Genomic DNA, 115,343 nt, shown 5'->3' on the forward strand with positions numbered 1-115,343 from the left:
CTGTAGCGCGTATCGATGTTGAGCCCGGCCTTGAGGCCATTGCCCACCGGCGTTTCATAGTTCGCGCCCAACGTGCCGGTCCAGTGCGGGGCCATGCCCAGCGGCTGGCCGGTCAGGTTCTGGCGCGCGCCGGTGCCGCCTGCGGCGATCGGGGTGCCGGCGGTGGTCAGGTTGCAGCCTTCGGCAATGCTCTGCCCGCCAAAGCACGGGGCGACGGGGAAGTTGCTGTATTTGGCATCGTTGTAGTTCATGCTGCCATGCAGGTTGAGGCCCGACACCGCGCGCGGGGCAAATTCGAACTCCAGCTCCACCCCCTTGGTGGTGGCGTCGGCCGTCAGCGTCTGGAACGCCACCTTGACCGAGTCGAAATAGTCGGTCTGCAGGTTCTTGTATTTATAGGAATAGAGGTTGAGGTTGAGGCGCAGCTGGTGATCGGCCAGCGTGCTCTTGATGCCGCCTTCAAAGCCCTGCACCGTTTCGGGGTTGAACACGAAATCGGCCGCCGGATTGGCCGAGGCGAGCGAATAGATCCCGCCGTTGGAGAACCCGCCCGACTTGTAGCCCGTCTTGTACGAGGCATAGACCATCACGTCTTGCAGCGGCTTGTAGGTCAACGAGAAATCGGGCGACCAGTTGTTGAACACCTGGTGCGCGGTAACCTGCGAGCCGGCCCCCATCGGCCACACCCCGATGAACGTGGGGCTGGTATAGGGCTGGATGAAGAAGCTGTCCTTGGTTTCGTGGGTATAGCGCACGCCGGCATCGAATTCGACCTGGGGCACGATCTTCCAGATCGCCTGGGCAAAGCCGGAAATGGTCTGCCCGCGGGTATAGCTCGATTTGGTGCCGTCCTGGTACTGGTTGATGCCCTGGCTCGGGATATTGTTGTAGCTGTAGCTGACGAACTGCGCGAAATCGCGGCGGGTCTTTTGATAGAGCACGCCGGCCATCAGGTTGACCGGGCTGTCATAGTGGGTGAGGGCGCGCAGCTCGTTGGAAAAGGCCTGCCAGCTGGAGTTTTCCGTGGCCCAGACCGAGCTGGCGCTGGAATTGAATTCGCACGCGCACAGCCACTGGTTGTTGTTCCAGTTGTAGTTGGTCACGTTGGTGATCGTGACCTTGTCGAGATCATAGTTGAAATTGTTGGTGACGGCGGCGGATTTGTAGCGGTTGTAGAGGCTGCCATCGCCGGCATAAGGAAAATTCTTGGCCACCTCGCTCGGCAGGTTGTTCTGGTGGGTGACGAAGTTGTAGCCGCAGGTATAGCCGTTGATCTGCGTCTTTCCGGTGGGGCAGTTATAGGCCACGTAGTTGTAGCTGGAATTGTTGGCCTTGTTGTAATCGAACGAGGCCTTGAGCGTATCGGTCAGCGCGCTGCTCGGTTCGTATTTCAGCGTTACGCGGCCGAGGAATTCGCGGTTGCCCGGCTGGTTGCTGCTGGTGGGATACGAGGTGTAGGTCGGGCTGGGCGTGGGCGAGAGCGGATAGGTGATGGCAAAGGGTTGCGACACGTTGTCATAGTATCCGCCCCAGGCCTTGGTGCCGCGCACCGCCACGCGCAGGCCCAGATCATCGGTCAGCGGGCCCGATGCCACGCCTTCGAGCTGTGCCTGCTTGGCCTTGAATTCATAGCTGGCCTTGGTGCGGAACTGCCAGGTGGGGGTGGGATCAGCGGTCTTGATGGAAATGACCCCGGCCGTGGCGTTCTTGCCGAAGAACAGCACCTGCGGGCCCTTGAGCACTTCCACGCCGGCCAGGTCGAAGAACCCTTCTTCCAGCACGCGGCCCTGGCCGTAATAGACCCCGTCGACCACCGTCGCCACCGATTGCTCGATCCCGATCGACGTGGAGGACGAACCGATGCCGCGCAGCGCGATCTGCGCAGCCGATCCGTTGGAGGCGTGGCCCACGGTAAGGCTGGGCGTGGCGGCGGCGATCTTTTCGATGCTGGTGATGTCACGCTGCACCAGGGTCTGCGCGGAAATGGCCGTGACGGCGACCGGCACCGACTGCGCGCTTTCCACCCGCTTGCGCGCGGTCACGATGATTTCGGCAAGGCCGCTTTCGTGTTCGGCGGCAGGCGGTGCATCGGCGGCTGCGGGCGGTGGTGCTTCGGCGGCGAGGGCGGCGGTGAACGGAGCAAGGGCCAGCGGGCCAAAGGCGGCCGCAGCCATCAGGCGATGGGCTTTGCGAGGCATGGTACTCTCCCTGGCGAGCGCTGTGGGGCGCGTCTGTTGTGCGTGGCTGGGGTATGGTTGAACTGTTCTGGTCCCAAGCCTTGAGGTTAAGCCACGAGCGCCGCGCTGCCCCTGCCTCCGACAATGGATAGGCCTAATCCTTTGACTAGGTGGCGTGAGCCAAGCGCAGCGGGCAGCACATCGGCCAACGAACCGAGAGGATGATGGCTGGCCATGGCGCAGAACCGCTTCTGGAGATTGGATGTGCGCCCACAGGGGCACGATTTCGCCAGCGCCCTGTCGCTCTGCACCGAAACGCTGGCGCCGCTGGGCGATGGCGAGGTGCGGATCGCGGCCGAATATCTGTCGATGGATGCCGGCACGCGCATGTGGATGAGCCCGCGCACCGATGGCTATCAACCACCCCTGCCGCTGGGCGCCAAGATGATGGGGGTGGTGCTGGGCCGGGTGTGCGAGAGCCGCGATCCGCGCTTTGCCAGCGGCACGCTGGTGCGCGGCTTTGGCCAGTGGGCGCAGTTCAGCACTGTGATGCCCCATCCCGCCGGCCTGGTGGCGGTGGACGATGACGTAGCCGATATCCGCCAGCATTTCGGCGCGCTGGGGATGAATGCCTGGACTGCCTATGTCGGCGTGGCCGAAGTGCTGGGCATCGCCGCCGGACAATGGCTGGTGGTGTCGGCCGCCGCCGGGGCCACGGGCAGCCTGGCCTGCCAGATCGGGCGCAACCTGGGGTTGCGCGTGATCGGCATTGCCGGCGGGCCGGACAAGTGCCGCTATCTGCTGGAAACCCTGGGGGTTGATCAGGCGATCGACTACAAGAACGAGGATGTCGCCGCCCGCCTCGCTGCAGTCGATGGCGGAGTGCACGGCTATTTCGACAATGTCGGCGGCCCGCTGCTCGATGCGGTGCTGCCCAACATGGCGCATTATGGCCGCGTTGCGGTATGCGGGCTGGTGGCAGGCTATGATGCCGACAAGCCGCTGCCCGGCCCGGCGCGGTTTGACCAGATCCTGATGCGTCGGCTGCGCGTCGAAGGCTTTTTCATTCCCGATTTCCTGCATCGGGGCGCCGAATTCATGCCGCGCCTGCGCGCCTGGTTCGACGCCGGCAAACTGGTGGCGACGATCGATGAAACCGTAGGCCTGGAAAACACCCTTATCGCCTATGATCGCATGCTGACCGGCAAGAGCCTGGGGAAAGTGGTGGTGAAGCTGTGACGCAGACAAGGCTGGCCACCCTGGCCGATCCCCTGGCCGATTACGTCGCGCGGCGCGACATCACCGATGCGCTGCACCGCTATATGCGCGGGCTGGACAGGCTGGACGAGGCACTGTTCCGCAGCGCGTTCCACCCCGATGCCCAAATCGATTGCGGCGTCTATGCCGGCGATCTCGATGGGTTCGTGACTTTTGCGTTTGGCTTTCTGGGGCAGATGCAGGCCAGCCACCACATGCTGGGGCAAAGCCGGATCGCAATCCACGATGCCGCCCGCGCCAGCGGGGAAAGCTATTTCCAGGCGTGGCACGGTATCCGCGACGCCGATGGCGCTCCGCGCGATCTGTTCATCGCTGGCCGCTATATCGATGCCTATGCCTGCCGCGACGGGCAGTGGTGCATCGTGCGCCGTACCCTGATCAGCGAATGGGCGACCGATATGGCCGCCACCGGCCAGGCGCACATGAATGCACCGCAAACCCTGCGCAGTGCGCGCGGCGGCCACGATCTCTCCGACAGGCCCGCCTGGTAGGCCCGGTTTACGGGCGCAGCTTGTTCTGCGCCACGCTCACCGCGATAAAGGCCACGATCCCGATCGGAAACCACAGGCCGAACTTGTGGGTCAACAGACCGATCGCAGCACAGATCAGCAGCGCGCCAAAAGGTGTGAGGTTCTTCATGCGCGCTGTCGTAACGTATTGAAATGTGCTTTGGCCACCGTAATTTCCGCGTGCCGAGCCGAACGCAGGTCAGCCTTGTGGCGTCACGGCTTCCAGGGTGGCGATGCGGGCGCGCAGGCGGGCTATCTCATCCTGGAGCGGCTGGGTGATCTGCGCCAGGTCTGCCGCGCCGAACCGGGGCGTGATGTGTTGCGGGCAGTTCCAATCGAACCCGACGATGTCGATCACAAACGCGCGCTCGCCAATGGCGGCATAGTCTGCGGGCATCAGCGCCGCGACATCTTCGGGCTCGCTGGTGGTGCGGGCATGGCCGATCAGTTTCAACCGGCGCCGCGCGGGATAATCCATCAGGAACAGGCAGACCCGATCGTCGGCCGCGAGGTTGCCGGTCGAGAGGAACTGCCGGTTGCCCTGATAATCGGCAAAACCGATGCGGTTGCCGGAAATCCGGCGGAGAAAGCCCGCCGGCCCGCCGCGATGCTGCATATAGGGCCAGCCGTGTTCACTGATGCTGGCGATATAGAAGCTGTCACGCGCGGCGATGAAGTCGAGTTCACGCGTCGTGAGGATGTCCATGTCGCCCCCTTGCGCTTCCATGCGCGCATAGGCGGTGCGCGAGCCGTTCTGCTCTTGCAAGGCGCGGGAGTGGGGGCCGAACATGGTTCGCAGGAATGTCTGTGCCATCAGGTCTCGTCCTTCCTGGCGGTGTCGGGCGCGGTCTCTGCCTGCGGGGAAGCGGCAAGGGCGGCCAGCAATGTGGCCTGGAGCCGCGCAACGATGCGTTGGAACGAGGCTGCCTCGTCCAGCGCCCGGGCCAGCACGATCGCGCCCTGGATGCCCGACACCGCTTCTTCGGCAAGCGCGAGCGCCAGGCCCTGTGGTACCCCGCCTTTTTCCAGGCATCGGGTCAGCGCCTTGATCCAGCGCGCAAAGTACTGGGCCAATTTGCCGGAAAAGGCCTGGCCGGCGGTGTTGAGGCCAAGGCACCCGACGATGCACACCCGCCTGCCCGATCGGAAATAGGCGGTCACGTCATCGAACATGGCGATGATCGCCGCTTGCGGGTCGGGCCCATCCTCAAGCGGCTGGAAGATGGCGTCCACGAACCAGGCGTCGATGTTGTCGAGCACCGCCGCCATCATTTCCTCCTTCCCGCCGGGGAAGAAGTTGTAGAGGCTGCCTTTGCCCAGCCCCGTCGCCTTGGACAGCACGGCCAGGCTCGCGCCCTCGAAGCCGTGCTCGCGAAAGGCTTCGGCCAAGGCGGGCACCGCGCTCTGGCGATCGGTGAGCACGCGCCGGGTTTTCACAGGCCAAGCTGGCTCAACGAAGGATGATCGTCGGGGCGCCGGCCCAGCGGCCAGTGAAACTTGCGGTCGGCCTCGGCGATCGGCATTTCGTTGATGCTGGCATGGCGGTTGGACATCAGGCCATCTTCGGCAAACAGCCAGTTCTCGTTGCCATAGGCGCGGAACCACTGCCCGCCATCGTCGCGGTATTCATAGGCATAGCGCACGGCGATGCGGTTGCCGGTGAATGCCCACAGTTCCTTGATCAGGCGGTATTCGTGTTCCTTGTTCCACTTGCGCGTGAGAAAGGCCTGCGCCTCTTCGCGGTTGGTCGCGAACTCAACGCGGTTCCGCCAGCGCGTGTCGGGGGTATAGGCCAGCGCCACCTTGGCGGCATCGCGGGTGTTCCAGCCATCTTCGGCCAGACGCACCTTTTCGGCCGCTGTTTCGGGTGTGAACGGGGGGAGGGGAGGACGGGACACGTCTGTTCCTTTCGGGAAGCCGGCAGCGGTTCCAGCAGCGAGAGCCGTGGATGCAAGACCAGCATTGCAATGATGACGATGGAGCGATCGATCGCTCGACTCAGCACGACCGTGCTGTGTACTGATCAGTACATCATTTGACCGAGTGGTACAAACGGAATTTCGCGCTGCGTTCGCGTGGTGTCAGGCCTTGGCCATGATCTGGGCCTTGTGCTCGGCCTCGGCGGTTTCTTCCTGGCCGCGCTGCCGGGCGAAGTGGCGGATGATCCATTCGCGGAACAGGTAGATTGCCGGGTCCGACAAGTCTTCGGCGTGAAGCTTGAGGTAATAGCCATAGCCATCACCGGCCACCGCATCATAGGGCATGACCAGGTTTCCGGCGGCGATTTCTGGGCCGAACATATCGATATCAGCCAGGACCACGCCCGAGGCGCCAATGGCATAGCGCACAGCGGAAAAGGCAGTGTCGAACGCCAGGCCATCGGTGCAGTTGAGCGTGAGGCGCTGCTGGTCTGCATAACTGCTCCACAGCAGGCCGCGCGGCTCGTTATCCAGCTTCACATGCAGCAGTTCTGCGGAATTGAGGAATTCCTCCAGAGACTTGCCCTTGTGCTGTTCCCATGTGGCGGGCGAGCACAGCGGCGCGACACGCACCATCCACAACAGGTCGGTGACCATGTCGCCCACGTTGGGCCGGTCGAACACGATCGCCATGTCGAGATTGCCAGGCGGCGCGCCCGTGGCGTTGGAGGTGGATACATCGATGCGGATTTCGGGATGCTCGCGGCGGAAACCGTGGATCAGCGGCAGCGCCGTCTGATAGAGCAGCGAGGGCGGGATATGCACGCGCAACGGGCGGCTTTCCATGTCCTGGTTGCGCACCACATTGAGCGTCTGCTCCATGCGGTCCAGACACTTGCTGACCACGGGCAGCAAGACTTCGCCGGCCGGGGTCAGCTTGAGGCCGGAAGCGCTGCGTTCGAACAGCGGCTTGCCGATCAGGTCTTCCAGGCTGCTGACATGGCGGCTCATCGCGCTTTGCGTCACCGTCAGCGCCTGCGCGCCGGCGGTAAAGCTCAGGTAGCGGCCCACCGCTTCGAACGCGCGCAAGGCGTTCAGCGGCAACCAGCGGCGATTGATGAGCCCGTTCGGTCCGATGGTGGTGGCTCCCGTTCTTGGCAGTCCGCCCGGCCGGAAAATGCCGGCACGGCCGAAAATGCGCGTTTCCTTGATCTGCGTCAATTCCATCGGATTTTTGTTGCGCGCCGGCCACGGCGAAAATCGCATGCGGGCATGACTTAATCGGATTCGCGAGAGCCGCGCTGCCCGTGCCAAGACCCATGGTGCCATTTTGAAAGGACGCACAAGGGTGAACCTGGTCGACATCAAGGCCAAGCTTGACGAACGCCGCCCCGGGCACAGCCTGCCCCAGGCGCTGTACAACGATCCGGCCATGTTCGATTTCGACATGACCGCGATCTATGGCCGTTCGTGGCTGATGGCGGGTTTTACCTGCGAACTGCCCGAGGCGGGATCGTGGTCCTCGCTCAAGGTCGGGCGCTGGCCGATCCTGATCGTGCGCGACAAGGGCGGCGCGATCCGCGCGTTCCACAATTCCTGCCGCCACCGCGGCGCGATGCTGTGCAAGGAAGGCACCGGCCGTTCGCCGCGCCTGGTGTGCCCCTATCACCGCTGGACCTACAACCTCGATGGTTCGCTGCTGAGCGCGGCGCGCATGCCGGCAGATTTCGACAATGCCGATCATGGCCTGCGCGAAGTGAAGATCGAGATCGTCGCCGGCGTCATCTATATCTGCCTGGCCGACGATGCGCCGCCGTTCGAAACTTTCCGGCGCGAGATGGAAGCCCTGCTGGCGCCGCATGACCTGGCCAATGCCAAGGTGGCCCATGTCGAAAGCCTGACCGAATACGCCAACTGGAAGCTGGTGTTGGAAAACGGGCGCGAGTGCTATCATTGCCAGGCCTCGCACCCCGAACTGGCGCGCACGTTCCCGGTCAGCGCATCGTCGTATTTCGAATTTGGCGAGGCCGATCACGCCGCGCAGTTCGAGGCGCGGATGCAGGATCTGGGCCTGGCCATGGGCCCGGTGGGCGAGGATTGGTGGCAGGCGATCCGCTTCCCGCTCAACCCCGGTATGCAGACCATGTCGATGGATGGGCAGCCGCTGGTGGCGCGGCCGATGGTGGCGGCGGGCGATGGCGACGTCGGCTCGCTGCGCTGGGCGCTGGAGCCGCACAGCTTTGCCCATGCCGTGGGCGATCACCTGTTCTTCTTCAGTGCCATGCCGGTCGGCCCGCGTGAAACCGTGGTGACGGCCAAGTGGCTGGTGCACAAGGATGCAGTGGAAGGCGTGGACTATGACCGCGCCAAGCTGGTGGAGCTGTGGAACACCACCAACCTGCAGGACAAGGAACTGGCCGAAAACAACCAGGAAGGCGTCGATAGCCCCGGCTACACGCCCGGTCCCTATTCGCCCGAGGCCGAAGTCTTGGTGGTGCGCTTTGTCGATTGGTATTGTGCCAAGGCGCGCGAATACCTGGATATGCAACTGGGCACCGCGACCTCCGATGGCGCTCCTGTGGCAGCGGCCAAGGATCTCAGCCATGCCGCATGATGCCGGCGGCGTGCGGCCCGAAACCCTGGCCGTGGCGGCGGGCTATGATCCGGCCCAAGCGGGCGGCGCGGCCAAGCCGCCGGTCTATCTGACCAGCACCTTCGTCTATGAATCCGCCGCCCAGGCCAAGGCCATTCACGAGGCCTATTTCGATGGCACCGGGCCGGAAGTGGGCCAGACGCATCATATCTATGCCCGGCTCGGCCATCCCAACCTCGACATGCTGGAAAGCCGGCTGGCGGCGGTGGACGGGGCGGAGGCGGCCGCGGTATTCGCCTCTGGCATGGCGACGCACAGCGCGATTGCGCTGGCGCACTTGCGCCCGGGTGACAGCGTGCTGCATTCCCGCCCGATCTATGGCGGCACCGATGGCCTGCTCAACCAGTTCATGCCGCAATGGGGCGTGACCACGGTGGACATCATCGATGGCTGCAACGCCGATCACGTGCGCGCGCAGGCCGATAAGGCGCTGGCCGCCGGGCCGCTGGCGATGATCGTGATCGAAACCCCGGCCAATCCCACAGCGGCGATCACCGACCTGCCGATGATCGTGGCCCTGGCTGACGAGATCGGCGCGCGGACCGGGCGCCGCCCGGTGGTGGTGTGCGACAATACCCTGCTTGGCCCCTTTGCCCAGCGCCCGATCGCGCTGGGGGTGGATCTGTGCATGACCTCGCTTACCAAGTATTGCGGCGGACACAGCGATCTGCTGGCCGGCGGGGTTTCGGGCAAGCTGGACCTGATCGTACCGCTGCGGCTGCTGCGCACCACGCTGGGCAGCCACCTTGACCCGTTCACCAGCTGGCTGGTGCTGCGCTCGATGGAAAGCGTCCACGTGCGGTCGGAACGTGCGATGCACAATGCCCGCGTGATCGCCATGTTCCTGCGCGATCATCCCAAGGTGGCCGGCATTACCTATCTGGGCTTCCTGCCCGAAGGATCGCCGCAACGCGCGGTGTTCGATCGCCAGTGCAGCGGTGCGGGATCGACCTTTTCGTTCCACCTCAAGGGCGGCGAGGCCGAGGCGTTCCGCCTGCTCGACGCGCTGCGCCTGATGAAAGTTGCCGTCAGCCTGGGCGGGTCGGAAACCCTGGTATGCCATTCGGCCAGCACCACGCACTATGCCGTGGCGCCCGACAAGCGCCTGGCCGGGGGGATTACCGATGGCACCATCCGCATGTCGGTGGGGATCGAGCATGAGGACGACCTGATCGCCGACCTGGCGCAGGCGCTGGAGGTGGTGTGAGCGTGGCTGACAGCAAAAACGAAGGTTTCACCGGAACCGATGCCCACGCCGTCAACGGCAAACTGCCTGGCGCCGATGCGCATTACGACCTGGTCGTGGTCGGCGCCGGGCCGGCCGGCCTTGCCGCCGCGCTGGAAGCGGCCGCGAACGGCGCCAGCGTGCTACTGGTGGACGAGCACCCGGTCAGCGCCGCGCAGATGGGCAACGACGTGCCCTATTGGTTTGGCGGGCGGATGACCGGCGCGGTTTCGGCCAAGGCGCGCATGATCGAGCAGGTGTTCATGGCCGAGCCGCTGTTCGAGCAGGCGTTCGACGCGGGCATCGAGGTGCAACTGGGTGTCTATGCCTGGGGCCTGTGGCGCAACCGCGCCAACCTCGGCGCGCTGCCCGAGGCGATGCTGGGTCTGGCCGATGAAGAGCGTTCCTGGACCGTGGGGTTCAAGGCGATCGTCCTGGCCACCGGCGCGCGCGATCTGGCGCTGGCGTTCGATGGCTGGGCCCAGCCTGGCGTGATGGGCGCGCAGGGGCTGCATGCCCTGCTCACGCGCTATGACGCCTTTGCCGGGCGGCGGCTGGTGGTGCTGGGATCGGGCGATCTCGCGCTCGATACTGCGCAACTCGCGCTCGACAAGGGGCTGGATGTTGTCACCCTGGTCGAAGTGGCAGACGCGCCGCAAGGTGACGCGGCCAAGGTCGCGGCCCTGCAGGCAGCGGGTGTGCCGATCCGCTGCGCCAGCGTGATCCGGGGGGCGCCCAGCGGCATCGACGGCGTGCGCGCGGCGGTGATCGGGCCGGTTTCGGGCGAGGGCCCGGGCGAAACGCTGGAATGCGACACGATCTGCATGGCGGTGGACGTGGTGCCGGCGATCGAGCTGCTCGACGTGGCCGGTGGCCGCATCGTGACCGACAGCGCGCGCGGCGGCCATGTGCCCCAGGCGCTGGCCGGCATGGCACTGCCCGATGTGTTCATCGCCGGTGATTGCGCCGGGCTGGGCCATGGCCGCGAGGCTGCCGCCGCGCAGGGCCGCGCCGCTGCGCGGCAGGCGCTGGGGCTGGATGCGCCGGCGCCCGATCACCAGGCGCAAGCGCCCGATCGACTGGCCTATCGCCAGGCGTGGCTGCGCGCGCTGGTGGCCGCCACGCCCGAGAGCGTGCACGTGTGCCAGTGCGAGGAAGTGAGCCGCGCCGATCTTTTGGGTGTGCAGCCGCCGCAGTATCTCGCCCGGCCCGAAAAGCTCTGCTATCGCAGCCTGGAAACGCTGCTGCATGATGGACCGCCCGATCAGGAACAGATCAAGCGCCTGACGCGTGCCTGCATGGGCGCATGCCAGGCACGCCGCTGCCGCGAACAGGTGGGCATGCTCTTGGCGATGGGCGCCAACCTGCCGGTTGAGCAGGCCCCTCGCGCCGGCTGGCGCGCCCCGGTGCGGCCCCTCGCGCTCAAGGTTCTGGCCGATTGGGACGAGGCCGAGGCCATGCGCGAAGGCTGGGACGTGTGGTTCGGCATTCCCACGCAGTGGACGCCCTATCGCGACATCGGCACCGAGCGGGAGGCGATGCACCGCGAGGCACTGGGCGGCAACATGCACCTTTGATGACGACGGGACGCGACATGACGAAATCGGCAAATGGCGCCTCGGTCATCGTGATCGGCGCAGGGGTGACGGGGCTTTCGGCGGCATGGTGGCTGGCGCGCTCGGGCGTGGACGTGATCGTGCTCGACAAGGGCGTGGTCGGCTGGGAAGCCTCGAGCCGCAACGGCGGCGGCGCTTCGCACTATCAAAGCCCGCTGTTCGATGAAGAACAGCGCCTGTGGCCGATGATGGACGAAATGCTCGGCTATCCCACCGAATACCAGCGCGAGCGCGTGATCATCGCCGTCAGCGAGCGGCAGCTGCATCACTATCACTATATCGCCGGCATGTGTGGCGACATGGGCTATCAGGTGGACAAGATCGACGCGCAGCAGGCGCGCGAAATGGTGCCACTGGCGGGCGACAATTGCCTGGGCGGCATCCACCTGCGCTTTGGCGGGCATGCCAATCCGCAGCGCACGGTGCAGGCCTATGCCTGGGCTACGCAGGATCTGGGCGGGCGGATCATCCAGCATTGCCCGGCCCTGCGCATCGAAACCAGCGGCGGCCGCGCCACCGGGGTGGTGACGCCGCAGGGCACCTTTTCGTGCGACGCGCTGGTGGTGGCGGCCGGGCCGCAGATCGCCGGGCTGATGGCGCCGCTGGGCGTTGACGTGCCGCTAGCGGCGGCGCGCGCGGAAATGATCGTGACCGAACCGGCGCCGCTGATGCGCTGGGGCGGGGTGGATGGCAACGGCCTCTATGGCCGGCAGACCCTGCGTGGCAACCTTGCCTATGGCGGCGGGCCGCACGAATGGCTTGATACCGATCCCGCCGGCCCCACCGCGCGCCCAGCGACGCCGCTGGCACGCAACCTGGCGCGGCGCGTGGCCGAACTGCTGCCGGGCGCCGCACACCTCAACGTGATCCGTTCGTGGTCGGGTATCATCGAGAACACGCCCGATGGGCGCCCGATCATCGACCGGCTGACTCACCCCGAAAACGTGACCCTTGCCACGATGTCGGGCGTGGGCTTTGGCCTGTCGCCGGCTTCGGGCCATGCCATCCGCGATCTGGTGATCGATGGGCAGGTCAGCTTTGCCGAGATCGACAAGCTCGCCCTGTCGCGCTTTGCCGACCTGGCGCCCGACTGGCGCAGCCAGCGCGGGTGGGAGGCCCTGGCCAGCGCGGCGTGAAGCGCTGGCCAATGTCCGTTTGTCTTTGCGCGATCGCGCGGTAGTAAGGTTTCCCGCGCAACCACCCTGCGCGCCTTCCTGCTGTTCGAAAGTTGCACCCCCCATGCGCGCATTCCTGTCATTGGCAACGGCTTCCCTGTTTTCGCTCGCCATCGCCGGCCCGGCCCTGGCGCAAGGCGCCGCCCCGGCGGCCGATGCCCCGGTTACGCCGATGACGCCCGATGTGATCGCGCATTTTGACCAGGTGCTGCCCTCGGCCGATTTCATCCGGCGCGAAGCGATGGTGCCGATGCGCGATGGCACCAAGCTCTATACCGTGATCGTGATGAAGAGGGGCACGCGCGGCGGCCCGATCCTGCTCTCGCGCACGCCCTATGACGCCTGGGGATCGACACACCGCGTGGCGAGCCAGCGCATCGTAGATATCCTGGAAACGATGGACGCCGAATTTGCCGAAGACGGCTATATCCGCGTCTATCAGGACATTCGCGGCATGCACCGTTCCGAAGGCACCTATATTATGAACCGGCCGATCGCCGGGCCGCTCAACAATACCGGCATCGATGAATCGACCGATGCCTATGACACGATCGACTGGTTGGTGAAAAACGTGCCGGAAACCAACGGCAAGGTGGGCGTGATCGGCTCGTCCTACCTCGGTTTCACCACGCTGATGGCCGAAATCAATCCGCATCCCGCATTGAAGGCCGCCGTGCCGGAAAGCCCGATGGTCGATGGCTGGATGGGGGATGACTGGTTCCACAATGGCGCGTTCCGCGTTACCTCGTTGAGCTATGCCACCACGCAGGTGGTCAACAAGGGCGATGGCGGCGGCGATTTCGCGCTGGGCAAGGGGGATGATTACACCCGCTGGCTGGAAGCGGGATCGGTGGGTGATTTTGCCGCCAAGCTGGGCATCAGCCAGGTTCCGGGCGTGCGCAAGTGGCTGGAAAACCCCGCTTACACTCCGTTCTGGTCAGAGCAGGCGGTCGACAAGTGGCTGGCTGCCCGGCCTTTGACCGTGCCGACCATGCTCGAAGTGGGGCAGTGGGACCAGGAAGACAGCTATGGCGCGCCCGCCGTCTATCGCGCGCTGGAGCCCAAGGACAAGAACAACGACATGGTCACCCTGGTGATCGGCCCGTGGCGCCATTCGGGCGCCAACCACGGCGGATCGAGCCTGGGCGCGCTCGATTTCACTGGTGACACCGCGCACGAATGGCGCGTGAAGTATCTGAAGCCCTTCTTCGATCACTGGCTCAAGGATGCGCCCGATCCGCACACGCCGCCAGTGTTGACGTATGCCACCGGCATCAACCAGTGGCAGGAAAGCCCGCGCTGGCCGATGGGTGCGGGCCAGGCGCTCTATCTGGGGGCCAATGGCAGTGCCGGCTTTGCCAAGCCCGCGGCGGCCGGGCACGACGATTATGTCAGCGATCCGGCCCATCCCGTGCCGTTCATTCCGCGCCCGGTCGACATGGACGATGGCGCGCAGTGGAAGCCCTGGCTGGTGCACGACCAGCGCTTTGTCTCCGGCCGGCCGGACGTGGCCGAATGGCAGACCGCCACGCTCGACAAGCCGGTGCACATCATGGGCGCGCCCGAGGTGGACCTCTATGCCGCCACCACCGGCACCGACAGCGACTGGGTGGTCAAGCTGATCGACGTCTATCCCAACGATGTGCCCGAGGCCGCCGACCAGGGCGGGCGCCCGTCGATGGCGGGATACGAACTGCCGATCGGCATCGAGATCTTCCGCGGTCGCTATGCGCAAAGCTTTGCCAAGCCTGCGGCGCTCAAGCCGGGGCAGGTGGTGCACTATCATTGGGCGCTGCCCAACGTGAACCACGTGTTCCTGCCGGGCCACAAGCTCAAGGTGCAGGTGCAGTCCACGCTGTTCCCGCTCTATGACCGCAACCCGCAAACCTTTGTGCCCAATATCATGTTTGCCAAGCCCGGCGACTATCGCAAGGCAACGCAGAGCGTGTGGTTCGGCGGCGATAAGGCCAGCGCGGTGGTGCTGCCGGTGGTCGCCGAATAGCGGTCTCCTGCGCTGGCGGTGGCCTTTTTGGGATCCCCGATGCTGTGTCGGCTGGGGGCAAGGGGCGTGTGCGCGGTAGCGTGCCAGCGCTTTCGCGCCCAGGGCCGATATGGCACAGTGACGCGCAATCCCAAGCCTGTGGCAGACGCGAGGCGTTCAACCCGCTTCGCCTGCTGCGGCGCCGAAGGGAAGGTACGAAGGACTGGCTAACTTGCGCATCGATAAACCCAGGGGGGACAGGGGCCGTAGCCCGGCCGAGACCCCGGAGCCCCCGGTTCATCGCCTCAACCTCAACCTGCTTTATCCGCTCGACGCGATTCTTCATGCGCCGACGCTGACCGAGGCGGGGCGACGGGTAAGGCTCAGCCAGTCTGCCATGAGCCATGCGCTGCGCCGCCTGCGCGACCATTTCGGCGATGACCTCGTCATTCATCATGCGGGTGGGGACCAGCAATTGACTTCCCTCGGCATGGCGCTGCGTAGCGAGGTTCGCCGCGTGTTGCGCGATGTGGACGGGACACTCAACTTCGCATTGTCGTTTGATCCGTCGACCAGCACGGGTACGATCACCGTTGCCGCATCCGACGTGGTCGAGCAGATGTTGCTTGGCCCTGTGGTCCAGCGCCTGTTGGCGGCCGCTCCCGGCCTCGCGATCAACATCGTTCCGCTGGATATCGATGTGCCGCAACGCGCCCTGGATCGTGGCGCCGACTTGCTGTTGCTGCCGGCGGAACTGGCATTGCCCGACCTGGAAACGCTCCCCATCCTTACGGAATATATTTCCTGTCTGATATGGACGGGCCATTCCGAACTTGCCGACCGGTTCGACATAGACGAGGCCCAGTATCGCGGCGCGCGCCACGTCATCGCCGGCGACGAGCGGATGCTGACCATGACGGTCGATCGCAGCACGGCCGACCTGCTCAAAGCACGTCGCATTGCGATGCGCACCAGTTCGCAGGCTGCCCTGCCGGGGATCATCATCGGCAGCGATCTGTTGGCGACCGGCAGCAGTTGGCTGTTTCAGTACTTCGCTTCGATCATGCCGGTCAGGGCCGTCGCGGCGCCATTCGTGCAGGAAGGCGTCGTGACCGTGGCGCAATGGCCAGCCTATCGGCGACGGGATCCCATGCTCGCCTGGTTCGTGGCCCAGATCGAGGCCTACGTCGCACTGTTTTCAGCCAACGTCAGGGCCAGAGATGGCCATTGAACGTGTTCATGCCCGGCATGAACACTTCGAATTTGCGTGTAACCCAAGTGACGCATAGCTTCGGCTTCGACAGCAAAATCCCGCTGGTGCCAAGGGCGCCAAGACAGGGAATGCCGTCGCGCAGGAGGACGGCCGCGGTCGCACCCGATCGGGAAGCGACCGATCTTTCGCCGTAAGGCGAGTCCGTTTTTTGTCACAGGGTCTTGGGTTCACCGGACGGGCAACTGCGCCCGTCTGGGGATGGCGCTCGACCGTGGGGGGAGGGAGTTGCATCGTGCACATGACTGCTAAACGCCGTTATCTTTTGAGCGCCGCAAGCCTGGGTATTCTCGCGCTGGGGGGCGCCGCAATGCCTTCGACTGCGTCGGCGCAAGGTGCGCTGGCCAGCACGGCCATCGACCTGCCAGCAATGCCGATGGCCGAAGCGCTTCAGGCGATTGCAGCGCGAACGGGTGAGCCGATCAATTACGATCCCGATGCGGTCAAGGGCCTGACCTCGCGGCCGATACGCGGTGCGACGGATGCGCAACACGCGGTCCAGGCGGCGATCAAGGGCAGCCACCTTGTGGTCATGCCGGGGGCACAGGAAGGGCTGATTGTCGCCAACGACATCATCGTTACCGCCCGGCGTGACGAGGCGGAAACGAGCGTGCTCGTTCGCCAGGCGACCACGTCTGATCGCAACGGCCTGGGCCTGCGCAACCAACCGCGCAACACCCAGGTCATTACCGCCAAGACGATCGAGGAGCAGCAGGCCCTCAACATTACCGATATTCTGCGCAATGCCGGCAGTGTTTCGGTGCTGTCCAACAGCCCGAACAGCGGCGCCAGCTATACGATCCGCGGTTTTTCCGCCGCGGGCCTGGTCAATGGCCTATCGACGACATCGCAGTACGGTGTCAGCGCGGGTGCGGATCAGCCGGTCGCCAATATCGAGCGGGTCGAAATCCTGAAAGGCCCTGATGCGCTGATGGCCGGCTTTGGGAATCTGGGCGGCAACGTCAACGTGGTGACGAAAAAGCCCAGCGCCGAGCAGCGCCTTGCCGTCAGCTTTGATACCGGGTCATTCGGGCTGGTGCGCGGCGTGGTCGATGGCAATAATGCGATCACCGCCGACAAAAAGCTGTCGGCGCGCTTCATCGCCAGTGCGCAGACGATGGATCATAACTATGGCGGCTATACCGGTGACAAGAGTTGGCTGGTTGCGCCTTCGCTACGCTACAAGGACCGCCTGACCGACATCATCATTGGTGTCAGCATCAACGAGGCGACGAGCGGTATTGGCGCGTTCACGCTGTTCGACAACAAGACGCGGCAACTCATCGATCGCGACCCTTCCCGGCCGATCTACGCGGCCAACCAGGGCATCAAGATCAACACCAACCGCTATTACTTCGAGGCGACGCGGCAACTCGTGCCCGGCATCGACCTCGTCGCGCGTGGATCGCACGATGATACCCTGTTAACGACCCGGGCCGCCAACGTCGGCTACAGCCGCCAGGGCGCGTTGATAGCTGACACCCAAGGGTCGCAGCAGGATGGCTCGTCCAACGCGCTGGACACCTTCCTGCGCATCAAGACTCAGCCTGCCAAGGGCCTGAAAGCCAATTTCAACCTTGGCTACAACTACAGCGATGGTTCGGCCGCGCAGCGCAGCGGGCTGGTCTATAACCGCGCCACCAACCCATCACTGGGTGCCAATACTCCCTTGGTCGTGATCCCGTGGTCCTCGTTCGGCAACGTGCAACTTATCAGCGGCGGCAAGCAGAACGGCGTCTATGGCCAGGCCCTGATCGAGTTCTGGAAGCTCAAGATTCTCGGCGGCGTGCGCAAGAACTGGTTCGAGACTACGTCACAGACGTTCTTTGCCGGGCCTTCGCCCGTGCTGATGCAGCGCAAGAACGGCACCTCGCCCAGTGCCGGGATTATTCTGGATGCCACCCCCGACCTTTCGATCTTTGCCAATTACGCGCGCGGCGAGCAGGCCACGTTCACCGCGGCCAAGGACGGCAGCATCCTGCCCAATGTGATCACCACCAACAAGGAAGCGGGCATCAAGCTCGATCTCTTCCACAAGCGTGCGACGATCAACGCGTCGTATTTCGATATCCAGCAGGATAACATCATCATTCGCGATCCGGCTGACCCCACCAACCTGTTGCCCGGACCGGGCCAGCGCGGCCGCGGCGTGGACCTGAACATTGCCGGACAGCTGTTGCGGGGGTGGACGGTGCTGGCATCGCTTACCCGCACCAATTACAAGCTGTTGACGACCAATGCCCTGCAGACCGTCGTCGCGCAGCAACCGCGCGATACCTACAGCGTCTATTCGACCTATCGGACAAAGCTTTCGGACGACCTCAGCGGCGGTGTGGCGGCGGGCCTGTACGGACGATCAAGTTCCTTTGCCAATCTGCTGGGACAATATGTCGTGCCGGCATCGCGGCAGGTGGACGCCAACGTGTTCCTGAGCTTCAAGGGTTTCAACCTCAATCTGGGCGTCCGCAACGTCTTCGATCGGCGGAACTACGGCTCGGCCTCGGTCTATACCTACGTGCCGGTGGGCGAGCCGCGCACGGTGCGTCTCAGCATTTCCAAGCGCCTTTTCTGACTGGGTATAATCGAGCGATGATGCCACCGCCTGCCAATGTCGAGGAGGCCCGCCGCGAAGCGGGCCTCCAGTCCAACCAGCCGGCACGGGAGCGCTGGGCCCACGCGTGGCGGTTGACCACGCGATACTTCGTGTCCGACGATTGGAAATGGGCGTGGTTTCTGGTGGCGTGCTATTGCGCGATCGAAGTAGGCACGACCTATGCGCTGTTGTTGGCCAACCAATGGCAGCGCCACTTCTATGATGCGATCGAGCAGCGCCAGGGTGGGCTGTTCCTGTCGCTGGTTCTTGCTTTCGCGACCATCATTGCAATTCAGATCGGCACGGCGACTGCCCACAACATCGTCGGCTGGACGCTGTCGATCCGGTGGCGGCAATGGCTGACGAACTGGTATCTGGGCCGCTGGTTCGCGCGCGATCGCTTTTACGAGATCGAGCGGCTGCGGATGATCGACAATCCCGACCAGCGCATCGCCGAGGATGTGAAGGAATTCACGTCCATGGGCCTGATCTATGGCACGTCCCCGCTCAGCATCCTGGTTTCGCTGGTGTTCAGCCTCGTGCGGGCGATCGCGTTTGCCGCCATATTGGTGCAGACGGCGAGACCGCTTGCCATTCCCTTGTTTGGCTACCGCATCCCGCTGCCCGGTGGCGACCTTGTCTGGTTCGCCATCGGCTATGTCCTGTTCGGCACGGTGCTTATCACCTGGATCGGCAAGCCGTTTGTCCGGCGGCGCATGCGGGAGCAGCATTACGATGCCGATTTCCGCAGCGAACTGCTCCACGTCCGGCGCAACAGCGAACAGATCGCCTTTTCAGGCGCCCAGGGCATCGAACTGCACGGCCTTCGCCAGACCTTCGCCAACATCAGGCGCAACTGGTATCGGCTGATGCTGGCCAATGCCGGGTTGCAGGCGGGGCAGAGCATCTATCAGCAAGTCATGGCGATCGTGCCGCTGTTCCTGACAGTGCCCAAGTATTTCGCTGGCGCCATTACGTTCGGACAGGTGCAGGCCGCCCGCGATGCCTTTACACAGTTTTCCAGCAACTTGTCTTATATCGTTCTCGGCTATCCGGGCATCGCACGCCAGATCGCCAACTTCAACCGCTTGAAGGCCCTGGACGACGCGATCGATCACGAACGCCCGCGCGGCATCGGCTTTGCGCCGGGCGGCACGCCGGATGGCGTGGCCATCAGCGCAACCGGCTTGATGCTGCGCCGCCCGAATGGGGAGCCCCTGCTGTCGGTGGCGGACTGGACGATCCGCGACGGCGAGCGCTGGGTGATCGAAGGGCCTTCGGGTACGGGCAAGACCACGCTGCTGCGCGCCATGGCTGGCCTCTGGCCCGACGGGACGGGCCAGGTGGCGATGACCCGGCGCGGCACGGCGATGCTGGTGCCGCAGCGGCTCTACCTCCCGCTCGGCACGCTCAAGAACGCGATCTGCTTTCCCGATCGGTCGGAAGATCATAACGATGCGACCATCGCGGCATTGCTCGAACGCGTGCGGCTCGACGCCCATGTCGCGGACATGCACGCGCTGCGCATGTGGCAGGACGAACTGTCGCCAGGGGAGCAGCAGCGCGTGGCGCTTGCCCGCATCCTGCTGCAGCGGCCCAGCCTGCTGGTGCTGGACGAGGCGACGAGCGCGCTGGACGCAGACAATGCAGCGTATTTCTATCAAGCAGTCCTGGATGCGATGCCGCACGCGACCATCGTCAGCGTCGTCCATAACGAGCGGTTGGCGGCCTATCACACCCACCGCCTGACCCTGCATCATGGCCATGCCAGCTTTGCGCGGGTTGAGGGCGCGGCATGACCGCTTTGTTGACCCACGATGAGGCGGCCTTGCGCGATGCCGCGCAGTGGGCGGTCGAACAGGCGGCCAAGCGCGGCGCGCGGGCGCGCGCCTCGGTTCGGCATGAGGGCATCGCCAAGACGGCAGTGCGCGATGGCGAGATCGAGATGGCCGAGCGCAGCGGCAGCCAGAGCCTTGGCTTGACCGTGTTTCACAATGGCCGCCGGGGATCGGCCTCGACCGCGGGATTCGACCGGGCGGCGATCGACCGCGTGGTGGAAGAGGCGATGCTGATCGCCGCGCATGTCCAGCCCGATCCCGATGCCGATCTGCCGCCGGCCGATCGCCTGGCCTTTGCCGGCCCCGCGCCGTTGCTCTATGGCGACAGCCCGCGCAGTGCCCAGGCGACGCTGGAAGCAGCGCGCGCGCTGGACCGGATTACCGCCGAAATCGCTGCGTCGGACAGCCGGCTGCGCGCCGGGGAGTCCGTGGCCTTGGCCACCGAGGGCCTGTGGGCCCTGGCGACCAGCGACGGGTTCTGTCGCACTGCATTGCGCTCCAACGATGCGCGCTGGACGGTGATGCTGGCGCAGGACGATGGTGGCAGCATTTCCGATTTCTGCCAGTCGCAGGAACGGCGGATTGAGGCCCTGATCGCGCCCGAAACGCTGGCGCGCGACGCGGCGGCGCGCGCGCGCCGGGCACTGGGTGCGCGGGCCATGGGCAGCCGCCGTTGCGCGGTGTTGTTCGACCCGCGCACGGCCGCAACCCTGATCGACATCGTGGCTGGCGCGCTGAACGGGGCGTCGCAATATCGGCGCATGAGCTTCCTGCCAGACCCGGTGGGGCGCTGCGTAGCCGCCGCGCATCTGGACCTGCGCGAAGATCCGTTCGAACCTTTGGGGCTGGCAAGCGGCGGCTTCGATAGCGAGGGGATCGCCGGCTCCTCGCGCGCGATCCTGCGATCGGGTGTTGTCGAGGGCTTGTTCCTGTCAAGCTTTTCCGGCCGCAAGCTGGGAATGGCATCGACGGGCAACGCCGATGGCTATTACAATCTTGCACTCACCAGCACGGCCGAAAGCGGCGACTGGGCCGCGATGCTGCGAATGCTGGGCAGCGGGCTGGTCGTCACCCACTTCCAGGGCGGCAAGACCGATCCTGCCAGCGGCAACTGGACGCAGGCAGTGCGTGGCTTCTGGGTCGAGGGCGGCGAAATTGTCCATGCCGTCACCGACGTGACGCTTGCGGGCACTGTTCCTGCCATGCTGGCCGCCATTCGCACGGTCGGGCGCGACGTGGCGCGGATCGGGGCGATCCGTACCGGCTCTATCCTGATCGACGACATGCAATTGGGGGGCAGGGCATGAACGGCGGCGACATTGCGCTCGACCGCGCGCGGGCGCGGTTGTTCGAACCGGCCGGGCTGGACGAGGCGGCGATCGGCCGCGCGCTGGGCGAGCTGGCTGGCGGTGGCGCCGATCTGGCCGATCTCTATTTCGAAGCAAGCAGCACGCGCAGTTGGCAGCTTGAAGGTGGCCGCGTGTCCCAGGGTATGTTTGCGATGCGGCAGGGGGTAGGCGCGCGAACGGTCCACCGGGGCGAGGTGCGCTTTGCCCATTCGGCCGATATCCGCCCGGGCGCGCTGCTCGATACGGCGCGTGCGGTAAGAACGCTGGCGCCTGGCGGCGATGCTCAGCGCCATTCACCAGGTGTCGCACTCAGCCGCCGCACCGCCGGCCATACGCTCTATCCCGCGCTCGATCCTGTCGCGGTTACGGACGCCACTGCCTGGATCGCCATTCTGGAGCGGATCGACGAACGCGCCCGTGGCCAGGATCATCGCATCGTGCGGGTCGATGCCAATGTCCGTTTGACCGACACGACGGTGCTGGTTGCAGATGCCGATGGCCTGCTGGCGGGTGATGTTCGGCCGATGACCATCCTGTCAATGATCGTGATCGCGGAGCAGGGTGGCCGCCGCGCACGCGGGCAGGCGGGCCTGGGACGGCGGGCGGGGCTCGATGGCTTCGATGCCGCCGCGATCGACGCCATGGTCGCGACGGCGACGCGTATGGCGCTCAACAATCTCGAGGCCATCCCGGCGCCCGTTGGCGAAATGCCGATCGTGCTGGGGCCGGGCTATCCCGGTGTGCTGTTTCACGAGGCGGTGGGGCACGGTCTGGAGGGCGATCACCATCGCAAGCATCTCTCTGCCTTCGACGGCAAGATGGGCGAGCGGATCGCCGCGCCCGGCGTGACCGTGATCGATGACGGCGGCATCCCAGGGCGTCTGGGGTCACTCGGCATCGACGACGAAGGCACCGTGCCCGATCGCACCGTGCTGGTGGACGACGGCGTGTTGACCGGGCTGATGCAGGACCGGCTCAATGCCGGGCTGATGAATGCCCGCTCGACCGGGAATGGCCGCCGCCAATCCTATGCGCACTTGCCGCTGCCGCGCATGACCAACACGTTTCTGGCGAACGGCCATGCGGACCCGACGGACATCATCGCCTCGATCGATCGCGGGATCTACGCCACCGAATTCGATGGCGGGCAGGTCGACATTGTCACCGGTCGGTTCAACTTCACCACGATCGAGGCCTGGCTGGTCGAAAAGGGCCGGTTGGTTGCGCCCTTGCGCGGCGCCACGTTGATCGGCGTGGGTCATGAGGCGCTGCGCCACGTCTCGATGGTCGGCAATGACCTCGCGCTCGACAGCGGCATGGCGACCTGCGGCAAACAGGGCCAGTCGCTGCATGTCAGTGTCGGCCAACCTACGCTGCGCATCGACCGGATGATGGTCGGTGGGCAAGCCGGCTGACCTTATTTCCCCCCGAAAGGATCACTTCATGCGCAATGCCAACGAGCAGGATTTCGACGAGATCGTCATGAACAGCGACAAGCCCGTGCTGGTCGATTTCTGGGCGCCCTGGTGCGCGCCGTGCAAGGCGCTCGCTCCGACGCTCGACGAGATAGCCGAGGAATATGCCGAAGAGATGGAGATCGTGAAGGTCGATATCGAGGCCAATCCCGGCCTGGCCGAACGTTTCGAAGTGCGCGGTATTCCGCTGCTGATGATCGTGAAGGACGGGGCGGAAACCGCGCGGACGTTTGGCACCCTGTCGCGCAGCCGCCTCGACGCCTTTGTCGATGCGCATGTGGGGGCAGAGTAAGTGGCGGTGATTGCGTTTCACGGCGACCCCCAGGTCAAGGCGCAGGCGCTCGATCGCCTGCAGCGGCATGTCGCAGCGGGTAGCTTCGTCTATTTCCCGGCCTGGGAAAACGGAAACGCGAACGTTATCGGTGCGGTCGTCGAGGCCGATGATACCCCCGCCTATGCCGAGCGGCTGGGATACCCGCTTGCCTTGGCTGAGACCCTGCCGATGCTGGTCAACGGCTTTCGTCCGCAGCCTGAGGCGGTGCGTTTCGCGCTAGCCTGGCTAGAGCGGACACCGGTGGGCGCGGATCTTACGACGATCGTTTCGCAGCTCGTGCTTGACCTGCTCGCCAACGCGGACCTGGTGAAGCTGACTGAACGATATCCCGATGTCGAGCAGAGCCGGCAGGCGATCATGGCGCTGCACCGCTGCGCGATCGACGGCGACGAACCCGATCGCAAGACGTGGAAAGCCGCGCGCCTCGCCGCCGTGGCTGCGACGGATGCTGTCGATGAAGCGGCGCTGGAACGCCGGGCCGCACAGGTCGTGGAAGCTGCGGCTTGGCCGGGCACCATGCGGACCGTGCTGCGCGACACGCTGAACGGGCTGGGCACCGCCGAACTCCATCTGTCCCTGTCCGAGGCTGGCTGGACCGAGGAAAACGAGAGTCGCGTCTTCCATATTCGCCAGCAGGCAGAGACCGACGGATACAAGGCCGAACTCTCCGGGCTCGACCGCGTGCTGGCGATCCTGGATGCCGATCATCCGGCGCTGGCAGAGCAATTTCGCGTGCGGCTGGATCTCATGGAGGAATCGAGCGCGCGATATCGGGCCCTGGCCTGGAAGGCGATCGAACTGATGGAACAGGCACCGATCGCCGCAACACGGCTTGCGGCGCAATGACGCTGGAACGCGAAATCGCGGGGGTCGCCGAGGTAGACAGCCGGCACAGCAAGGTCTTGATCATCGGCTCTGGCCCGGCAGGATATACTGCGGCCATCTACGCCGCGCGGGCGGCACTGGCGCCCACGCTGGTCGAAGGGCCGCAGCCCGGTGGGCAATTGACCATCACCACCGATGTCGAGAACTGGCCGGGCGACGCCAGCGTGCTCGGTCCCGATCTGATGGCGCGGATGGGTGAGCAGGTGCGCCACGCGGGGGTCGACGTGGTCGGCGACGTCATCGTCAAGGTCGATCTGGGGCGGGCGCCGTTCCTGGCAATCGGTGATGGCGGCGTACACTATACCGCTGACACGATCGTCATCGCCACTGGTGCGTCAGCGCGCTGGCTGGGGCTGGGCAGCGAGACCGAATTTCGCGGGCGCGGCGTATCGGCCTGCGCGACGTGCGACGGATTCTTTTACCGGGGGCGGATTTGCGCGGTCGTCGGCGGCGGCAATACGGCGGTCGAGGAAGCACTGTACCTGACCAATTTCGCCGAGAAGGTCTATCTGATCCACCGCCGCGACACCTTGCGGGCCGATCGGACCAACCAGGCGCGCCTTCATGCCAATCCCAGGATCGAGATGGTGTGGAACGCTGAAGTGGCCGAGGTGCTGGGCAACAGCGCTGGTGTAACCGGCGTGGCCCTGCGCGACACGCGTGATGGCGCGGTATCGCAGCTGGCGGTGCATGGGCTGTTTGTCGCGATCGGCCACGATCCGGCCACTGCCCTCTTCCAGGGGCAACTGCACATGGACGAGGAGGGCTACATCCTCGTCACCCCCGGTTCCACCGCAACCAGCGTGCCCGGTGTGTTTGCGGCGGGTGATGTGCAGGACAAGCAGTTCCGCCAGGCCGTTACGTCTGCCGGCATGGGCTGCATGGCTGCACTGGAAGCCGAGCGCTACCTGGCCGGGCACAACAGCCATGCGATCGCAGCCGACGGCGCCGACCCCGGCCTGACGGTCTGAAAGGGACATCGATGACACCGAACCCGCTGCTCGACACGCTGGCACTGCCGCGTTTTGAGGATATCCGACCTGAGCACATCGTACCCGCGCTTGACCGGGCGATTGCCGAACACCGCGCAGTGGTTGCCAGGATCGTCGAGACCCGGCCGACCCGATTTGCCGAAGCATGGATGCCATTGGAACGCGCCGACACGGCGATTGCGGGCATCTGGTCTGCCGTGTCGCATCTTCACGGCGTTGCCGACACGCCCGATCTACGCGCGGCCTATGCTGCTGGCGAAGTGCTGCTGGTGGAAAACCACCTCCAGGTCATGCAGAACGAGGCGCTCTATGCTGTGCTGGTCGCGCTGACCCGGACCGGCGAGTTTGCCGGGCTTGCCGCTGCGGATCGCGCCGCCGTGCTGCACAGGGTTCGCGACTTCACACTCGCCGGCGTGGCCCTTCCGCCTCAGGATCGCGCCCGCTTTGCCGCGCTTTCGGTGGAACTGTCGCAGCTCTCGACCGCGTTCGGCAATGCCGTGCTCGATGCCACCGACGCCTGGTTTGAACATATCACGGACGAAGCGCTGCTCGCCGGGCTTGCAGATACGGACAAGGCGATGTTCGCCGAGGCGGCGCGGGCCAAGGGCCTTTCGGGGTGGGTCGTCACGCTGCAGATGCCGAGTGTCAGCGCCGTCCTGACTTTCGCGGCAAACCGCGACCTGCGCGAGCGGGTCTATGCCGCCGCCGGCACGCGCGCCTCTGATCAGGGGCCCCATGCCGGGCAGTTCGACAATTCGCAGCGGATCGCCGATATCCTTGTGCGGCGCCACGAGGCTGCCCGGCTGCTCGGCTTTTCCGACCCGGTCGAATGGTCGCTTGCCACCAAGATGGCGCCGGGCGCGGGCGAGGTCATTGCTTTCCTTCGTGATCTTGCTGACCGCGCGAAACCTGCCGCAACGGCAGAGATCGCTGCGCTGGCCGGCTATGCGGCGGCATATCTGGGCATCGCCGACCTGCAACCGTGGGACATCGCTTATGTCGGCGAGCGAATGCGCGAGGCGCAGTATGCGATCGACGAGCAGCAGGTGCGCGCCCATTTCCCGGTGGAGCGCGTCGTCGCGGGCTGGCAGCGGCTGCTCTACCGCTTGTTCGGCATTCGCCTGACTGCGCGGCCCGACATTGCCGTCTATCATCCCGATGCATGCTATTACGATGTAGCCGACGAACAAGGGACGGTCTTCGCGGGCGTCTATGTCGATCTGCATGCCCGCCCGGGCAAGCGCGGTGGCGCCTGGATGGCGCAGGCGCGGCCCCGGCTGAACGACGGCAATGTCCGGCGCGTGCCGGTTGCCTACCTCGTCTGCAACTTCGCGCCGAAGACGCACGATGCGCCTTCGCTGCTCAGCCACAAGGAGGTTGTCACCTTCCTGCACGAGACCGGGCATTGCCTGCATCACCTGTTCACGCGCGTTGACCGCCCCAACATTGCCGGCACCAACGGGTTCGAGTGGGATGCAATCGAACTGCCCAGCCAGTTGATGGAGGATTTTGCGTGGGACCGCGCCACGCTGCGCGACATGTCGGGCCACCATGAAACCGGTGCGTCGTTGCCCGATGCGGTGTTCGACACGCTTGTTGCCGCGCGTCATTTCCTGTCGGGCATGTTCATCGTGCGCCAGGTCGAATTGGCGCTGTTCGACCTGTTCCTGCATCTCGGAACGCTGGGAAGCGACCCGATCGAGGTGATCGCGGCGGTGCGCGACGAGGTGGCCGTGGTGCATCCACCGGCCTGGCACCGCTTCCCGCATGCCTTCACCCATATATTCGCGGGCGCCTATGCATCTGGCTATTACAGCTATCTCTGGGCAGAAGTGCTGGCTGCCGACGGGTTCCAACGCTTTGTCGAGGCCGGCACGATCGATCGCGCCACGGCGGAAAAGCTGCGCGACGACATCCTCGCGCGGGGTGCCAGCCGTTCAGCAGCGGAAAGCTTTCGCGCGTTCCGGGGGCGCAATGCACAGCCGCATGCGATGCTGGCGCGGCACGGACTGGTCCGTCTGTGATTGCCGATGCGGGCGGCGTCCTTGTGGGCGTCGCCACGCATTGGCCTTCGCCACGCGCGCTCCAACTTCCCTCCACATTTCCTCCATTGAAGCTCGGTACGGCGGGCCGGCTCAACGCGAGGAAATCCCATGGCGACAAGAGAAGGCCCGATAAAGTCGACACGCACGCCGATCTGGATCGGATTGGGCGGCGCCGGCGCAGCCTTGCTGGCCACCGTCATCAATCCCCTGCTCGGCTCGGAAGCCAACGAGCAGGTGCAGATCTTCTTTAGTGAAACCGCGAAGTACATCGCCTTTGCGACTACCTTCTTCGTGGTGTTCTGGGTGCTGCTCGACAAGCCCCTGAAGAAACGCAAGCTGTCGCGCAAGCCTTGGCCCAAGCCCAGCCAGGTGTTTCGCGAGGCGCTGTTCAGTACCTGCACGCAGGTGATTTTCATTGCTGTCGATATCTGGACGGCGTTTCTCGTCCCGGCATCGGAAAAAAACAGCTATAGCGACATCGCCACCCACGGGTGGGCCTATTACGCGATGATCCTGTTCTTTGTGTTTGTGATCCACGATGCGTATTTCTATTGGATGCATCGCATCATGCATCACCCGAAGCTGTATGATCGGGTGCACAAGGTTCACCACGAGAGCACCGACCCGACGCCTTACTCGGCGTTCCACTTCCACCCGCTGGAGGCGCTGGGTGAAGCAGGCGCGGCGGTGGCCATGCTCCCCTTGTTTCTCCTCTTGCCGTGGCACGTTTCGATCCCGGTGGTCTGGGGGCTGGGCCAGCTGGCGTTGAACGTGATCGGCCACCTTGGTTATGAGGTCTATCCGTCCTGGTGGCTCAAGGTTCCGGTGCTGAAGTGGAAGAACACCGCGATGCATCACTACATGCATCACCAGATGGTCCGCGGAAACTATGGATTGTATTTCCGCTGGTGGGACAAAATCTGCGGGACCGAGTTCAAGAACCTAGAAACCAAGTATGACGCCCTGTTCAAGGACGCCAAGGTGGCCGAAGTTCCAGCCGGCCAGCCGGCGGGCCAGGCCTGATCGATACTGCTCGCTGCTGCTTGCCCGACGGAAGGCAGCAGCAGCAGCGAGAAGTCTCACTGGCGGGGCAACCCCGGCGCGGCGCCCAGCCCGCGTGGACAAATCCAGCGCTTCGGGAACGACCGAAAGTGGCGGCTGGCTGCCGCATGCGCGATGACGGCAGCCGAGGTGCAAGTTATCAAGCTGGACCCCGGACCAAGTCCGGGGTGACGAAGAATTTGAGAGAATATATGTACTTATCGTCACCCCGGACTTGATCCGGGGTCCAGCTGTTCTGCGTTGTGTAAAACGCCAGCATGGCCGCAACTGGCGTTTCCGGGCATCGCATTCGTCTACAGACCCTAGTCGTCCTGCGACAGTCTCACGACGACCTTGCCGATGGCCGAACGGTTGGCCAGCCGCGCGATCGCGGCGCCGCCTTCGGCGAGGGGGAAGACGCGGTCGATCCGTGGCTTGATCTGTCCGTTCTGCCACCAGTGCAGCAGTTCGCGCACATGGGCGCGATGGCGTTCCGGTTCGCGGGAAACGAAGCCGCCCCAGAAAACGCCGCGCACGTCGCAGGCTTTCAACAGCGTCAGGTTGAGCGGCAAATGCGGTATCCCCGCCGGGAAGCCGGTGACGAGGTAGCGACCTTCCCAGGCAATGCTGCGGAGCGCCGGCTCGGCATAGTCGCCACCCACGGGATCGTAGATCACATGCGCGCCGTGTGGGCCCACGGCCGCCTTGAACGTTTCGGCCAGTGCCTTGGACGCGGCCTTGTCCAAGGGGCCTGATGGATAGATCACCGTGCTGTCGGCCCCGGCCTGGCGCGCGGCGGCGGCCTTTTCCGCGCTGGAAACGGCGGCGACGACCGTGGCGCCAAGCGCCTTGCCGATCTCGATCGCAGACAGGCCGATGCCGCCCGCCGCGCCCAGGACCAGCAGCGTTTCGCCAGCCTTGAGTTGCCCGCGATCCTTCAGCGCGTGGATCGTGGTGCCATAGGTGAACACGAGCGCGGCGCCTTCGACCGGATCGGCGCCGTCGGGCAGGCGGATGGCCGAGGCGGCGGGAACGATGACCTGTTCGGCCAGCCCGCCGCCAAGCGTGATCGCGATCAACCGATCACCGATCGCCCAATCCTCCACGCCCTCGCCCAGCGCATCGACGACACCGCAAACCTCCGAGCCCGGTGCGAAGGGGCGGGTTGGCTTGAACTGGTACTTGTCCTCGATGATGAGCACATCGGGATAGTTGATGGCGCAGGCGATGACGCGGATCCGCAGTTCCGATCGGCCGGGCTGCGGCGTTGGCAGCTCGGCCAGTTCCAGCGTTTCAGGGCCGCCGGGCGCGCGCGAGATGAGCGCCTTCATCACATCACCTCGAACAGGCCGGCCGCGCCCATGCCGCCGCCCACGCACATCGTCACGACAACGTGCCGCGCACCGCGCCGCTTGCCCTCGATCAACGCGTGACCGACCATGCGTGCGCCCGACATGCCATAGGGATGGCCGATCGAGATGGCGCCGCCATTGACGTTGAGCCGGTCATCGGGAATGCCCAGCGTGTCGCGGCAATACAGCACCTGCACGGCAAAGGCTTCGTTAAGCTCCCACAGCCCGATGTCGTCCATGCCAAGGCCGAACCGTTCGAGCAGCTTGGGCACTGCAAAGACCGGGCCGATGCCCATTTCATCGGGCTCGGTGCCGGCCATTGCCATGCCGACATAGCGGCCGAGCGGCGTGAGCCCGCGATCGGCAGCCAGCTTGGCTTCCATGACCACGCAGGCCGAAGCGCCATCGGACAGTTGCGATGCATTGCCCGCGGTGATGACACCGCCTTCGACCACCGGCTTGAGCGCGGCGAGCCCGTCTGCCGTGGTCTCCGGGCGATTGCCCTCGTCCTTGGTCAGCGTGACGTCGCGGTGCGAAATTTCGCCGGTGGCCTTGTCGGCAACAGCCATCGTCGCGGTTACGGGTACGATTTCCTGGTCAAAGGCCCCGGCGGCCTGGGCCCTGGCCGTCTGTTGCTGCGAGCGCAACGCATAGGCATCCTGCGCGGCGCGCGAGATGCCATAGCGCTTGGCGACAATCTCGGCGGTCTGAAGCATCGGCATGTAGATGTCTGGTACCATCGCGAGCAGCGCGCGATCGGGTTCCACCCGCATTTGCGGCGTCTGCACCAGAGAAATGGATTCAACGCCGCCGGCAACGACCACGTCCATGCGATCGACGATGACCTGCTTGGCAGCCGTGGCGATCGCCATGAGCCCGGAGGAGCATTGCCGGTCGATGGTGAGGCCCGAGACCGTTACCGGCAGGCCAGCGCGCAAGGCCGCGGTGCGCCCGATCGTGTGCTGCACGCCCTGCGGCAAGGCAGAGCCGATGATGCAATCGTCAATTTCGGCCGGGTCCACTCCGGCCCGCTCGACGGCGCTGCGGATCGCATGCGCGGCGAGCGTGGGGGAGGGGGTGGCGTTGAAGGCGCCGCGATAGGCGCGGCCGATCGGCGTACGGGCGGTGGAAACGATGACGGCTTCGCGCACGAAAATCTCCTGATTTTTCAAATCGTGAATTGGGTGAGCCACACGGCGGCAAGAGCAGGCTTGGCGTGCCCCTCGATCTCGATCGAGACATCGAGTGTCTGCTGAAAGCGGCCGGGCGCCTTCTCGGTGATGTCGACAAGTGTCGACGCCAGGCGAATCCGGCTGCCAGAGCGAACCGGCGAGATGAACCGCACGCGGTCCAGCCCATAGTTCACGCCCATCTTGACAGGCGGCATCGCGGGGCGGGTGATCGAGCCATCGAGCCAGGCGAGCAATGACAGGGTGAGGAAGCCGTGCGCGATCGTGCCGCCGAACGGTGTTTGCGCCGCGCGCGCCGGATCGACGTGGATGAACTGGTGGTCGTGCGTCGCTTCGGCGAAGAGATCGATCATCTTCTGATCGACGATGACCCAGTCCGAATGGCGGGTGATGCCGATCTCTGCCTGGATGGCAGCGGTAAAATCGGTCATGCGAATGCCTCTTCCGGCAGGTTGCGCACCAGATCGCTGTGCGTGTCGACCACGCGGAGCCACGCCAGCCCCTGTGGCAGTTCGGTTTCGGCCATGAAACGGCACGCAGCGAGGATGCCGGGGCGCAGCGGACTATCGACGGCGGCCTTCCCGGCCTGGTCCAACCACAACCACATCACGACACCGTGGCCGAAGGCGCGCAGAAACAGCGTCGCATCGTCAAAGGTGTCAGCGCCGCTGCGCTTCTGTAGCCCGGCAATGGTCTGTGCCAGTCGGTCCCAGAAGGCAGTCAGTGCAGTGGCGCAACCGGCCAGGGCGCTATCCGCGCATGCCGCCGTGGCGGTGATCCTGTCGCGCAGCATGGCAAGGCCGCGCCCGTCGGAAAACAGGATCTTGCGTCCCAGCAGGTCGATCGCCTGGATGCCAGTGGTGCCTTCGTGGATCGGGTTGAGGCGGTTGTCGCGGTAGAGCTGCTCGACATCGAAATCGCGCGTGTAGCCGTATCCGCCCAGAACCTGGATGGCGAGGTCGTTGGCGGTGAGACCGAACTCGGATGACCACGTCTTGGCCACCGGGGTGAGCAGCGCGAGCAGCGCCTCTGCATCCTCGCTCGCCTGATCGACAAGGTGCGCGCAATAGAGGCAGAGCGCGATCGCACCCTCGGCATAGACCTTTTGCCGCAGGATCATGCCGCGAACGTCGGGATGGTCGATAATCGGCAGCGGATCGCCGCCCTTGGTGCCGACAGCGCGGCCTTGCACCCGTTCGCGCGCATAGCGCAGCGATTGGCGATACCCGCGATAGGCCAGGGCGGCCGCGCCCATGCCAACCCCGATCCGGGCCTCGTTCATCATCATGAACATCTGGGCCAGCCCCTGGCCCGGCGCGCCGACGCGCCATCCGATCGCGCCCTCGCGCTCGCCGAAATTGAGCAGGCAGTTGGACGTGCCGCGAAAGCCCATCTTGTGGTTGAGCCCGGCAACGACGACATCGTTGGGCGATCCATCCGCAAGCCATTTGGGCACGATGAACAGCGAGATGCCCTTCGATCCGGCCGGAAGCGCGCCATTTTCGTCGGTGATCTTGGCGAGGACGAGGTGGACGATATTCTCGCTCACATCCTGGTCGCCGCCCGAAATCCACATCTTGTTGCCGGTGATCCGATACCGGACGCCGTGCTCGTCCTCGCCATCGGGGATGGCGCGGGTGCGGATATCGCCCAGGCTCGACCCGGCTTGCGGCTCTGACAAGCACATCGTGCCAAACCAGCGCCCTGCGATCTGCGGGCGCGCGAACCGCGTGATTTGCGCGGGCGTGCCAAACGCGGTGATGAGACGGGCATTGGCCGTCGTCAGCATCGGATAGGCAGAGGTCGACACATTGGCTGCGGCAAAGACCGCATACAGCGCCAGCGACGTCGTCGTGGGAAGACCGAGCCCGCCCAGCTCTTCGGGGAAGCTGATGCCGAACAGGCCGAGTTCGGCATAGCGGGCCAGGGCCTGCTTGATCGCGGGCAGAATATGCACGCCATCGGTATCGAGCGTTGGTTCCTGGAGGTCGGCCTGGCGATAGTGTGGCATGAATTCGTCTGCCGCGAGCTTGTGCGCCATTTCCAGCATGGCGAGGAACGTGCCATGGTCATCCCCGCCCAGTGCATCCAGCCAGTCGCCCAGCTGGAAGGCAAGCAGTGCGGCCGAGGGCAATGCGTCGCTGCTCATCAGGCGTGCCCCAACGCGATGAAGCGGCCAAGATGATGGTCTTCGTCGCCGAGCTGGTGGCCAATCATCGTCAGCCGCTTGGCGTAGTGCGAGAGCGGCAGCTCCCACGTCATGCCGATGCCACCATGCATCTGGATGGCTTCCTCGGCCACCAGCGTGCCGACGCGGCCGATCGTGTACTTGGCGGCCGAGACGGCACGCTCGCGGGTGCGCCGATCCTGGCCCAGCGCATCGGCGGCGCTGATCGCGGCGGAGCGCGCCAGCTCGATCTCCAGCGCCACGGTGGCCATGCGATGTTGCAGCGCCTGGAACTTGCCGATCGGCACGCCGAACTGTTTTCGCGTGCGCAGGTAATCGAGCGTAGCGGTCTTGAGCACGTCCATCACCGCGACGGCCTCCCAGGCAAGCGCGACGATGCCGGCGGCGATCGCCTGCTCGATGAGGGGGTAGCCGTCCTCGGCCACCAGCGTGGCAGGCGTGTTATCGAGGACCAGCTCGCCGCCGCGCCCACCATCGACCATGGGATAGCCGCGCACCTGGGCCGCCGCCTTGTCGAGAAGGAACAGGCCGATGCCGGCTTCATCGCCCGGTGCGCCGGCGATCCGCGCCGAGACGAGAATGCGATCGGCCGCCTCGATCTGCGGGACAACCGCCTTGCAACCATGGAGCGCCCAGCCCTCGCTGTTGGGCAAAGCATGGGTTTCTACGTCGTGGAGATCGTACCGGCTCTGCGGCTCTTCATGCGCAAAGGCGAGCAGGGTAGTCCCGGCGATCACCTCGGCCAGCACCTCGGCCAGCAGCGCGTCCTGCCCGCCCGCGGCCTTGGCCAGTGCCTGGCCGGCGATCAGCGTGCCAAGGAACGGCTCGACCACGAGTGCCTTGCCCAATCCTTCGAACACGGCCGCAATGTCAAAGCCGGTGCCGCCAAAGCCGCCCGCTTCCTCGCCGAACAGGGCGCCCACGACACCCAGTTCCGCCAGTTCCGCCCAATGCGTGCGTGACCAGCCTTCCGGCGACGAGCTGATCTTGTTGCGGATGTCGAACGGGTAACGCTGCTGGAGGTAGCGGCCGAGCATGTCGGCCAGCATCTGCCGATCTTCGCTGTGGTGGAAATACATGGCTCAGAGCTCCAACAGGGCTTTGGTGATGATCTCGCGCTGCACTTCGTTGGAGCCGCCGAAGATCGAGAGCTTGCGGTTGTTGAAATAGTCCACCGCTACTGGCGCGGCATAGTCCGGCCCGATCGGCGCGCCGTTGAAGCCCTCGTCCAGCGCCTCGCTGACAAAGGGCTGGGCGTATGGCCCCAGCGCGCGCCGGGTGAGGCTGGTGATCTCCTGGCGGATCTCGGTGCCGCAGATCTTGAGCATCGCGCTCATTTCCAGCGGCGCCGACCCGCCGCTTCCCGAAGCGGCCAGCACGCGCAGATTAGTGAGCTTGAGGTTCTCGAGGTTGATTTCCAGCCGGGCGAGACGCGCGGCGAACAACGGGTCTTCCGCGAGCGGCCGGCCCCCCTTGCGCTGGCTCTGCGCGATTTCCTTGAGGTGGTTGAACGCCGCCATCGAGCCGCCAACCCCAGCCAGGCCCGCGCGCTCGTAAGTCAGCAGGTATTTGGCATAGGTCCAGCCCTTGTTTTCCTCGCCAACCAGGTTTTCCGCCGGCACGCGCACATCGGTGAAGAACACCTCGTTCACCTCGTGCTCGCCGTCGAGCAGGATGATCGGGCGAACTTCGACGCCAGGCGTTTTCATGTCGATCAGCAGGAACGAGATGCCCTCCTGCTTCTTGCCCTCGGTCGAGGTGCGCACCAGGCAGAAAATCATGTCGGCATACTGGCCAAGCGTGGTCCAGGTCTTCTGGCCGTTGACGACGTAATGGTCGCCATCGCGCACCGCGCTGGTTTTCAGGCTGGCAAGGTCAGAGCCGGCGCCAGGTTCGGAATAGCCTTGGCACCACCAGTCGGTACCGTCGAGGATACGCGGCAGCCAATGATCCTTTTGCGCCTGCGAACCATATTTGATCAGCACCGGACCCAGCATCGAAACGCCGAACGGGACGATGCGCGGTGCGTGGGCCAGCGCGCTTTCGATGTCGAAGATCGCCGCTTGCGCCACCGACCAGCCGGGGCCGCCATATTCCTTGGGCCAGTGGTTGGCATACCAGCCGCGCTCGTTGAGGATGGCGTGCCATTCGACCATGTCCTGCTTGGTGAGCCGCTTGCTGGTGCGCACCTTTTCGGCGATGCGGGTGGGCAGCCGATCCTTCAGGAAAGCCCTGACTTCCTCACGGAAAGCCATTTCCTCGGGCGAGAAGTGGAGATCCATCAGATCAACCTTTCAAACAGGCCGCCATGCGGCTGGCGGGGGGCAGGGGCAGGGCGGAGGCCGCCGCGACAAGCGGAGCAGGGCATCAGGCCACGCCCGCCTGGGCGTTATCGGCATGGGTGGCGCGGATGAGCTTCTTGTCGATCTTGCCGACGCTGGTGCGGGGCAGGCCCTCGACCACGGCAAAGCGCTCCAGCTTGGCATAGCGGGTGATGGTGCCTTGGCTGATCGCTGCCTCGATCGGCGCGTTGAGCGCTTCGAGCGTCAGCGCGGCGCCAGGCCGCACGACCACAACCGCCAAGGGCCGCTCGCCCCATTTGGCGTCTGGCATGGCCACCACCGCCACTTCCACCACACCTTCGGCAGTGGCGACGAGTTCCTCCAGCTGGATGGAATCGATCCATTCGCCGCCGGTCTTGATCACGTCCTTCAGCCGGTCGCGGATCCGGATATAGCCATCGGGATCGATCGTCGCGATGTCCTGCGTGTGCATCCAGCCGCCGCGCCACAACGTTTCCGAGGCCTTGGCGTCGCCGGTGTAGCAGGGGGTAAGCCAGGGCGCGCGCAGCACCAGTTCGCCGCGCGTCTGGCCGTCATGCGGCAGATCATTCATGTCATCATCGACGATCCGCGCAGAAATCAGCGGGGCCGGGACCGTCGCGGTCAATGCCTGGATTTCCGCCGCGTCATCGCCTTCGGTGCCGGGGCGGATACGCGCGACCGAGACCAGCGGCCCGGTTTCCGACATGCCGTACCCCGCGATCAGACGCATGCCCTTGCGGCGCCCTTCGGCGCAGAGTTGCGGCGACAATGCTGATCCGCCCACGGTGATCGTCCAGCCGCTGACATCGGTGCCGGTCTTTTCGGCCGCATCGAGCAGCATCCGCAGGATGGTCGGCACGCAGTGCGAATAGGTCACCTTGTGCTGCGCGTGCAGCCGGCACAGCATCTCGGGCTCGTACCGACCCGGATAGACTTGCGTCATGCCCAGCATCGTCGCGACATAGGGCACGCCCCAGGCATGGACGTGGAACATCGGCGTCAGCGGCATGTAGACGTCTTTGTAGGCAAAGCCGGTGCCGTCGGCCGCGCCGAACGGCGCGTTGCACGCCAGCGTGTGGAGGACCAACTGGCGGTGGGTAAAGCACACGCCCTTGGGATTGCCGGTGGTGCCGGTGGTGTAAAAGGTGGTGGCAACGGCGTTTTCGTCGAAGTCCTCGAACGGATAATCCGGCGAGGCTGCGGCCGACAGCGCTTCGTACTCGCCCTTGGCAAAGGCCGGCAGCGCGCCTTGCGTGCCATCCATGATGGCGACCACTGCCTTTACGCCGGGCAGCGATGGCAGCACGGCTTCAACCAGCGGAAAGAAATCATGGTGGACGAGCAGGATCTCCGCCTTGGCGTGGTTCAGCGTGTAGGCAACCTGCGGCGCGGGCAGACGCACGTTCACCGTCTGCAGCACAGCGCCCATCATCGGAACGGCGAAATAGGCCTCGAGATAGCGGTGGCTGTCCCAGTCCATCACCGCGATCGTCATCCCCTGCTCGGCACCCAGGTCCGCCAGCAGCGAGGCGAGCCGGCCGACCCGCCCGGCAAACTCGCGATAGGTCCAGCTGCCCTGGTCGCGATAGACGATCCGCCGGTCGCTCGCCGTGGTCAGGGCACTATCGAGCAGGTGGCGGATGGTCAGCGGGAAGCGATAGGCCTCGGTCGCCGGTTCAGCGAAGCGTAGCGGCATGATGCTCTCCTCTTGTCTTGTCTTTTTTGTGCGTCGCTTATCGGTCGAGCGGCTTGCCTTGCGCGGCGCAGTCCAGCAGCAGCGGCGAGAGCGTGAATTCGGCGCCCAGCGCTTGTTGGTAGCGTGTCAGGGCCTGCGCGATCTTGTCCAATCCGACCGTGTCTGCCCAGAACATCGGCCCGCCCTTGTGACGCGGCCAACCATAGCCATAGTTCCACACGACATCGATATCCGAAGCGCGTTGGGCGATGCCTTCTTCCAGGATCTTGGCGCCTTCGTTGACCATCGAGTACAGCGTGCGCACCATGATTTCCTCGTCGGAAATATCGCGCGGGACGATGCCAGCCCTGGCGCGGAAATCATCGATGATCGTCGCGACGACAGGCGATGGCGTCGGCCGCCGCTTTTCGTCGTAATCGTAGAAGCCGGCCTGCTTCTTCTGGCCCCAGCGGCCCTCGGCGCACAGCGCGTCCTGAAGGCTTTCGATGCGGCTGGGATCGCGATGCCAGCCGATATCGACGCCGGCGAGGTCAGCCATCTGGAACGGACCCATCGGCATGCCGAAGTCGGTATGCACGCGATCGACCTGTTCCGGCGTGGCGCCTTCCAGCAGCAGCGCGTTGGCGTTGGCCTGGCGCGGGATCAGCATGCGATTGCCGATGAAGCCATAGCAGACCCCGGCCACAACTGGCACCTTGCCGATTTTGCGCGCGATATCCATGCCGGTGGCCAGCGCATCGGGCGCGGTTTTGGCGCCGCGTACCACCTCGACCAGCTTCATCACGTTGGCGGGCGAGAAGAAATGGAGGCCGAGCACGTCCTGCGGGCGCGTGGTTGCCGCCGCGATTTCGTCGATCGAGAGATAGGAGGTATTGGACGCAAGCATCGCGCCCGGCTTGGCGATGCCGTCGAGCCTGGCAAAAATCTCCTTCTTCACGTCCATGTTTTCATAGACCGCCTCGATGATGAGGTCGCAGTCGGCAAGCGCTGAAAAGTCGAGCGTTGGGGTGATCAGGCCCATCGCCTTTTCGACCTGCTCGGCGGTGAGCCTGCCCTTGGCGGCAGTCGCCTCATAGTTCTTGCGCATGACGCCGATGCCACGGTCCAGCGCATCCTGCGCCATCTCGACCATGGTTACCGGGATATTCGCCGAGAGGAAATTCATCGAGATGCCGCCGCCCATCGTGCCGGCGCCGATCACGCCGACCTTGGTGATCGGGCGGAGCTGGATATCCTTGGGCAGGCCATCGATCTTGGCCGCGGCGCGCTCGGCGAAGAAGACGTGGCGCAGCGCCTTGGACTGCTCGCCGGCGACGAGTTGCTGGAACAGCGCGCGTTCCTTTTCCTGCCCCTGGTCGAGCGGCAGTTCGGTTGCCGCCTTCACCGCCGCGATGCAGGCCTGGGGCGCGTCGAGGCCCTTGATCTTGCGGGCATTTTGGGCCGCAAACTGTTCAAACACCGCCGGATCGACCGAAACCGAACGATCGCCGGTGCGGCGGGGCGCAGTGAGCGTGCGGGCATAGGCGATCGCCTCGGCGGCAAGGCTTTCGTCACTTTCGGCCAGTTTGTCGACGAGCCCGGCCTGCGCCGCCTTGCTCGCCGCGATCGGCGTACCCGAGACGATCATGCCAAGCGCGGTTTCCACGCCGACGAGGCGCGGCAGCCGTTGCGTGCCACCGGCACCGGGCAGGATGCCAAGCGAGACTTCGGGCAGGCCCAGCCTGGCCTTGGGGCTGGCGATCCGGTAATGCGCGCCCAGCGCCACCTCCAGCCCGCCGCCCAGCGCCATGCCATGAATGGCGGCGACCACCGGCTTGGCGCTCGCCTCGATCGCATCGACCACCTGCGGCAGCCAAGGATCGACCGGCGGCTTGCCAAACTCGGTAATGTCGGCGCCACCCGAGAACATCTTGCCGGCGCCGCGAATGACGATCGCCTTGATCGCCGGATCGCCCTGCGCATCGGCCAGCGCCTTGGCCAGCCCCTGGCGGACCTGCGCCCCCAGTGCATTGACCGGCGGGTTGGCCATGACAATCTCGAGGACGTCGTCGTGAAGCTTGGTCTCGATCATGGGATATCTCTCGTCAGAAGGACGTCTCGCCCAGGCCGCGCGGCCGGGCGAAGGGATGGGAGGAGGAGAGGCCGGCATCGACGACCAGGGCATGGCCGTTGACGTAGCTGGCTTCGTCGGACGCGAGGAATGCGACCGCGGTGGCGATCTCGATGGGCTGGCCGCCGCGCTTGAGCGGGTTGAGTTGCCCCAGTTGGTCGCTTTTGCCCTTGGCGCGGGCGCGTTCGTAGAATGACTGGGTCATGCCCGTCTCGATCAGGCCAGGGCACACCGCATTGACGCGAATGCCCGATCCGCTGAGCTGCTGTGCCGCAGTCTGAACAAGATTGATCACCCCCGCCTTGGATGCGGAGTATGCCGGGCCACCCGCGCCGGCCCGCAGCCCTGCGACCGAGGCGGTACAGACGATCGCACCGGCGGTTCCGGCATCGAGCATGGCCTTGGCGCCATGCTTGATGGCAAGGAACGGACCGATCAGGTTGACCTGCAGCAGGGCCTGCCAATCTTCCACCGACTGGTCGAAGATGCCGGCCATGCCGCCGCTGATCCCAGCATTGGCAAAGATCACATCGATCCCGCCATGGGTCTGGATTGCGGCGGCGATCATCGCGATGACATCGCCTTCATTGCCCGCGTCCCCGCGCATCGCGGTAATCGCGGAATGGGCGGCAGCCGTCGCTTCCACGCCATCGGAAAGGTCGACCGCCAAAACCCTTGCGCCTTGTTCGGCAAACAGGATGGCCGCGGCACGGCCAATTCCCGATGCCGCGCCGGTGACGAGGACACTCTTCCCGGCGAACCGCGCGTTCACAGGCCGCCCCGGATAGTCGTGCCACCGTCAACGACAATGCCCTGGCCGGTGACATAGGCGCCGGCTTTCGAAGCGAGGAAGACCGCCGCGCCCGCGATCTCGTCGGGCTCGCCAATGCGGCCGAGCGGGGTGACGCGCTTGAGCGCAGCCTCTGCCTCCGGGTCTTCCCACAGCGCCTTGGCAAAATCGGTGCGGATCACCCCGGGTGCGATGGCGTTGACGCGCACGTTGTGCCTGCCAAATTCGATCGCAAGGTTGCGGACCAGCTGGAAATCGGCGGCCTTGGACACGTTGTAGGCGCCGATCACGTCGGACCCGATCAGCCCGCCGATCGAGGAGACGATCACGATTGCGCCGTTCTCGCGCTCGATCATTTCGGGCACGACCATGTTGACCAGCCAGTGATTGGCCAACACGTTGTTGTCGAAGATCTTGCGGAACTGCTCGTCGGTGATCCCCGCCATGGGCCCGTAATAGGGGTTGGAGGCCGCGTTGCAGACGAGGATGTCGATCTTGCCGAACCGCTGGCGCGTTTCCGAGACCAGCGCCTGCAGCATCGCCTTGTCAGAGATGCTGGCAGCGATGGCGATGGCGCGTTCCTCGCCATGCGTGGCGTTGATGGCGTTGGCAACTTCCTCGCAAGCCTGCTGCTTGCGGCTGGAGATCACCACCTTGGCACCGGCATCGGCATAAGCCTCGGCGATGGCGCGGCCAATGCCGCGCGACGATCCGGTGATGATCGCGACTTTGCCGGTCAGATCGAACAAGTCCATGTTTATCGCTCTCCTTATGCGGTGGCGCCGGCCTGGCGTGCTTGTGCCCAGGCGGCCTGGGCCAGCGGCCGCAATTTGGCGACGGCTTCTGCGGCCCTGCTGCTCGAGGCATTGCCATCGATCAGACGCTTCTTGATGCCCTGGACGATGCCGACCAGGCGGAACAGGTTGTAGGCAAAATACCAATGCAGATCGGGCAAGGCGTCTCGCCCGCTGGCCGCGCAATAGCGGTCGACCATGGCGCCAAGCGGGGGCAGCCCTTCGGCAGCGAGATCGAGGCCGGCGAGCCCCGACCGCCCGTCACGCGGCATCGCCCAGTTCATCGCGAAATACGTGAAGTCGGCCAGCGGATCGCCGATCGTGGTCAGCTCCCAATCGAGCACCGCTGCCACCCTGGGGGCAGTGGGGGCATAGATCAGGTTGTCGATCCGGTAGTCGCCGTGGATGATCGCGGTGCGGGTCTGCGCGGGCACTGTACGCGGCAGCCAATCGATCAGCTTGTCCACCTCGGCAATGTCGTCCGTCTGCGCGGCGCGATACTGCTTGGTCCAGCGCTGGATCTGCCGCTCGAAATAGTTGCCCGGCGGTCCGAAATCACCGAGCCCGACGGCCTGGTGATCGATCGCGTGAAGCGCCGCCAGCGTATCGACCATCGCCTCGTAATAGGCATGGCGATCGGGCTTGGGGATATCGGGCAGCGTACCATCCCACAGCGTGCGGCCCTCCACCAGTTCCATCAGGTAGAAGACGGCACCGATCACGCTCTCGTCCTCGCACAGCGCAATCGGACGGGGCACCGGGAATCCGGTTGGGGAAAGCGCCGAGATCAGACGAAATTCACGGTCGACCGCATGGGCCGAAGGCAGCAACTGGCCAAACGGCTTGCGCCGCAGCACGAAATTTCCGGCCGAGGTTTCGATGCGGTAGGTGGGGTTGGACTGCCCGCCAGCAAACTTCTCCACCGCGCGCAGCTCGGCAGCGGTGGCCTGTTTGAGCCATCCCGCCAGCTTGTCCTGGTCGAGATCGCTCATCGCGCGGCGTCACGGTATTTGCCGAGTTCGGCGCGGGCGATGGCGCGGGCGTGCACTTCGTCAGGGCCGTCGGCAAGGCGCAGCGTGCGGATGTTGGCCCAGTCTGCCGCCAGCTGAAAATCGCCCGAGACACCAGCGCCGCCATGGGCCTGCACGGCATCGTCGATGATTTTCAGGGCCATCATCGGCGCCTGCACCTTGATCATCGCGATCTCGTTGCGGGCGGCCTTGTTGCCGGCGCGGTCCATCATGTCGGCCGCCTTGAGGCAGAGCAGCCGCGTCATCTCGATGTCGATGCGGGCACGGGCGACGCGTTCCTCCCACACACTGTGTTCGGAGAGGCGCTTGCCGAACGCGGTGCGCGATACCAGCCGCCTGGCCATGGCCTCCAGCGCCTCCTCGGCAGCGCCGATCGTGCGCATGCAGTGATGAATGCGGCCCGGCCCGAGCCTTCCCTGGGCAATCTCAAAGCCGCGGCCCTCGCCAAGCAGCAGGTTTTCCGCCGGCACGCGCACATCGGTCAGCGTAACCTCGGCATGGCCGTGGGGGGCGTGGTCATAGCCATAAACCGACAGCAGCCTCTCGACCTTCACGCCGGGCGTATCGACATCGACCAGGATCATCGCCTGCTGGCTGTGCGCGGGGGCATCGGGATCGGTCTTGCCCATCACGATCGCCAGCTTGGCGCGGGGGTCGCCCATGCCAGACGACCACCATTTGCGCCCGTTGATCACATAATGATCGCCGTCACGCCGGATCGAGGTGCGGATGTTGGTCGCGTCGGACGAGGCGACCTCGGGCTCGGTCATCAGGAACGCCGAGCGGATGGTGCCCTCCATCAGCGGCTTGAGCCAGCGATCCTTCTGCGCCCGCGTGCCATAGCGGTGCAGCACTTCCATGTTGCCGGTGTCGGGCGCCGAGCAGTTGAACACTTCCGAAGCCCAGCCAATGCGCCCCATCTCTTCGGCGCAGAGCGCATATTCAAGATTGCTGAGCTGCGTTCCCTCGAACACGAAGCTGTCGTCGACATGGCTATGGCCCGACGCCGGCGGCATGAACAGGTTCCACAGCCCGGCAGCCTTGGCCTTTGGCTTGAGCGCCTCAATCGTTTGTGATGGCGTCCAGCGATCGCCGGTGTTCACCTCTGCCCCATAGGCTTCGACCTGCGGCCTGACGTGCGCGGCGATAAAATCACGCACCGCGCCTTGGAAGTGCCGCTCACGTTCGGTGAAGGTGAAATTCATGGATCCTCTCCAGAGGCTGGCCGACTCAAGGGCCATACCCTAAGTTCTAATTATGCCGGACCATGACGCATCTCTGCAGACCTGTCCAGCAGGACTTGACAAGCAAAACGAGATATATTGCGTAAAATCGGCACGGCTCGTCGCTTTGCTAAAACTGACCCGATATTCGAATCCCAGTTTGGGGTGGCGCAATCTGTGGGTCGACAGCCGCGGCGCGAGTGGCGATAAGGCATGCATGTGCGACACCATCCCCCCCATGCCTGGCGCGGAAACCGGCGCTGTCTTGGTCGATAGCGCGACCCGCTTTGACAGGCAGAAGCAGCGCATCGTCGATGCGGCGACGGCGCTGTTGAACGACAAGGGCATGCGCGGGATGACGCTGTCTGACGTGGCGACCGAACTGGGCCTGAGCACGACCAGTGTGACCTACTACTTCCGTCGCAAGGAGCAGCTGCTGACGGCGGTGTTCGAAGACACGCTCGGCCGGCTGGCAGCGATGGTGGATGCAGCGCAGGCAGAGGCGACGCCCCGCGCGCGCGTTGCCCGCTACGTCGAACTGCATTTCGAGCACTTTGCGGGAACCCTACGTCAGTCGGAGCGGCCGCTGGCAAACCTTTCCGAAATCCGCTCGATGGACGAGCCGGCGCGATCATCGCTGATCGAGCAATATCGCGGCACGCTGCGGGCGATCCGCAGTTTCTTTGGCCCGGCCCGCGATGCCTCGCACCGCGACGTGCTGATTGCGCGCGCGCACATCCTCAACGAGGCGCTGCTATGGCAGCGCACATGGCTCGGGCAGTTCGCGATCGGGGATATGCCCAACGTCCGGCAGCGTTTTTTCCGGATTCTCGACGGCGGTATCGTCACGCCCGGCACGGCCTGGGACGTTCGCGTGTTCACGCCGGGGGCGGTAACCGACGCGGGCGACCAGGAAAGCTTCCTGCGCGTGGCAACGCGTTTCATCAATGCCACCGGCTATCGCGGTGCGTCCGTCAAGCGGATCATGGCGGAATTCAATCGCACCAAGGGCAGTTTCTACCATCATCTCGATTCCAAGGATGATCTGGTCGTCGCGTGCTGGCGGGCCAGCCACCGTCGCCTGGCCGATTTGCAGACCAGGGCCAGGGCCGAGCAGGCATCGGCGTGGAAGCGGCTTTCCGCCACGGTGCAGTCGGCGCTGCAGCTGCAGTTTGCCGACGAGTTCCCGCTGCTGCGCGTGACGGCCTATCAGGCGATGCCGCCTGCGGTTCGCGCGCTGGCGCTGCGCTATGCCCAGCGCACGGCGCTCGGCATGATGGGCGAGCTGGTGGAAGGGATGGCCGAAGGCGCCGTTCGCCTGGTCGATCCGTTCATCGCCGCACAGTTTCTGCTCGCGGCAATCAACGCGGCCTACGATCTGCAGGGGTGGCGCAAGGATCGCTCGCTGGCCGTGGTGATGGATGCCTACAAGTCGGTATTGGGCAACGGCTTGTTCGCCCCGGAGTGAGGGGAGGGCCTTTCCCGCGCCGCTCGGCTGGCTTGTATAATATAGTCAGGGCTATAATACCTGCGGCTATGTCGCAATCGCTGGGCAACAATGCATGACCGAGTCCGGGCCCCTGGTGCTGGTCGTCGAGGACGAGCAGAAAATCGCTGACATTATCCGGGCCTATTTCGAGCGCGAGGGCTACCGCGTGGTCCGCGCCGCAGATGGGGAGGAAGGCGTCCAGAACCACTACCGGCTGGCCCCGGACCTTGTCATCCTCGATGTCAAGCTGCCCAAGCTCGACGGGTTTCAGGCCTTGGCGCGGATGCGCGCGCATTCCGACACGCCGATCATCATGGTAACCGCGCTGGGCGAGGATTACGAACGGCTTGCGGGGTTGCGCATCGGGGCAGACGACTATGTCGTCAAACCTTTCAATCCGGCCGAACTGGTGGCGAGGTCTGCCGCCGTGCTGCGCCGGGCAAGGTCGCAAAGCGTGCCGCAGCGGCTGCGGATCGGGGTGATCGAGATCGATTGCGATGCGCATCTCGTGTCGGTTTCCGCAGGCGAGGGGCCGCGCCGCCTGATCGAGACGACCATCACGCAATTTCGCTTGCTCGAATATCTCGCCCGCGCGAGCCCGCGGGTGGTCGGTCGCGGCGCGCTGCTTGATGCCTGCCTTCCGGAAGGAGAGGCGCTCGAACGGACCGTCGACAGCCACCTGTCGAAATTGCGACGCAAGCTGGAGATGGCCGGGGCCGGCGACGTGCTCGAAAGCGTGCGCGGCGTCGGCTATCGATTGTCGGCGCGATGATGTGGCGCACGCTGCGCCTGCGCACGCAACTGGCGGCGGCGATGATCCTGGCCATCCTGCTGGCCATCCTGTTCGGCTATGTCGGGCTCAACCTCTTCGCGCGATGGCAGGAGCAGATGATGCTCAATGCACTCGATCCGGTTGCGCGCCAGACGCTGATGGAGGTCAACGCCGGGGGAAGGCCGCCGGCGGCAGCCGCTGTCGCGCTCTACAAGGAACGGGTGCGGATCGCGCAGACCATCGACCACGAACAAAGCGTGCTGCTGATCGGATTGGCTGCGCTGGCATCGATGTTCGGCATCGCGGTTGGCCTGGCGCTGGCCACCCGCCTGGCCCGCCCGATCGAGGCAGTGAGCCACGCGGCGCGCGCGATCACCTCGGGCGATCTGTCGGCGCGGGCGGCCGAAGGGCCGCCGGGCGCGGGCGAGCTAAGGCAATTGCTGTCCGATTTCAACAGCATGGCCGAGGCGCTGGAAGCCTATGACCGTGATCTGCGCGAAGGTTCTGCGGCCATCGCGCACGAGTTGCGCACCCCGCTGACGATCTTGCGCGGGCGGCTGCAAGGCCAGCTGGATGGCGTGTTTGCCACCGATGGTCCCGCGATCGCCGCGCTGATCCAGGAGGTGGATCTGCTCGCGCGCATCGTTGAGGATCTGCAGACGCTCAGCCTGGCCAATACCGGCCGTCTCGAACTGAATGTGCGTTTGGCCGATATGGCGCTGCTCGCCGCCACGCACCTGCACGCCCTCGAGCCGATCCTGGCCACGGCCGGTATGCGCCTGGAAACGCGCCTCGCGCCGACCCTGGTCGAGATGGATGAGCAACGGCTGGGACAGGTCCTGCTCGCGCTTGTCGACAACGCCCGCCGGCACGCCGCAACAGGTGGGGTGGTCGAAGTCGAAACGAAAATAGATGGCGCCAGCGCCTTGCTGATCATTACCGATCGTGGTCCCGGTCTTCCGTCGCACGAGCCCGATCAGGTTTTTCGCCGCTTTTGGCGGGGTGAACCGTCGCGCAGCCGGGTGCACGGAGGCAGTGGCCTTGGCCTCGCCGTGGTGAAAGCGGTTGTCGAGGCGCACGGCGGAACAGTCCTGGCAGGCGACCGCCCGGATGGTGGCGCGGTGTTCCACGTACAGTTGCCGCGGCAGCAAAGGCGGGGCAAAGCCTGATACGCTGCCCCGCCGTGGCTAAACCGGCAGGACCTCAGCTGTCGTAACCGGGCAAGCGGCGATCGAGCTGGCGCAGGAAGCCCGGCCAAGCCAGCATCGCCGATTTTGCGCGTCCGGTACTCACCTGCTGCCGCACTTCTTCCTGCGCAGCGGCTGGCGCAAGCATCACGTTGTCTCGCCCGATCGACAGCGCAGCCACCTGCTGGGCACATGCCTTTTCAAGGTAATACATGCCGAGCCACGCTTCTGCCGCCGTTTCTCCCACCGCAAGCGTACCATGGTTGCGCAGGATCATGGTCTTCTTGTCCCCCAGGTCGGCGACGATCCGCTCGCGCTCCTCAAGATTGAGCGCGATCCCTTCATACCCGTGGTAGCTGATCGAGGGCAGCGCGATGAGGGCATGCTGAGTCAGTGGCAGAAGCCCCTCGCTATGGGTCGACACGGCAACGCCGTGATCGGAGTGGAGGTGCATGACGAAACGGGCGTCTTCGCGCGCGCCGTGGATCGCCGAATGGATCGTGAAGCCGGCCGGGTTGACCTTGTATGGCGTCGGCTCGATGATCTTGCCATCCAGATCGATCTTGACCAGCGACGAGGCCGTGATCTCTTCGAAAAACATCCCATAGGGATTGATCAGGAAGTGGTGATCATCCCCGGGCAGTCGCGCCGAAATGTGGGTATAGATCGCGTCATCCCAGCCGTGCAGGGCGACAAGCCGATAGAGCGCGGCCAGCTCTACGCGGATCTGCCATTCCTGCGATGCGGTATCGGTCTGTGCGGCTGTCCGGTCTGCCGGGGCGAGCGTGTCCATTTCAGTTCTCCTGTCCATCAATCGCTATCGTTATTGCAACCGCGGCGCTGATCCCGGCTGGGCCTCGCCGCGCCCAGTTTCCGGGCCGCTATGCGTAGTACGCATGCTACCGCACCGGCTTGACCCAATCAATAGCGATAGCTATTAATATGAGCGCCCGCCGCTTTGCCGGCCCGGAACCGCATTTCACAGGGTCAAGATGGCCGAGGCGCTGGGGCAGGGGCGGTGTTTGGCCACAGCAAAGGACAGCGATAGCATGGGGCTGGGTAACGCAGCGCGGATAATGCCGCGCGAGGACGCGATCGATCCCGATCTGCCGATCATCGATCCGCACCATCATCTTTGGCAGGATCATCCCGAAAGCCACTATGCGGCAAAGGCGGTGCATCCGTTCAACGATATCTTTGTCCAAGACCCTGTGTATCTGCGCGACGAGTTCGTGGCGGACTTGCGCACCGGCCATAACATCATCGCCACGGTCTATGTCGAATGCGGCGCATTCTACCACGAACACGGATCGGAGAACGATCGCGCGCTGGGTGAGATCGAACGGGTCGTGGAAATCGCGCAGGCAGGCGCGGGCGATCCTTCGGGAGGCCAGCCGTGCGCGGCGATCGTGGGCTATGTCGATCTGACCAGCGATGATGCCGCTGCGGCGCTGGCGCGCGCGAAAGCGGCCGGCGCGGGCAAGCTGCGCGGCATCCGCAACATCGGCCCGCATGACGACGAACGCGTGCTCGGCCCGGTCGCCCCAGCGCCCCGTGGGCTCTATGGCAGCGACGCCTTTCGGCGCGGCTTTGCCGCATTGGCCGAGGCAGATCTCTCGTTCGATGCCTGGGTATTCGCGCCGCAGATCGGGGAAGTGACGGACCTCGCCCGTGCGTTTCCGCACGTGCCGATCATGCTGGATCACGTTGGCACGCCGCTGGGGATCGCGCGGCATCGCGGCACGCTGGCAGCGACCTTTCCCGATTGGCAACGCGCCATCCGGGAACTGGCGACCTGCCCCAACGTCCACGTCAAGTTGGGCGGGCTGGGCATGCCCTTCACGATGCTCGACGGCCTCGGACCCACGCAACGCGTTGGCTCCGAGACTCTCGCACGCCTGTGGCAGCCCTATATCGAAAGCTGCATCGAAGCCTTTGGGCCGGACCGTGCGCTGTTCGAAAGCAACTTCCCGGTCGACCGCTGGGGCGCAGACTATGTCGAAACCTGGAACGCGTTCAAACGTCTGACGCGGTCCGCCTCGGCAGACGAGAAATCGTGGCTGTTCGCGCGCTCTGCTGCCAAATTCTATCGTCTCGACGTTCCCATCGCCTAACATACCCTCGACCGCCAGAAACGGTCCTGTTGCGCGCCCTAATAAGAAGGCCTGCCCCGGCATGCGGTCGGAGCAGGCCTTCTCGCGACGGCGGTCTGCGCGCCTGCGTATCAGGCGGGGATCACGCCAGCCGCAGGCAGAACCGCTTCTGCACCGGTTCGGTCACTTTCCAGGTTCCGGTGAACCCTGCCTCGACCATGAAGGCATCCCCGGCCTTGACGCTGACCGTCTCGCCGCCATCCGCAGTCAGTTCGATCGCGCCTGCGATCAGATAGATATATTCGTGATAGGGCGTGTTCTCGGAATGCCAGGTGCCGGTGGTGGAATGCCAAGTCCCGGTCACCATGGTCTTGTCTGCCGTCTGGAATTCGAGCCACGTCTTCATCGTGGGAGACCCTTCGACAGGTTTCCAGTTGTCAGACGGGTTGGGATTGAAGAGCCCGGTTTCCGGGGCCGAAATTGCAACGCTCATATCGCATCCTTTTCATGCGTGCTTGGGCAGGTCGAATTGGAATTGTGGGAGAAATTATTCAGCGCGGCGCTGCGCCGGTTTACCCCTGGCTGGCGTAACCGAGCACGGCCTTCACCTCGACGAACTCGTGGAAGCCGAAATCGCCCCATTCGCGGCCATTGCCGCTGCGCTTGTAGCCGCCGAATGGCGCCATCAGATCGCGCGCGCCATTGATCGATACCTGGCCCGCGCGAATCCTGGCTGCTACCTTGCGCGCCGTGTCGATATCTGCCCCGCTGACATAGGCGGCGAGCCCATATTCGGTGTCGTTGCCGATTTCGATTGCCTCGTCGAGCGTCTGGTAGGCCATGATCGACAGGACGGGACCGAAGATTTCCTCCCGCGCGATGGTCATGTCAGGCGTCACGTTGGCGAACACCGTGGGCTGGACATAATAGCCCTTGTCCAGGCCTTCGGGGCGCGCGACCCCGCCGGCGACCAGCGTTGCGCCTTCATCGATGCCTGACTGGATAAGCCCGCGAATCTTGTCGAACTGGGCCTGCGAGGCAACGGGGCCGATCTGGGCGTTGCCATCAGGCGGCCCGACCGTGATGCTGCTTGCGGCAGCCCGCGCACTCTCGATCGCTTCGGCCATGCGCGCGGCCGGCACGAGCATGCGCGACGGCGCATTGCAGGACTGGCCGGAGTTGATCATCATGCCCTGCACGCCGCCGGCAACGCTTTGCGGCAGATAGGCATCGTCGAGCACGATGTGCGGGCTCTTGCCGCCCAGTTCCTGCGCCACCCGCTTGACGGTTGCGGCGGCGTTGCGCGCCACTTCGATGCCTGCCCGCGTCGATCCGGTGAACGACACCATGTCGACTTCGGGATGCGAGGAAAGCGGCACGCCCACACCAATGCCGTCGCCATGAACCAGGTTGAACACGCCAGCGGGAAGCCCGGCGGCCTCCAGAATCTCGGTAAAGATCTGCGCGGAAAAGGGTGCGATCTCCGATGGCTTGAGCACCATGGTGCAGCCTGTGGCAATGGCCGGCGCCACTTTGCAGGTGATCTGGTTGAGCGGCCAGTTCCACGGCGTGATCAGCCCGCAGACCCCGATCGGCTCGCGCGCGATCAACGTCTGCCCGCGCTCCTGCGTGAATGGAAACGTCTTGAGAATTTCCAGTGCGGTGGCGAGGTGCGCCAGACCGATCTGCACCTGGGCATTGCGCGCCAGCGAGACCGGCGCCCCCATTTCCTCGGTCACGGCCGCGGCAAGATCGTCGGCGCGCTTCTGGTATTCCGCCAGAATGCTGCCCAGGATGGCGAGCCGATCTTCGCGGCTGGTGGCAGACCAGCCAGGAAAAGCGCGCCGCGCGGCGTGAACGGCCTTGTCGACGTCGGCAGCGGTGCCCAGCGCAATACGGCCGGCGACCGCCTCGGTCGCGGGATTGAGGACATCAAGGGTCTCTTGGCCAGCCGGTTCAACCCATTGGCCGTCGATGTAAAATCGTGTGTACTCGCGCATGTCGGCTCCTCTCAAATCGGCGTGCCCGCGGTTCATCCGAACCAGGCGGGGTGGTTGTATATAGGGTAGCTATCAATATCGTTGTTGGTCGTGCTGGCGCTGCGTCGGCAAGGCGTTGGGCCGTCAGGATGCCGGCACGAGGCGAAGCGGAAAGCGCGCCATCTGGCCCATGGCATGCGCCGGAATCCATTGCGGCGCTGTCGTTCCGGGGGTGAGCGTCAGGCCGCGCGCCATTACCGCGTCGAGCAGCACTTCGATCAGCATCATGGCCACATAGCGGCCAGGGCAAATGTGCTGGCCACCGCCGAACGTCGTGCTGCCCTTGCGCGAGCGGTCAAGGTCGAAGCGCAGCGGATCGGGCACGGCCGCAGGGTCGAAGCCGCCGATACCCCACATCAGCGAGACGATCGCACCGCGCGGAATGCGCACGCCCGCGAAAATGACCTCCTCCATCGCCCATCGGGGCAGGTGGATCACCGGCGGCTCGATGCGCAATGCTTCGAAGATGGCATTGGCCACGAGTTGCCGGTCGGCGTGCACCCGCGCCAGGGCGTCTGGATTTTTCAGCAGCGCGAACAGCGTGTTGGCGGCGCCAAGTGCCGCGGTATGAAAACCATCGATCAGGTTGCCGGCCAGCATGGCGCCAACGTCGCGTGGAACGATTCCCGCCTCGGCGGGATCGTCCGGCAGATCGATCCGCTTGAGGTCATCGGCCAGAGCAGCGACGAAGAGATTTTCGCCGCGACGAAGGCTGCGCTCGGCCGCTGCCCTGATGACGCGCCAATATCCGCGCATGGCGTTGTCGAGCACGATGTAGTCTTCGGCGTTGCGGTTGAAGTGAAAAAGCCGGGTCAGGTCCTGCGTATAGGCCTGCATCGCCACGATTTCGTCGGCGTCCATCTCCAGCATGCGGCCCCAGAACCCGCAGGTGAGCCGTTCGGCGACATCGCTCATGACGTCTATCTCGCCACAAGGCGCAAGATCATCGAGGATTTGCTGCACGGTTTCCTCGGCCACCGGCCGCATCGCGCTCACCTCTCTGGGGCCGAGGCGGGAAACCAGCGCCTTGCGCACCGGCCGATGGATCGGCGGATTGGCGGTGAAGACCTGGTTTGCCACCACGCGCGCGACTTCGGCACCCAATGGCGGCGTGGGATCGTCCATACGCGTGAGCGATTCGCCAAACAGCACACCGGCGGGAACGTTGCCGATCTGGGGCAGGGCGCCCAGTTTCTGCAAATCCGCATTGCGGAAAACCGCCAGGTTCCCGTCCTGGTCCTGAAGGAAACGAGGCTCCGGGCCGGCAAAAACGCGCTCTGCAAAGGGGCGGATGCTATCGCGGCCGCCGGTGAAACCGAACTCGGCAAGCGTTCCCAGGCTTCCGATCTCGACACTGTCCATTCGTCGCATCCCTTCTCGTCAAGCGCAGCGGCAGAGTAGCGCATGCAGCCCACATAAACAATAGTCTGGACTATTCTATTGGGTGCGGTATCTGTGCATCTGGATGGAGCGAATCGTGCCTTTGAAAGGCGCTTTCGGCGGCGCGTTTCGCGCAAGGAGGGCTCATGAGCGATCAGACCGAAAAGCAGGCAAGAAACCAGCTGGCAGAGGCTTACCGACGGGTTGTGGACCTCGGCCTGACCGAGCTGTCCTCTGGAAACCTGAGTGTCCGTTTCGGTAATGGCATGCTTATTTCACCGGCGGGCGCTGATGGCGACAATATTTGCCAAGAGAGCATTGTCTACGTCAACGCATCGGGGGACTGGGACAAAAGTCTCAATCCGTCGAGCGAGTGGCAGTTGCATGCCGGCATATATCGCAACGATGTCAATACCACCGCAATCGTGCACACGCACTCCGACAATTGTGTTGCGGTGTCGTGCCATTGCCATTCGTTGCCGCCGTTTCACTACCTTGTCGGCTTGTTCGGTGGGGACGACGTTCCGTGCGTGCCGTATTCGACCTTTGGCAGCGAAACGCTGGCGCAAGATGTCTCGCACGCGCTGATCGACCGCTACGCCTGCCTCATGGCCAACCACGGCATGACCGCGCGCGGGCCTTCGATGCCCATTGCGATGATGTTCGCCCATCGGCTCGAGATCCTTTGCCGGCAATATCTCCTGGCGCAGCAGTTGGGTGAGCCAAACCACCTGTCGGCCGAAGATATGGACGCGTTTCGAGACAAGATCTCGAAGATTTCCTACGGACGATAGGGTATATCTTCTTCAGGCGGAATTTTCCGTAACCGACTGAAAATCATATACGCCGCTGGCTTTTGCTGAAAGCTGATAGGTGCGTGATTTTATTATGTCGATCGTAGCGGATGATTTCTGTCGCTTCGTTGCAAATGGGGTTGGCCTGGTTCGATATTTCCGACCTTTGCGGAAAGCGAATTGACAATCTCGCAAGCTCAAAATTACATAGTCCACACTATCATTGTCGAGGTTTCTATGGATCGTACTGCCGATCGCGATCTCAAGGCTCGCGCACTCAAGGTCATTCCCAACGGCATGTATGGCCACGAGGCGGTGCATGCGCTGCCTGCCACGTTCCCGCAGTTTTTCGAGCGAGCGGAAGGCGCATACATCTGGGATGCCGATGGCAACCGTTATCTTGATTTCATGTGCGCCTATGGGCCGAGCTTGCTGGGGTATCGGGATCAGCGGGTGGACGCGGCGGCCGCTGCGCAGGCGGCAAAAGGCGACACCATGACCGGACCATCGCCGGTGATGGTCGATCTTGCCGAAGCACTGGTTTCGATGGTGACCCATGCGGACTGGGCGATGTTCTGCAAGAACGGCACGGATGCCACCAGCATGGCGATGGTCGCCGCTCGCGCGCAAACCGGCAAACGGATCGTGCTCCTGGCCAAGGGCGCCTATCATGGCGCGGCGCCGTGGTGCACGCCCAATCCCGTTGGCGTCGTGGCCGAAGATCGCGCCATGCTGCGCTATTACGAATACAACAATGCCGAGAGCCTCGAGGCCGCGGTTCGCGATGCCGGCGAAGACCTGGCCGCTATTTTCGCCACGCCGTTCAAGCACGATGCCTTTTTCGACCAGGCGCTGCCCGATCCGGTCTATGCGCGCCGGGCACGGGAGCTGTGCGACGAAACCGGGGCGATGCTGGTTGTCGATGATGTGCGCGCCGGTTTCCGGCTGGCGCGGGATTGCAGTTGGTCGCTTGTCGGCGTGCAGCCCGATCTGAGCTGCTGGGGCAAGGCCGTGGCGAACGGACAGCCCTTGTCCATCCTGCTGGGATCGGATCGCTGCCGCAAGGGTGCTGGCTCGATCTACGTCACCGGCTCCTATTGGTTCGCGGCCGTGCCGATGGCAGCCTCGCTCGAGACGCTGCGCATCATCCGCGAGAGCGATTACCTTGAACAGATGATCCGCATGGGTGACCGGCTGCGGGCCGGGTTGGCCAGCGCTGCCGAGCGGCACGGGTTCGGCCTGCGCCAGACGGGGCCGTCGCAAATGCCGATCATGCTGTTCGACGACGATCCCGATCTGCGCGTCGGCTTTGCCTGGGCAGAAGAGATGCTGCAGCGCGGCGTCTATATTCATCCCTGGCATAACATGTTCATCGCCGCCTGCATGACGGAAGCTGACATCGATATGGCGATTGCTGCGGCGGATGGGGCGTTTGCCGCGACCCGGGCGCGCATGGCCGAGTTGCAACCTTCGCCGGTGATCCTGGCAATGGCAGCAGCGAAAGCTGCGGAAGAACTCCAGGCCCTGGCCTGAACGCATGCTGCGAGGAACAACCATGGACCAGTCGATTGATCTTCTCACTGTCGGCCTGCTGACAGTCGATATCGCGGTGCGGCCGGTGAACGAGTTGCCGCCGATCGATAGCGGCATGTTGGTGGAATCGATCCTGCTCTCCCCGGCGGGAACGGCGGGCGGGGCTGCCATGGTTGCCGCAAAGCTCGGGCTGAAGGTCGCCCTTGCATCGGCAATCGGTGACGATCTGCAGGGGGTTGCGGTTCGCCATGGCCTGGAGAAGGCCGGGGTCGATCTTCGTTTCCTCGTCACCAACGAGCAGTTTCCCACCTCCTCGACGGTGCTTCCCGTGCGCAGCATCGGCCAACGTTCGACCTATCATATGGTCGGCGCGAGCATGGTCACGCCCCTGCATGAGGACCTGGCAGCGGCGCTGCCCCAGATCCGGGCCATTCATTGGGGAGCGGTAAACTTCCCTGGCATTGGAGAACAGGCCGTCGCGATCCTGAAGGCGGCAAAGGCGGCGGGCGCGTTCGTGACCTGCGATCTTGTTTCCCCGCGTGAGGGGACGATGGAGGATCTTGCCCGCATCCTGCCTTATGTCGATCTCTTCATGCCGAGCCTTGCCGAAGTGCTGCACCTGCACGGCAATGACGATCTGCGCGCGGCAGCCGATCGCTTCATCGCGATGGGCGCGGGGGGATGCGTCTTCAAGCTTGGCCACGAAGGCGCCATCCTGTTGAAGCCGGATTACGCGGTGCAGGTGCCCGCTTTGCCCATCGATCCTGTCGACACGACAACCTGCGGCGATTCCTTCTGCGTGGGGTTCCATGCCGGGCGGCTGCGCGGCCTTGATGAAGAAGCGTCGCTTCGTTTCGCGACGGCAACCGCGGCGCAAGTGGCGATGGGCTTGGGCACGGTCGGCGCGCTGTCCAGCTTTGACGAAACCATGGCGCTGTCGCGGAGTGTTGGCGCGTCTTCCTAGCGATTGCTGGATATTGCCCGGCACTGCGGATAGTGGATCAGGAGGTAATCTGAAAGTTCAAGGAACAGCGATGGCACGGCCGAGAAGAGCAAAGAGCGGGAGCGACCAGGATGTCGAACTCAATACCAAGCTCGCGCCGTCGCAGGATCGCTCCAAGGTCACGTTTGAAATCATTCTCAAGGTCGCCGGCGAGTTGCTTGGCGAGGTGGGCATCGAACGTCTTTCGACCAATATGATCTGCGAGCGTGCGGGACTGACCCCGCCTGCGCTTTATCGGTATTTCCCAAACAAGTATGCCATTCTCAGGGAGATGGGCGATCGGGCGATGAAGGCCGAGGATCGTGTCGTGTTCCGCTCGATCGCGACCGGGCAACTCGGTTTCGATGGTCCGCTCGAGCAGGTTGTCGAACATCGCCTGGATCTTTTGACGAAGGTGCGGCGGGCCGCGCGCAGAGTTCCGGGCGGCGAATGGATCTTGCGGGTCATGCGGGCGGTGCCCGTGTTGCAAGAGGTGCGGATCGGCTCGACGCAGGCTGTTTCCGACGTGCTCTTTGCCAAGCTCCACGCGCAATATCCCGGCGTGGACGAAACGCGGTTGAGAGCCGCGACCCTGCTGAGCACGGCGCTGGGCAGTGCGACGAATGATCTGATCTCCGACATGCCCGAGTGGGGCGACGAGATCGGGCGCGAGTACGCGAACATGGTCAGTCTCTATTATCGCAACCTGCTGGGTGTGACCGTCGAGGCAGCAGCAGGCGACGAGAAGGCAAGTTGACCCAGGGCGGCGGTGGGCGTTGCGCGCCACCCGATGGCTATACTGTGTTGCCGATGCCGACGGAGCGAAGTTTGAAATAACAGTACCTTGACCTTGCAAAAAGGAGCGGCACGGTGACAGCAGATAGCCAGGCGAACGCGGGGCGAAGCGCCTCCAGCCGGGGCGCAATGGCAGCGGCGCTCTTGATCGGTACGGTCGGGCTCGTCATTGCCGGCGTCCAGCCGGTTTTCTTCGGGGCGCTGCTCGCCGCTGACCGTCTTTCGGCGGCCCAGGTGGGCCATGTCGCGGCAGCCGAACTGGTCTCGATCGGTATCGGCGTCGTCATTGCCGAGTCGTTTCTCGAGCGCGTTTCGGTCTGGCTCTCCACGCTCGTTGCCCTGGCGCTGGTCGCGTCGCTCAATCTCGCAACGGTTTGGACCAGCGGCTTGGGCGTTCTTTTCGTGCGTGGGCTGGTCGGCCTGTCGGCGGGTGTGCTGGTGTGGATGACCACCGGCGTCATTGTCCGCTCCGCGCGCCCTACGGCGTTGTCGGCTGCGTTTCTGTTGACCCAGGCGATCGTTCAGTTCGCAACCTCCACCGGCCTTGCCATCGCCGCTCCCAATGCCCGCGATGGCGTGCCGGTAACGATCGCCGTCCTGGCGGTCGCCGCGATGCTGCTGGTTCCGTTGCTGCCCAAGCGCTTGAATCCGCTGCCGCGTGATCCCGCGCAGGTATCGGGTCTGCCCCCGCTGCGGGGGTGGGTTGTCCTGGCGGCGTCGCTCTTGATCCAAAGCTGCATCGTTGGGGCATGGGTCTATTTCGAGCCGCTTGGCCGCCAGGCCGGCATGACACCGCAGCAGGTTGCGTTTGCGGTTCCGGCGTCGCTGGGGGCGCAGGTGGTGGGCGGCTTTGCCGCGATATTTCTTGCCCGGCGCCTGCCCTGGTTTGTCTCGCTGATCGTCTCGAGCATCGCATTGAGCGCCGTGCTGTTCATTTTGTCCACTCCGCCAGGCGCCACGGCCTTCTTCGTGCTCGAAACGCTGTTTGGTGCGGTATGGATTTTCATCACCCCATTCCTGACGCCCTTGTCGATCGAAAACGACCCGACGCGCCGCACGGCACTGTTGGTCCCGTCCGCGGTCCTGGTCGGATCAGGGTTGGGGCCGCTCGCTGCATCCACGCTGGCTGATGATGCCAGTGCGGGCCGCGTGCTTCAGCTGTGCGCATTGCTGGCCATTGGCGCGACTCTGCTCATCGTCGGTCTCTATGTGACGCGATCACGCGTCGCAGGCGGCCAGGCCGCGCCCCATGCATGATCGTCAGGCAGGTCGAAAGCGGCCAAAAATAACGATTGCATAGACTATCATAATATAAGGGGTTCGGTGGTGCTCGGGGCTGCTTTTCAGCAGCGTCGCGGGCCTGTGCCACAGCGTCACCGATCCTGCAGCGATCATTCGTGATTCGATTCGCCAAATTTGTGGTGACATCGCCAGGGCGCGCCAGTCTGGCAGCGAGCCTGCAATCCGCAGTGATCATACTATAGTGCTGTAAATACGCACAAAAAGTGGCGATTCTACAGCGATCGAGTCGCCCTTTTGCCGGGTTTGGACGCGCCATCGGCGGTCCTTCTCAAATCGGGGCGACGGCGATAATTGCTGCGTTTGGGCACCGGGAAGGCGATACGGGATAGCTGGATTTTCGGCGGTCTTGTGCGGGTTGCGATGGGTCCAATTACGCTAAATCCACCGCCCCATTATTCCCCTATTGCCAAGGTATGTCGAACATGTTTCAATAGCACTAGCTATCGCAATGAGGCCGCATTCGCCCACTGCGAAAAGGCCACGGTCCACAATAAAATATGAGGGGGGCTTATGTCCGAGCAGTTGCTAAATCGAACGCTGTTGATGACGAGCGCGATGATGGTTCTGGGATATGCTGGAAGCGCTGCCGCCCAGGCGGCCCCTGCGACCACGGCGGTAGCCGTGGCCCCGGATTCCAACCAGGTCGGTGTGATCGTGGTCACAGCGCAGCGCCGAAACGAAGATATTCAGAAGGTGCCGGTATCCGTCCAGGCGCTGTCCGGCCAGGACCTCCAGTCGATTGGCGTCAAGAGCACCGAGGATATCGCCCAGGCGACCCCGAACCTCATGATCCAGAGCCCCATGGGGGTCGGCAACCAGCCTTTGATCAGTATTCGCGGCATTGGCCTCAATGACTTTGACAGCAACAACGCTGGCCCCAACGGCGTCTATATTGACGATGTCTATATCAGCGCGCCCTCGGCGCAGAGCTTTGCGATTTTCGATCTCGACCAGGTGCAGGTGCTCAAAGGGCCGCAGGGCACGCTCTATGGGCGCAATACCAGCGGCGGCGCCCTGCTGTTCACGTCGAAAAAGCCGACCGACCAGCTGACGGCCGACGTCCATGTCGAGCAGGGCAACTATAACACCACGTTTGTCACCGGCGCGGTCGGCGGGCCGATTACGGACAATCTCAGTGCGCGCATTGCGGTCGTCTACAATCATTCCGATGGCTTCATGCACAACGACTTCTACGGCATTTCCGCCAATGGCACGAACAGCAAGGCCGTGCGCGCACAGTTGCTGTGGAAGCCGACGCCGAACCTGAAAATCCTGCTCAGCTCGACCGCCGGCCTGGTCAACAACGTGCCCAACGAATATCGCCACATCGGCACGTTGAAGCCTGGCACGCAAAGCGATCCGGCGCCGGTGGTGTGCTCGGTCACCGATGCCTATGCCGGCAACTGCGTCGATATGTTCGGCTTCGGCACGCCGTCCAACTTCTATCGCGGCCAATACAATCGCACGCAGTATCTGCGGAACCTCAATCTCAACGAAACCGCCCGGATCGACTACGACCTCGGCCGCGTGACGTTGACCTCGATTTCGGCCTTTCAGCACAACGACAAATACTTCCCCGAGGACAGCGACGCCAACCCGGCCAACCTGGTCGAAGCGACATTTGGCGTGAAAACCAACACCTACACCGAGGAATTGCGCGCGGCGTACACCTCCGCAAAATTTAACTGGGTGTTCGGCCTGTACTACCTCCACGAAGATCTCCGGCAGGATCAACCGCTTGATCTCTTCATCGATGGTGATCTCTACGGCGGCTTCGGCATTCCGGCTGGCGCCGGCAATTTCGATGGCATCGCCCAGCGTGCCTATGACCACAGCCATCAGAAAACCGATTCCGTGGCTGCGTTCGGCCAAGCCGACTATACGCTGGGCAACGTGACGTTCACGCTTGGGGGCCGGCTGACTCACGAACGCAAGACGTTCGAGTATGACGCGTCGCGGCAATACCAGTCCGGCGGTCGCGGCAATTTCGGCCCGCTGGAAGGGTTCATTTCTTCGGACCAGACCCAGACCAACACCAACGCCACCTGGCGCGCTGCGGTCAGCTATCGCCCGACCGACGCGATCCTGACGTATGCCAGCGTCGCGACCGGTTTCAAAAGCGGTGTGTTCAACGGCAGCTTCCTGAGCAGCGACCCCGAGCAAGCGCTGTTTCAGCTGCAGCCGGTCAAGCCCGAGCGGGTGACGGCCTATGAAATCGGGGCGAAGACGAGCTGGTTTGATCGCCGGCTGATCTTCAACGTTGCCCTGTTCTACAACGACTATATCGACGAGCAGATCTTCGCGCAGGTTCCGCAGACCGTGAACACCGCGGCCGGGCCGATCGAACAGATCACACAGGTTCTGGCCAATGCCCACAAGGCACGTACCGAGGGTGTCGAGGTGGAACTGACCGCCGCCCCTGTTCGTGGCTTGACCTTCACGCTGGCGCCGGCGTGGCTCAATGCCAAGATCATCAGCGCAGGCTTGCCGATGTTCGAGGGCGCCACGCCGCTCGATGGCAACCGTCTTGCCAATGCGCCCCGGTTCAGCTTTTCCGGAACCGCCAGCTACAAGATTCCGCTCGACGCGTTGAACGGGGATCTCAATTTCCGCTGGAATTCAAGTTATCGCAGCTTCCAGTATTTCGACTCGACCAACGACCCCTATATCACCCAGAGCGGTTACTGGATTCATAACCTGAACATTGTTTACCAGAACAAGCATGGCTTCGATATCGGTGCCTATGTCCGCAACGTTGCCAACAAGAAGTACGCGATCGGCGCGGCCGACCAGACGGCGCCGTTCGGGATGATCACGCAGACGGTGGGCGCGCCGCGCACCTATGGCGTGCAGGTTTCGTTCCATTATTGAGCATCGTTGCAAGCATGGGTCGGCCAGGACGTGTGATCCCGCCGGCCCATGCGTGATGGATCTTTTGCAGGAGTGTTCGGCACGATGCCCTGGATGGCTGTTCGCGCTGCTGCGCTGATCGTGGCTGCCTTTGCGGCAGGAGCGCCGGCGGGCGCACAGGTATGGCGGGCGAGCTGGGCTGCATCACCCGCGCCGTCGTTGCAGGCGGGCCCGGGTGTTCCGCCGGAATTCGTTAGTCCGGTCATCGCGAACCAGACGATCGTTCAGGTCATCCGCCTGAGCGCGGGTGGCGATGCGGTTCGCCTCCGCCTGTCCAACGAGTTCGGTGCGGCGCCGTTGCACATTGGTCGCGTGACGGTTCGCCTGCTTGATGCGGCAGGGGCCAAGACGGTTGGCGAGCCGCGCGTGGTGACCGCCAATGGCAACGCCGACTTTACCGTGGCGCCCGGATCACCGCTGGTCAGCGATGCCATCGCGATCCATGTTCCCGCGCGCGCCCAGCTCAGCGTGGCGATATACGTCGCAGACGAGAAGGTCGCATGCACGTGCCACGCCGATGGGCAGGCCTATACGCTGCTCTCGCCACCCGGCGATTACACCACGCGTGCGTTTACCCCGGCGTCCCGCTCTCCGGCGCGCCCGTTCTTGACGGCGGTCGAGGTGCAGGGCCCACCGGGCCGGGTAATCGCGGCATTGGGGGACTCGATCACCGACGGCTATATGTCGACCCCCGGCGCCGACCGACGGTGGCCAGACTTTTTCGCCGCGAGACTGCATGGCACGGCGGACCTTGCGTCTGCGGCGGTGGTCAACGTGGGGATCAGCGGCAATCGCGTCCTTGCGCCCGATCCTGTGGCGATCTTCGGGGTTCCAGCCCTGGCGCGGCTCGATCGTGATGTGTTCGCCATGACCGGGGTTACCGACCTGATCGTGTTGGAGGGTATCAACGATATCGGCAGCGCGCCGGAAACGCCGGCCGCCGCGCTGATCGCGGCCTATCAACAGATCACCGCGCGGGCCCACGCCCATGGGATCAAGGTTCACCTGGCGACCATACCGCCGTTCGAAGGCGCCGACTATTATTCCGAGGCGGGCGAAGCGACGCGGCAGGCGGTGAACGCCTGGATCAGAAACAACCCCGGCGATGGCCCCGTGATCGATTTCGACGCGATTATACGCGACCCGCTTCGTCGCAAGAGGATGCGAACGGATCTGCAGTCGGGCGACTGGCTACATCCCAACGATGCGGGCTACCAGGCGATGGCCGATGCCATCGCAATAGACATGTTTCGGAAATAGTGGACAAGCCCGGCGCGGCGATCGATCCGCGCCGGGCTCGCTGCCTTATTCGGCAGCCTCGATCAGCCTGGCAACACGGCGGCGGGCCAGCACGGCGCCCTTGTCGATCGGCAGCATCTTTGGCCCCAGCGACCACAGGTCCGGCGTTCCCATCTGCCGCTGGACCTTCTCGATCATCGGTTTGTCCTCGACCTGGAAAGCGTGGATCAGCTGTTCGCGCAGGACAGCGTTGAACGCGGCGTCATCGATCAGGAAATTGCGCGTGTTGCAGCTGAAATAGTGCGTGCTGGTCAGCGTTTCGGGCGTCATGTTGTGCAGGTTGAGCGTGTCGATGCCGCGCTCGGGCTTGCCCACCGGATGCCCGCCAGCGCGCAGGACCATCAGCGCCGGCGCATACCAATCCACCTCGGTCCACAGTTTGGCCGGCGATTCCAGGTTGAAGGCCGGCGGCGCATCGTCGCTGTCCGAACGCCAGGCGATGGAGAAGTGATCGGCATGTTCTTCCACGGTCGACTTGGCCCGTGTGTTGAACCCGCTGCCCAGGCTGCTGGCGTGCAGATAATCGGCGTGGCTCAGATCGAGGATATTGTCGGCGAGCAGTTCGTAGTTGGCCTGGACCGCGGTGTGCAGGCGCAACTGTGCCGTTTCCGGCGCGGCATCGATAAAGGAAAGATCGGGCAGCAGGTTTTCGTCCGGCTCTTGTTGGCCGACCCAGATCCACACCGCCTTATGCCGCTCCAGCACCGGGAAACTGGCGACCGCAAGCGTCGAGGTCGCCGCGCCGTGCGGGTTGCGGACGCATTGGCCGGCGGTATTGAACACCAGGCCGTGATAGGGGCACGCGATGGTGTCGCCTTCCCGCTTGCCTTCGCTGAGCGGCGCAAAGCGGTGGGGGCAGCGATTGTCGAGCACGGCCATCTTGCCGGCGTCGGTGCGGAAGGCGACCATGGGAATATCCAGCACCGTGCGGGTCAGCACGGCACCATCGGCAATTTCATCGGCCCAGGCGAACTGATACCAGCGGTTTTGAACAAAGCGAGCCATCACGTCATCTCCACTGCTGCGTTGGGTGCCGTGTGATCGGCCACGATCGTGCGCTCCTCGACCACGAACAGCGCTTCCTGCCGGCGGTCCAGCAGGCCAGAAAGGTGTGATTGGGGTTCCTCGATCACCGCGCGATAGGCATCGATCGCGCGCCACGTGTCATCACTGTCGAACCACAGGCTTTCCACCCCGGCAAAGGGGCTGAGCGGCGCATTGGCGATGAAGTTGGCGGGAAGGTTGGCGTCGGCTTCTCCCGCGATGCTGATGCTGCGGGTCATGCGCCGGAGGAACGGGGCAAGGGCCGGATGATCGGCGATGCGGCCGGCCTCCTGCGCCCAGGCCTGGTCAAACGCGGCAGGCGACGACGCATCGTTACTGGCAATGAACCGCATGAGCTTGAGCGGGGCGGCGCCGGGCACGCGTACCCCAACCTCCTGCGTCCGGGTGGCCAGCAGGATGATGGCACTGTGGCAGACGAAGTTGAGCTCGTCGGGCTGGATGGTTTCGCGGTAATAGGGATCGGCGATCGAACGGGCAAACGCTGCCCCGTCGGGAAAGCTGATCTCGCTGAACGAGTCAAAGTCGGGCCCGGCCACCCATCCTGCCGCATGGGTGCCATAGACTGCATCGAGAACGTGATTCTGGATGTAGCTCGTCATGTAGCCGGGGTTATGCGCCACCGTTGCACCATGAACCTGCTCGGCATAGCGGGAATAGTCGCGGTGAGTCATTCCCGCGCGGCGGCGCCCGCCGATGATCATCTTCAGCATCACGTTCTCTCCGGCTTGATCAGTACTTGTATCCAAGGCGCACGCCATACGTCCGGGGCGGGGCATAGACCGACGACAGCACACCGCCGGCTGGCGCCACGTACTGTGTGAACAGTGGCACCGCCTGGTTCGTGATGTTGCGAATATAGCCGGTGATCGACCAGCGTTCGTCGGTCGATCCGAACGTGGCCGAGGCATCGAATGTCCAGAACGAACCGCTGTTCTGCTGCGCGAGATATTCGAAACCGACGACGCTGTTGGACCGGTAGCGGGCATCGCCGTTCAGCACGAGCTTGCGATCGCCGAGCGGAATCGTCTGCTCGATCCCGCCGTTGAGCGACCAGCGCGGCGAATTGTAGCTGGGCTTGCCGGCGCAATCGATCGCGTAGACAGCCGCGCCGCCCGCAGTTGTCGGCGTTACGGCACAGCCCACGGCCGGCGGGGGTGAAGCCGCATCACGGGGCGTGTTGTAGGTATAGCTGGTGGCCTTGGCGTCGAGATACTGGACAGTCCCGCTCAACCGCGTGTTGCGCGTAACCAGAACCTGCGCTTCCACATCGACACCCTTGATGGTCGAGCTGCCGATGTTCTCTGTAAAGTAGTTGGTGGCGTTGTTGGCATCCAGGCCATAGTGCGACACCTGCTGGTTGCGATAGCGCCAGTGGAACAGTTCGATGTTCAACTGCACGCGGCTGTTGAAGAACCGGTTCTTCGAGCCGAGCGTCCACGCCTCGACATATTCCGGGGCGAAGGTTTCGTGCCCTGGGGCGTTGGAGAAGCCACCCGAGCGATAGCCCGTTTCATAGCTGGCGTAGAGCAGCGATGCGCGCGCGACATCGTATTCGGCGGCCAGGCGATAGGTCACGCGGCCCTTGCTGATCGCGGCATTCACCTGGTTGGGAATGTAGAACAGGATGTTGCCGGCCGAACCATAGGGCACCGCGTTGGCTGGCCCGGGCAGGGCAGGTACGCCTGGCACCTGGGCAAGGGTCTGGACAACCGGCAGCGATGGCCCGCCAAAGCAGCCGGTGCCGAACGGCGGCGGCGCATTGTTGCACAGTTCGACGAGCGTGTCGGAGCTACCGTTGAACGTCTTGCTGTCGTGCGTGTAGCGCCCGGCCGCGACAAACCGCAGGGCATCGCCAAGATGGGCGGTTACCCGTCCAAAGGTGGCGTAAGACTTGGTTTTCGACGTGAAATCCTGGAAGGAGATGATCTGGTACTGGTTGATGCCATACTGCCCCTTGACGGTTTCGTCGAAGTAGTAGCCGCCGATCAACCAGTCGAACGGACCGACCCGCGGACCTTGGAAGCGCATTTCACCGCTGAACTGGCTGTCGTTCTCGCGGTTGAGCGACCCTCTGAACGACGGGCCATTGAACAGGTTGTCGAGTTTGGAGTGCCGGTAGGCCGGCACGATGGTGAGCGTGCCGCCGGCCAGATCGGCATTCACCTCGCCGGTCAGGCCCCAGTAGGTGTTGTTGAGATAGGGGCGCACCAGCGGCGCCGGATTGATGAACGTGCCGGGAATGACCGCTTGCGCAAAATAGGCGCTGCCCGAACGCGACAGGAGGCCGCTGTACGGATCAACGTTTGCCGGCGTGAACGTGTAGTTCGCCGGGGATGTCGCGGTTGCGGGCGTGCCTGGCGTGAAGTTTTCCGTGCCGACATAGCTGCCGCCAGCGCCCCGGCCGCCCTGATGCGAATAGTCACCGCTGATCCTTACGGTCACGCCGGGGCTCGGGCGGACGAGCAACTGGGCGCGGATGGCCTGGCCCACTTCATCAGACGTGCCGTCCTGGTTGTAGCCGTCCCGGTTCACGATCTTGCCGGCCAGGCGGAACGCGGCATTGTCACCGATCGGCAGATTGGCTGCTGCTTCGACGTCAATGGCATTGTAGTTGCCGAAACCGCCCGAAAGCGAGACGGACCGCTCGCCCAGCTTAGGCTTGGCCGGAATGACGTTGATGGCCCCGCCCGTGGCGTTGCGGCCGTACAGCGTGCCTTGCGGCCCCTTGAGCACCTCGATCCGCTCCAGATCGAAGAACGTGCCGGTGGTCGATGTCGGCCGGCCCAGATAGACGCCATCGAGGTTGAACGCGATCGCCGGGTCGGAATAGCCGTTGTTGGTGAAGTTGCCGACGCCGCGCACGAAGAACGTGGTGTTGGCGCCGCCGCCTTGCTGCACCGTCAGCGCAGGAACCGTGGCGTTGAGCGTCGTTGCCGTCACCACCCCGGCGCGCGTCAGTTCCCCTGGCGAAACGACATCGATCGCCACGGCGGCGCGCTGCGCGTTTTCGACCCGGCGCTGCGCCGTGACGACGATCTCGGCAAGCCCGGTGGTTTGCCCGGATGGTTCGGCCTGGGTAGTGGCTGCAGGCGCCACGGCAGCGCCAGGCGTGGCGACTTGCGCGGCAGCGGTCATGGGAAGCGACACCGCCGCAAACGCAGTGCCGACCAGCAATAGTGCCTTCATCATTTCTCCCCTTCGTGGCTCTCTTGGGCCTTGTTGGGGCGATTAAGCCTGGTTTGCCGGGGTTGGGCAAATTGCATGTTCGCACCACATTATTCGCATGGTGAATGATCTGGGCATTTCCCTCGTTTTCAGTGATGATCCCTTGCTGCTATAGCCGGGGGCATGACGGCTCCGCTCAACCTGGCTTCGCTCGACCTTAACCTGATGGTCATCTTCGATGCGCTGATGAAGGACCGCCATCTCTCGCGCGCCGGTGATCGGGTCGGGCTGAGCCAGCCAGCGATGAGCCACGCCCTGCGTCGCTTGCGCGGGGTACTGGGCGACGATCTGTTTATCCGCCGCGGCGGTGCCATGGATCCAACCCCGCGCGCGCTGGCCCTGGCCGACCCGATCGGCGGTGCGCTCGACCGGCTGCGCGCCGCGTTGGACACCGAGCCCGAGTTCGAGCCGGCCACGGCGGAGCGCAGCTTCACGCTTACCATGTCGGATGCGAGTGCAGCGCACCTGCTGCCCAACCTGATTCCCCGCCTGCGGACCAGCGCTCCTGGCGTGGACATCGACCTGCTGGCATCGGGCGCGCGCGAGGGGACCGAGCACCTGCTATCCGGCGCGGCCGATCTTGGCCTGGGCGTATTTCCCAACCTGCCCGAACGCCTGCACTGCGAGCCTGTCCAGACGCTGAAAATGGTCTGCATCGCCGATCGCGCGCACCCGGCACTGTCTGGCGGAATGACGCTTCAGGCTTTCCTGACGCTGCCGCATGTCGGCGTGGATATCGGCCAAGGTACCGGGGCGAATGTCGACTCGCTCATCGAAACCATGGGTCTGCGCCGCCGCATCATGCTGCGCGTGCCGCATTTCCTGATCGTTGCCAGCGTCGTGATCGGGTCAGATCTTCTCGCAGTCGTGCCATCGGCGATCCTGCGCGAGGAGGAGAAGGCCCATCTGACGATCCACGAGCTGCCGGTTGCCCTGCCGGAAATTGCCATCCACATCGCGTGGCGCGCGCGCCAATCGCAGGATCCTGCCCTCCGCTGGCTGAGGAAAGCGGTGGCAGAGGCCATACGTCAGCCGTTTTGGAGAGCCACGCCGATTCAGAATTGCGCCTGCCGCTGATTGGCCGTGGATCAAGGCACTCAAAAACCCGTCTGTTAACAATTCATTCTTGCAGCCGATGTACCCTGAAATGGGAGTTGCTGCGGGCAGACACGGGATGGACGACCTCCACGGCAAGAGTGCGGTCGATCTGCAATTCGCGCTGATCGATCAGGCGCTGGACAAGAGAGGCTTTGCGCTGCGCTTTCCGCGCGTGCTGGAAGAGCAGTTCGAGCAGGAGACCGGGCCGGTGCGGGTGCGCTGGTATGTGCGCATGGCGCTCTTGTCCCTGGCGCTGTTCGATTCGCTTATCGTGCTCGACTATTTTTCCCTGCCCGATGCATTTGGCTTGGCGTTGGTCCTGCGGTTCGGGCTGGTGACCAGCCTGACGGTCGCGGCGGTCTGGATAACCGCGCGCCATCCTCCCGCCGCCGTGCGCGAGGGGCTGCAGGTGGCACTCTCCACGATCATGGCGCTTTCCATCTATATGCTGGTCGTCGCCAGTGCGAGCCCGCTGCGCGAGAACTACCATCTGGGCATCCTGTTCGTCATGATGTTCACGGTGATGGTGCTGCGCCTGCGATGGCGCTACGCCCTCTTGGCAGCGGCCGCCACGGTGACTGTCCAACTCCTGACCCTGGCCAGTCTCCAAGACGCCTCGGTACAGTCGAAAGGCGCATCCGCCTTCCTCTCGCTCGCCTTTGCCGGTTTCGCGCTGGTGGCGCTCTACAGCCTGGAAAAGATGGAGCGGCGCGGCTGGCTGCGTTCGGTTCGCGATCGCCTGTGCGCGCAGGTTTTCGAGGAACTGTCGATCATCGATCCGCTGACCGGGCTGGGCAATCGGCGTGCCCTGGAACAGTGGGTCACTATCCAGCGGCAGGTTCATGTCGGCCGGCCGGTATCCGTGGTCATGGTCGATATCGATCACTTCAAGGCCTATAACGATACGTTCGGCCACCTTGCCGGGGACGATTGCCTGCGCCGCATTTCGGGGTTGCTGGTATCCGAGGCGCGCAAGACGGGTGACCGGGTATGCCGGTTCGGCGGGGAGGAGTTCATTGTCTTCCTCATCGACATCGATCAGCCGACCGCGATCCTTGTTGCCGAACGCATGCGGCGCGAAATTGCTGCGCGGCGCATACCGCACAAGGCACCGATCGGGCCGCCCTTTGTCACTGCCAGTTTCGGCATTGCGACAGGCGCATTGACGGATGATTTCGATCTCAATGTGCTGATCGAAGGCGCCGACGCCGCGCTCTACAAAGCCAAGCAGCGCGGGCGCAACTGCATCGAGCCGCCGCTGCTGGGCCTGGCCGAGCCCTTGCACGCCACCGGCTAAGTGCTGGCGCTGCCTGCTTTCGCCCTGCGGCGGTCAGACGACCAGCGACGCGTCAGGTCGAAGGGAACAGCTCGGGATGGGACAGAAGCCGCCGCTGGCGGGCATGGAGGCCCATGACGATGACCAGGAAGCCGAGAAGGCATGCGCCTGCGACGATCAATGCCCCTCTGCTGTCGGTGGCCGTAACGCTCAGGGCACACAGCAGCGGGCCAAGGCTGGCACCGAGGGCCTGTGCGCCGGGGACGAGCAAGGTGGCCCGCCGGGTGGGATCGACTTCGGCGGTGAAGTTGAGCTGATACGGCATCAGCAGGCCCCAGAACACGCCGAAGCAGACGGCGCACAGCGCAAAGCCGATGGGCCCGGGCAATTGAAACAGGATGACGATCAGCGCCGCGTTGCACGCCACCGAAATGCCGTAGATCCGGAAAAACGAAACCTTCGGCGCGATCGCGGCGGTCAGCAGCGACCCCACGATCGAGGCTGCCACCGTCAGCGCGAGGACGAGGCCGATCAGGTCTGATCCGAGGTGGGCTTCCGTGCCGATTTGTCCGAGGTAGGAAAAGAAGCCGAAGACAAAGGCGTAGACCAGCACCACGCCCAGCAGGCTGAGCGCGCCGGCCGGTGGCAGCTTTTGCGCGGGCTCCCCATCGGACTGATCGTCGGCGACGGCGGGCAGCCGGTTGGGCACGCCAAGCACGAAGACCGCCGCGAGCGTCGACGTGCCGGCCAGCGCCAGGAACCCGCCGTTGGCGCCCCAGGCCGGCATCAAGGTGAGCGGCAGGAGCGCCGAAAACGCCACCTGGACCAATCCCTGCAACACCATCAGCACGGCGCCGAGCTTGGAGGGATTGCGCGAGCGCGCCAGCAGAAGCGAAGGGATCGACAGCAAAACCCCCGCGCTGAATCCGGCGATCCCGCGATCGACGTACAGCAGCGGCGCTGCATGGCGCATGCTCATCACGTTGGCAGCGATCAGCGCCATGGCCGCAAGCAGCCCGCGCAGCCGCAGATGAACCGGCTGGAGCCTGGCACTGGCCAGCGCCACCCCGGAGGCAAGAGCAAGGAACTCCACCGTCACCGCGCCGCCCAGGCCCGCAGTCGATATCCGGCCTTCGTTTACCAATGCCCCGAACAGCAGCGGCTGAATGCCGGCGATCACCAGGGCAAAGGTCCCCACCGCCATCACCGCTGCAAGCTCGCGGTGCGACGGCGGATCGAGCAGCCAGGCCTGCCGACGCTTCACCGATGTAGCCATACGCGCTCTCCTCGCCGGTGGACCGCCGACGCATGGAGGCTAGCTAAAACTATACACCTGTCAATGGCGTGTCACCGCCGTCCGGCTCATGACGTGGTCAAGCGGCTCATGCCGGTGAGGATCAGGGCAGCTTCCTTGAACAGGGTCGAGCGGGCAACCCGGTCTTCTTCGAGAGCCAGTTCATCGACCACGAAGCCGAATTCGGCGCGAATGCGCAGCCTGGCCCACAGCGTTTCATCGGAAAGGTCGGTGATGGCCGGGCGGTAAAACCGGAACATCTGGTCGGTGAACCGCCGCTGCCATTCCAGCCGCACATGGGCAAGATGGGGCAGCGCGCGCATCGCGCGGATGGTCCACACGCCGCCGGGCTGCGTTTCGATGATCTCGGACGCGGTGCGAAACCAGTCTGCCAGCAGGATCGGGTTTTCGCTGGTGTCCAGCGTCGCGCCATTCTTGAAAAGCCAGACGGCAAAGGCATCGAACTGCCGCTTTTGCAGCCGTGTGGCGAGTTCCTCGATGATTTGGTACTTGTCATCGAAGTAGCGATAGAGCGCTGGTGGGGTGAGCTGCGCGCGTTCGCAGATCGCGTTGGTCGTCAGCCGCTCGAACCCGACTTCGCCCAGCAATTCGCCGGCCGCGGCGATTAGCTTCTCGTAGGTTTCGATCGCCCTGCGCGAGCGCGGAACGACCTTCGTGTCTTCCAGATCCTGGTTGCGCGCCGCGTCTCGCTTTGGAGTCGCGCGGGGGCGTGCGGCCTTGCTTCCAGCCGACGATGCGCGCGCTTTCTTGAGAACTTTATTCTCGCCTGTCGCTGTGTCTGCGACGGTTTCCGTTTTTCCTGCCATGCCTTCCCCTAACCGAAAAAGCGCCGCCACGCGACAGCTGGCGGTGGGAAATGCATCCATGACCCCCCTGTCGATCGGCCTATTGCCAAATTGATAGTTTTAGCTAACTTGTCGCAAACAGATGAGGAGCAGATCGATGGGGAGAAGCACCAAGACCAATCGCATGATCGGCGCAGCAAGCGCGACGGCGCCCATGGCACTGATCGTCGCAGCCTTGCTACCCGGCCATGCGCTGGGCCAGACCGCACCGGCTGCTGCGGGCCAAACCACGCCAGTGTCGAGCCAGAGCGGCGCTGTCGGCCAGGGTGATATCGTGGTCACGGCACAGCGTCGTAGCGAGAACATCCAGGACGTGCCGATCACCATCGAGGCGTTCTCGGGTGACTCGCTCAAGAAACTGGGCGTCGAGGCTGCCGCCGATCTCGGCAAGATTGCGACCAACGTTGTGGTCTCCCTGCCGCAAGGCGCCGGAAACCAGCCCGCGATCACCATCCGCGGGATCGGGCTGAACGTGAACAATTCCAACAATTCCGGGCCGAACGGCATCTATGTGGATGAGTTCTATCTCAGCGCTCCCACCTCGCAGGCCTTCGCGATGTTCGACCTGGATCGTGTCGAGGTGCTCAAGGGGCCGCAGGGGACGCTCTATGGCCGGAATACCTCGGGCGGCGCGATCAACTTCATCACGGCCAAGCCGACAAATACGTTCGAGGGCTATCTCGATGCGCGTTACGGCAATTTCGATACCTCGCAGATCAGCGGCGCGGTTAGCGGCCCGCTGAGCGATACGCTCTCGGCCCGCTTCGCCTTCGTCCGGAACTATTCGGAAGGGTACAATTACAACACGTTCCTCAATCGCCGTCAGAACGGCGCTGATGATGAGTCCTTCCGCGCGTCGCTGCTCTACAAGCCGACGCCGGATCTGCGCATTCTTGTTGTCGGGCATGTGTCCCATGTCGATCGGCTGCCCGACAATTACGCGCATTTCGGCGCGTTCGAGCCGGGCTCGGTCGAAACCGGATCGCCTGTGGTCTGTTCGGTCGCCGCAACCTATGCCTCGCAGTGCGTCGACATCTACAACCAGCCGAGCGACCCCAAGCGCTACTCCATCGCGTCCAGTCGGACAGAGCATCTGAAAGTGACGGACAGGGGCGTTGTCGGGCGGATCGAATGGTCGCCGGGCACGATCACCGTCACGTCCGTGACTGGCTATAATTACAACCAGCGCTTCCTGCCGGAAGACAGCGACTCCTCACCCTATCGCGAGTTGGAGGTGAACTGGGGCAACAACAGCAACGAGTTCACCCAGGAATTGCGCGTCAACCAGACCAAGGAAAACTACAACTGGGTGGCGGGTGTCTATTACCTGCACGAGCGCCTCAACCAGAACCAGGATTACGCGCTTCTGCTCGACATCGACCGGTTTTACGGTCCTGGCGCGGGCGATGGTCTGGCCAGCCGGCAGTTTGCCCGCAATACGCAGGTGACAGACGCCTATGCCGCGTTCGGGCAGGGCGAATACAACCTGACCCGCGCGCTGCGCCTGGTGCTCGGCGGCCGGTTTACCCACGAGCGCCGTTCGTTCCTGTTCAACAGCCAGGTGCAGTACCAGAGCGGCGGCATGGACAACTTCACGCCACTGGCTCAGGTTGCCGATAGCACGAGCCGCCTGCAGAATTCCGCATTCTCCTATCGCATCGGCGTGAATTTCAAGCCGATGCCTGGCGTTCTTGCCTATGCGACCCTGACGACAGGCTTCAAGGGCGGCGATTTCAATGGCGGCTTTCTCAGCCCCGACCCCGCCCAGGCCGCCTATCAGCAGCGCCCGGTGAAGCCGGAAAAGGTGACAACCTACGAAGTGGGCATCAAGACGACGTTCCTCGATCGCGCCGTCACGTTCAATGCCGCGCTGTTCTACAACGATTATCGCGACATGCAGCTGTTTGCCCTGGTGCCCAGCCCGATCGGGCCGCTCAATCTTGCGGCCAATGCCGAAAAGGCGCGCACCTATGGCGCGGATATCGACCTGACCGTTCGCCCGGTCCGCAATCTGACGTTGAGCGCGCAGGTGGGTCTGCTGAACACCAAGCTCGTGCGGTTCCTGCTGGTGGCCGATCCCACCGTGCCAGACTATTCGGGCAACCAGCTGGCGTTCTCGCCCAAGTTGAGCACGTTCCTGCAGGCGCAGTACCATATCCCGATCGGCGAAAGCCAGGCGATCGACCTGCAATACAGCGCCACCTACAAGGGCCGGCAGTTCCTGGACGCGACCAACGATCCCTATACGACGCAGCAGGCCTATTGGACGCAGGACGCACGCGTCGCGCTGACCATCTCGCAGCTTGAGCTGTCGGCCTTCGTGCGCAATCTCGGCAACACCTACTACGCCACCGCTGCGTTCAACAGCATCAGCCCGTTCGGCTACGTCCAGCCCAACTATGCGCCGCCGCGCACCTATGGCGTTGGCGCGAAGATAAACTTCTGATCCAGGCACAATCCCTCTTCAGCGAGCGAACCACCATGACCCATACCCTGACGCTGCTGGCCGACGACCTGGCCTTCGGCGAAGCGCCACGCTGGCACAACGGCGCGCTCTACCTTTCCGACATGCACGCCAACCGCGTGCTGCGCTATTCGGAAAGCACCGGGTGGGAGGTTGTGGCCGAACACGATGGTCCCGTCTCTGGCCTGGGCTGGTTGCCGGATGGCGACATGCTGGTCGTGTCGATGCACGACCGCAGGATCCTGCGCCACCGCAACGGCGTGTTCGACGTGCATGCCGATCTTTCAGGCATTGCCACGTGGCACGCGAACGACATGATCGTGGCGCCAGACGGGACTGCCTATGTCGGCAATTTCGGCTTCGATATCGACACCCATCCCATTTCGCCCTGCACCGCGAGCATCGCGCGGGTTACGGCCGATGGCACGGTGTCGACGGCGGCGGCCGGCTTGTGGTTTCCCAACGGCATGGTCATCCAGCCCGACGGCGTCACGATGATCGTTGCCGAAAGCGGCACGGGCGTGCTGACCGAACTGACGATCGCAGCCGATGGCGCGCTGGTCGAACCGCGGCTCTGGGCGCGATTGCCCGACGATGCCCTACCCGACGGCATTTGCCTGGATGCCGCCGGCTGCGTCTGGGCTGCCTCGCCTACATCCCGCGAAGTGCTGTGCCTGCGTCGGGACGGCGAAGTGGTCGATCGCATCGCGACCGAGCAGGAAGCGATCGCCTGCGTGTTCGGCGGTGAGGACCGGCGCACCCTGTTCTTCCTCACCGCCGACAGCAGGACGCCGGCGATCGCGCGCGACGTGCGGACGGCCCGGGTCTATGCCGTGCGAATGGACGTGGCCGGCGCCGGCCTGCCCTGACCGATCATCGTTGCAGAAGGTGCCTCGGTCCGCGCACGCGGGCCGAGGCACGCTGTTTCAGGCCGCTTCGCTCTTGCTCTTGCGGCGCTCCGCCAGGTTATGTGCGCCCAACTGCTCGGCCTGGCCGGCAATCTTCAGCAGTTCGGCCGCATTGCCACCCAGCCGCCGCACGAACTTGGCACGGTCTGCGGGCATGAACACCTCCAGCTTGCGCCGGCGCATCGCCTCCAGCACCACTTGCGCGACATAGTCGGCACTAACCGCGTCAGAGAGGAATGCCATGGGCACTTCGTCGCTGGCCGCCTCTGCCTCCAGCATCGGCGTTTCCGTCGATGTGGGGTGGACGATCGTGAAGTTCAGCGGCGAATCCCGCTCTTCCATGGCCAGGCCGAGGTGGAAAGCGCGCAGTGCGAACTTTGCCGCGGCATAGCTGGCGAGCCCCGGGAAGGGCAGGAACGCGGTCATGCTGCACACCGTGACGAAGTGTCCATGCCCCTGTTCCCGAAAGCGCGGCAACGTGGCGACCATGCCGCGCATTGGCCCCATGGCATTGACTTCGAGTGTCAGCGCATGATCGTCCATCGCCACGTTGCGAACATAGCCGGTCCGCACGATCGCCGCGTTGTTGATCAGCACGTCGAGCCGGCCGTACTGCGCCCATGCCAGGTCGAGCGCCGCAGACCATTGCGCGTCCGAGGTAATGTCGAGCGCGACGCTTTGCGCGCGCTCGCCGATGTCCTGGGCAACGCGGTCCGCGCCGGCAACATCGATGTCGGCGATCAGCACCCTGTGTCCCTGCGCGGCAGCAGCGCGCGCGATGGCAGCGCCGATGCCGCTTGCGCCACCCGTCACAAGGACAATCTTTTCCTTCGTCTTCCGCATTCGTCTTCCTCTCTGAACCGACGGCAATGGCACCCCCGCCCAAATGGGGCCGGCGTGCCGCCTGCGCGGAGACTCTCGCAAGCGGCGCAGCCCTGACGGAGGTGCCCCCAAGCCTTGGTAGGGCGTCCACGCGCGGATTGACAGATAAAAAATATAGTGAAAGCTATACAGATTGAATGGTCTGCGGATATGATGGTTCGTCCGGTGCGGACAGGAGAAGGAAGATGGGGATGGCGGAGCCAGAAGCACTCGCGGCAACAGCCGTCGGCGGCGGGCATTTTCGGATCAGGGGATTGTCGCATCTCGCGCTCGTCGTGGCCGACGTGGCGGTGACCACGGCCTTTTATCGCGATCGCCTGGGCATGGCGGTGATCCACGACGGCAGGGCCGAGACGGTGCCGAACGCAAAGGGCATGATCGGGCAGCTGCTGCTGGAACTGGAGCAGCGCGAGGCCAAGACTGGCGCCGATACCATCACGCCTGCGCTCACCGTGGACGATATCGATGCCGCGTTCGCGGCGCTGGCCGATGTGCGCATCGGCGTGGCGGACCAGCCCGACGAGATGTTCGGCGTCCGCTATTTCTCGGTCCGCGATCCCGATGGGCGCGCGGTTGAGCTTATTGCCTTCCCCAACGGGGAGGCTGACCTGGGCGCCTTCGGGCGCAAATTCTTGGAAGGCAGCGCCGCATGACCCAATCGCTTTCACCCGAAGCCCGCTTGGAGGAACTCGGCCTCGTGCTGCCGCCGGCGATCCCCTCCATCGCCAACTTTGCGCCTGCCCTGCTCGATGGCGGCTTGCTCTATCTTTCCGGGCAAGGCCCGCGCGATGCGACCGGCTACCGCTTTGGCAAGGTCGGTGCCGACGTTTCTGCGGACGAAGCGCGCGAGCATGCCCGGCTGGTGGGCCTTTCGCTGCTTGCCGTCATACGCCATGAACTCGGCTCGCTCGATCGCGTCCGGCGCGTGGTGCGCCTGTTCGGCATGGTCAATGCGACGCCGGACTTCGTGCTGCATTCGCGCGTGATCGACGGCTGCTCTGACCTGATGTGCGCGGTGTTCGGCGAGGAGGCTGGCCGCCACGCGCGATCGGCAGTGGGCGTGGGCTCGCTGCCGGGGAACATCACGGTCGAAATCGAGGCCGTTGTCGCGGTGCATCCATGAGCGGCGCAGAGCAGACCCCGCTGCGCTTCGATGGTGATCTGTCGGGCACGCTCATGCCCTGGGACAAGGGGGTGCCGGGGGGCGGCGGACCGATCCCGCTGGCAGACGTGGCGGGCAAGCGCTGGAATCTCTTGCGAGAAGACCTTCCCCTGCCGGTCGCGGTGCTGGACGGAGACAGCCTGGAGCGCAACAGCCGCTGGATGCGGAGCTTTGCGGCCGAGCACGGCGTGGCGCTGGCCCCGCACGGCAAGACCACGCTCGCCCCGGCGCTGTTCGACCTGCAGATGCGCGATGGCGCGTGGGGGATTACGGTATCGACACCCCACCAGATCGCCGTTGCCGTGGCGGCCGGTCACCGGCGCATCTTTGTGGCGAACCAGCTGATCGGGCGCAGCGGCATCGCCTATGTGCTGGATCAGCTTGAGCGGGACCCTGAGCTTGCCATCTATTCGCTGGTCGATTCGCTCGATCTGGTCACACAGCTCGCCGCCGTCGCGGCCGAGAAAGGCGGTCGTCGTGCGCTGCCGGTGCTGGTCGAAATGGGTTTTGAAGGCGGGCGCACCGGATGCCGAACGGTGGAGCAGGGCCTTGCCGTCGCGCGGGCGGTGGCGGCCTCGCCGTACCTCGAACTTGCCGGGGTCGAAGGCTTTGAAGGTATTATCCGCAAGGCGGACCTGGAATCCACGCTCGACGCCGTGAACGCCTTCCTGGGCCAGGTTGTTATGCTTGCACAGGCGTGTGACCGGGAAGGGCTGTTCGCCTCGGACGATGTGCTGCTGAGCGCGGGGGGATCGGGCTTTTTCGATCTGGTCGTTACCGCGTTCAACGCCGCGCGGTTGGAGCGCCGAACCACCACGCTGCTGCGCAGCGGCTGCTACATCACGCACGACTCCGGCCTGTACACGTTCCTCTTCTCCCTGCTGAACATGCGGGCGCCCGAACTGCTGGCCGAGGATGCGCCAAGCCCGGCCTTGCGCGTCTGGGCCTATGTGCAATCCATGCCAGAGCCCGGCCGCGCGATCGTCACCATGGGCAAGCGCGATGTCGGCTTTGACGAGATGCCCAAGCCGGAGCTTTGGCATCGCCCCAGCGCAGACATGTCGGCGCCGCAGGCGCTCACGCCAGACCATCAGGTCATCGCACTCAACGACCAGCACGGGTTTCTCGATATCCCGCACGAATCCCCGCTGCGGGTGGGCGACATGATCGGCTTCGGCATCTCTCATCCGTGCCTCACTTTCGACAAGTGGCGGGTGCTGCACGTGATCGATGGCGCGTTCGACGTCATCGGATCGATCCGGACCTATTTCTGAGCACGCAAAAAACTGGAGAGGAATTATGGCAAACCCGCTTATCGAACGCCTGAAGCGCGGCGAAGTCTGCGTCAACGGGTGGCTGCTGGCACCTGACAGCTATGTTGCCGAGATCATGGCGCAGACCGGCTGGGATAGCCTGACGATCGATCTGCAGCACGGGCTGCATGACTATCGTTCGGCAGTAGAGAGCCTGCAGGCCCTGCATGGCCGCGGCCCGGTGCCGCTGGCGCGCGTGCCGTGGAACGAGCCGGGCATCATCGGCAAGATCCTGGACGCGGGCGCATGGGGCATCATCTGCCCGATGGTCAACAATGCCGAGCAGGCGCGAGCGCTGGTGGATGCCTGCCTCTATGCGCCGCAGGGTGCCCGCTCCAACGGGCCGGTTCGCGCCGGTTTCTATGGGGCGGCGTCGCCCTATCAGGGGATCGCCAATGCCAATGTCCTGGTTCTGCCACAGATCGAGACGGTCGAGGCGGTGGAGAATCTGGAGGCGATCCTCGATGTGCCGGGCATCAGTGGCGCCTATGTGGGGCCGAGCGACCTTGGCCTGGCGATGGGGCTCGCGCCCGTGCTCGATCGTCAGGAGCCGGAAATCCTGGCCATCTACGATCGCGTGATCGCGGCCGTGCGTGCGCGCAATCTTGTCGCTGGCATCCAGAACGGAACGGCCGCCTATGCCGCGGAAATGGCGGCGAAAGGCTTCCAGATCGTGACCGTGGCCACCGACGTCAATCTGATGGGCATGGCCGCGTTCCAGGCCGTGACGACGACGCGCTCGCTGATCAAGCAGTCGGCATCCGCAGACGCCGCGACCGCCTGATCATGACCAAGAGCTGGTGCGCGGCCTGGCCCGCGCACCAGCTCTTCCGTCAGTCGCGGTAGCTGGGATCGATGCGGTCGAGCTTGCGCAGCAGCGCCGGCCATGCCAGCCGCTCTGCCACCAGGCCCATGCCGGCAGGCGATGATTGCAGCGCGACCTTGGACAGCGTTTCGGGTGGCGGAGCATGCAGCGCATCGCGACCGGCCGACAGCATCAGGACCTGCGCCTCGCAGGCGCGCTCAAGGAAATAGAGACGCAGGAAGCAGGCAGCGACGCTTTTGCCGACCACCAGTGTGCCATGGTTGCGCAGGATCATCAGGTTGGCGTCTCCCAGATCAGCCACCAGGCGTTCCCGCTCCGCCAGATCCACCGCCAGCCCTTCGTATTCATGATAGGCCAGGCCGCTGCCGGCGATCATCGCGGTCTGGGTGTGGGGCAGCAGCCCGCTCTCCATGGCCGAAACAGCCTGGCCATGCGGGGTGTGAAGATGCATCACCGCGGCCGCGTCCTCGCGCGCCATGTGGATCGCCGAATGGATCGTGAAGCCGGCGGGATTGACCGGGTGCGGCGTCGGGCTCACCGGATTGCCATCGACATCGATCTTCACGAGGCTGGACGCGGTGACTTCCTCGAACATCAGGTCGTATGGGTTGATCAGGAAATGATGCTCTGGGCCGGGGATGCGCGCGGACAGATGGGTGAAGATCAGGTCGTCCCAGCCGAAATGGGCGACGAGCCGATAGGCCGCGGCCAGGTCGATCCGGATCTGGCGTTCCGCCGCTTCCACGGAATCAGGGGCTTGCGTGGCGTTCAGGGTCATGCGTCTCTCCAGTGGTTATTGGCGCAAGGATGCCACAGGCCGGCTGGTGGCTTTGTCGATTGGCCGACATTCCTTGCGGCCCAAGGATGATCGAATGACAAAGGAAGCGCAGTTCCTTGCGGCCATGCAGGGCAAGAGCGAATGGTTTGCGAGCCTGGCCGATCCGATCCAGGCGCAGCTGGCCGCCGCCGCGCAGGTGCGCCGGGTCAAGGATGGCGAGGCGGTCTATCGCCAGGGCGATGCGCCCGACGGGCTGTACGCCATGCTGCAGGGCCGCGTTCGCCTGATCGCGTGGAGCCCGGGCGGCGTCGGCTGCCTGCTGCTGCTCGCCGCCGAGGGCATGTGGTTCGGCGAAGTCTCGACCATCGATGCCGCGCCCCGCCAGCAGGACGCCATCGCGCAAGGGGCTTGCCAGGTTGCCCGGATACCGCTTGCCGCGATTGCCGAGATTGCCGCACAGCAACCCGAACTGTGGCGGCATATCGGCCGGCTGGCCTGCACGCATCAGCGCCAGGCGATCAGCCACATTCAGGATCTCCTCAGCCTGCCGCGCGCCGCCAGGGTGGCCAAAGTGCTGCTCGCATCAAGCGCGGGTGACGATGCCCCGGTGGCGATGACCCAGGACGAACTTGCCGGCACCTGCGGCATGGGACGGCAGACTGCCAATGCCATTCTGGGCACGCTGGAGCAGGCCGGCATGGTGCGGCTGGGCTATCGCGTGATCTGGATTCTCGATGCGGAACGCCTGGCGCGCGTCGCCATGGGCGAAATCTGCCGCACCAACAAAGAATAGTATTTACTATATGAAATTTTGCGGTAGCGTGTGGCAACAGGCACACCGCTTGCCGGCGGGCAGGCGTCCACCGCGCGGCGAGCCAGGGAAGGAATATCTATGTCTGTTGCCGGAACATGGAACATCATCGTCAACTCGCCGATGGGGCCGATGAAAAGCGTGACCACCTTCACGGTTTCGGGGGATAGCCTGACCGGCATTGCCACCGATGCAGATGGCGCGCCGCACCCCATCCAGGACGGCAAGATCACCGGCGATAAGGCGCGTTGGAAGATCGACATCACCAATCCGATGCCGCTCTCGCTCACGTTCGATGGCACCGTGGCCGAAACCAGCCTGAGCGGCAGCGTTTCGGCCGGCCCGTTCGGCGCGTTCTCGTTCACCGGCGAGCGCGGCTGAGCACCTTTTAGCGCACCTGCTTCGACCCTGGCGGGCCGGGGCGTGCGCGGATCATCCACCCATCCTTCCACGTCCGGTTCCGGCGCGCCCATCGCCCCGGGGCTTGCTTGTCCGGGGCAGTGTTCCATGTCAGCGCAACCATTGCAGGGCGACGTCCCGCGCCGGTCGATCAGCGACCTTACGGACCTACCCCATCCTTTCGAAGCGGGTTTTTCCGAGGATTTCGCCGCGCTGTTCGTAACTGCTGAACGGCTGTTCAAGGCGGGTAGCAAGCGCATCGTCGTGTTTCGTGGCGAGGATCTGCGCAAGATCGCCGCGCTTCCGGCGGTGGGCAACATGCCGCTTCGCGCCCTTGCCGAGCGGGCGATGGAAGAGGCGGGGGACGATCAGGCCGAGCACGACCAGCCCGATGTGTCGAACTTTGGCCGCATCCTCTTCAATCAGATTTTCACCGCCAATCCGCCGCTCCACGGCCCGACCCGCCAATTGCTGGCCAAGCCGTTCGGCATGAAGCAGGTGGCCGCGTTCGACGATCTGGTACGCGGCGTGGTGGACAAGGTCCTGGCCGAGGTTGCCGGGGCGGGCGAGATCGATTTCGGGTTCGACTTCACCGAACAGGTCACTGCGGGATTCTGGGGCGCGCTGATCGGTCTTACGCCATCGGAGCAGCGCCAGGTCGTCGAGCAGGTGCGCGCGATGACGCCATTCTTTTTCCTCGTGCGCACCGCTGCCGAGACGGTTGAGGCCAACGCGGCCATCGGTGCCTATCTGTCGCTGATGGCCACGGCGATCGAACGGACATTGGCCGAAGGCAACAATCCGCTGCTCGCCACCATGGCGGCGGAGTTCGACGCGATCACGATTGAAGGCAAGCCGGAAAGCGTGGCGCTGTCGCTGGCCGCCAATCTGATCGACGGGTTCCATACCGCCGCGCTCGCTGCCGCCAACGCCACATATCAGCTGCTCCGCCATCCCGCTGCGGCGGCAGAGGTGCGGGCGGACCCGCAGCGGGTTGGCGCCGCGATCGATGAGGGCCTGCGGATGTCGTCCCCGGTCATCGTGACACACCGCTATGCGCTGGAAGACTTCGTGTTCGACGACGTGCTGGTGCCGGCCGGAACCGCGATTGCCATGCTGTGGGCGGCAGGCAATCGCGATCCCGATATTTTTGAAGACCCCGGCACATACAGGCTGGAGCGGATGCGGCGCTATGACGCCACCTTTGGCGGCGGCATCCACCTGTGCCCGGGCCGCAATATCGCCCGGTTGATGGTTCATCGCATGCTCGCCCGGCTGTTCGCCCCTGACGTGCGGATCGAACTGGCCGGGCCGGTGGAGTGGATCACCCAATCGACCATGCGCCAGCCTTACCGCATGCCGGCGCGGATCGACATGGTGCCAGGCTAGGCTGTTTATGGCCTAAAATTCCGCCAGCAGCCGCCCCAGGCCGGAAATGCGGTCCTTGATCCCAAAGCTGCGGAGCGCGTGCCAGTAGGTGGCGGTGTTGATCGCGATCACCGGCTTGCCGAGGCGGGCCTCGTGCCGCGCGGCGATGTCGACCATCGACAGGTTGGTGCCGACCTGGACGATGGCGTCGACATCGTCGCCATCGAGATGGTCGATGACAGCGTCGAGCCGATCGGGCGTGACTTTGGCGATATCGGTCCAGCGGCGGCATTGCAGCGGGACATCACGCTTCACCGCAAAGCCGCTTTCTTCCAGGAAGCGGCGGACTTCGGCGTTGGCGACAGGATAATAGGGCGAGACGAAGCTCACCGATTTTGCGCCATAGGCATGGAGCGCAGCGGCAACCGATTCCGCGCCGGTAGACGCGCCTACGCCCGCCACCTCCTTAACCTGCGCCTTCCATGCCCGTGCGCCATCGACGCCGCCGTAGAAGGTGACGGCCGACATGCCGAGCACGAGGTAGTCGGGCTTGCAGGTCATTACCGATCGCACCGCATCGAGGGTGTTTTGCGCAATCGCCGTGGTGCCGGCGATGAAGTCCTCGTTGGTGAGGGCGTAGGGGTCTTCCACCCAGATGCGCGAGACGTGGTTGGTCACGCCGTCGGGGCGCATTCGCTCCATATCGGGTTGGACGACGGTGTTGGTCGAGGGCGCGACCACGCCGAACAGCGCGCGCCAGCCCAGTACGTCGGTCATTTTTGCAGGTCTCCTGTAGTCACCACGCCGTCACGCGATCTGCGCGGCGAGGTCGAGGCTTTCGAACATGGCCTGGCGCAGCATGTAGGCGCGGCGCTTGTCGTCATCGGCCAGGATATCGAGCATGGCGCGGCGACGGGCTTCATGCGCATTGTCCTGGTTGCCGCGGATGAATTCCATGTTCTGGCGGGTCTGCGTCTGGGTGAACGTGTGCGTCACCGTGCGGCGCTGGCGGTCGAACAGCGCCAGGCCTGCCTCGGCACTCGTGTTGCCGGTGATTGCCGGCGCCAGCTTGTCGAACAGGTTGAACGCGTCATGGATGCCCGAATTCATGCCGAAGCCGCCGAGCGGGTTGTTGAGGTGGGCGCTGTCGCCGATCAGCATCACGCGGCCTTCGCGGAACGACTTGGCGACGCGCTGGTGCACCCGGTACAGTGTGCGGTGTCGGGTTTCCACACTCGCGCCGTCGCCGGTGATGCGGTCAAAAATGGCGTTCTTGTTGGCATCCGAGCGCAGCGTCGTCTCGTCCACATCGCCGTTGACCGGCACCAGCACCCGCCACAGCGAGGGCACACGCAGCAGCACCAGCCACTCGGCGGGGTCGCTGACGTAGTTCACGTAGGCGAGGTTGGGCAGGTAGTCTGCCAGCTCCACCTCGGTGGACAATGTCAGGAAGCGCTCGGGATAGGTGAAGCCATCGAATTCGATGCCCAGCCACTTGCGCACGATCGAATTCGCCCCGTCGGCGCCGATCAGGTAATCGGCGCGGATCGTCTCGACGCCGGTCATGGTTTCTACCCACAGGTCGACCCCGGCCTCGTCCTGGCGGAATGTCAAAAGGCGGCTGTTGAAGCGGATGTCGGCGTGCGGCAGTTGGGCGAGACCTTCCGCCAGTGCGCGCGAGAGATGATACTGTTCGCACTGGATACGGAAGGGATAGCGCGTGACGTCGGCGATCTCGGAGAGGTCGAACGCGATCACTTCGCCGCTGGCGCGGTCGCGCCAGTGGAACACCGGTGCTTTCAAGCCACGATCGAGCAGCATTCGGGTGATGCCGATGCGGTCGAGCATCTCGAGCGTCGGGGGATGAAAGGTGGATGCGCGCAAGTCTTGCGCGCAGTCGGCGCCCGTCTCGAGCACGATTACCGAGATACCTTCCTGCGCCAGCAGAGTCGCCATGACCGTGCCGACGGGTCCGGCACCGGCGATGGCCACCTGGCAGCGATTATGCCCTGTCATTTCCGCATTCTCCGATCAGCACCGGCCCATCGCAGGAGCCGGTGAACACCCGGCGGTTATGAACGCGACCACGGTGCCAGGAGCAGGACGCGGGCACTCTATCCACCTGCCGGTTAGGCGATCAGCACGCGTGTTTTTCCAACCACTTGGCAGCGCTGGAGAGGCTTGGCCCGGGCGGCTGGCTCACCGCCTGTCGGCGATTTTTGGGGCAAGCGGCGGCGCGCGCAGCCGCGCATGCGAACGCCTTGGCAACGGGCCCTGCAGTTCGGGGTCGATGGAAAAGGCAGGCAATTTCGATGGCGGACCCTCTTTTGCGTGCGCGCCTGGCCGAGGGTCGCTTCTTCATGGTGCCCGGCGTGCAGGACATGATCGCTGCCGTGATCGCGCGAAAGGTCGGTTTCGAGTTTGTCTACGGCACTGGCTACTGGCTGACTGCCTCGGCCTTTGGCCTGCCCGACGCCGGCATCGCGACCTATACGCAGATGCGCGACCGGATGGAGACCCTTGTGCGCACCAGCACCGCGGCTGTCATTGCCGATGGTGATACCGGCTATGGCGGCATTATCAACGTGCATCACACGGTGCGCGGCTACGAGGCTGCCGGGGTCACTGCGATCCAGCTTGAGGATCAGGAGTTTCCCAAGAAATGCGGGCATATGCCCGACAAGCGGATCGTGCCGGTGGAGGATATGGTCGAGCGCATCAAGGTTGCCTGTGCGGCACGGCACAGCCGCGATTTCGTGGTGATTGCCCGCACCGACGCCCGCCAGTCCGAAGGCGAGCAAGGGGTGCTGCGGCGGCTGCGCGCCTATGCCGAGGCCGGGGCCGACGTGCTCTTTCCCGAAGCGCTGGTCGATGAAGAGGAAATGGCAAGGGTCTGCGCCGAACTGCCGCTGCCCTGCATGGTCAACATGGCAAACGGCGGGGCCAGCCCGATGCTGGAGCCGACGCTGCTGGCAAAGCTCGGCTTCGCCTTTGCGATCTACCCCTCGCTGACCAGTCTGGCTGCGGCGCAGGCGATGGAGACCGTGCTGCGCGCGCTCAAGGACACCGGCGCCGGAGACCCTGAGGGACTGTTTGATTTCAGGGAATTTTCCGCATTGATCGGGATGGACGAGGTGCGCGAATTCGAACGCCGATGGGCGCGGCCATCCGTCTAGGCGGCGTGCAGGATGGCACGATCTGGGCGTGGTGCGAGGCTGATTTATCCGCCTGTCGGATAAAACCTTGATAAAATCGGTGAAACGTCATTTTCTCGTCACTCTTTGATCCCGGTCAAAGACGTGGGGAAATTGGTCACATGGAAAAAGGCGTTCCGATTCGGTCCATCACCCGCTCGATCGCGGCGCTGCGCGCGATCAACCGGGCAGGTTCGCTCAACATGATGGAGATCGCCAAGGCGTCGGAGGTGCCATACGCCACCGCCTGCCGGATCGTGCAGACGCTGCTGTATGAAGGGCTGATCGAGCAGGAGCCGGCGCGCAAGCGCTACCGTGCGACGATGCTGGTGCAGACGCTGGCCACCGGATACCAGCAGGACGATGCGCTGGTTCGTGCCGCGCGGCCGCACATTGTCGAGTTGACGCGCCGGTTCGGTTGGCCAGTGTCGATCGCCGTGCGGGTGGGGCGCGAGATGATGCTGCGCGATTCCACGCATTCCAACTCGTCGCTCACGTTCGAGCACTATTATCCGGGCTTTACCCTGCCGATCCTCGACAGCGCGTCGGGCAAGGTCTCGATGGCCTTTGCGCCGGACGAGGAGCGCGAGATGATCCTGCGCTTCATGCGTGTGTCGCAGGACATCGACCTAAATTACCTGGCAACGGCGGAAGTCGGCCTCGATGTCGAACGCATCCGGGCAGATGGCTATGCTGTGCAGGGGCGCAACTATCATAACCTGACACCGGGCAAGACCTCGTCGATCGCCGTGCCGATCTTCCGCAACGGTCGCTTCGAAGGGGCAATGACGCTGGCATTCTTCGTGGCGGCGATGAAGCTGTCGGAGGGGATCAACCTTTATCTGGCCGACATGAAGGCGACCGCCGAGGCGATCAGCCACGCGCTCAGCAACGAGGTCATGGGTCACGCCTGACCAGGCGTGGGCCTGATGAAAAAAAGGGGGCGGCATCGTGGATGCCGCCCCCTTTTTGTTGCTCGCCCGGCCTCAGGCGCCGCGCGTCAGCTGGCCAGGAATGTGGCTTTCATGATTGGCGAGATACCATTCGGCGATTTCCTCGCGGGTGGCCCACCACACGCCGGGCAATGACTTGGCGTGCGCAATGAACTCGCGCAGCGCGCGCACGCGGTGCGCACGGCCCGATACGTGGGGGTGCAGGCCCACGTTCATGATCCGCCCGGTTTTGGCACCCTCGGCATGGAGCACGTCCAGTTCCTCGATCAGTGCATCGCGGAACTGGTCGGTGGTGTAGTTCTTGCGGGTGATGAAGGTAAAGTCGTTGATCTCGTTGGAATAGGGTACCGAAACGATCGGGCCGTGCGGGGTGCGCAGCAGGAACGGCTGATCGTCGTTCATGATGTCGCAGTAAAAGGTGCAGCCATATTCGGCGAGGATATCGGCAGTCTGCATCGTGCCGCGCAGCGACGAGGAGAGCCAGCCCTTCGACTTGCGCCCGACATAGTTTTCGAACTGCGCCAGGCTGCGCAGCACGATTTCGCGTTCTTTCTCGGGTGCTTGCGCAAAGCTGGTGAGCAACTCGCCCTGTTCCCAGTTGTGCGTCAGCAGCTCCCACCCGCGTTCGAGCACCGCATCGGTCATCGCCTTGCGGCGTTCGAACGTGACGGCATTGGTGGTGCAGCTGGCCTTGACGCCCATTTCGTCGAACAGTTCGATCAGCCGCCAGATGCCCACGCGCTGGCCATATTCGCGCCAGGTATAGTTGGGAAAGTCGGGCGTGTTGCCGGGCAGGGTGTCGGGCAGGATCGACGGACCACCGGCGTAGTAGGGCTTGTCGGTATCCTTGGTAAGGTCCCAGGTTTCCAGGTTGAAAGTCAGGATCAGCGCGACGCGGGCCCCGTTCGGCCAGATCAGGGGCTTGCGCTGCGGCAGCGGGACGTAATCGTATTCCATGGTGCAACTCTCTGCTGAAACCGGGACCGAACCCCAATGGGGTGCAACGGGACGAATACCTACCTTTGCGGCCGTGGTGTCGATCCGGTCGCCCGCGATGACCACCAGTCGGATAGGCCGGGCGGGAAACCGGGCGCACTCCGGCCGGATGCTAGCTTGAAGGTGAATCGCCAAGGCTTTGCAATGGCCTGCATGCACGAAGGAAAGGCACGCCGATGCGCGACAATGATGATCTGATGGCCAACTATCGGAAAGCCTATGACAATCGCGTGGGATTTGGCCACCGTCCGGCGCTGATCCTGATCGATTTCTGCCAGGCCTATTTCGAGCCGGGCAACCTGCTGTACGCGCCCGTGGAAGCCGCGCTGGAATCCGCGCTGCGCCTGCGTGCGCTCGCCCGCGCGGCGGGCGTTCCGGTTGTTTTGACCAACGTGGTCTATCAGGCCGGTGGCTTGGACGGCGGGCGCTTCTTTGAAAAGGCAGTGCCCTTGCGCAATTTCCTCAAGGGCAGCCCCACTGCCGCGTTCGGCCCCGGTCTTATCCCCTTCGCCGACGAACTGGTGGTCTCGAAACAGTATCCCAGCGCCTTCTTCGCCACCTCGCTCGCATCCACGCTGACGGCGGCAGGCATCGATTCCGTGATCCTCACCGGCCTGACGACATCGGGCTGCGTGCGCGCTAGCTGCGTCGATGCCATGTCGCACGGTTTTCGCACCGCCGTGGTGGCCGAGGCCTGCGGCGATCGGCATCCCGACCCGCACGAGGCCAACCTGTTCGACATGAACGCCAAGTACGCCGACGTGGTCAGCGAGGACGAAGCCGCGCAGTTCCTGCGCTCGCTCGTCTCCGGGGCCGCAGCGGTATGAGCGCGCCTGGCGCCGCGCGCGTGGCCCTGGTGACCGGCGCTGCCGGGGGGCTGGGCAGCGCGATCGTCGAGCGCTTCAGCGCCGATGGCTATACTGTCGAGCGCGCCGACCAGATCCGCCCGGGCGGGGCAGAAGACATGCGCGCCCACGTTTGCGACGTGCGTGATCCCCGCGCGTGGGAGGGGCTGGCCGCAAGGCTTGCGGCGCGCCATGGGCAGATCGATGCGGTGGTTCACGCCGCTGGGTGGTATCGTCCGAACCTGCCCTTTGCTGAACTGTCGCCCGATCTGTGGCACGACCATCTCGCCGCCAATCTGCGCAGCGCCTACCTGGCCTGCCGGTTCCTGTTTCCGCTGCTGTCGCGCCACGGCTCGGTCGTGCTGTTCAGCTCCACCCTGGCCAGCCGACCGACGCCACTTTCGCTGGCCTATTCAGTGGCGAAGGCAGGCGTCGAGACCCTGGTCCGCGGGCTCGCTGCCGAGGCCGGCGCCAAGGGGCAGCGGATCAACGCCATTGCCCCCGGCCCGGTCGACACCCCGATGTTGCGTGGCAATGCCCTGGGCGCGGAGGGCGCGGCGGCCCTGATGGCCCGCCTGGAAGCGCGCGTACCGGCCGGGCGGCTGGTTACCCGCGAAGAGGTGGCGGCGCTGGCCGTGTACCTGTGTTCACCCGCTGCAGCGATGGTCAACGGGGCAGTGATCCCGCTCGATGGCGGCCAGGGTATCTGAGACCAGACGCTCAGCGTCACGCCCTTGCGGCAAGCCCCCCATTACCCGGCGTCAAAACCCTTCCGCCCGCGTGGGTACGGACGGAAGGGCATGGTCGATACGGTGTGGACTAGAGCTTGTAGGATACCGCGATCTTGACCAGGCGCGGCTCGTTTTGCAGGCGCGACTTGCGGTTGACGCCATAGTTGGAGCCGGTGACGTAGAAGCGATTGTTGGTGAGGTTGTCGGCCGACAGCGTCACGTCCAGCTTGCCGTTGTCCGAGGTCCAGCCGACTGCGGCATTGAGCAGCGTCTGCGCCGGCATCTGCGAAATCGCGACGAGGCCCGGGTCCACGTTGTAGGAACTGCGATAGGCCAGGCTGCTCGACGCGTGCAGCATCCCCATACCCTCGCCGCCCAGGCTATGGCGCGCGTTGAAGCCGATGTTGTATTGCCACTTCGACACACGGGGCAGGGCATCGGCGTTGGCGCGCGCGGCGGCGGTGTTGGCGTTGAGCTTGAGGTACTTGTCCAGCGTCAGCGATCCGTTGCCGAACAGCGTGAGGCCGTGGACCGGCTCGGCCGTCACTTCCAGTTCGGGGCCATGGACCAGCGCCGTGCCTGCGTTCTGCGTCACCACCGAGGTGCCGACGTAGGTGTTGGTCTGAATTTCGCCAAAGCGATTGACGAACCAGTCCGCGTTGACACGCAGGTGATGGTCGAAGAATTCGCTCTTCATCCCCGCCTCATAAGCGGTCACCGTCTCGGCGCCATAGGGCGTGTTGAACAGCGTGGGGTTGGCAACGACCGAGGCGTTGAAGCCGCCGCTCTGGAAGCCGCGCGAGATGCTGGCGTAAATGAATATGTCCCGGGTCGCCTGGAAATCGATCTCGCCCTTCGGGCTGAAGTTCGTGAACGACAGGTGCCCGCCAACGGCGGTCAGCGTCTGGCTGGGAAGGAACAGGCCGTTGGACAGCGTGGCGTCGATGTCCTTGGTTTCGCGGGTGTAGCGGCCGCCCAAGGTCAGCGAGAAACGCGGGGCAAAGCGCCAGGTCGCCTGGCCAAAGCCGGCATAGCTGTTGGTGACCTGGTGAATCGTGTCGGGCAGGACCTGGTAGCCCAGCACGTTGTCGTTGAAGACCTGGCGGATCGTCTCGTGGAAGTAATAGCCACCGAGAATGAACTGGATGTTCCCGCCGACATCGCCCGAGAGCTGCAGTTCCTGGCTGAACTGGTGGTTGATCATGTCGCTGCGGCGGTCGAAGCCCGCGGTGTAGGCACCGGTGGTGGCATTGACCTGCCCGCCATAGACGTCGAAGCGGAAGCGATCGTCGCCGCGGATATAGCCGGTGATCGCCTTGAGCTTGAGGCCGTTGTCAAAGTCATAGCCCAGCGTCAGGTCGGCATTGATCTGCTCGTTGAAACTGGAAGACGGGATCGGGCTGATATAGGTGCCAAAGGCGCCGCCGGTTTCCTTGAGCCCTTCGGTAAAGTTGATCTGCGCGGCGCCATCGCCCTTTTCATGGGTGTAGGATACATTGGCCTTCGCGCTGAACGGACCGTCGCCGATCCAGGCCAGGCCCACACGCGCGCCATATTGTTCATCCTTGCCGCGCTTGCCGCCGATCGCGGGCGCATCATAGTAGTCGCCCTTGTACTGGTGGAAGCCCGAGACGATCACGGCCAGCTTGTCGGGCGCGATCGCGGTGGAGAAGGTGGCCTTCTGGTCGTTGTAGTCGCGGCTGCCATAGCTGCCCTCGGCCGAGCCGAACGTGGTGCCGTCGGCCTGCTTGCGCACGACCTTGACCGCGCCGGTCAGGTTGTTGCGGCCATAGAGCGTGCCCTGCGGTCCGCGCAGAACCTCGATCCGGTCGATATCGTTGAACAGCAGGTTCGTGCCGGAAAGGCGCGCGTGATAGACATCGTCGACATAGAAGCCGACCGCCGAATCCGTGAAGGCGAAGCCGGCGTTGGCCTGGCCCGCGCCACGGATGAAGGCCGCCACACTCGATGAACTGGCCAAGGCCGACGTGAACGAAACGTTGGGCACATGCTGGGCCATGTCGAGGACCGAGCTGACCTGCATGGTCTTGAGGGAATCGCCGGTAAAGGCGGTGACGGCGACCGGGGTGGACTGCAGGTTCTCGCTGCGGCGCTGCGCGGTCACGGTGATCACCTGCAGGCCGTCGCTCGCGGCCTCATCCTGCGCGGCGTTGGCATTCTGGGCATAGGCCGAAGGGCTCGCCGCCAGGATGGCAAGCCCGGCCCCTGTCAGCAGGAGGCCCTTGAAGGAGAGTGCAGTCCTCATGTTGTCCTCGTCTTTCTCGTTGTGACGCCTTGGCAGCGTTTCACCGATGAATAGGCCCTATCAGCGGCGCGAAGGCCCGATGCTTGCGCAAGACTCTCCGACTGGCGATCAGCCCCGCGTAGGTGATGTTGCGTTGCGGCAACATTTTCCTAGGATCAGCTGGCAAACGGCACAGGAGCAGGCGGTACATGGATCAGCGCGTTGCAGCAAAACCGCAGGTGACGGCAACGCCATCGGCTCTGTCGGAATTTCGCCGCGGGTGGAGCAGCGTGCTGGCTGCCGCGCTTGGCGTGGGCGTGGGTACCACCGGGCTGCCGTTCTACAGTTTCGGCCTGTTCATTGCGCCGCTCTCCGCCGCCTACGGCTGGTCGCGCGGCCAGATCGGGCTGGGCATGACCTGCCTCAGCCTGGGCGCAATCCTGCTCTCGCCGTTTCTGGGAACGGCGATCGACCGGCTCGGCGTGCGCCGCATCGCGCTGGTGTCGCTGGCAGGCCTTGCCGTCGGCTTTGCCTTGCTGGCCGCTGCGCTCGGCTCGCTGCCGGCTTTCTATGCGGCCTGGATCGCGTTGGCATTTCTGGGGGTTGGCACAACGCCGATCACGTGGACGCGCCCGATCGCGCTGCTGTTCGATCGCGGGCGCGGGCTGGCGTTGGGCCTCACGCTGCTGGGCACCGGGCTTGTCGCGCTGACGGCGCCGCCGCTGCTGGCCGCGGTCATCGCCACCTGGGGGCCGCGCGGTGGCTATCTGGCGATGGCGGGTGTGGTCGTGCTGGTGGTCATGCCGGTGGTCGCGGCCGGCCTGCGCGAAGGCCCGTCAGGGCGCAGCGACGCCGTGCCGCATCCCCGTTCTGGCCTGACGCGCCAGCAGGCACTGCGCTCGCGCCAGTTCTGGCAGATTGCCATCGGCGTGTTCCTTCTGATCGTGGCCCAGTCGGGCGCGACCGTTCACCTCGTGCCGTTCCTGGCTGACCACGGCCTTACCCCTGGCCTTGCCGCCAAGATGGCAGGATCGCTTGGGATTTCGGTCATCGTCGGGCGCGTGGTGATTGGCCTGCTGCTCGATCTGCTGCCCGGCACCCTGGTGGCGCGCTGCGTCCTGCTTATGCCCGCCGCTGCCTTGGCGCTGCTGTTCCTGGCAGGGCCTTCGCTGCCGATGACGGCCTTGTCGATCCTGCTGCTGGGGTTTGCCGCCGGTGCCGAGACCGATCTGGTTGCCTACCTGACGAGCCGCTATTTCGGGATGCGGGCCTATGGCGCGATCTATGGCCTGCTCATGTCCTGCTTTTCGCTGGGCGCAGCCCTGGGCGCGCCGCTGGCGGGCTGGTCGTTCGACTTGACGAAAAGTTATGACGGCGCAATTTTCGGCGGCATCGCCTGCTTTGTTGCCGCTGCGGTGCTGCTGGGAACGCTGGGCTCCTATCCCACAGACCGCGTGGACGAAGAGCCGGCCTGAACAGCGCCGCGGTCCGGGATGCGGTCAGGCCAACAGCCCGATCGCCATCGTCAGCAGCCCCAGCCCGGTTGCCATCATCAACCGCAGCCGCTGCCATCCTGCCGGCCACTGCACGTGCCGCGCCAGCGCGCGGTCTGCCAGCGGGCTGGCAAGGATCAGCAGGCCGAGCGTCATCAGTTCCGGCCGTGGCCAAGGGGCGCCGACGCACCAGGGCAGCAGCATGGCCCAGCCGATCAGGCTGGGCACCACGGCCAGGACGTGGAACCAGGCTTCCTTCACCCCGGCCAGCATGCCGGCCATCCACCACAATCCGCCCAGAAACGACAGGATCAGCGCGGCATAGCAGCACGCCGCGGCCAGCGCGGTCCAGCGATCCTCGCCACCATGGAGCACCATCATCAGGCAGAACGCCTGCGGCGCAATGCCGGCAAGGCCAAGGATAACGAGCGGGCGGGGCAGAGCAACGGTCGACATGGCCGAGCAAAGCACCATTACCGCCCTGCCCGGCAAGCTGCCCTTTCAGGCGAGATCAGGATTTGGGCAGGGCATAGGCAATGATGGAATCGCCCAGCCGCGTGCCCAGCGAACCGTGGCCGCCCGCCACTACCACCACGAACTGCCGCCCGCTGGCCGGAGAGCGATAGGTCATCGGCGTAGCCTGGGCGCCGGCCGGCAGGCGCGCGCGCCACAGCACGCGGCCGGTGGTGGTGTCATAGGCGCGCAGGTAATAGTCGAGCGAGGCGGCCATGAACGAGAGCCCGCCGCCGGTCATCATCGGCCCGCCCAGCGAAGGCACGCCGAGCTTGAGCGGAATGGGCAGCGGCGTTTCATCGCGGATCGTGCCATTGGCATGGCGCCACGCCACCTTGCCGGTGACCAGGTCGATCCCCGCGACATAGCCCCACGGCGGCGATTGGCACGGCAGGCCAAGGCGCGAGAGGAACGGCCCCATAGACACTGCAAACGGCGCGCCAGCATTGGGGTTGAAGCCATGTTCGGCCGAACCGCCACGATCCGATGCACCGGCCGGCCCGTCCTTGCCATTGCCGGCGCCCGGCCGCTGCGGGATCAGGCGATCGACAAAGGCCATGTAGTTGGGGTGGGCAAAGGCCACCTGCCGCACCGGATCGATGGCCAGGCCACCCCAGTCCATCACCCCGAAATTGCCGGGAAACACCAATGTGCCGCGGGTCGAGGGCGGGGTGAACGGCCCTTCGTGGCGATAGCGGCGAAAGGCGATGCGGCAGGCCATCTGGTCAAACAGCGTGGCACCCCACATGTCTGCCTCGCGAATACGCGGCGGCATCAGCGAGATTGCCGACACCGGCTGGGTAGGCGAAGTGAAATCGCCGTGGGCTGCGCCGCCGGGCACGCGCATTTCGTGCACGGGCTGGATGGGCAAGCCGGTGCGGCGATCGAGCACGAAGATGTTGCCGGTCTTGGTCGATTGCACCAGCGCGGGCACGCGGCCCTTGCCGGGAATGGTCAGGTCAACCAGCGCGGGCTGGGCCGGTACGTCCATGTCCCACAGATCGTGGTGCACGGTCTGGAACACCCAGCGCGCCTTGCCGGTCTTGATGTCGAGCGCCAGGATCGAGGTGGCAAAGCGCTCGGTATTGGGCGGGCGGTTGCCGCCCCACTGGTCGATCGCGCCCATGCCCATCGGCAGATAGATGAGGCCAAGGTCTTCGTCGGCCGCGGCCGTGCTCCAGCTGTTGGGGGTGGAGGGCACGGGGGGATGGTTCGGCCCGAGGGGCGCGGTGTCTTCCGGCCGGCCGGGATCGAACGCCCACACCGGCTTGCCGGTGGCGATGTCAAAAGCCTGGATCGCACCCGAGGGCATATGGATCGAGGCGTTGTCATAGATCGCCCCGCCCACCACGACGAGGCCGCGCGTTACCAGCGGGGCCGAGGTGAACTGGAACCAGCCCGGCTTGAGGCCGGGGCCGGTGACGGCAAGGTTGACGGCGCCACCCTTGCCAAAGCCGGGGCACAGCCGCCCGGTATGCGCGTCGAGCGCGATCAGGCGGGCATCGGCCGTGGCCATGATGATCCGCTGCGGGCACGATCCATCGGCGCTGCGCGTGGCGCCGGGCCAGTTGGCATCGTGATACGATACGCCCCGGCAGGTCAGGTGCTGAACATGGCTGGGCACCTGCATGTGCGGATCATAGCGCCAGCGCACTGCCCCGGTTTCGGCGTCGAGCGCCAGCACGATATTGTGCGGGGTGCAGGCATAGAGCGTATCGCCGACCTTGATCGGGGTGAGTTCATAAGTGATTTCTTCCGGGTCCCCCGGGCGGCGGCTGTCGCCGGTGTCCATCCGCCAGACCTGCTTGAGTCCGCTGACATTGGCCGGGGTCAACTGCGCGAGCGGCGACCACTTGGTGCCGGCCCAGGTATGGCCATAGGCCAGCCAGTCCCCGGCGTCGGTGCCGGCGGCCAATGCCGGCGCGGCGCCACGCGCACCGGGCAGGGCGCCGTCCCATTCGTGCGGACTGCGCAGCATGGCGGCAAGGCCGATCGCGCCCGCCAGGATCAGGGTCAGCGCCAGCGGCCCGGCATTGCGCCACCAGCCCACTTGGGCGGGCACCAGCCGCCGCGTGATCCATGGCAGCAGCAGCAGGGCGCCGAGGATAAAGATCACGTCGCCACGCGGCACCAGCGCCCACCAGTCCAGCCCGATTTCCACCAGCGCCCAGGCCAGCGTGGCCACTACCAGCGCGGCATAGAGGTGCAATGCAGCCACCTGGCGGCGCCACAGCAGCACGGCGCAGGCGATCAGCGCCAGCCCGGCCGGGGCATAGAACCAACTGCCGCCTTCGATCGCAAGCCACAATCCCCCGCCCAACAGCACCATGCCGCACAGGGCCAGGACGATCGCCATGATCGCCAGGAGCTTGGAAGTCTTGCCCATTGCTGCTGTTTCCCTGTCTTCGCCGGTGGTTATGGGGCGCCAGGAGAGAACTCGTATTTGCACCCATTTATCCCTCAATTCTGCCACTTTTTTGGCAGCGATCTTCTGCATGGTACCCTAAGCGATACCCTCAAAATTTTCTTGGGGAGGTTTGAGTTCTTGGTGCCATCGAATCACCCCGCCGAGGGCGCAGCGTAACTATTACGGAGTCCGGACCGTGAAGATACAGTTGTAGGATAGTGGCGCCGGAACCTGGGGCCGCTGCATCATCGAATATGATGGGCCGAGCTACTTTTATACGATTCATCAACGATTGCACTTACGCTTCTCACACCGACATCGTGTCACACGGCGTGCAAATTTGGTTTGACGCACATTCCGTGCAATTCGGCTCATGTTGGCGCCATAACTCTGGCTTTGAGCAGGTCGATTTTGGCGCGCCCAGTACCATCTGGCGCTTGATGACCTTTAAGCGGTTGACCTTGCCCTCGACCTGACGGCTGGACCGGGCCATATCGCCGGCCAACCTACGGAGTCAGCGGCTCGCTGAATGTGTACCGGGGGCAAAGCACGTGCGTGCAACGGAACCGTCGAAACGACAACTGCAGTCTGACGCCATTCCCGCTGATCGGCAGATCCACTAACATACGCTCGTATCGGCTGTGAATCGACGTTGAGGGCATCGCACCGTCCGAGCAAATCGCGAGGGTGGCCGCCAGCTGGCGTGACATGTCGACAATCCCGTTGACCACAATCCGGCGTTCCACGAGCAAACCTGGTAGCCGCCAGTTCGGCGGCGTGAACAAATTCCACAACCCCTTCGGGGCTGGACCTAAAATCGTCATTTCCGCGTCGGCTCGTCGCACAATATTCCCGATATTGCGCTTCCTCGCCTCCTTGAACTGGCGGTTTTTGCCTCCAGCCGGGCGCTGTGGACAAATTTGAGCCAGTATCTGGTTGTGGCGAGATGGACCATGCCGAGGAAGCTGTTTGCCAGTTGGTCGTATCTGGTGGCGATGGCGCGGTTGATCTTGAGATGGCCGAACATACACTCGATGCGATTGCGCTGCTTGTAGAGCGCCCGATCATATTCGATCTTCACGCGGCGGTTTGACCGGCCGGGGATGACTGCCTTGATCTTTCGCTCGGCGAGATCGGCGCGGATGGCATCGGCGTCATAGCCTTTGTCCGCAAGGAAGGCATCGGGTGCCTGCTCAGGCAGGTCGATCAAATCATCATAGGCCTTGCAATCCGCCGCCTCGCCGCCCGTCAGGTGGAAGGCGACTGGCCGTCCATGGGCATCAGCCAGACAGTGAAGTTTACTGGTGAACCCGCCCCGCGAGCGGCCAAGAGCGCGTCGATGAGTCCCCCCTTTCCGCCCGCTGCCGAAACATGGGCGCGAACGGTGGTGCTGTCGATGCTGTAGTGGCCGCTGTCCGCCATGATCTCGGCCAGCGTCACGGCGACGGCCTCCCAGACCCCGGCCTCGCTCCACCGCCGGAACCGGCTATAGATGGTGTTCCAACTGCCATATTTGGGCGGGACATCGCGCCACGGAGCGCCGCAGCGGAGGCGCCACAGGATGCCATTTATGATGGAGCGGTTCTGCTCGGGCGGCATGCCTCGGCCACGGTTTGCAGGCTCGATGGGCAATAAGCCCTTCAGAACACGCCATTCCGCTTCTGTAAGATCGCCCCTGCTCAAGCCTGCCTCCAAAAAAGCAGCCTTGAATCAAGGCTTGGTGGCAGCGTCAGCTATAGATCCGGTGGCGATAGCGATCCGAACCATATATGCCTGCCATATGGCATCGGACCTCTTCACATTCATCTGCGAATACGAGGGCGGGACATACGTCTCCCAAGTCCTTGCCATCGATCACGAAAAAGCACTGGTCGAATGGGCCACCCTGCTGCGCAAAGAACAGCCGATCGAGGGGGCATCGGATCACATCGCACAAGCCGCCTGCGATGAGTTGTACAGCCATATTGTGCCCCTGACTGGACTAACAGGTGTTTGGTGCTGGAGCGCAACGGTCATGGATGAGCTTGCTCTGGTCAACATCGTCCGTTCAGCGCAACCGTCATAACCGATAGTCCGCTTCAAGCGCCAATTTGTCCACGCCGCCTAATGTCCCATGCTTTTGAGGCAATTGCTGTGCACTCAATGCTGAACCCCAGTGGAGTGGGGTGGATAACGCGCGGAAATGCCAAATTCGAAAGGAATGTGAGCCAGGTCTACCTTTGAACGCCTAGGGACAACCTTGATTGTTACCGATTGGCTACCTTGAGGATTACATTGCGATATTCTGCCGCTCTGGAAAGTCTGCCTGGTTGGCGCGGATGAGCTTTTCCATCGCGATGCCGGCCTCGTCGACCATGCCCGCTGCAACGGCATCGAACAGTTCCCAATGCTCGGCAATCGTATCCCGTGGCTTAGAGCCGCTGTTGCCCTGGAATTCGGTGTACCACAGCACAAAAGTACCGAGGCTGTTGCCGAGGTTGACCAGCGGCGGATTACCCGTCGCCTGCACGATGATGCTGTAGAACCGGCGGTTTGCCGCCTGGCCTTCGTCGGTGGCGAGCGTATGGCGTTCCATCGTCTGGAGCGATTTGCGCATATCGGCGATATGGTCGAGCGTGCGGCGCATCGCGGCCAGGCGCGCCATCGCCGGCTCGATGATCAGGCGCATTTCGAACAGCCCATCCAGCACCGATTCGGAGGCGCCGCCTTCAAACATCCAGGCCATCACGTCGGGATCGAGCATGGCCCAACGCGTGATCGGCAAGACGATCGTTCCCGTGCGTTGGCGGGATTCCACCAAACCCTTGGCGGTGAGAATACGGATCGCCTCGCGATAAGCGCTGCGCGAGACGCTCAACTGCTCGCTCGATTCGATTTCAGTGCTGAGGATATCGCCGGGCTGGTGCCGGCCGGTGACGATCGCGACTCCCAAATCATGGGCTATGCTTTTGTGAAGGCTTGATTTTTTCTTTCGGCCGCCACCTTTCGCCGAAGGACTCGCAGGATGGGCTGCAGCAGTCATATCTTGTTCTTCCAATTTGCGGGGCAGATCATGGAGCCCGACAGCATCGCAATATCAGCAGGCGCGGGTTAGCGGAACCTCATCACGGACTGTCATTACCCTGACAATTCATGCTGCCCTCAACCGTGCAATGCATAGTCACCAAAAGTGCCCCGATGGCAAGCCGTTGAGCGGGCAATTCGATGATTTATAATGCACTGAATCAGAAGGAATTGCACGTTTAGCCTTGGCAGATATCAGGCGATGGCGTGCACCCATGTTCCTTGCAATCGATGTCATTTTATCGCTCGATTGGCTGATATCCGGGAAAAGCTAAATCGAATCGGCTTGAAAAAGCAGACATTATATGGTTAGTCCGCTGCAGCAGGCGCACGAATGCGTCACAATTGGAGCTGGAAATCGCCAGCCCAGGCCGGGAGAGACATCTGATGACCGCTGAAGTATCGCGCCGGAGCATGATTGCAGGCACAGTGGGCGTCGCGGGAATGCTGCCAACCCTGGCTAACGCCGCCACCGAAGTTGTCAAAACCCAGACGAGCGCGAACGGCTTCGTGATCCCGCCCGATGCGCGGCCGCCAAGTTTTGAATTTGCCTTTCAGATCCGGATCGAACTGGGCGAGCGGCTGCGCTATGGGCCGACGTACTGGGGCTTTGATCGTGGCTACGTCGGCGTTCTTGGGGGCACGGTGACGGGGCCGCGTTTTTCCGGAAAAGTCATTCCGCACAGCGGTGGCGATTGGCCGACCATCCGGCCCGACAACAGCGTGCGTTTTGATGCGCGCTACCTGCTCCAGGCAGATGACGGCACTATCGTTGCGCTTCACAACACCGGAATCCGCCACGCCGACAAGGCTGTGCTGGATCGCATGCAGCGGTACGAACACGTCGATCCGTCGGAGTATTACATGGGGCTGACGCCCCGCTTCGAAGCGCCCGAGGGGCCCCATGAATGGCTCAGCCAGACTATCTTCGTGGGCAAGGCGGATCGCGACAAATCGCACTCCATCTTCACCTATTGGGCACTGGTGTGACAGGGCATCGCGTCGGCGCCCGCTCGGTGAGCCGTCCGGAAGCCTGACGCCCATTGGGTTGCTGTAAATTCAATTGTCCGGTTTTTTATAGATGTTCGGCGATTTGCCGATATCCAAATCTCAGAAAGACCGGGCAGGGCCGCCATTCTCGATATTTTCAAGCAACGGATGGCGGGCCGCAAGCCCGATCTAGGAGAGACACGTGCACGACGAACGCACCCTGCCGGTCAGCGAAAAGCCTTGGGTGGCCAGCGATCGCGACGCCTATCCCGATACTGTCCATTTTCGCGGCCTTAACACCCCGGTTGGCATCGAGGCCTCGGTGCCCGGCCTTACTGTGGAAGGGACGCTACCGTCCGGTTTGGAAGGATCGTTTTTCCGGGCCGTGCCAGACCCGGCCCATCCACCGATGTTTGCCGACGACAACATCCTGTCGGGCGATGGCATGATTTCCCGCTTTCGCTTCAGGAAAGGTGCGGTGGATTTCGACATCCGCTACGTCCAGACCGCGCGCTATCTCGCTGAGCAACACGCTGGCCGGGCCTTGTTCGGCGGCTATCGCAATCCGTTCACCGATCACCCCTCGGTGGCCGAAACCGATCGTACCGTCGCGAATACGACGCCGCTGTGGCACGCCGGGCGCCTGTTCATGACCAAGGAGGATGGTCTCCCCTATGAGATCGATCCGGACACGCTGGCCACCAAGGGGGCATGCGATTTCGACGGGGCGTTGCGTTCGCAAACCGTAACGGCGCACTCTCGCGTCGATCCCGAGACCGGCGAATTGTTCCTGTTCGGTTATGAAGCCGATGGCGCCTGCTCGCGCGACGTTTCCTATGCGGTGCTTGACCCGCGCGGGCATCTGATGCGCGAGCAGTGGTTCAAGCAGCCTTATCACGGCATGATCCATGATTTTGCCATCACGCGCAGCCGCGCGATCTTGCCGTTCTTCCCCACTACGACCGATCTCGACCGCTTGCGGGCAGGGGGGCCGAAATGGGCGCACGACCAGAACCTGGAATGCTGCGTGGGGATCATGGGCCGAGACGGCGACGTGGCGGGAATGCGGTGGTTCAAGGGTGCCAAGGGCGCTTCGGCCTTTCACATCATGAATGCCTTTGACGAGGGCGATGTGGTGCACCTGGATCTGTTCGTTTCGGAAACCAATGCGTTTGGCTTTATGCGCGAGGCGGGCGGTATCCATATCGATCAACGCGCCATTCGCGGGGGATTTGAACGCTGGACGTTCGACCTGGCTGGCGAGGGCGAACATTTCACGGTGACGCCGCTCGGGCCGCCCGGAGACATGCCGCGGATTCGCGATGCGGATTGTGGGCGGGACTACAAGACCGGCTGGTATCTCTCGATGAACCCGCAGGGTGGGCCGCCGCTTCCGGGTGGGCCAGTGGGCGCTGCCTTCAATTGCCTGATCCGCATCACGCTGCCGCATGGCGAGATCGACATGCTGGCGCTGCCGCCGGGCCATGCTGTCAGCGAGCCCGTTCACGTTCCGGCGACAGAGCCCAACGGCAGTGACTGGCTGTTGTGCATTGTCGACAAGGCCAATGGCGACGCGGGTTTTCAATCCGAACTGTGGGTGCTCGATGCCGATCGGCCCAGCCGCGGCCCGATCGCCCGGGTGCATGTCCCGCTTCCGTTGCGGGCGCAAGTCCATGGGTGCTGGGTTCCTGCCACTGTCCAAAGCCAAGCCAGTCAAATGACGCGATAACGACCATCGCGTTTTTGTGTCCAAAGATTCAATCGATTGCACGTTTAACGGCAAACAAGGCGGCCAGAACCCGCCATTATTAGGAGGGGAGTTATCATGACCGATAGAATTAACGCTTCGACGTGGCGCAAGACCTGGCTGCTGAAGTCTGCGGCGCTTACCACATTTGCCACTGTGCTTGCTTTCCCGGGCAGCACTTGGGCCCAAACCGCGCAGAGCCCGGCTGAAGAACCGCAAGGCGCTGCGCAAAACACCGCCACCACCGAAGGGGCGATCGGCGAAATCGTCGTTACCGCGCAGTTCCGCGCGCAAAACGTCCAACGCACGCCGCTGGCGATCACGGCCCTTTCGGCCGAGACGATGTCGGCACAGGGCCTGACGAACGTGAGCGACATTGCGGCGCAGGCGCCCAACGTTGTCTTGCAGCCGGCGCAAGCGGGTGCTGGCCCGTCGGTACAATCGTTTATCCGCGGCGTAGGCCAGGTCGATTCCAACCCGGCGGTGTCGCCCGGCGTGGGCACCTATATCGACGACGTCTATTACGGTTCGATCGCCGGGGCGAACTTCGATCTTGTTGACCTTGACCGCGTCGAGGTGTTGCGCGGGCCTCAGGGGACGCTGGCGGGGCAGAACTCCATCGGTGGTTCGGTCAAACTCTATTCCAAGAAGCCGACCGGTGATGGCAGCGGCTATGTTGCGCTGTCCTATGGCCGGTTCAACAATGTGCGGGTCAATGCTGCGGCGGATATCCCGCTGGTCCGCGATCGTCTGTTCATGCGCATCACCGGGGTTTCCGATAGCAAGGATGGCTATGTCACGCGCTATGACTTTGCCTGCACCCATCCCGGCACGGCGGTCCCCTCGTTCGGATCTTCGGGCGATTGCAAGCTGGGCACGCTGGGCGGCAAGTCGGTAACGGCGGGCCGCGTACAGTTGCGTTGGGTTCCCAGCGACACGCTCGAGGTCAATCTGGCCGGCGACTACATCAACGACAATTCGGAAGGCACGCCGCAAACGCTGCTCTATGCGCAGAACCAGGGGCAAACGCCCAAAACGAGCATCAACGGCGTAAGCCTTGGCACCGCCAGCGGCGCATCACAGTTCATCAGCTATTCGCCCTATGGTGCCTATGCCACCGATCCGTACAGCAAGAGCGCCTATGTAAGCTATGCGACGTATTGCGATCCGTCGCCCAGCGACAAGACCGCGGCCTATTGCGTCCAGCCGCGTTCGGCCACGCATGGCGGTGGTGGTTCGCTCACCATCGACTACAAGATCGGCGATCATGTCTCGCTCAAGTCGATCACGGCCTATCGTCGTCAGCGCATGGACTATGTCGATGACAGCGACACCACCCCGATCGGCGGCGCATTGCTGACCAATGCCTTGACCTATCGCGAATTTACCCAGGAACTCCGTCTCAATGCCGGCTTGTTCGACAACCGCATCAACCTGACGCTGGGCGGGTTCTACATGAACGAGAAGACCAAGCTGGATTCGCGCATCGATATCCCACCCTTCGATTTCCTGGGGCGTGATCGCGTGCCCGCCACCACGTATGCTGCGTTCGGCAACATCGACTGGAAAGCGACCGACAAGCTGCAGCTGATCGGTGGCCTGCGCTATTCCAAGCAGGAAAAGACCTTCAACTTCGGGCGCCTTGGCGTGCCGGGGTCGGTCGCTGGCTTCCATCCCGATGGCCCGCCCTATTTCCCGTGCCCGCAGGCAGGCGGAACCGTGGTCAACGTGGCAGTCTGCCCGGTTAACGGTTTGTCGGGCACGTTCAAGGGAGACAACGTCGATTATCGCGTGGCCGCACAGTATCAGTGGACGCCGACGTTCATGACTTATGCTTCGGTCGCAACCGGCTTCAAGGGTGGCGGGGTCAATCCCCGGCCGTACAACCTCTATCAGGTTATCCCGTTCGATCCCGAACGGCTGACCTCGTATGAAATTGGCTTCAAGAGCGACCTGTTCGATCGCCGCCTGCGCGTCAACGCCAGCCTGTTCTACGGCAACTATACCAACCTGCAGCTGCCGGTCAGTTCTTGCCCGGCCAATCCGGCCTATCCGAACGTTCCGTTGGCCAGCTATGCCCAGCCATGCAGCGCCCTGCTCAACGCCGGCAAGGCCCGGACCCAGGGTGGTGAACTCGAAGTGACCGCCCGTCCGATCGACAAGCTCACGCTGCAAGGGACCCTCGGCTATCTCGACATCGGGTTCAAGTCGCTGCAGGCTGCGGCCATCAGCGCGGGGACGACACTCAATTCGCAGTTCCCGCTGGCATCGAAATGGAAGGCTAGCGCAAGCGCCCAATATCGGATCGACACGGAATCTGCCGGAGCGATCACGCCGCGCCTCGACATGACGTACCAGTCGAGTTTCTATACCTCGATCCCCAACACCACCTTCAACAAGGTGCCGGGCTACACCCTGCTCAACGCCTCGCTCGCGTGGGAAGCGCCCGACGGCAAGTGGATGGTGATCGGTAACCTGATGAACCTTACCAACAAGCTGTACTACTATGCGCTGCTCGATGCGCGTGCCGTCAATGGCCTGGTGACCGGCTTCCCGGCCGCACCGCGCCAATGGCGCATCACGGTCAAGCGCTCGTTCTGATCGATCGGATCGGGAGCTTCTCCATCTGGTAGAAGCTCCCGATCTCCTTTCCTGCATCTTCCTGTTTGGATACTCCGATGGCCCTGTCTTCCCTGCTCTTCCTGGCTGCGGCCGCCAGCGCGCCTGCCGCAGTGCCGCCTAGTGTTACGGTAACCCCGCCCGCCGCACCTGTGGTGGTCCTCGCGGCCAAGGATCAGCGGGCTCTGCTCGCCAGTGCCGATCGCAAGCTGGCGGCGAACAAACGCCTGGTGTTTGATATGTATCGGATCGTGCTGCAGGCCGGAGACACCGACCGTGCGCATGAATTCATCGCCACGGACTACATCCAGCATAATCCGAATGCCGCGCAGGGGCTTGCCGGGCTCATCGCCTATGTCAAGGCGACCCGGCCAGTACGGCCGGTGCTCGATCATCTCGAAATCCCGATGATACATATCATAGCAGAGGGCGATTATGTGATGATCGCATTCGCACGGCCAGAAACCGACGCGGCCGGGCAGCGCTATGTCACCACTTGGTTCGATCTGTTCCGCATTGCGCATGGCCGGATCGCCGAACACTGGGACCCGATGCTCCGCAGCGATCGCAAGATCGATCCCAACAAGCAGAAGCTGCCCTGAGCAGCGTATGCGGCATCAGGCGGAGCCAACCGCCCGATGCCGCCCACTTGGCGCTTAAAAGCCCTTGCGCTGCACAGCCCACGCCGGATCGACGCAGAGGCGGCACATCGGGCCCGTGAACGTTCGCCCAGCCGCTGCATTGCCATCGAGCTGCCAATCCAGCCAGTCGAGTGCCACCTGCGCAACGCGCCCGCCATATGGCTCGTCCATGCTGCCGCGATGGCCGAGCTGGATATTGACCATAGCCACCGGCACACGGCTGATCCGGCGGAAATCATCCATCCCGTTATCGTAGGCAATGTCGCCCGGGCCGCCCATGATGTAGAGGACCGGGGTATGCAGGCGCTCCAGCGCTTGCTTGGGTGTCGTCAGCCCGGGAATGAACGGCGTCCCATCAGGAAAAATGCCGCTGTTGTGGATGATGACGGCATGGACGCGCGGATCGGACGCGGCATCCAGCGCTTGTACGCCGCCACAACTGTGCCCGGAAACTGCAACGCGGCGCGGATCGATCTTGCCATAGAAATCACTTCCCGGCCGGGCGTTTTCGGCAAGAATCCAATCGAGGCCCTTGAGGATATCCGCCGGCATCGTCGCCACCGGGCGCAACGCGTGATCAGGCATGATCCCGCGAAGCGCAGCGGGTGCGTCTGGCCCGGTCAACGCGGTGCCGGGCGCAATGGCGACATAACCATGCGAGGCAATTTCAAGCAGGTGGAGCCGCGCGCTGGCCGCATCGGCCGAGCATCCGCTGTTGCCCCACAGCAGGACGCCCAGCTTGCCACCACCCTTCGGGAGCGAGGCCGGGCGATAGATGAGGTGGTTGGGGAGGGTGGCGCGGTTTTCTACGATTGCGGGCATCGGGCCAGTACCCGGCAGGTCTGGCAACGCGAAATAGCCCGCATAGCGCGCCAGTTCGATCGGCGAGGGACCGCCGGCTGGCGCTGGCGGCGTCTGGGCACTGCTGGAGAGCGGCATGGCAGCCACGGCGCCGGCAATCAGTGCACGGGACCAACACCGGGTTCGCTTTGTTTCGGTCATCGCTGTTGTCCTGCCTGATTGCCTTGCTGGCTTTGATGCGCTGGTCATGGGCGGATCCAGGGCCCGGGGGGCCTTGGCTCGAAGCGATCGAGTTGCTGCGAACCGAACGGCAGCATGGTTTCGCGATCGGCACGATACGGATCGGACAAGACACGGATGGTCTTGCCGATCACCATCGTCGATCGCGTCGCAACGTCAAAACGCGGCCATGACGGCAGTCGCGGCCCATGGGGCACGCCCGTGTGGGCAAAACCTGCCCAAGTGCCTGACATCGTGTCGACCAGCCGCAGCGCCTCTGCCGATGGCGTGACATAGCGCCAGGCCGGCAGCGTGCCGAAGATGAACGGAACTTCGGCCACATGCGGGGTCACGTCATGAAATGCGCCGACGGTCATGGGATAGTCGAACGCGTAGAGGTAGGCGGGCGCTCCGCCTTGCGCTGCCTTGTGCTCGGCAAGCAGAATCGCATCGAGCAGATAGCTGCGATCGGTGGTCAGCCGCGCGAACAAGCGGCCATTGTCGAGCGCGGGATAGCGCGCTCGATAGGCTTGAATAACCGCCTCGGCATGGCTGGACGGCAGAAATGGTTCCAGCTGCCGCCGCAACTCCGCTTCGCCAAGCGTGGCATAGGCAGGGTCGGCGCCAAGGAACAGCGCTGTTTCATCGCGCGCCGTTCCGACGATGAGTGGCACATGGGCACTGGGGGCCAAGCCGCCAGGATCGACGGGCTGCCGGGGCAGGATCACGCCATCCACATTGGGCCGGAACTGCCCCATGGCGTTGCGCACGGTGATGCCCGCTGCGGTGACCGTCGCCACGGGAATATCGGCAAGTTTGCTCACTTCACCGGCATTCAGCCCAAGCGTGTGCAATAGGCGATCGGCCCGCTCGAACGAAAGGTCGGCATCATCCATGCGCAGCGCTGGCCCGCTTTCCGACGCACAGCGATGGAACAGGCCCGCCGCGCCCGGCACTGCCAGCATCACGCTGGCCTTGCGCCCTCCGCCCGATTGGCCGAAAATCATCACGCGGTCAGGATCGCCACCGAATGCCTCGGCATTGTGTCGCACCCATTGCAGGGCGAGGACGATGTCGAGCAGCCCGGCATTCCCCGAAGCGGCGTATTTCTCGCCCCCGGCGTGGGCGAGATTGAGATAGCCAAAGACATTCAGGCGATGGTTGATAGTCACGACGACAACGTCCTGCGTGCGGGCGAGGAACGCCCCATCGGTGAGCGGATCGAAGCCCATGCCGGCTTCCCATCCGCCGCCGTGCAGCCATACCATGACCGGCTTGCGCCCCTTGAGCGCGCCGGTCCACACGTTGAGCGACAGGCAGTCTTCCGAAGCCTCTGGGGTTGAGCCGTCATGGCCCTTTTGTGGGCAACGCGGGCCGATCTCAATGGCCGGGCGGATGCCGCTCCACGGTCGACGCAGGCGGGCAGGGAGGAAGCGGGCCGCTCCTCCGGTTGGCTCGCCATAGGGAACGCCGAGGAAACGGTGCACCCCGTCAGCCAGCACGCCCGCAACCCGGCCAGCGGTCGTCCGCGCCACCGATGTTGCCGCCGCACCATGCGCAGGGCGATCAAACGCCATGAGCGCGGCACAGCCAAGCGTCGCGCCCATCGCGCTGCGGCGGTCAAACAGCATGGCGTATTTCCTTTCGCTTCGCCGGCTTGCCAGCTGGCGTATCGGCCGGGTCGCGCCCGATCATCATTTCAGGTTCTTGCGGGCGATATGCCAGCGGGTGTCGCGGCACAGCCCGCAATCCGGCCCCGAAAACAGCGATGCAGCGGCGCGATCACCCCTGAGCCGCCATTGCAGCCAGTTGACCACCACGCTGCCAAACGTGCCGCCACCCGGCTCAAAGTAGGTTCCGCCATGGCCGACCCCGTCCGGATAGGCCCAGACCGCTGGAATGGAGGTGATGCGCTCGAAATCGTCACGGCTGTTTTCGTGCGCGCCATCTGACGCGTCACCGCCGATATAGAGCACCGAGCCGTGGAGCTTGGCCAGGCTCGCCTTGGTCACCGGAGCGCCGGGCAAGCCACCCGTGCCCTTGTTCCAGACCCCACTGTTCATGACCAGCGTGGTCTTGATCCGTGGATCGGCGGCGGCTGCGATAGCCTGGAGTCCTCCGCACGAGTGACCCATCACGGCCACGGCAGCGGTATTCACCTTGGCGAACAGCGCGCTTTTGCGATCGCGGTTCTGCGCTGTCGCCCAATCGAGCGCGTCGGTCAGCTGGGTATAGTTCGACAGGGCCGGGGCGGTCATGCTCACTGGCGGCGGGGGCATGCCCTCTTCCGAGCCACCCTCGATCGTGGCGGGCCCAATCCCACCGATCGAGATCACCAGATACCCGTGCGAGGCGATCTCGGTCAGAAACGTCCGGTAGCGGTTGCCATAGGCCATGCATCCGCCGTTGGCCCACAGCACGACCGGCAGCTTCGATTGAGTGGCGAGATGGGCCGGCGCGAATACCGTGTAGCCGGGAAACGATGCCGCCTGCTCCATCACGGCTGGAAAGCGGCCGCTACCGGCCGGCGCGCGCGCATCCACCCGCGCCAGGTCGGGCTGGGGCGGCGCTGCCGCCATGGACAGCACGGCGCAGATCGCCGCTATGCCAGTTGAATATTTCTGCATCATCAGGGATCCTCTCGTGGCCTCGTCAGCCTTGCCGAAACCATAGCGAGAATCTTGCTGCAATCAATTGCATTTTCTACCATTTGATATAAATGGACTGGGAATAAGCGAGAGAGGATGCAGCGATGGACGGAGGCAACCGGCGGGCAGCAGGGTGGACGCGCCGCGCAATACTGCCTGCGCTTGGCCTAGCCGCGGGGGCCTGCGCAACCGGCCCGGCGCTGGGGCAGGTACTGCCCAGAGGATTGCAACTGCCACCGCTCCCGGCGTCATGGAACAGCGTGGAACGCGTGCCGCTGTGGCCAGGGGCAGTGCCGGGCACGGGGTTCCAGGCGCAGCCTTTGCCCGCTGGCTTTCCCGACATCCTGATCCGCAATGTCGCGCGCCCCGAAATCCGGGTCTTTCCGCCACCAGCAGGCGTGCCATCCAACGGCCTTAGCCTGCTTCTCCTTCCCGGCGGGGCCTACAGCTGGGTGTCGATCCTCAACGAGGGCATCGAGGTTGCCGCGCGGTTCGGCGCGATGGGCTATACCACGTTTGTGCTGGTCTATCGCTTGCCGGGCGAGGGGTGGGAGCAGCGCGCAGACGTTTCGCTCGCCGATGCGCGCCGCGCCGTCCAGGTCATCCGCCTTGACGCGGCGCGCCGCCAACTCAGGCCTGACGGCATCATGGCAGTGGGATTTTCGGCCGGTGGGCATCTCGCGGCTTCACTCGCTAGCGGCTATGGCAATCGGGTTTTTCCAGCGGTGGACGCGCTGGATGATTCCGATGCACGGCCTGCTGCCGTGGCGGCGATCTATCCGGTCATCAGTCTTTCCCCAGACCTCGGCCACCATGATTCGACCGCCAATCTGCTCGGCGCCAATCCGACGGCGGAGCAGATCGCGCGCCACTCCCCAGCCTTGCACGTGACGGCCGATACGCCGCCGATGTTCCTGGCGCATGCCCTGGATGACCCTGCGGTCAAACCGGAAAACACGCTGGTGATGATGCGTGCAATGACGGCAGCGCAGCGGCCTGTCGAGGTTCATATGTTCGAAAAGGGCGGCCACGCCTTTGGCGCGGGTCGGGCCAATCAACCCAATAAAGCCTGGCCGGATCTGTTCCATGCCTGGGCGCAGACGCAGCTTTCCTGAAAACCCGTTACACGATTGGAAATCGATCATGGCACTCGAGATCACGCGCCGGAGTCTTGCGCAATGGGCCGGCAGTTTGGCCGTCAGTCAGTTGGTGCCTCCCATCGCCCGCGCGGCGGCCGGATCCGCAACTGGCGGCGCGCTCACCCCGGGCGATGCGCTGCGCTATGTAAATCCAGCCTTGCGCCCGTCGGCTGAAATGGTTGCCCGCATGAGTGCCGAACACGGCACGCCCGACGACAGCACCCTGGCTGAACTGCGCCGTCCGCACCCTGAATTCATGCCCAAGCGACTGCCCGATGTTGCGGTGGAAGAGCGCCTGATCCCCGTTCCAGGTGGCGCGCCAGCGGTAAAGGTGTTTGTCATCAACGCCCGCGCCGGCAGCAAGCGACCCGCCATCGTGCACATGCATGGCGGCGGGTATATCGTCGGCACAGCCGCCTTCGAGGTGGGCAAGCACCAAGCAGTGGCCAAGGAACTCGATTGTGTCATTGTTACGGTGGATTATCGCCTTGCCCCCGAAACCCGTTTCACCGGTTCGGTCGAGGACAACTACGCGGCGCTGAAATGGGTGCATGACAATGCAGCCGCGCTCGGTGTCGATCCTAACCGCATCGCCATCATGGGTGAAAGTGCCGGCGGCGGCCATGCCGCGCGTCTGGCGATCACCGCGCGCGATCGCGGGGAGGTGCCCGTACTGTTGCAGGTGCTGATCTATCCAATGCTGGACGATCGCACCGGCAGCACTGTTATTCCGCCGTTCCCGCTCGGTTCGATTGGCTGGGATGCGCCCAGCAATCGCTATGGCTGGTCCTCGTTCTTGGGCATGCGGCCAGGCGGTGCAAACGTGCCGGCGGCAGGCGTTCCTGCTCGTGTCAAGGACCTGGGCGGACTGGCGCCGGCGTTCATTGGCGTTGGTGGCATCGACTTGTTCGTGTCTGAAGACGTTGCCTATGCGCGTCGGCTGATCGAGGCGAAGGTGCCATGCGAATTGCTGGTGATCCCTGGTGCCTATCACGGCTTTGATGTTGTCGCTGCCGATACGGCACCGGCACGCCAGTTCACCAAGGCCAAATTCGATGCCCTTCGCCGCGCGTTCGGCAATTCGGATGTTTAACTTGACGGGGGGTAGCGCTGTTCTCGCCGCATCAAATAGTGAGGTGGTGCCGGAAATCTGGACAGGGTGTTGAGCTACTCCGGACCTGATGGATTGGTATGGGAATGAAGACGACAAGGAAGCGCTACAGCGCCGATTTCAAGGTAAAGGAGGCGGTCCGTGGCGACCTGACGCTGGCAGAGCTGGCAGCCAAGCGCGGCGTGCATCATACGATGATTGCCGCCTGAAAGCGGCAGGCACATTTTCCGGGGGTGGCGATGTAGCCAGGGCTGCCAGCGACACCGAGCGTCCGCACTCGTGACTTGCCGGGAGAACCCCGGTGGACCTGTCGGCGGATCAGGCAATCAGGCGGCATAATGAAACCGGGATTAGCTTAACTCAGCTGTCAAACTGTCCAAGAAGGCGGCACCACCTCAGCTTCCTGTACCAAGCGCTGCGCGCATCGCCACCCCGTATAACGCACAAGGTGCCGGCCAAGTGGCGCAATCGCGCTGCTCTGCATGCTGGCCGGTTATCTTGTGCCGCGAGCACGTGCACCAGATGAAAAGGCGGGCAGCCTGGCGCAAACCACGCTGCCCGCAGGACGTCAGGTTATCGCGCCGGCGCCCTGTTCGGCTTGAGGCTCCGGTGCGGCGTCCCCCAGGGTGTTCGCGTGGCGCTAGGCCTCGGCGCGTTCGGCGCGGATCATGCGATCGAGCATCTTGCGCACTTTCACCGGCGCGACGTCGTTGGACATCAGCACGGGGTTGAGCGAGAAGAACTCGGCATCGCCCATTTCCTGCTGCACTGCTTTAACCAGCGGGCCATCCTCGTCTTCAAAGGCGGCATGCATGCCGGCGATCTTGGCGGCGTTGTAATCTGCATCCTCCACCACGTGATTGCGCCGCGTGGCGAAGAAGTAGTGGGTGGAGAAGGCATCGGCGGGCGTGCAGCTGTGCAGGTCGTATTGGTCGAGCGCGTCGTCGAAGCGGTCACTGTCCTGCACCGCGGCAACGGTAAGCTGAATGTTGGCCGGCGCGCTCCAGGTGATGTCGAAAAACTGCCTGGCCTCGTCTTCGGGACGCGGCAGGAACGGGGCGAAGATCATCATCGCCGGCTGCTGCGACCATTCCCAGCGCGCGCTCACGTTCTTTTCGGTTTCGCGCAGTTGCGGCACGATCGGCGATAGCTTGCCGCGCGTGGTGATGATCTCGCCATGGACGTGGTCGATGTGGCTAAGGTCCATGACATTGTCGATGATCAGCTCGTAATTCACCGGCAGATGCATGTAGGTGTAGGCCACGGCATTTTCGTGCCCGATGTCGAGCGGGGAATAATCGGGCAGCAGGGTGAGATCGGGTTCGGATGCGTCCATCCAGATCCACAGGAAGCCGTGGCGTTCGACCAGGGCAAAGGTATCGACCTGCGCTGCCTTGGGAATATGGCCAGTGCCATGGGGATTGTGGGTGCATTGCCCCTGCGCGTTGAAGCGCAGCGCGTGGTAGGGGCAGGCCACCTCGTCGCCATGGCGCGTACCCATGCTGAGCGGGGCAAAGCGGTGCGGGCAGCGATCGTGCAGCGCCACTGCGGTGCCATCGGCCTGGCGATAGATCAGCACCGATTTGCCCAGCAGCTTGCGATGGAACAGTTGCGCGCCGTCCACCTCGGTGGACAGGGCGGCGATGTACCAGGCCTTCATGAGGAAATGATCACGGGTTTTCATGGCAAGACCTCTCCAATCTAGATTTCGATGACAAGGCGCGGCGTGCGCGCGCGCGAACAGCAGGGCGTGAAGCAGTCGTTGGCAGCCTGTTCGGCCGCGGACAGGTACATGTCGCGATGGTCAGGTACCCCAGCGAGCACAGTGGTGAGGCAGGTGCCGCAGATGCCCTGTTCGCAGGACAGCGGCACTTCGATCCCTGCCTCGGCCAGCGCGGTTGCCGCGCTTTGGCCAGAAGCAACGGGCACGATTTGCCCGGTTCCGGCGATCTCTATCTCGAAGGCATCGCCCGGATCCTGCCCTTCCGGCGCGGAGAAATGCTCCACGTGCAGGCGTGCTTCGGGCCAACCGGCCGCCCGCGCCGCGCCGATCACAAAATCCATGAAGCCGGCCGGGCCGCAGGCATAAAGGTGGGCCTGCGGATCAGCCTCTGCCAGCACGCGCGCCATGTCCAGCCGCGTCTGCGGCACATCGTCGAAATGGTAATGCACGTGGTGGGGCGCGTGCGAGTGCGCGATGCGTTCGCGAAACGCGATGCGCGCGTGCGTTCTGGCGCAATAATGCAGGGCATAGGGCGTGCCGCTGCGCGCCAGATGATCGGCCATGGCGATGATCGGGGTGATCCCGATGCCGCCGGCAAACAGCAGCGCGGGCTCTCCTGGCACCAGGGCAAAGAGATTGCGCGGCGCGCTGATGTCCAGCATGTCGCCCACGTTTACCTGCTCGTGCACATGGCGCGATCCGCCACGCCCGGCGGTCTCGAGCAGGATGCCCAGTTCATAGACCGTTGTGTCGCCCACCTGGCCGCACAGCGAATATTGGCGGATCATGCCATTGGGCATTTTCAGGTCGATGTGCGCGCCCGGTTCGTATGGCGGCAGGCTGGCGCCGGGCAGCGGCGCGAGGACGAGGCCGACAATCCCCTCGGCTTCCTCGCGCCGCTCGGCGACCCGAACGGAAATCCATCCGTTCATGCAACGGTCTCCGCCACGTGGTCCGATGCTTCCTGCTCCAGCAGCTTGTCGAGCACCCACAGCATGCGGCCGGGGCCGGCATCGTGGACGATGTCGATTTGCGGGGCGTCGGGATATTGCAGTTGCCGCTCGCGCTGACCTTCCAGAATGCGCTTGTCTTCGAGAAAGGCATCGAGGTTGGTGGCATGCATCAGTTCGACGATGCCGGGAAACCAGGTGGCCTTGCTGGTGCCCCACGAGAAGTAATAGTCGATCGATCCATCGTCGCGCGGCGTGACCGCCTGGCTGGTAAACGTATCGAGCAGCAAGTCTCCGTTGCTCTCTCCCGACGTGGCATCGCCGGCAGACTTGATGCGGAAGCTCATGATGAAATTGCACGGCACGGTAAGCGTGACATGCACATCGATATCGAACCGTGCCGCCGGATCGAACAGGTGCTTGGCAAAGTTGGGCGCCGGTACGCCGCGCACGGTGTAGCGCGTCTCGATCCCGCGCGGCAGGTTCTTGTGGCGGGGGCGGATCAGGCTCCAGTCGTCAGACCCGCCAAAGGTTTCGCCATGCACCCAGGATACGTGGCTGAGATCGGCCAGGTTGGCGATTTCCTGCCGGTAATTGGTCTCGATGCGGATCGCGTTGGTTTTGAGCACCCAGTCGGGATCGGTCGGCCCCACCGCCTCGCAGATCAGCGCGGGGTCGGCCTTGGCGGGATCACCCAGCCAGACCCAAATCCAGCCGTCCTTTTCCACCGCCGCGAGCGTCGGCACATCAGCGCCAGGCGGGATCTTGTCCATGCCGGGCACCTGGCGGCAGCGGCCATCGGGGCCGAACAGCATGCCGTGGTACATGCAGCGCACGGCATCGCCTTCCTTGCGGCCAAGCGAGAGGGGGGCGGAACGGTGTGGACAGCGATCCTCCATCGCCACCAGCGCACCTTGCGGCGTGCGATAGAGCAGGATCGAGCGGCCCGCGATCTTGCGCACGACTAGATCGCGGCTGCCGAGCCCGACATCGGTGCCCCAGCCGGCGCAATACCAGCAGTTTTGCAGGAATGTTTCAGTCTTGGTTGGCATGGTCAGAACTCCACGCCCAGCCGGGCATACCACTCGGTGGGACGGTTGTAGGTGCCGAAGATGAGGCCGGCGGCCTGGAGATTGCCGCTGACGATGTAGCGATCGTTGGTCAGGTTGGTGCCGCCCACCGTGGCGCTCCAGCGCTTGTCCGGGGCCCGATAGGTGAGGCTGGCGCTGAGCGAGTCCACGCCCGGGCGCTGGAGCAGGAGCGTGCGCTCGGTATCGTTCCACAGGCTGCTGGTGCGGGTATAGTCGAGCAGCGCGACAACCGAGCCGCCGTTGCCTAGGCGATATTCATAGCGCGGGCTGATGTTGAACTTCCAGTTCGGGGCCTTGGGCAGCGGGGCGCCGACAAAGACGCCGGCCTGCAGCGTGTTGGGGGCCACCACGGCGCCCGGCAGCACGCTGGTATACTTCGCCTGGGTGTAGCCGATCGAGCTGTTGATAGTGAGGCCCGCGACCGGGGCGAGCACGGCCTCGACCTCGAAACCCTTGATGCGGGCATCGCCGGCGTTCTGGATGGTGGGCGAAATGCCAAGCTGGAAATTGAGCTGGATATCGGAATACCGTGTGGTGAACACGGCAGCGTTGATCTGCAAGTGGCGATCGAGCAGTTCGGACTTGATCCCGGCCTCGAACGTCTCGGCCTTTTCCGGGTTGAACGTGGGCGCATAGTCGAGCGGCGCGGAAAGTCGCGTGGTCCAACCCCCGGTCTTGTAGCCCTTGGACCACGAACCGTAGACCATCACATCGCGTGATGGGTGCAACTGGATGCCCAGCTTGGGCGAGAAGTTGTTGAATTTCTGATGCTGGTCTTGCGAAACAAAGAAGCGCAGCGGCTGGTTGGAATCGGGGAACCCGAGCAGCGAGGAACAGGGATTGCCATAGGTCGTGCAGCCGCTGACCTTGTAGAAAAACCCGTTGAGGTCGCTCTGGCCGCCGTTGAAGATCTTCTTCTCGTTGGTATAGCGTCCGCCAACGGTGACCGAGACAAGCGGTGAGATTTCATAATCGACCTGCCCGAAGAAAGCATAGTTCTTTGTGTCGAGATAATTCGGGCCATCGATCTGGATCAGGCCTTGGTCGAACGTCACATAGTCGTTCATGTGGCTGCGTTCTTTGAAGTAATAGCCTCCCAGAACGAACTTGAGCTTGTTGTCGAGGGTCTGGCCAACCAGCTGCAACTCCTGGCTGAATTGCCAGTTCTTGAGGCCGAAAGAGAATTCCAGGATGTTGAGCGGCGAGCCATCGGCATCGAGGCCGGTTGCCCAGTCAAGATCACGATAACCCGTGATCGATTTCAGCGAGAGGCCATCGGCCAGTTCGTAATCGACGGTGGCGGAAAGCCCCCAGGCCTTCATCTTGGAAAAGTTGATGCCGGTGGCATAGCTGGTATCGATGCTGTTGGTAACGAAGCGGTCGTCATACGGTAGGCGGTTGTTGTTCGGATCGGCATCGACATTCACGCCGCCGATACCGCCGAGCATCTGCCCCGGATTGAGCGGCGTGCCGCGCGAACCGCACAGCGCGCTCAGCCCTGCTGCGGCCAGCCCCGCCTGCGGGGTGTTGATGCAGGTGTTGTAGAGAAAGGCCAGCGTCGAAGGCATGCTGGATGTCGTCTTGATCAGCTTGTTGGCCGTGCCTTGCTGGTTCTGCCGCATGTAATCGCCCGAGACGCGGATGGTCAGGCGGTCTGTCGGGCGCCACACCATCTTGCCGCGCAGCGACCATTCGCTTTGCCCGCCTTCCTGGGCGGAGCGATCGGTACCGTTGGCACGGAAAGCGGATTCCGGATCGGTGGCGTAGGTCGCCGCGCCAGGATAGGGAATGCGGTTGAGATAGCCATCGCGGTGGCGCGAGGCGCCGGTTATCGCGAAAGCAAGCGTGTCGGACACGGGCA

At 64.1% G+C, this 115,343-nt stretch carries 94 protein-coding genes and 2 pseudogenes (2 of these 96 only partly in view); 52 read left to right on the forward strand and 44 right to left on the reverse strand.

What is annotated here, in order from left to right; genetic code table 11:
- Positions 1-2,198: the 5' portion of a TonB-dependent receptor gene (locus IP65_RS09165; RefSeq protein WP_231627621.1), read on the reverse strand. 274 nt of this gene lie to the left of the window's left edge; 2,198 of the gene's 2,472 nt are visible here — the first part of the coding sequence; its start codon is at positions 2,196-2,198; the stop codon falls past the left edge of the window.
- Positions 2,199-2,411: 213 nt separating this feature from the next.
- Here IP65_RS09165 and IP65_RS09170 point away from each other — a divergent pair, with 213 nt between their 5' ends.
- Entirely contained in the window at positions 2,412-3,416 is a 1,005-nt protein-coding gene (locus IP65_RS09170; RefSeq protein WP_022674643.1) for an NADP-dependent oxidoreductase, read from the forward strand.
- Positions 3,413-3,946 (forward strand): nuclear transport factor 2 family protein, encoded by a 534-nt coding sequence (locus tag IP65_RS09175; RefSeq protein ID WP_022674644.1) that lies wholly within the window; start codon positions 3,413-3,415, stop codon positions 3,944-3,946. The genes IP65_RS09170 and IP65_RS09175 overlap by 4 nt, the downstream gene beginning before the upstream one ends.
- Positions 3,947-3,953: 7 nt before the next feature.
- On the opposite strand, the gene IP65_RS21675 is transcribed toward IP65_RS09175, so the two are convergent.
- The 5 genes from IP65_RS21675 to IP65_RS09195 all read right to left on the reverse strand — a co-directional run bounded on the left by IP65_RS21675 (position 3,954) and on the right by IP65_RS09195 (position 6,972).
- Positions 3,954-4,094 carry a hypothetical protein gene (locus IP65_RS21675; RefSeq protein ID WP_022674645.1) on the reverse strand — a complete coding sequence of 47 codons (141 nt, stop codon included), beginning with the start codon at positions 4,092-4,094 and terminating at the stop codon, positions 3,954-3,956.
- Positions 4,095-4,163: 69 nt separating this feature from the next.
- On the reverse strand, positions 4,164-4,778 hold the full coding sequence (locus tag IP65_RS09180) for a pyridoxamine 5'-phosphate oxidase family protein (protein ID WP_028657414.1): 615 nt from the start codon (positions 4,776-4,778) through the stop codon (positions 4,164-4,166).
- Positions 4,778-5,401 (reverse strand): TetR/AcrR family transcriptional regulator, encoded by a 624-nt coding sequence (locus tag IP65_RS09185; RefSeq protein ID WP_022674647.1) that lies wholly within the window; start codon positions 5,399-5,401, stop codon positions 4,778-4,780. The genes IP65_RS09180 and IP65_RS09185 overlap by 1 nt, the downstream gene beginning before the upstream one ends.
- The gene (locus tag IP65_RS09190) at positions 5,398-5,862 is read right to left on the reverse strand and encodes a DUF1348 family protein (protein WP_022674648.1); all 465 of its coding nucleotides are present in this window, start codon (positions 5,860-5,862) and stop codon (positions 5,398-5,400) included. The genes IP65_RS09185 and IP65_RS09190 overlap by 4 nt, the downstream gene beginning before the upstream one ends.
- A 183-nt stretch (positions 5,863-6,045) precedes the next feature.
- Positions 6,046-6,972: a LysR family transcriptional regulator gene (locus IP65_RS09195; protein ID WP_051146213.1), complete on the reverse strand. Its 927-nt coding sequence runs from the start codon at positions 6,970-6,972 to the stop codon at positions 6,046-6,048.
- 259 nt (positions 6,973-7,231) lie between these two features.
- Here IP65_RS09195 and IP65_RS09200 point away from each other — a divergent pair, with 259 nt between their 5' ends.
- The 15 genes from IP65_RS09200 to IP65_RS09270 all read left to right on the forward strand — a co-directional run bounded on the left by IP65_RS09200 (position 7,232) and on the right by IP65_RS09270 (position 28,337).
- Entirely contained in the window at positions 7,232-8,497 is a 1,266-nt protein-coding gene (locus tag IP65_RS09200) for an aromatic ring-hydroxylating dioxygenase subunit alpha (RefSeq protein WP_022674650.1), read from the forward strand.
- A complete protein-coding gene (locus IP65_RS09205; protein ID WP_022674651.1) occupies positions 8,487-9,743 on the forward strand; it encodes a cystathionine gamma-synthase family protein in 1,257 nt (418 codons plus the stop codon). Before IP65_RS09200 ends, IP65_RS09205 begins: the two co-directional genes overlap by 11 nt.
- Before the next feature lie 2 nt (positions 9,744-9,745).
- The gene (locus IP65_RS09210; protein WP_054131574.1) at positions 9,746-11,338 is read left to right on the forward strand and encodes an FAD-dependent oxidoreductase; all 1,593 of its coding nucleotides are present in this window, start codon (positions 9,746-9,748) and stop codon (positions 11,336-11,338) included.
- A gap of 17 nt (positions 11,339-11,355) precedes the next feature.
- Positions 11,356-12,513, forward strand: coding sequence for an FAD-binding oxidoreductase (locus tag IP65_RS09215; protein WP_054131491.1), 1,158 nt, complete (start codon positions 11,356-11,358; stop codon positions 12,511-12,513).
- 103 nt (positions 12,514-12,616) lie between these two features.
- Complete coding sequence (locus IP65_RS09220) at positions 12,617-14,554, forward strand: CocE/NonD family hydrolase (protein ID WP_082349997.1); 1,938 nt, start codon at positions 12,617-12,619, stop codon at positions 14,552-14,554.
- 211 nt (positions 14,555-14,765) lie between these two features.
- Positions 14,766-15,764: a LysR family transcriptional regulator gene (locus tag IP65_RS09225; RefSeq protein ID WP_082209252.1), complete on the forward strand. Its 999-nt coding sequence runs from the start codon at positions 14,766-14,768 to the stop codon at positions 15,762-15,764.
- Between the two features lie 349 nt (positions 15,765-16,113).
- Positions 16,114-18,375 carry a TonB-dependent siderophore receptor gene (locus tag IP65_RS09230; protein WP_054131492.1) on the forward strand — a complete coding sequence of 754 codons (2,262 nt, stop codon included), beginning with the start codon at positions 16,114-16,116 and terminating at the stop codon, positions 18,373-18,375.
- Positions 18,376-18,392: 17 nt separating this feature from the next.
- Entirely contained in the window at positions 18,393-20,195 is a 1,803-nt protein-coding gene (locus IP65_RS09235; protein ID WP_231627622.1) for an ABC transporter ATP-binding protein/permease, read from the forward strand.
- Positions 20,192-21,541 carry a TldD/PmbA family protein gene (locus IP65_RS09240; RefSeq protein ID WP_054131493.1) on the forward strand — a complete coding sequence of 450 codons (1,350 nt, stop codon included), beginning with the start codon at positions 20,192-20,194 and terminating at the stop codon, positions 21,539-21,541. The genes IP65_RS09235 and IP65_RS09240 overlap by 4 nt, the downstream gene beginning before the upstream one ends.
- Positions 21,538-22,998 carry a metallopeptidase TldD-related protein gene (locus tag IP65_RS09245; RefSeq protein ID WP_022677742.1) on the forward strand — a complete coding sequence of 487 codons (1,461 nt, stop codon included), beginning with the start codon at positions 21,538-21,540 and terminating at the stop codon, positions 22,996-22,998. The genes IP65_RS09240 and IP65_RS09245 overlap by 4 nt, the downstream gene beginning before the upstream one ends.
- 28 nt (positions 22,999-23,026) lie before the next feature.
- Positions 23,027-23,350 (forward strand): thioredoxin, encoded by a 324-nt coding sequence (gene trxA, locus IP65_RS09250; protein WP_022677741.1) that lies wholly within the window; start codon positions 23,027-23,029, stop codon positions 23,348-23,350.
- Positions 23,351-24,238: a hypothetical protein gene (locus tag IP65_RS09255; RefSeq protein WP_022677740.1), complete on the forward strand. Its 888-nt coding sequence runs from the start codon at positions 23,351-23,353 to the stop codon at positions 24,236-24,238.
- The gene (gene trxB, locus IP65_RS09260; protein WP_022677739.1) at positions 24,235-25,248 is read left to right on the forward strand and encodes a thioredoxin-disulfide reductase; all 1,014 of its coding nucleotides are present in this window, start codon (positions 24,235-24,237) and stop codon (positions 25,246-25,248) included. Before IP65_RS09255 ends, trxB begins: the two co-directional genes overlap by 4 nt.
- Before the next feature lie 11 nt (positions 25,249-25,259).
- Positions 25,260-27,293 carry a M3 family metallopeptidase gene (locus tag IP65_RS09265; protein WP_022677738.1) on the forward strand — a complete coding sequence of 678 codons (2,034 nt, stop codon included), beginning with the start codon at positions 25,260-25,262 and terminating at the stop codon, positions 27,291-27,293.
- 129 nt (positions 27,294-27,422) lie between these two features.
- The gene (locus IP65_RS09270) at positions 27,423-28,337 is read left to right on the forward strand and encodes a sterol desaturase family protein (protein ID WP_082209250.1); all 915 of its coding nucleotides are present in this window, start codon (positions 27,423-27,425) and stop codon (positions 28,335-28,337) included.
- 341 nt (positions 28,338-28,678) lie between these two features.
- On the opposite strand, the gene IP65_RS09275 is transcribed toward IP65_RS09270, so the two are convergent.
- The 12 genes from IP65_RS09275 to IP65_RS09330 form a co-directional block, all read right to left on the reverse strand.
- Positions 28,679-29,686 (reverse strand): NADPH:quinone oxidoreductase family protein, encoded by a 1,008-nt coding sequence (locus IP65_RS09275; RefSeq protein ID WP_022677736.1) that lies wholly within the window; start codon positions 29,684-29,686, stop codon positions 28,679-28,681.
- The gene (locus IP65_RS09280) at positions 29,686-30,858 is read right to left on the reverse strand and encodes an acetyl-CoA C-acyltransferase (RefSeq protein WP_028658240.1); all 1,173 of its coding nucleotides are present in this window, start codon (positions 30,856-30,858) and stop codon (positions 29,686-29,688) included. Before IP65_RS09280 ends, IP65_RS09275 begins: the two co-directional genes overlap by 1 nt.
- Before the next feature lie 17 nt (positions 30,859-30,875).
- Positions 30,876-31,328: a MaoC family dehydratase gene (locus IP65_RS09285; RefSeq protein WP_054131494.1), complete on the reverse strand. Its 453-nt coding sequence runs from the start codon at positions 31,326-31,328 to the stop codon at positions 30,876-30,878.
- Positions 31,325-33,046 carry an acyl-CoA dehydrogenase gene (locus IP65_RS09290; RefSeq protein WP_022677733.1) on the reverse strand — a complete coding sequence of 574 codons (1,722 nt, stop codon included), beginning with the start codon at positions 33,044-33,046 and terminating at the stop codon, positions 31,325-31,327. The genes IP65_RS09285 and IP65_RS09290 overlap by 4 nt, the downstream gene beginning before the upstream one ends.
- A complete protein-coding gene (locus IP65_RS09295) occupies positions 33,046-34,164 on the reverse strand; it encodes an acyl-CoA dehydrogenase family protein (protein WP_054131495.1) in 1,119 nt (372 codons plus the stop codon). The genes IP65_RS09290 and IP65_RS09295 overlap by 1 nt, the downstream gene beginning before the upstream one ends.
- A gap of 3 nt (positions 34,165-34,167) precedes the next feature.
- Complete coding sequence (locus IP65_RS09300; RefSeq protein ID WP_022677731.1) at positions 34,168-35,367, reverse strand: acyl-CoA dehydrogenase family protein; 1,200 nt, start codon at positions 35,365-35,367, stop codon at positions 34,168-34,170.
- Between the two features lie 85 nt (positions 35,368-35,452).
- Positions 35,453-37,105 (reverse strand): long-chain-fatty-acid--CoA ligase, encoded by a 1,653-nt coding sequence (locus tag IP65_RS09305; RefSeq protein ID WP_022677730.1) that lies wholly within the window; start codon positions 37,103-37,105, stop codon positions 35,453-35,455.
- 37 nt (positions 37,106-37,142) lie between these two features.
- The gene (locus IP65_RS09310) at positions 37,143-39,176 is read right to left on the reverse strand and encodes a 3-hydroxyacyl-CoA dehydrogenase NAD-binding domain-containing protein (protein WP_022677729.1); all 2,034 of its coding nucleotides are present in this window, start codon (positions 39,174-39,176) and stop codon (positions 37,143-37,145) included.
- 13 nt (positions 39,177-39,189) lie between these two features.
- Positions 39,190-39,987 (reverse strand): SDR family NAD(P)-dependent oxidoreductase, encoded by a 798-nt coding sequence (locus IP65_RS09315; protein WP_054131496.1) that lies wholly within the window; start codon positions 39,985-39,987, stop codon positions 39,190-39,192.
- Positions 39,984-40,760 (reverse strand): SDR family NAD(P)-dependent oxidoreductase, encoded by a 777-nt coding sequence (locus IP65_RS09320; protein ID WP_022677727.1) that lies wholly within the window; start codon positions 40,758-40,760, stop codon positions 39,984-39,986. The genes IP65_RS09315 and IP65_RS09320 overlap by 4 nt, the downstream gene beginning before the upstream one ends.
- Positions 40,761-40,774: 14 nt before the next feature.
- Positions 40,775-41,791, reverse strand: a complete 1,017-nt coding sequence (locus tag IP65_RS09325) for a phosphotransferase family protein (RefSeq protein ID WP_054131497.1) — start codon at positions 41,789-41,791, stop codon at positions 40,775-40,777.
- Complete coding sequence (locus tag IP65_RS09330) at positions 41,788-43,035, reverse strand: acyl-CoA dehydrogenase family protein (RefSeq protein ID WP_022677725.1); 1,248 nt, start codon at positions 43,033-43,035, stop codon at positions 41,788-41,790. Before IP65_RS09330 ends, IP65_RS09325 begins: the two co-directional genes overlap by 4 nt.
- A 256-nt stretch (positions 43,036-43,291) precedes the next feature.
- Between IP65_RS09330 and IP65_RS09335 the strand changes: the two genes are divergently transcribed.
- The 3 genes from IP65_RS09335 to IP65_RS09345 all read left to right on the forward strand — a co-directional run bounded on the left by IP65_RS09335 (position 43,292) and on the right by IP65_RS09345 (position 46,483).
- The gene (locus IP65_RS09335) at positions 43,292-44,521 is read left to right on the forward strand and encodes a TetR/AcrR family transcriptional regulator (protein WP_171798694.1); all 1,230 of its coding nucleotides are present in this window, start codon (positions 43,292-43,294) and stop codon (positions 44,519-44,521) included.
- A gap of 94 nt (positions 44,522-44,615) precedes the next feature.
- Positions 44,616-45,314, forward strand: a complete 699-nt coding sequence (locus tag IP65_RS09340; protein ID WP_082350005.1) for a response regulator — start codon at positions 44,616-44,618, stop codon at positions 45,312-45,314.
- Positions 45,311-46,483 carry an ATP-binding protein gene (locus IP65_RS09345; RefSeq protein ID WP_082350008.1) on the forward strand — a complete coding sequence of 391 codons (1,173 nt, stop codon included), beginning with the start codon at positions 45,311-45,313 and terminating at the stop codon, positions 46,481-46,483. Before IP65_RS09340 ends, IP65_RS09345 begins: the two co-directional genes overlap by 4 nt.
- 34 nt (positions 46,484-46,517) lie before the next feature.
- Here the strand turns inward: IP65_RS09345 and IP65_RS09350 are convergent, their stop codons facing one another.
- Positions 46,518-47,294 carry a class II aldolase/adducin family protein gene (locus IP65_RS09350; RefSeq protein WP_022677722.1) on the reverse strand — a complete coding sequence of 259 codons (777 nt, stop codon included), beginning with the start codon at positions 47,292-47,294 and terminating at the stop codon, positions 46,518-46,520.
- Positions 47,295-47,550: 256 nt separating this feature from the next.
- Here IP65_RS09350 and IP65_RS09355 point away from each other — a divergent pair, with 256 nt between their 5' ends.
- Positions 47,551-48,615, forward strand: a complete 1,065-nt coding sequence (locus IP65_RS09355; protein WP_231627623.1) for an amidohydrolase — start codon at positions 47,551-47,553, stop codon at positions 48,613-48,615.
- 121 nt (positions 48,616-48,736) lie between these two features.
- Here the strand turns inward: IP65_RS09355 and IP65_RS09360 are convergent, their stop codons facing one another.
- The 3 genes from IP65_RS09360 to IP65_RS09370 form a co-directional block, all read right to left on the reverse strand.
- A complete protein-coding gene (locus IP65_RS09360; RefSeq protein ID WP_022677720.1) occupies positions 48,737-49,087 on the reverse strand; it encodes a cupin domain-containing protein in 351 nt (116 codons plus the stop codon).
- 79 nt (positions 49,088-49,166) lie between these two features.
- A complete protein-coding gene (locus IP65_RS09365; RefSeq protein ID WP_054131502.1) occupies positions 49,167-50,594 on the reverse strand; it encodes an aldehyde dehydrogenase family protein in 1,428 nt (475 codons plus the stop codon).
- 123 nt (positions 50,595-50,717) lie between these two features.
- A complete protein-coding gene (locus IP65_RS09370; protein WP_054131503.1) occupies positions 50,718-51,995 on the reverse strand; it encodes a cytochrome P450 in 1,278 nt (425 codons plus the stop codon).
- 164 nt (positions 51,996-52,159) lie between these two features.
- Between IP65_RS09370 and IP65_RS09375 the strand changes: the two genes are divergently transcribed.
- From IP65_RS09375 to IP65_RS09405, 7 genes are all read left to right on the forward strand, one after another.
- Positions 52,160-52,807, forward strand: coding sequence for a class II aldolase/adducin family protein (locus tag IP65_RS09375; RefSeq protein ID WP_054131504.1), 648 nt, complete (start codon positions 52,160-52,162; stop codon positions 52,805-52,807).
- Positions 52,808-53,044: 237 nt separating this feature from the next.
- Positions 53,045-54,340 carry an aminotransferase class III-fold pyridoxal phosphate-dependent enzyme gene (locus IP65_RS09380; RefSeq protein ID WP_054131505.1) on the forward strand — a complete coding sequence of 432 codons (1,296 nt, stop codon included), beginning with the start codon at positions 53,045-53,047 and terminating at the stop codon, positions 54,338-54,340.
- A gap of 22 nt (positions 54,341-54,362) precedes the next feature.
- Positions 54,363-55,304, forward strand: a complete 942-nt coding sequence (locus IP65_RS09385) for a carbohydrate kinase family protein (RefSeq protein ID WP_022677715.1) — start codon at positions 54,363-54,365, stop codon at positions 55,302-55,304.
- Between the two features lie 70 nt (positions 55,305-55,374).
- A complete protein-coding gene (locus IP65_RS09390; protein WP_022677714.1) occupies positions 55,375-56,079 on the forward strand; it encodes a TetR/AcrR family transcriptional regulator in 705 nt (234 codons plus the stop codon).
- 167 nt (positions 56,080-56,246) lie between these two features.
- Positions 56,247-57,374, forward strand: coding sequence for an MFS transporter (locus IP65_RS09395; protein WP_022677713.1), 1,128 nt, complete (start codon positions 56,247-56,249; stop codon positions 57,372-57,374).
- A gap of 555 nt (positions 57,375-57,929) precedes the next feature.
- Positions 57,930-60,290: a TonB-dependent receptor gene (locus IP65_RS09400; protein WP_082350013.1), complete on the forward strand. Its 2,361-nt coding sequence runs from the start codon at positions 57,930-57,932 to the stop codon at positions 60,288-60,290.
- Positions 60,291-60,383: 93 nt separating this feature from the next.
- Positions 60,384-61,589, forward strand: a complete 1,206-nt coding sequence (locus IP65_RS09405) for an SGNH/GDSL hydrolase family protein (protein WP_197279240.1) — start codon at positions 60,384-60,386, stop codon at positions 61,587-61,589.
- Positions 61,590-61,634: 45 nt separating this feature from the next.
- Here IP65_RS09405 and IP65_RS09410 read toward each other — a convergent pair whose 3' ends face one another.
- Genes IP65_RS09410 through IP65_RS09420 form a run of 3 tightly spaced genes read right to left on the reverse strand, consistent with a single transcriptional unit; the run spans position 61,635 to position 65,882 of the window.
- The gene (locus IP65_RS09410; RefSeq protein WP_028658239.1) at positions 61,635-62,633 is read right to left on the reverse strand and encodes an aromatic ring-hydroxylating dioxygenase subunit alpha; all 999 of its coding nucleotides are present in this window, start codon (positions 62,631-62,633) and stop codon (positions 61,635-61,637) included.
- A complete protein-coding gene (locus IP65_RS09415) occupies positions 62,633-63,403 on the reverse strand; it encodes an EthD domain-containing protein (RefSeq protein ID WP_022677710.1) in 771 nt (256 codons plus the stop codon). Before IP65_RS09415 ends, IP65_RS09410 begins: the two co-directional genes overlap by 1 nt.
- 19 nt (positions 63,404-63,422) lie before the next feature.
- A complete protein-coding gene (locus tag IP65_RS09420; protein WP_051146444.1) occupies positions 63,423-65,882 on the reverse strand; it encodes a TonB-dependent receptor in 2,460 nt (819 codons plus the stop codon).
- 159 nt (positions 65,883-66,041) lie between these two features.
- Between IP65_RS09420 and IP65_RS09425 the strand changes: the two genes are divergently transcribed.
- Together IP65_RS09425 and IP65_RS09430 are read left to right on the forward strand one after the other, a co-directional pair.
- The gene (locus IP65_RS09425; protein WP_022677708.1) at positions 66,042-66,995 is read left to right on the forward strand and encodes a LysR family transcriptional regulator; all 954 of its coding nucleotides are present in this window, start codon (positions 66,042-66,044) and stop codon (positions 66,993-66,995) included.
- A gap of 97 nt (positions 66,996-67,092) precedes the next feature.
- Positions 67,093-68,313 carry a diguanylate cyclase gene (locus IP65_RS09430; RefSeq protein WP_022677707.1) on the forward strand — a complete coding sequence of 407 codons (1,221 nt, stop codon included), beginning with the start codon at positions 67,093-67,095 and terminating at the stop codon, positions 68,311-68,313.
- Positions 68,314-68,365: 52 nt separating this feature from the next.
- On the opposite strand, the gene IP65_RS09435 is transcribed toward IP65_RS09430, so the two are convergent.
- Both IP65_RS09435 and IP65_RS09440 read right to left on the reverse strand, forming a co-directional pair.
- On the reverse strand, positions 68,366-69,568 hold the full coding sequence (locus IP65_RS09435; protein ID WP_054131508.1) for an MFS transporter: 1,203 nt from the start codon (positions 69,566-69,568) through the stop codon (positions 68,366-68,368).
- Between the two features lie 86 nt (positions 69,569-69,654).
- Complete coding sequence (locus IP65_RS09440) at positions 69,655-70,413, reverse strand: TetR/AcrR family transcriptional regulator (protein WP_022677705.1); 759 nt, start codon at positions 70,411-70,413, stop codon at positions 69,655-69,657.
- Positions 70,414-70,549: 136 nt separating this feature from the next.
- Here IP65_RS09440 and IP65_RS09445 point away from each other — a divergent pair, with 136 nt between their 5' ends.
- Positions 70,550-72,898, forward strand: coding sequence for a TonB-dependent receptor (locus tag IP65_RS09445; protein WP_054131509.1), 2,349 nt, complete (start codon positions 70,550-70,552; stop codon positions 72,896-72,898).
- A 35-nt stretch (positions 72,899-72,933) separates the two neighbouring features.
- A complete protein-coding gene (locus IP65_RS09450; protein ID WP_054131510.1) occupies positions 72,934-73,785 on the forward strand; it encodes an SMP-30/gluconolactonase/LRE family protein in 852 nt (283 codons plus the stop codon).
- A gap of 57 nt (positions 73,786-73,842) precedes the next feature.
- On the opposite strand, the gene IP65_RS09455 is transcribed toward IP65_RS09450, so the two are convergent.
- Positions 73,843-74,667, reverse strand: coding sequence for an SDR family oxidoreductase (locus IP65_RS09455; protein WP_054131511.1), 825 nt, complete (start codon positions 74,665-74,667; stop codon positions 73,843-73,845).
- A gap of 230 nt (positions 74,668-74,897) precedes the next feature.
- On the opposite strand from IP65_RS09455, the gene IP65_RS09460 reads away from it, so the two are divergent.
- The 4 genes from IP65_RS09460 to IP65_RS09475 are packed head-to-tail and all read left to right on the forward strand — an operon-like array spanning position 74,898 to position 77,965.
- Positions 74,898-75,359, forward strand: a complete 462-nt coding sequence (locus IP65_RS09460) for a VOC family protein (RefSeq protein ID WP_171794776.1) — start codon at positions 74,898-74,900, stop codon at positions 75,357-75,359.
- Positions 75,356-75,829, forward strand: coding sequence for a RidA family protein (locus IP65_RS09465; protein WP_054131513.1), 474 nt, complete (start codon positions 75,356-75,358; stop codon positions 75,827-75,829). Before IP65_RS09460 ends, IP65_RS09465 begins: the two co-directional genes overlap by 4 nt.
- A 53-nt stretch (positions 75,830-75,882) precedes the next feature.
- Positions 75,883-77,142 (forward strand): amino acid deaminase, encoded by a 1,260-nt coding sequence (locus IP65_RS09470; RefSeq protein WP_054131577.1) that lies wholly within the window; start codon positions 75,883-75,885, stop codon positions 77,140-77,142.
- A gap of 25 nt (positions 77,143-77,167) precedes the next feature.
- Complete coding sequence (locus tag IP65_RS09475) at positions 77,168-77,965, forward strand: HpcH/HpaI aldolase/citrate lyase family protein (RefSeq protein ID WP_022677698.1); 798 nt, start codon at positions 77,168-77,170, stop codon at positions 77,963-77,965.
- 49 nt (positions 77,966-78,014) lie between these two features.
- Here IP65_RS09475 and IP65_RS09480 read toward each other — a convergent pair whose 3' ends face one another.
- Positions 78,015-78,785, reverse strand: a complete 771-nt coding sequence (locus tag IP65_RS09480) for a class II aldolase/adducin family protein (protein ID WP_054131514.1) — start codon at positions 78,783-78,785, stop codon at positions 78,015-78,017.
- 94 nt (positions 78,786-78,879) lie between these two features.
- On the opposite strand from IP65_RS09480, the gene IP65_RS09485 reads away from it, so the two are divergent.
- From IP65_RS09485 to IP65_RS09495, 3 genes are all read left to right on the forward strand, one after another.
- Positions 78,880-79,578, forward strand: a complete 699-nt coding sequence (locus IP65_RS09485; protein WP_022677696.1) for a Crp/Fnr family transcriptional regulator — start codon at positions 78,880-78,882, stop codon at positions 79,576-79,578.
- A gap of 99 nt (positions 79,579-79,677) precedes the next feature.
- Positions 79,678-79,977 carry a hypothetical protein gene (locus IP65_RS09490; RefSeq protein WP_156306498.1) on the forward strand — a complete coding sequence of 100 codons (300 nt, stop codon included), beginning with the start codon at positions 79,678-79,680 and terminating at the stop codon, positions 79,975-79,977.
- A 126-nt stretch (positions 79,978-80,103) separates the two neighbouring features.
- A complete protein-coding gene (locus IP65_RS09495) occupies positions 80,104-81,384 on the forward strand; it encodes a cytochrome P450 (RefSeq protein WP_082350026.1) in 1,281 nt (426 codons plus the stop codon).
- Between the two features lie 12 nt (positions 81,385-81,396).
- On the opposite strand, the gene IP65_RS09500 is transcribed toward IP65_RS09495, so the two are convergent.
- Both IP65_RS09500 and IP65_RS09505 read right to left on the reverse strand, forming a co-directional pair.
- Positions 81,397-82,140, reverse strand: a complete 744-nt coding sequence (locus IP65_RS09500; protein ID WP_054131517.1) for an arylmalonate decarboxylase — start codon at positions 82,138-82,140, stop codon at positions 81,397-81,399.
- 30 nt (positions 82,141-82,170) lie between these two features.
- Positions 82,171-83,379: an NAD(P)/FAD-dependent oxidoreductase gene (locus IP65_RS09505; protein WP_022677692.1), complete on the reverse strand. Its 1,209-nt coding sequence runs from the start codon at positions 83,377-83,379 to the stop codon at positions 82,171-82,173.
- A 146-nt stretch (positions 83,380-83,525) separates the two neighbouring features.
- On the opposite strand from IP65_RS09505, the gene IP65_RS09510 reads away from it, so the two are divergent.
- Positions 83,526-84,539, forward strand: a complete 1,014-nt coding sequence (locus tag IP65_RS09510) for an oxaloacetate decarboxylase (RefSeq protein ID WP_231627628.1) — start codon at positions 83,526-83,528, stop codon at positions 84,537-84,539.
- 140 nt (positions 84,540-84,679) lie between these two features.
- On the forward strand, positions 84,680-85,471 hold the full coding sequence (locus IP65_RS09515) for a helix-turn-helix domain-containing protein (protein ID WP_054131519.1): 792 nt from the start codon (positions 84,680-84,682) through the stop codon (positions 85,469-85,471).
- A gap of 72 nt (positions 85,472-85,543) precedes the next feature.
- Here IP65_RS09515 and IP65_RS09520 read toward each other — a convergent pair whose 3' ends face one another.
- Positions 85,544-86,467, reverse strand: a complete 924-nt coding sequence (locus IP65_RS09520) for a polysaccharide deacetylase (protein WP_054131520.1) — start codon at positions 86,465-86,467, stop codon at positions 85,544-85,546.
- 215 nt (positions 86,468-86,682) lie between these two features.
- On the opposite strand from IP65_RS09520, the gene IP65_RS09525 reads away from it, so the two are divergent.
- Both IP65_RS09525 and IP65_RS09530 read left to right on the forward strand, forming a co-directional pair.
- Positions 86,683-87,333, forward strand: coding sequence for an isochorismatase family protein (locus IP65_RS09525; protein WP_054131521.1), 651 nt, complete (start codon positions 86,683-86,685; stop codon positions 87,331-87,333).
- Positions 87,330-88,061 carry an SDR family NAD(P)-dependent oxidoreductase gene (locus IP65_RS09530; protein ID WP_054131522.1) on the forward strand — a complete coding sequence of 244 codons (732 nt, stop codon included), beginning with the start codon at positions 87,330-87,332 and terminating at the stop codon, positions 88,059-88,061. The genes IP65_RS09525 and IP65_RS09530 overlap by 4 nt, the downstream gene beginning before the upstream one ends.
- Before the next feature lie 109 nt (positions 88,062-88,170).
- Here IP65_RS09530 and IP65_RS09535 read toward each other — a convergent pair whose 3' ends face one another.
- Positions 88,171-90,348, reverse strand: a complete 2,178-nt coding sequence (locus IP65_RS09535; RefSeq protein ID WP_054131523.1) for a TonB-dependent receptor — start codon at positions 90,346-90,348, stop codon at positions 88,171-88,173.
- A 188-nt stretch (positions 90,349-90,536) separates the two neighbouring features.
- Here IP65_RS09535 and IP65_RS09540 point away from each other — a divergent pair, with 188 nt between their 5' ends.
- Positions 90,537-91,802 (forward strand): MFS transporter, encoded by a 1,266-nt coding sequence (locus IP65_RS09540; protein ID WP_054131524.1) that lies wholly within the window; start codon positions 90,537-90,539, stop codon positions 91,800-91,802.
- A 24-nt stretch (positions 91,803-91,826) separates the two neighbouring features.
- On the opposite strand, the gene IP65_RS09545 is transcribed toward IP65_RS09540, so the two are convergent.
- The 3 genes and pseudogenes from IP65_RS09545 to IP65_RS21300 all read right to left on the reverse strand — a co-directional run.
- Entirely contained in the window at positions 91,827-92,276 is a 450-nt protein-coding gene (locus IP65_RS09545) for a DUF3429 domain-containing protein (RefSeq protein WP_082350030.1), read from the reverse strand.
- 55 nt (positions 92,277-92,331) lie between these two features.
- The gene (locus IP65_RS09550) at positions 92,332-94,719 is read right to left on the reverse strand and encodes a membrane-bound PQQ-dependent dehydrogenase, glucose/quinate/shikimate family (protein ID WP_197279241.1); all 2,388 of its coding nucleotides are present in this window, start codon (positions 94,717-94,719) and stop codon (positions 92,332-92,334) included.
- Positions 94,720-95,647: 928 nt separating this feature from the next.
- A pseudogene (locus tag IP65_RS21300) lies at positions 95,648-96,423 on the reverse strand (IS5 family transposase); the annotation flags it as partial.
- Between IP65_RS21300 and IP65_RS21680 the strand changes: the two are divergent.
- On the forward strand, positions 96,365-96,805 hold the full coding sequence (locus tag IP65_RS21680; RefSeq protein WP_169042325.1) for a hypothetical protein: 441 nt from the start codon (positions 96,365-96,367) through the stop codon (positions 96,803-96,805). The pseudogene IP65_RS21300 and the gene IP65_RS21680 overlap by 59 nt on opposite strands.
- A 204-nt stretch (positions 96,806-97,009) precedes the next feature.
- On the opposite strand, the gene IP65_RS09575 is transcribed toward IP65_RS21680, so the two are convergent.
- Positions 97,010-97,777 carry a FadR/GntR family transcriptional regulator gene (locus IP65_RS09575; RefSeq protein ID WP_231627630.1) on the reverse strand — a complete coding sequence of 256 codons (768 nt, stop codon included), beginning with the start codon at positions 97,775-97,777 and terminating at the stop codon, positions 97,010-97,012.
- Between the two features lie 413 nt (positions 97,778-98,190).
- On the opposite strand from IP65_RS09575, the gene IP65_RS09580 reads away from it, so the two are divergent.
- The 4 genes from IP65_RS09580 (at position 98,191) to IP65_RS09595 (ending at position 103,761) form a co-directional block, all read left to right on the forward strand.
- Positions 98,191-98,793: a DUF3237 domain-containing protein gene (locus tag IP65_RS09580; RefSeq protein ID WP_082209109.1), complete on the forward strand. Its 603-nt coding sequence runs from the start codon at positions 98,191-98,193 to the stop codon at positions 98,791-98,793.
- Between the two features lie 202 nt (positions 98,794-98,995).
- Complete coding sequence (locus IP65_RS09585) at positions 98,996-100,522, forward strand: carotenoid oxygenase family protein (RefSeq protein WP_231627631.1); 1,527 nt, start codon at positions 98,996-98,998, stop codon at positions 100,520-100,522.
- Between the two features lie 96 nt (positions 100,523-100,618).
- A complete protein-coding gene (locus IP65_RS09590) occupies positions 100,619-103,141 on the forward strand; it encodes a TonB-dependent receptor (RefSeq protein ID WP_022676250.1) in 2,523 nt (840 codons plus the stop codon).
- 77 nt (positions 103,142-103,218) lie between these two features.
- Positions 103,219-103,761: a nuclear transport factor 2 family protein gene (locus IP65_RS09595; protein WP_022676249.1), complete on the forward strand. Its 543-nt coding sequence runs from the start codon at positions 103,219-103,221 to the stop codon at positions 103,759-103,761.
- A gap of 54 nt (positions 103,762-103,815) precedes the next feature.
- Here IP65_RS09595 and IP65_RS09600 read toward each other — a convergent pair whose 3' ends face one another.
- The 3 genes from IP65_RS09600 to IP65_RS09610 form a co-directional block, all read right to left on the reverse strand.
- A complete protein-coding gene (locus tag IP65_RS09600; RefSeq protein WP_231627632.1) occupies positions 103,816-104,739 on the reverse strand; it encodes a hypothetical protein in 924 nt (307 codons plus the stop codon).
- Positions 104,740-104,846: 107 nt separating this feature from the next.
- On the reverse strand, positions 104,847-106,451 hold the full coding sequence (locus IP65_RS09605) for a carboxylesterase/lipase family protein (protein WP_054131526.1): 1,605 nt from the start codon (positions 106,449-106,451) through the stop codon (positions 104,847-104,849).
- A gap of 63 nt (positions 106,452-106,514) precedes the next feature.
- The gene (locus IP65_RS09610; protein ID WP_022676246.1) at positions 106,515-107,450 is read right to left on the reverse strand and encodes a hypothetical protein; all 936 of its coding nucleotides are present in this window, start codon (positions 107,448-107,450) and stop codon (positions 106,515-106,517) included.
- Positions 107,451-107,728: 278 nt separating this feature from the next.
- On the opposite strand from IP65_RS09610, the gene IP65_RS09615 reads away from it, so the two are divergent.
- From IP65_RS09615 to IP65_RS21305, 3 genes and pseudogenes are all read left to right on the forward strand, one after another.
- A complete protein-coding gene (locus IP65_RS09615; RefSeq protein ID WP_158441970.1) occupies positions 107,729-108,583 on the forward strand; it encodes an alpha/beta hydrolase in 855 nt (284 codons plus the stop codon).
- A 28-nt stretch (positions 108,584-108,611) separates the two neighbouring features.
- Positions 108,612-109,700, forward strand: a complete 1,089-nt coding sequence (locus IP65_RS09620) for an alpha/beta hydrolase (RefSeq protein ID WP_022676244.1) — start codon at positions 108,612-108,614, stop codon at positions 109,698-109,700.
- A 104-nt stretch (positions 109,701-109,804) separates the two neighbouring features.
- Positions 109,805-109,921 (forward strand): annotated as a pseudogene (locus IP65_RS21305) (IS3 family transposase); the annotation flags it as partial.
- Between the two features lie 437 nt (positions 109,922-110,358).
- On the opposite strand, the gene IP65_RS09630 reads toward IP65_RS21305, so the two are convergent.
- The 4 genes in view from IP65_RS09630 to IP65_RS09645 are tightly spaced (at most 17 nt apart) and all read right to left on the reverse strand, a layout consistent with a single transcriptional unit that may run on beyond the window.
- Positions 110,359-111,402, reverse strand: coding sequence for an aromatic ring-hydroxylating dioxygenase subunit alpha (locus IP65_RS09630; RefSeq protein WP_022676243.1), 1,044 nt, complete (start codon positions 111,400-111,402; stop codon positions 110,359-110,361).
- A gap of 17 nt (positions 111,403-111,419) precedes the next feature.
- A complete protein-coding gene (locus tag IP65_RS09635; RefSeq protein WP_022676242.1) occupies positions 111,420-112,373 on the reverse strand; it encodes a PDR/VanB family oxidoreductase in 954 nt (317 codons plus the stop codon).
- Positions 112,370-113,443 (reverse strand): aromatic ring-hydroxylating dioxygenase subunit alpha, encoded by a 1,074-nt coding sequence (locus tag IP65_RS09640; protein WP_022676241.1) that lies wholly within the window; start codon positions 113,441-113,443, stop codon positions 112,370-112,372. Before IP65_RS09640 ends, IP65_RS09635 begins: the two co-directional genes overlap by 4 nt.
- 2 nt (positions 113,444-113,445) lie before the next feature.
- On the reverse strand, positions 113,446-115,343 hold the 3' portion of the coding sequence (locus tag IP65_RS09645) for a TonB-dependent receptor (RefSeq protein WP_043609031.1). 613 nt of this gene lie beyond the right edge of the window; only the last 1,898 of its 2,511 coding nucleotides appear in the window; its start codon lies beyond the right edge, outside the window; the stop codon is at positions 113,446-113,448.

Origin of the sequence: Novosphingobium sp. AAP1, assembly GCF_001295765.1 — a bacterium.
Taxonomy (GTDB): Bacteria; Pseudomonadota; Alphaproteobacteria; order Sphingomonadales; family Sphingomonadaceae; genus Novosphingobium; species Novosphingobium capsulatum.

Bases quoted from the DNA above. Each gene is read 5' to 3' on its own strand.
- IP65_RS09355 (WP_231627623.1), top strand. From the start codon at position 47,551: ATGGGGCTGGGTAACGCAGCGCGGATAATGCCGCGCGAGGACGCGATC.
- IP65_RS09460 (WP_171794776.1), top strand. From the start codon at position 74,898: ATGGCGGAGCCAGAAGCACTCGCGGCAACAGCCGTCGGCGGCGGGCAT.
- IP65_RS09205 (WP_022674651.1), top strand. From the start codon at position 8,487: ATGCCGCATGATGCCGGCGGCGTGCGGCCCGAAACCCTGGCCGTGGCG.
- IP65_RS09405 (WP_197279240.1), top strand. From the start codon at position 60,384: ATGGCTGTTCGCGCTGCTGCGCTGATCGTGGCTGCCTTTGCGGCAGGA.
- IP65_RS09465 (WP_054131513.1), top strand. From the start codon at position 75,356: ATGACCCAATCGCTTTCACCCGAAGCCCGCTTGGAGGAACTCGGCCTC.
- IP65_RS21680 (WP_169042325.1), top strand. From the start codon at position 96,365: ATGGGCAATAAGCCCTTCAGAACACGCCATTCCGCTTCTGTAAGATCG.
- IP65_RS09395 (WP_022677713.1), top strand. From the start codon at position 56,247: ATGGCAGCGGCGCTCTTGATCGGTACGGTCGGGCTCGTCATTGCCGGC.
- IP65_RS09180 (WP_028657414.1), bottom strand. From the start codon at position 4,778: ATGGCACAGACATTCCTGCGAACCATGTTCGGCCCCCACTCCCGCGCC.
- IP65_RS09380 (WP_054131505.1), top strand. From the start codon at position 53,045: ATGGATCGTACTGCCGATCGCGATCTCAAGGCTCGCGCACTCAAGGTC.
- IP65_RS09325 (WP_054131497.1), bottom strand. From the start codon at position 41,791: ATGAGCGATCTCGACCAGGACAAGCTGGCGGGATGGCTCAAACAGGCC.
- IP65_RS09475 (WP_022677698.1), top strand. From the start codon at position 77,168: ATGGCAAACCCGCTTATCGAACGCCTGAAGCGCGGCGAAGTCTGCGTC.
- IP65_RS09375 (WP_054131504.1), top strand. From the start codon at position 52,160: ATGAGCGATCAGACCGAAAAGCAGGCAAGAAACCAGCTGGCAGAGGCT.
- IP65_RS09580 (WP_082209109.1), top strand. From the start codon at position 98,191: ATGACCGCTGAAGTATCGCGCCGGAGCATGATTGCAGGCACAGTGGGC.
- IP65_RS09455 (WP_054131511.1), bottom strand. From the start codon at position 74,667: ATGCGGAAGACGAAGGAAAAGATTGTCCTTGTGACGGGTGGCGCAAGC.
- IP65_RS09545 (WP_082350030.1), bottom strand. From the start codon at position 92,276: ATGTCGACCGTTGCTCTGCCCCGCCCGCTCGTTATCCTTGGCCTTGCC.
- IP65_RS09295 (WP_054131495.1), bottom strand. From the start codon at position 34,164: ATGTATTTCCACCACAGCGAAGATCGGCAGATGCTGGCCGACATGCTC.
- IP65_RS09530 (WP_054131522.1), top strand. From the start codon at position 87,330: ATGAGCGCGCCTGGCGCCGCGCGCGTGGCCCTGGTGACCGGCGCTGCC.
- IP65_RS09535 (WP_054131523.1), bottom strand. From the start codon at position 90,348: ATGAGGACTGCACTCTCCTTCAAGGGCCTCCTGCTGACAGGGGCCGGG.
- IP65_RS09305 (WP_022677730.1), bottom strand. From the start codon at position 37,105: ATGCCGCTACGCTTCGCTGAACCGGCGACCGAGGCCTATCGCTTCCCG.
- IP65_RS09550 (WP_197279241.1), bottom strand. From the start codon at position 94,719: ATGGGCAAGACTTCCAAGCTCCTGGCGATCATGGCGATCGTCCTGGCC.
- IP65_RS09370 (WP_054131503.1), bottom strand. From the start codon at position 51,995: ATGGACAGTGTCGAGATCGGAAGCCTGGGAACGCTTGCCGAGTTCGGT.
- IP65_RS09495 (WP_082350026.1), top strand. From the start codon at position 80,104: ATGTCAGCGCAACCATTGCAGGGCGACGTCCCGCGCCGGTCGATCAGC.
- IP65_RS09425 (WP_022677708.1), top strand. From the start codon at position 66,042: ATGACGGCTCCGCTCAACCTGGCTTCGCTCGACCTTAACCTGATGGTC.
- IP65_RS09590 (WP_022676250.1), top strand. From the start codon at position 100,619: ATGACCGATAGAATTAACGCTTCGACGTGGCGCAAGACCTGGCTGCTG.
- IP65_RS09345 (WP_082350008.1), top strand. From the start codon at position 45,311: ATGATGTGGCGCACGCTGCGCCTGCGCACGCAACTGGCGGCGGCGATG.
- IP65_RS09500 (WP_054131517.1), bottom strand. From the start codon at position 82,140: ATGACCGACGTACTGGGCTGGCGCGCGCTGTTCGGCGTGGTCGCGCCC.
- IP65_RS09330 (WP_022677725.1), bottom strand. From the start codon at position 43,035: ATGAATTTCACCTTCACCGAACGTGAGCGGCACTTCCAAGGCGCGGTG.
- IP65_RS09540 (WP_054131524.1), top strand. From the start codon at position 90,537: ATGGATCAGCGCGTTGCAGCAAAACCGCAGGTGACGGCAACGCCATCG.
- IP65_RS09400 (WP_082350013.1), top strand. From the start codon at position 57,930: ATGTCCGAGCAGTTGCTAAATCGAACGCTGTTGATGACGAGCGCGATG.
- trxA (WP_022677741.1), top strand. From the start codon at position 23,027: ATGCGCAATGCCAACGAGCAGGATTTCGACGAGATCGTCATGAACAGC.
- IP65_RS09170 (WP_022674643.1), top strand. From the start codon at position 2,412: ATGGCGCAGAACCGCTTCTGGAGATTGGATGTGCGCCCACAGGGGCAC.
- IP65_RS09480 (WP_054131514.1), bottom strand. From the start codon at position 78,785: ATGACCCTGAACGCCACGCAAGCCCCTGATTCCGTGGAAGCGGCGGAA.
- IP65_RS09300 (WP_022677731.1), bottom strand. From the start codon at position 35,367: ATGGATCTCCACTTCTCGCCCGAGGAAATGGCTTTCCGTGAGGAAGTC.
- IP65_RS09485 (WP_022677696.1), top strand. From the start codon at position 78,880: ATGACAAAGGAAGCGCAGTTCCTTGCGGCCATGCAGGGCAAGAGCGAA.
- IP65_RS09610 (WP_022676246.1), bottom strand. From the start codon at position 107,450: ATGATGCAGAAATATTCAACTGGCATAGCGGCGATCTGCGCCGTGCTG.
- IP65_RS09515 (WP_054131519.1), top strand. From the start codon at position 84,680: ATGGAAAAAGGCGTTCCGATTCGGTCCATCACCCGCTCGATCGCGGCG.
- IP65_RS09245 (WP_022677742.1), top strand. From the start codon at position 21,538: ATGAACGGCGGCGACATTGCGCTCGACCGCGCGCGGGCGCGGTTGTTC.
- IP65_RS09505 (WP_022677692.1), bottom strand. From the start codon at position 83,379: ATGACAGGGCATAATCGCTGCCAGGTGGCCATCGCCGGTGCCGGACCC.
- IP65_RS09385 (WP_022677715.1), top strand. From the start codon at position 54,363: ATGGACCAGTCGATTGATCTTCTCACTGTCGGCCTGCTGACAGTCGAT.
- IP65_RS09435 (WP_054131508.1), bottom strand. From the start codon at position 69,568: ATGGCTACATCGGTGAAGCGTCGGCAGGCCTGGCTGCTCGATCCGCCG.
- IP65_RS09630 (WP_022676243.1), bottom strand. From the start codon at position 111,402: ATGAAAACCCGTGATCATTTCCTCATGAAGGCCTGGTACATCGCCGCC.
- IP65_RS09595 (WP_022676249.1), top strand. From the start codon at position 103,219: ATGGCCCTGTCTTCCCTGCTCTTCCTGGCTGCGGCCGCCAGCGCGCCT.
- IP65_RS09285 (WP_054131494.1), bottom strand. From the start codon at position 31,328: ATGACCGATTTTACCGCTGCCATCCAGGCAGAGATCGGCATCACCCGC.
- IP65_RS09290 (WP_022677733.1), bottom strand. From the start codon at position 33,046: ATGAGCAGCGACGCATTGCCCTCGGCCGCACTGCTTGCCTTCCAGCTG.
- IP65_RS09230 (WP_054131492.1), top strand. From the start codon at position 16,114: ATGCCTTCGACTGCGTCGGCGCAAGGTGCGCTGGCCAGCACGGCCATC.
- IP65_RS09605 (WP_054131526.1), bottom strand. From the start codon at position 106,451: ATGCTGTTTGACCGCCGCAGCGCGATGGGCGCGACGCTTGGCTGTGCC.
- IP65_RS09430 (WP_022677707.1), top strand. From the start codon at position 67,093: ATGGACGACCTCCACGGCAAGAGTGCGGTCGATCTGCAATTCGCGCTG.
- trxB (WP_022677739.1), top strand. From the start codon at position 24,235: ATGACGCTGGAACGCGAAATCGCGGGGGTCGCCGAGGTAGACAGCCGG.
- IP65_RS09235 (WP_231627622.1), top strand. From the start codon at position 18,393: ATGATGCCACCGCCTGCCAATGTCGAGGAGGCCCGCCGCGAAGCGGGC.
- IP65_RS09350 (WP_022677722.1), bottom strand. From the start codon at position 47,294: ATGGACACGCTCGCCCCGGCAGACCGGACAGCCGCACAGACCGATACC.
- IP65_RS09390 (WP_022677714.1), top strand. From the start codon at position 55,375: ATGGCACGGCCGAGAAGAGCAAAGAGCGGGAGCGACCAGGATGTCGAA.
- IP65_RS09440 (WP_022677705.1), bottom strand. From the start codon at position 70,413: ATGGCAGGAAAAACGGAAACCGTCGCAGACACAGCGACAGGCGAGAAT.
- IP65_RS09340 (WP_082350005.1), top strand. From the start codon at position 44,616: ATGACCGAGTCCGGGCCCCTGGTGCTGGTCGTCGAGGACGAGCAGAAA.
- IP65_RS09410 (WP_028658239.1), bottom strand. From the start codon at position 62,633: ATGGCTCGCTTTGTTCAAAACCGCTGGTATCAGTTCGCCTGGGCCGAT.
- IP65_RS09265 (WP_022677738.1), top strand. From the start codon at position 25,260: ATGACACCGAACCCGCTGCTCGACACGCTGGCACTGCCGCGTTTTGAG.
- IP65_RS09270 (WP_082209250.1), top strand. From the start codon at position 27,423: ATGGCGACAAGAGAAGGCCCGATAAAGTCGACACGCACGCCGATCTGG.
- IP65_RS09620 (WP_022676244.1), top strand. From the start codon at position 108,612: ATGGCACTCGAGATCACGCGCCGGAGTCTTGCGCAATGGGCCGGCAGT.
- IP65_RS09470 (WP_054131577.1), top strand. From the start codon at position 75,883: ATGCCCTGGGACAAGGGGGTGCCGGGGGGCGGCGGACCGATCCCGCTG.
- IP65_RS09420 (WP_051146444.1), bottom strand. From the start codon at position 65,882: ATGATGAAGGCACTATTGCTGGTCGGCACTGCGTTTGCGGCGGTGTCG.
- IP65_RS09520 (WP_054131520.1), bottom strand. From the start codon at position 86,467: ATGGAATACGATTACGTCCCGCTGCCGCAGCGCAAGCCCCTGATCTGG.
- IP65_RS09310 (WP_022677729.1), bottom strand. From the start codon at position 39,176: ATGATCGAGACCAAGCTTCACGACGACGTCCTCGAGATTGTCATGGCC.
- IP65_RS09220 (WP_082349997.1), top strand. From the start codon at position 12,617: ATGCGCGCATTCCTGTCATTGGCAACGGCTTCCCTGTTTTCGCTCGCC.
- IP65_RS09360 (WP_022677720.1), bottom strand. From the start codon at position 49,087: ATGAGCGTTGCAATTTCGGCCCCGGAAACCGGGCTCTTCAATCCCAAC.
- IP65_RS09450 (WP_054131510.1), top strand. From the start codon at position 72,934: ATGACCCATACCCTGACGCTGCTGGCCGACGACCTGGCCTTCGGCGAA.
- IP65_RS09525 (WP_054131521.1), top strand. From the start codon at position 86,683: ATGCGCGACAATGATGATCTGATGGCCAACTATCGGAAAGCCTATGAC.
- IP65_RS09415 (WP_022677710.1), bottom strand. From the start codon at position 63,403: ATGCTGAAGATGATCATCGGCGGGCGCCGCCGCGCGGGAATGACTCAC.
- IP65_RS09445 (WP_054131509.1), top strand. From the start codon at position 70,550: ATGGGGAGAAGCACCAAGACCAATCGCATGATCGGCGCAGCAAGCGCG.
- IP65_RS09215 (WP_054131491.1), top strand. From the start codon at position 11,356: ATGACGAAATCGGCAAATGGCGCCTCGGTCATCGTGATCGGCGCAGGG.
- IP65_RS09275 (WP_022677736.1), bottom strand. From the start codon at position 29,686: ATGAAGGCGCTCATCTCGCGCGCGCCCGGCGGCCCTGAAACGCTGGAA.
- IP65_RS09240 (WP_054131493.1), top strand. From the start codon at position 20,192: ATGACCGCTTTGTTGACCCACGATGAGGCGGCCTTGCGCGATGCCGCG.
- IP65_RS09320 (WP_022677727.1), bottom strand. From the start codon at position 40,760: ATGGACTTGTTCGATCTGACCGGCAAAGTCGCGATCATCACCGGATCG.
- IP65_RS09640 (WP_022676241.1), bottom strand. From the start codon at position 113,443: ATGCCAACCAAGACTGAAACATTCCTGCAAAACTGCTGGTATTGCGCC.
- IP65_RS09365 (WP_054131502.1), bottom strand. From the start codon at position 50,594: ATGCGCGAGTACACACGATTTTACATCGACGGCCAATGGGTTGAACCG.
- IP65_RS09600 (WP_231627632.1), bottom strand. From the start codon at position 104,739: ATGCCGCTCTCCAGCAGTGCCCAGACGCCGCCAGCGCCAGCCGGCGGT.
- IP65_RS21675 (WP_022674645.1), bottom strand. From the start codon at position 4,094: ATGAAGAACCTCACACCTTTTGGCGCGCTGCTGATCTGTGCTGCGATC.
- IP65_RS09490 (WP_156306498.1), top strand. From the start codon at position 79,678: ATGTCTGTTGCCGGAACATGGAACATCATCGTCAACTCGCCGATGGGG.
- IP65_RS09635 (WP_022676242.1), bottom strand. From the start codon at position 112,373: ATGAACGGATGGATTTCCGTTCGGGTCGCCGAGCGGCGCGAGGAAGCC.
- IP65_RS09335 (WP_171798694.1), top strand. From the start codon at position 43,292: ATGCCTGGCGCGGAAACCGGCGCTGTCTTGGTCGATAGCGCGACCCGC.